This window comes from Streptomyces sp. NPDC088747 (assembly GCF_044751025.1).
Classification (GTDB): domain Bacteria; phylum Actinomycetota; class Actinomycetes; order Streptomycetales; family Streptomycetaceae; genus Streptomyces.
The window spans coordinates 317743-431517 of record NZ_JBIVKZ010000007.1 but is presented as its reverse complement, the minus strand read 5'-3'; the positions used below and the strand labels follow the sequence as shown (position 1 = coordinate 431517).

92 protein-coding genes and 2 pseudogenes (1 of these 94 only partly in view) are annotated in these 113775 nt (G+C 72.1%); 30 read left to right on the top strand and 64 right to left on the bottom strand.

Annotation, left to right across the window (positions count from 1 at the left end; genetic code table 11):
* A pseudogene (locus ACIP79_RS19895) lies at positions 1 to 422 on the bottom strand (hypothetical protein); the annotation flags it as partial.
* Positions 423 to 1360: 938 nt separating this feature from the next.
* Between ACIP79_RS19895 and ACIP79_RS19890 the strand changes: the two are divergent.
* Positions 1361 to 1657: a hypothetical protein gene (locus tag ACIP79_RS19890; protein ID WP_401224967.1), complete on the top strand. Its 297-nt coding sequence runs from the start codon at positions 1361 to 1363 to the stop codon at positions 1655 to 1657.
* 796 nt (positions 1658 to 2453) lie between these two features.
* Here the strand turns inward: ACIP79_RS19890 and ACIP79_RS19885 are convergent.
* Positions 2454 to 3059: a dihydrofolate reductase family protein gene (locus tag ACIP79_RS19885; protein WP_401224964.1), complete on the bottom strand. Its 606-nt coding sequence runs from the start codon at positions 3057 to 3059 to the stop codon at positions 2454 to 2456.
* 311 nt (positions 3060 to 3370) lie between these two features.
* On the opposite strand from ACIP79_RS19885, the gene ACIP79_RS19880 reads away from it, so the two are divergent.
* Complete coding sequence (locus tag ACIP79_RS19880; RefSeq protein ID WP_401224962.1) at positions 3371 to 3901, top strand: hypothetical protein; 531 nt, start codon at positions 3371 to 3373, stop codon at positions 3899 to 3901.
* A 1129-nt stretch (positions 3902 to 5030) separates the two neighbouring features.
* Positions 5031 to 5831, top strand: a complete 801-nt coding sequence (locus ACIP79_RS19875; RefSeq protein ID WP_401224960.1) for a hypothetical protein — start codon at positions 5031 to 5033, stop codon at positions 5829 to 5831.
* A gap of 22 nt (positions 5832 to 5853) precedes the next feature.
* Here the strand turns inward: ACIP79_RS19875 and ACIP79_RS19870 are convergent, their stop codons facing one another.
* The 6 genes from ACIP79_RS19870 to ACIP79_RS19845 form a co-directional block, all read right to left on the bottom strand.
* Positions 5854 to 6567, bottom strand: coding sequence for a S1 RNA-binding domain-containing protein (locus ACIP79_RS19870; protein WP_401225014.1), 714 nt, complete (start codon positions 6565 to 6567; stop codon positions 5854 to 5856).
* 1150 nt (positions 6568 to 7717) lie between these two features.
* The gene (locus ACIP79_RS19865) at positions 7718 to 8782 is read right to left on the bottom strand and encodes a class I SAM-dependent methyltransferase (protein ID WP_401224957.1); all 1065 of its coding nucleotides are present in this window, start codon (positions 8780 to 8782) and stop codon (positions 7718 to 7720) included.
* Positions 8783 to 9148: 366 nt separating this feature from the next.
* Positions 9149 to 9424 carry a hypothetical protein gene (locus tag ACIP79_RS19860; protein ID WP_401224954.1) on the bottom strand — a complete coding sequence of 92 codons (276 nt, stop codon included), beginning with the start codon at positions 9422 to 9424 and terminating at the stop codon, positions 9149 to 9151.
* 384 nt (positions 9425 to 9808) lie between these two features.
* Positions 9809 to 10342 (bottom strand): kinase, encoded by a 534-nt coding sequence (locus ACIP79_RS19855; protein WP_401225012.1) that lies wholly within the window; start codon positions 10340 to 10342, stop codon positions 9809 to 9811.
* A 237-nt stretch (positions 10343 to 10579) separates the two neighbouring features.
* Positions 10580 to 11281 carry a class I SAM-dependent methyltransferase gene (locus ACIP79_RS19850; protein WP_401224951.1) on the bottom strand — a complete coding sequence of 234 codons (702 nt, stop codon included), beginning with the start codon at positions 11279 to 11281 and terminating at the stop codon, positions 10580 to 10582.
* A gap of 118 nt (positions 11282 to 11399) precedes the next feature.
* The gene (locus tag ACIP79_RS19845; RefSeq protein WP_401224948.1) at positions 11400 to 11864 is read right to left on the bottom strand and encodes a hypothetical protein; all 465 of its coding nucleotides are present in this window, start codon (positions 11862 to 11864) and stop codon (positions 11400 to 11402) included.
* Positions 11865 to 12054: 190 nt separating this feature from the next.
* Here ACIP79_RS19845 and ACIP79_RS19840 point away from each other — a divergent pair, with 190 nt between their 5' ends.
* Complete coding sequence (locus ACIP79_RS19840) at positions 12055 to 13350, top strand: helix-turn-helix domain-containing protein (protein WP_401224945.1); 1296 nt, start codon at positions 12055 to 12057, stop codon at positions 13348 to 13350.
* A gap of 307 nt (positions 13351 to 13657) precedes the next feature.
* On the opposite strand, the gene ACIP79_RS19835 is transcribed toward ACIP79_RS19840, so the two are convergent.
* From ACIP79_RS19835 to ACIP79_RS19820, 4 genes are all read right to left on the bottom strand, one after another.
* A complete protein-coding gene (locus ACIP79_RS19835; RefSeq protein WP_401224944.1) occupies positions 13658 to 14275 on the bottom strand; it encodes a class F sortase in 618 nt (205 codons plus the stop codon).
* 103 nt (positions 14276 to 14378) lie between these two features.
* Positions 14379 to 15032: a hypothetical protein gene (locus tag ACIP79_RS19830; protein WP_401224941.1), complete on the bottom strand. Its 654-nt coding sequence runs from the start codon at positions 15030 to 15032 to the stop codon at positions 14379 to 14381.
* A gap of 835 nt (positions 15033 to 15867) precedes the next feature.
* Entirely contained in the window at positions 15868 to 17040 is a 1173-nt protein-coding gene (locus tag ACIP79_RS19825; RefSeq protein WP_401224938.1) for a hypothetical protein, read from the bottom strand.
* A gap of 1265 nt (positions 17041 to 18305) precedes the next feature.
* Positions 18306 to 18701, bottom strand: a complete 396-nt coding sequence (locus ACIP79_RS19820; RefSeq protein WP_401224936.1) for a hypothetical protein — start codon at positions 18699 to 18701, stop codon at positions 18306 to 18308.
* 323 nt (positions 18702 to 19024) lie between these two features.
* On the opposite strand from ACIP79_RS19820, the gene ACIP79_RS19815 reads away from it, so the two are divergent.
* From ACIP79_RS19815 to ACIP79_RS19800, 4 genes are all read left to right on the top strand, one after another.
* On the top strand, positions 19025 to 19630 hold the full coding sequence (locus tag ACIP79_RS19815) for a sugar O-acetyltransferase (RefSeq protein WP_401224933.1): 606 nt from the start codon (positions 19025 to 19027) through the stop codon (positions 19628 to 19630).
* A gap of 271 nt (positions 19631 to 19901) precedes the next feature.
* Positions 19902 to 20231: an ANTAR domain-containing protein gene (locus ACIP79_RS19810; protein WP_401224931.1), complete on the top strand. Its 330-nt coding sequence runs from the start codon at positions 19902 to 19904 to the stop codon at positions 20229 to 20231.
* Between the two features lie 274 nt (positions 20232 to 20505).
* Entirely contained in the window at positions 20506 to 21468 is a 963-nt protein-coding gene (locus ACIP79_RS19805) for a threonine/serine dehydratase (RefSeq protein ID WP_401224929.1), read from the top strand.
* A gap of 943 nt (positions 21469 to 22411) precedes the next feature.
* On the top strand, positions 22412 to 23305 hold the full coding sequence (locus tag ACIP79_RS19800; protein WP_401224926.1) for an NAD(P)-dependent oxidoreductase: 894 nt from the start codon (positions 22412 to 22414) through the stop codon (positions 23303 to 23305).
* A gap of 245 nt (positions 23306 to 23550) precedes the next feature.
* Here ACIP79_RS19800 and ACIP79_RS19795 read toward each other — a convergent pair whose 3' ends face one another.
* Both ACIP79_RS19795 and ACIP79_RS19790 read right to left on the bottom strand, forming a co-directional pair.
* Complete coding sequence (locus tag ACIP79_RS19795) at positions 23551 to 24129, bottom strand: GNAT family N-acetyltransferase (protein WP_401225010.1); 579 nt, start codon at positions 24127 to 24129, stop codon at positions 23551 to 23553.
* A 119-nt stretch (positions 24130 to 24248) separates the two neighbouring features.
* Positions 24249 to 24680, bottom strand: a complete 432-nt coding sequence (locus ACIP79_RS19790; protein WP_401224924.1) for a hypothetical protein — start codon at positions 24678 to 24680, stop codon at positions 24249 to 24251.
* Between the two features lie 361 nt (positions 24681 to 25041).
* On the opposite strand from ACIP79_RS19790, the gene ACIP79_RS19785 reads away from it, so the two are divergent.
* On the top strand, positions 25042 to 25311 hold the full coding sequence (locus ACIP79_RS19785) for a GlsB/YeaQ/YmgE family stress response membrane protein (protein ID WP_383683813.1): 270 nt from the start codon (positions 25042 to 25044) through the stop codon (positions 25309 to 25311).
* Positions 25312 to 25503: 192 nt separating this feature from the next.
* On the opposite strand, the gene ACIP79_RS19780 is transcribed toward ACIP79_RS19785, so the two are convergent.
* Positions 25504 to 27030, bottom strand: coding sequence for an alpha/beta fold hydrolase (locus tag ACIP79_RS19780; protein ID WP_401224921.1), 1527 nt, complete (start codon positions 27028 to 27030; stop codon positions 25504 to 25506).
* A 93-nt stretch (positions 27031 to 27123) separates the two neighbouring features.
* Here ACIP79_RS19780 and ACIP79_RS19775 point away from each other — a divergent pair, with 93 nt between their 5' ends.
* A complete protein-coding gene (locus tag ACIP79_RS19775) occupies positions 27124 to 28101 on the top strand; it encodes a MerR family transcriptional regulator (RefSeq protein WP_401224919.1) in 978 nt (325 codons plus the stop codon).
* A 274-nt stretch (positions 28102 to 28375) separates the two neighbouring features.
* Here the strand turns inward: ACIP79_RS19775 and ACIP79_RS19770 are convergent, their stop codons facing one another.
* Positions 28376 to 28729, bottom strand: coding sequence for a hypothetical protein (locus tag ACIP79_RS19770; protein WP_401224918.1), 354 nt, complete (start codon positions 28727 to 28729; stop codon positions 28376 to 28378).
* Positions 28730 to 28978: 249 nt separating this feature from the next.
* A complete protein-coding gene (locus ACIP79_RS19765) occupies positions 28979 to 29443 on the bottom strand; it encodes a hypothetical protein (RefSeq protein ID WP_401224915.1) in 465 nt (154 codons plus the stop codon).
* A gap of 453 nt (positions 29444 to 29896) precedes the next feature.
* Between ACIP79_RS19765 and ACIP79_RS19760 the strand changes: the two genes are divergently transcribed.
* From ACIP79_RS19760 to ACIP79_RS19745, 4 genes are all read left to right on the top strand, one after another.
* Positions 29897 to 30637 (top strand): VWA domain-containing protein, encoded by a 741-nt coding sequence (locus ACIP79_RS19760; RefSeq protein WP_401224913.1) that lies wholly within the window; start codon positions 29897 to 29899, stop codon positions 30635 to 30637.
* Positions 30638 to 30818: 181 nt separating this feature from the next.
* The gene (locus ACIP79_RS19755; protein ID WP_401224911.1) at positions 30819 to 31055 is read left to right on the top strand and encodes a hypothetical protein; all 237 of its coding nucleotides are present in this window, start codon (positions 30819 to 30821) and stop codon (positions 31053 to 31055) included.
* Positions 31056 to 31059: 4 nt separating this feature from the next.
* Positions 31060 to 31620, top strand: a complete 561-nt coding sequence (locus ACIP79_RS19750; protein WP_401224908.1) for an RNA polymerase sigma factor — start codon at positions 31060 to 31062, stop codon at positions 31618 to 31620.
* The gene (locus ACIP79_RS19745) at positions 31613 to 32233 is read left to right on the top strand and encodes a hypothetical protein (protein ID WP_401224907.1); all 621 of its coding nucleotides are present in this window, start codon (positions 31613 to 31615) and stop codon (positions 32231 to 32233) included. Before ACIP79_RS19750 ends, ACIP79_RS19745 begins: the two co-directional genes overlap by 8 nt.
* 143 nt (positions 32234 to 32376) lie before the next feature.
* Here ACIP79_RS19745 and ACIP79_RS19740 read toward each other — a convergent pair whose 3' ends face one another.
* Both ACIP79_RS19740 and ACIP79_RS19735 read right to left on the bottom strand, forming a co-directional pair.
* Complete coding sequence (locus ACIP79_RS19740) at positions 32377 to 32973, bottom strand: DUF4276 family protein (protein WP_401224905.1); 597 nt, start codon at positions 32971 to 32973, stop codon at positions 32377 to 32379.
* The gene (locus ACIP79_RS19735; RefSeq protein ID WP_401224902.1) at positions 32970 to 34169 is read right to left on the bottom strand and encodes an AAA family ATPase; all 1200 of its coding nucleotides are present in this window, start codon (positions 34167 to 34169) and stop codon (positions 32970 to 32972) included. Before ACIP79_RS19735 ends, ACIP79_RS19740 begins: the two co-directional genes overlap by 4 nt.
* A gap of 689 nt (positions 34170 to 34858) precedes the next feature.
* Between ACIP79_RS19735 and ACIP79_RS19730 the strand changes: the two genes are divergently transcribed.
* The 3 genes from ACIP79_RS19730 to ACIP79_RS19720 all read left to right on the top strand — a co-directional run bounded on the left by ACIP79_RS19730 (position 34859) and on the right by ACIP79_RS19720 (position 38824).
* The gene (locus ACIP79_RS19730) at positions 34859 to 35335 is read left to right on the top strand and encodes a hypothetical protein (RefSeq protein ID WP_401224899.1); all 477 of its coding nucleotides are present in this window, start codon (positions 34859 to 34861) and stop codon (positions 35333 to 35335) included.
* Between the two features lie 376 nt (positions 35336 to 35711).
* A complete protein-coding gene (locus tag ACIP79_RS19725; RefSeq protein WP_401224897.1) occupies positions 35712 to 38387 on the top strand; it encodes a LuxR C-terminal-related transcriptional regulator in 2676 nt (891 codons plus the stop codon).
* A 152-nt stretch (positions 38388 to 38539) separates the two neighbouring features.
* Positions 38540 to 38824, top strand: coding sequence for a hypothetical protein (locus ACIP79_RS19720; protein ID WP_401225008.1), 285 nt, complete (start codon positions 38540 to 38542; stop codon positions 38822 to 38824).
* 197 nt (positions 38825 to 39021) lie between these two features.
* Here ACIP79_RS19720 and ACIP79_RS19715 read toward each other — a convergent pair whose 3' ends face one another.
* Entirely contained in the window at positions 39022 to 40554 is a 1533-nt protein-coding gene (locus tag ACIP79_RS19715; RefSeq protein WP_401224895.1) for an MFS transporter, read from the bottom strand.
* Positions 40555 to 40677: 123 nt separating this feature from the next.
* Here ACIP79_RS19715 and ACIP79_RS19710 point away from each other — a divergent pair, with 123 nt between their 5' ends.
* The 3 genes from ACIP79_RS19710 (at position 40678) to ACIP79_RS19700 (ending at position 43386) form a co-directional block, all read left to right on the top strand.
* Entirely contained in the window at positions 40678 to 41322 is a 645-nt protein-coding gene (locus ACIP79_RS19710) for a TetR/AcrR family transcriptional regulator (RefSeq protein WP_401224893.1), read from the top strand.
* Positions 41323 to 41488: 166 nt separating this feature from the next.
* Entirely contained in the window at positions 41489 to 41695 is a 207-nt protein-coding gene (locus ACIP79_RS19705; protein ID WP_401224890.1) for a hypothetical protein, read from the top strand.
* A gap of 92 nt (positions 41696 to 41787) precedes the next feature.
* Positions 41788 to 43386, top strand: a complete 1599-nt coding sequence (locus ACIP79_RS19700; protein WP_401224888.1) for an alpha/beta hydrolase — start codon at positions 41788 to 41790, stop codon at positions 43384 to 43386.
* Between the two features lie 53 nt (positions 43387 to 43439).
* On the opposite strand, the gene ACIP79_RS19695 is transcribed toward ACIP79_RS19700, so the two are convergent.
* Positions 43440 to 44363 carry an RNA polymerase sigma-70 factor gene (locus ACIP79_RS19695; RefSeq protein WP_383683795.1) on the bottom strand — a complete coding sequence of 308 codons (924 nt, stop codon included), beginning with the start codon at positions 44361 to 44363 and terminating at the stop codon, positions 43440 to 43442.
* On the bottom strand, positions 44360 to 44731 hold the full coding sequence (locus ACIP79_RS19690) for a hypothetical protein (protein WP_401224885.1): 372 nt from the start codon (positions 44729 to 44731) through the stop codon (positions 44360 to 44362). The genes ACIP79_RS19695 and ACIP79_RS19690 overlap by 4 nt, the downstream gene beginning before the upstream one ends.
* Positions 44732 to 45158: 427 nt before the next feature.
* On the opposite strand from ACIP79_RS19690, the gene ACIP79_RS19685 reads away from it, so the two are divergent.
* Entirely contained in the window at positions 45159 to 45539 is a 381-nt protein-coding gene (locus ACIP79_RS19685; RefSeq protein ID WP_383683793.1) for a DoxX family protein, read from the top strand.
* A gap of 76 nt (positions 45540 to 45615) precedes the next feature.
* Here the strand turns inward: ACIP79_RS19685 and ACIP79_RS19680 are convergent, their stop codons facing one another.
* From ACIP79_RS19680 to ACIP79_RS19575, 22 genes are all read right to left on the bottom strand, one after another.
* A complete protein-coding gene (locus ACIP79_RS19680) occupies positions 45616 to 46392 on the bottom strand; it encodes a sigma factor-like helix-turn-helix DNA-binding protein (RefSeq protein ID WP_401224883.1) in 777 nt (258 codons plus the stop codon).
* 399 nt (positions 46393 to 46791) lie between these two features.
* Positions 46792 to 47106, bottom strand: a complete 315-nt coding sequence (locus ACIP79_RS19675) for a hypothetical protein (RefSeq protein ID WP_401224880.1) — start codon at positions 47104 to 47106, stop codon at positions 46792 to 46794.
* 127 nt (positions 47107 to 47233) lie between these two features.
* On the bottom strand, positions 47234 to 48304 hold the full coding sequence (locus ACIP79_RS19670; RefSeq protein ID WP_401224877.1) for a polyprenyl synthetase family protein: 1071 nt from the start codon (positions 48302 to 48304) through the stop codon (positions 47234 to 47236).
* A gap of 556 nt (positions 48305 to 48860) precedes the next feature.
* Positions 48861 to 50249 (bottom strand): MFS transporter, encoded by a 1389-nt coding sequence (locus ACIP79_RS19665; protein WP_401224875.1) that lies wholly within the window; start codon positions 50247 to 50249, stop codon positions 48861 to 48863.
* A gap of 53 nt (positions 50250 to 50302) precedes the next feature.
* A complete protein-coding gene (locus tag ACIP79_RS19660) occupies positions 50303 to 51577 on the bottom strand; it encodes a cation:proton antiporter (protein ID WP_401224872.1) in 1275 nt (424 codons plus the stop codon).
* Positions 51578 to 51836: 259 nt separating this feature from the next.
* The gene (locus tag ACIP79_RS19655; RefSeq protein WP_401224869.1) at positions 51837 to 52958 is read right to left on the bottom strand and encodes a 2-oxoacid:ferredoxin oxidoreductase subunit beta; all 1122 of its coding nucleotides are present in this window, start codon (positions 52956 to 52958) and stop codon (positions 51837 to 51839) included.
* Complete coding sequence (locus ACIP79_RS19650) at positions 52951 to 54873, bottom strand: 2-oxoacid:acceptor oxidoreductase subunit alpha (RefSeq protein ID WP_401224867.1); 1923 nt, start codon at positions 54871 to 54873, stop codon at positions 52951 to 52953. Before ACIP79_RS19650 ends, ACIP79_RS19655 begins: the two co-directional genes overlap by 8 nt.
* Before the next feature lie 165 nt (positions 54874 to 55038).
* A complete protein-coding gene (locus ACIP79_RS19645; RefSeq protein ID WP_401224865.1) occupies positions 55039 to 56550 on the bottom strand; it encodes an MFS transporter in 1512 nt (503 codons plus the stop codon).
* Between the two features lie 196 nt (positions 56551 to 56746).
* Positions 56747 to 58234 (bottom strand): vanadium-dependent haloperoxidase, encoded by a 1488-nt coding sequence (locus ACIP79_RS19640; protein WP_401224863.1) that lies wholly within the window; start codon positions 58232 to 58234, stop codon positions 56747 to 56749.
* Positions 58235 to 58425: 191 nt separating this feature from the next.
* Positions 58426 to 59328 carry an aromatic prenyltransferase gene (locus ACIP79_RS19635; protein WP_401224862.1) on the bottom strand — a complete coding sequence of 301 codons (903 nt, stop codon included), beginning with the start codon at positions 59326 to 59328 and terminating at the stop codon, positions 58426 to 58428.
* 311 nt (positions 59329 to 59639) lie between these two features.
* Positions 59640 to 60293: an undecaprenyl diphosphate synthase family protein gene (locus ACIP79_RS19630; protein WP_401224860.1), complete on the bottom strand. Its 654-nt coding sequence runs from the start codon at positions 60291 to 60293 to the stop codon at positions 59640 to 59642.
* Between the two features lie 186 nt (positions 60294 to 60479).
* Positions 60480 to 61490: a methyltransferase gene (locus tag ACIP79_RS19625; RefSeq protein ID WP_383685991.1), complete on the bottom strand. Its 1011-nt coding sequence runs from the start codon at positions 61488 to 61490 to the stop codon at positions 60480 to 60482.
* A 131-nt stretch (positions 61491 to 61621) separates the two neighbouring features.
* The gene (locus ACIP79_RS19620; RefSeq protein ID WP_401224857.1) at positions 61622 to 63208 is read right to left on the bottom strand and encodes a class I adenylate-forming enzyme family protein; all 1587 of its coding nucleotides are present in this window, start codon (positions 63206 to 63208) and stop codon (positions 61622 to 61624) included.
* A 274-nt stretch (positions 63209 to 63482) separates the two neighbouring features.
* Complete coding sequence (locus ACIP79_RS19615) at positions 63483 to 64631, bottom strand: DegT/DnrJ/EryC1/StrS family aminotransferase (protein WP_401224854.1); 1149 nt, start codon at positions 64629 to 64631, stop codon at positions 63483 to 63485.
* 13 nt (positions 64632 to 64644) lie between these two features.
* Entirely contained in the window at positions 64645 to 65202 is a 558-nt protein-coding gene (locus tag ACIP79_RS19610; RefSeq protein WP_383685984.1) for a cupin domain-containing protein, read from the bottom strand.
* Between the two features lie 65 nt (positions 65203 to 65267).
* Positions 65268 to 66335 (bottom strand): type III polyketide synthase, encoded by a 1068-nt coding sequence (locus ACIP79_RS19605; RefSeq protein ID WP_401224852.1) that lies wholly within the window; start codon positions 66333 to 66335, stop codon positions 65268 to 65270.
* A gap of 744 nt (positions 66336 to 67079) precedes the next feature.
* Entirely contained in the window at positions 67080 to 67862 is a 783-nt protein-coding gene (locus ACIP79_RS19600; protein WP_401224850.1) for a helix-turn-helix transcriptional regulator, read from the bottom strand.
* Between the two features lie 873 nt (positions 67863 to 68735).
* Complete coding sequence (locus ACIP79_RS19595) at positions 68736 to 69092, bottom strand: DUF3099 domain-containing protein (protein WP_401224847.1); 357 nt, start codon at positions 69090 to 69092, stop codon at positions 68736 to 68738.
* 260 nt (positions 69093 to 69352) lie between these two features.
* On the bottom strand, positions 69353 to 71107 hold the full coding sequence (locus tag ACIP79_RS19590) for a cytochrome bc complex cytochrome b subunit (protein WP_401224844.1): 1755 nt from the start codon (positions 71105 to 71107) through the stop codon (positions 69353 to 69355).
* A gap of 393 nt (positions 71108 to 71500) precedes the next feature.
* On the bottom strand, positions 71501 to 73063 hold the full coding sequence (locus tag ACIP79_RS19585) for an NAD(P)-binding protein (RefSeq protein ID WP_401224842.1): 1563 nt from the start codon (positions 73061 to 73063) through the stop codon (positions 71501 to 71503).
* Positions 73064 to 73968: 905 nt separating this feature from the next.
* Positions 73969 to 75393, bottom strand: coding sequence for a 3-carboxy-cis,cis-muconate cycloisomerase (gene pcaB, locus ACIP79_RS19580; protein WP_401224840.1), 1425 nt, complete (start codon positions 75391 to 75393; stop codon positions 73969 to 73971).
* Complete coding sequence (locus tag ACIP79_RS19575) at positions 75390 to 77474, bottom strand: FAD/NAD(P)-binding protein (RefSeq protein ID WP_401225006.1); 2085 nt, start codon at positions 77472 to 77474, stop codon at positions 75390 to 75392. Before ACIP79_RS19575 ends, pcaB begins: the two co-directional genes overlap by 4 nt.
* A gap of 993 nt (positions 77475 to 78467) precedes the next feature.
* Between ACIP79_RS19575 and ACIP79_RS19570 the strand changes: the two genes are divergently transcribed.
* The 9 genes from ACIP79_RS19570 to ACIP79_RS19530 all read left to right on the top strand — a co-directional run bounded on the left by ACIP79_RS19570 (position 78468) and on the right by ACIP79_RS19530 (position 88362).
* Complete coding sequence (locus ACIP79_RS19570; RefSeq protein ID WP_401224838.1) at positions 78468 to 79097, top strand: hypothetical protein; 630 nt, start codon at positions 78468 to 78470, stop codon at positions 79095 to 79097.
* The gene (locus ACIP79_RS19565) at positions 79094 to 79276 is read left to right on the top strand and encodes a hypothetical protein (protein ID WP_383687725.1); all 183 of its coding nucleotides are present in this window, start codon (positions 79094 to 79096) and stop codon (positions 79274 to 79276) included. The genes ACIP79_RS19570 and ACIP79_RS19565 overlap by 4 nt, the downstream gene beginning before the upstream one ends.
* A 1257-nt stretch (positions 79277 to 80533) precedes the next feature.
* On the top strand, positions 80534 to 81607 hold the full coding sequence (mvk, locus tag ACIP79_RS19560) for a mevalonate kinase (protein ID WP_401224835.1): 1074 nt from the start codon (positions 80534 to 80536) through the stop codon (positions 81605 to 81607).
* Positions 81600 to 82652: a diphosphomevalonate decarboxylase gene (mvaD, locus tag ACIP79_RS19555; RefSeq protein ID WP_401224833.1), complete on the top strand. Its 1053-nt coding sequence runs from the start codon at positions 81600 to 81602 to the stop codon at positions 82650 to 82652. The genes mvk and mvaD overlap by 8 nt, the downstream gene beginning before the upstream one ends.
* On the top strand, positions 82649 to 83821 hold the full coding sequence (locus ACIP79_RS19550; protein WP_401224830.1) for a phosphomevalonate kinase: 1173 nt from the start codon (positions 82649 to 82651) through the stop codon (positions 83819 to 83821). Before mvaD ends, ACIP79_RS19550 begins: the two co-directional genes overlap by 4 nt.
* Positions 83818 to 84909 (top strand): type 2 isopentenyl-diphosphate Delta-isomerase, encoded by a 1092-nt coding sequence (gene fni, locus ACIP79_RS19545; RefSeq protein WP_401224827.1) that lies wholly within the window; start codon positions 83818 to 83820, stop codon positions 84907 to 84909. Before ACIP79_RS19550 ends, fni begins: the two co-directional genes overlap by 4 nt.
* The gene (locus tag ACIP79_RS19540) at positions 84906 to 85967 is read left to right on the top strand and encodes a hydroxymethylglutaryl-CoA reductase (RefSeq protein ID WP_401224824.1); all 1062 of its coding nucleotides are present in this window, start codon (positions 84906 to 84908) and stop codon (positions 85965 to 85967) included. The genes fni and ACIP79_RS19540 overlap by 4 nt, the downstream gene beginning before the upstream one ends.
* A gap of 3 nt (positions 85968 to 85970) precedes the next feature.
* Positions 85971 to 87140 carry a hydroxymethylglutaryl-CoA synthase gene (locus ACIP79_RS19535; RefSeq protein WP_401224822.1) on the top strand — a complete coding sequence of 390 codons (1170 nt, stop codon included), beginning with the start codon at positions 85971 to 85973 and terminating at the stop codon, positions 87138 to 87140.
* A gap of 244 nt (positions 87141 to 87384) precedes the next feature.
* On the top strand, positions 87385 to 88362 hold the full coding sequence (locus ACIP79_RS19530) for a 3-oxoacyl-ACP synthase III family protein (RefSeq protein ID WP_401224821.1): 978 nt from the start codon (positions 87385 to 87387) through the stop codon (positions 88360 to 88362).
* Positions 88363 to 88488: 126 nt separating this feature from the next.
* Here the strand turns inward: ACIP79_RS19530 and ACIP79_RS19525 are convergent, their stop codons facing one another.
* From ACIP79_RS19525 to ACIP79_RS19430, 20 genes and pseudogenes are all read right to left on the bottom strand, one after another.
* Positions 88489 to 88821, bottom strand: coding sequence for a DUF6059 family protein (locus ACIP79_RS19525; RefSeq protein ID WP_401224819.1), 333 nt, complete (start codon positions 88819 to 88821; stop codon positions 88489 to 88491).
* A gap of 130 nt (positions 88822 to 88951) precedes the next feature.
* Positions 88952 to 89875, bottom strand: coding sequence for a methylenetetrahydrofolate reductase [NAD(P)H] (gene metF / locus ACIP79_RS19520; RefSeq protein ID WP_401224817.1), 924 nt, complete (start codon positions 89873 to 89875; stop codon positions 88952 to 88954).
* Positions 89876 to 90089: 214 nt separating this feature from the next.
* Positions 90090 to 91070: a carbohydrate kinase family protein gene (locus ACIP79_RS19515; RefSeq protein ID WP_401224816.1), complete on the bottom strand. Its 981-nt coding sequence runs from the start codon at positions 91068 to 91070 to the stop codon at positions 90090 to 90092.
* A 789-nt stretch (positions 91071 to 91859) separates the two neighbouring features.
* Entirely contained in the window at positions 91860 to 92273 is a 414-nt protein-coding gene (locus tag ACIP79_RS19510; protein WP_401224814.1) for a type II toxin-antitoxin system VapC family toxin, read from the bottom strand.
* Positions 92270 to 92533 carry a CopG family transcriptional regulator gene (locus ACIP79_RS19505; RefSeq protein ID WP_401224811.1) on the bottom strand — a complete coding sequence of 88 codons (264 nt, stop codon included), beginning with the start codon at positions 92531 to 92533 and terminating at the stop codon, positions 92270 to 92272. The genes ACIP79_RS19510 and ACIP79_RS19505 overlap by 4 nt, the downstream gene beginning before the upstream one ends.
* A gap of 1056 nt (positions 92534 to 93589) precedes the next feature.
* Positions 93590 to 93904, bottom strand: a pseudogene (locus tag ACIP79_RS19500) (helix-turn-helix domain-containing protein); the annotation flags it as partial.
* Positions 93901 to 94290 carry a type II toxin-antitoxin system RelE/ParE family toxin gene (locus tag ACIP79_RS19495; protein WP_401224809.1) on the bottom strand — a complete coding sequence of 130 codons (390 nt, stop codon included), beginning with the start codon at positions 94288 to 94290 and terminating at the stop codon, positions 93901 to 93903. The pseudogene ACIP79_RS19500 and the gene ACIP79_RS19495, both read right to left, overlap by 4 nt.
* A 246-nt stretch (positions 94291 to 94536) precedes the next feature.
* Positions 94537 to 98145, bottom strand: coding sequence for a condensation domain-containing protein (locus tag ACIP79_RS19490; protein WP_401224807.1), 3609 nt, complete (start codon positions 98143 to 98145; stop codon positions 94537 to 94539).
* Positions 98146 to 98898: 753 nt separating this feature from the next.
* The gene (locus tag ACIP79_RS19485; RefSeq protein ID WP_401224805.1) at positions 98899 to 99372 is read right to left on the bottom strand and encodes a carboxymuconolactone decarboxylase family protein; all 474 of its coding nucleotides are present in this window, start codon (positions 99370 to 99372) and stop codon (positions 98899 to 98901) included.
* 202 nt (positions 99373 to 99574) lie between these two features.
* Positions 99575 to 100849, bottom strand: a complete 1275-nt coding sequence (locus ACIP79_RS19480; RefSeq protein WP_401224803.1) for an NAD(P)/FAD-dependent oxidoreductase — start codon at positions 100847 to 100849, stop codon at positions 99575 to 99577.
* A 266-nt stretch (positions 100850 to 101115) separates the two neighbouring features.
* Entirely contained in the window at positions 101116 to 101475 is a 360-nt protein-coding gene (locus tag ACIP79_RS19475) for a DUF6059 family protein (RefSeq protein WP_401224801.1), read from the bottom strand.
* Positions 101476 to 101591: 116 nt separating this feature from the next.
* Positions 101592 to 101732: a hypothetical protein gene (locus ACIP79_RS19470; RefSeq protein ID WP_383687264.1), complete on the bottom strand. Its 141-nt coding sequence runs from the start codon at positions 101730 to 101732 to the stop codon at positions 101592 to 101594.
* Positions 101733 to 102381: 649 nt separating this feature from the next.
* Positions 102382 to 103320, bottom strand: a complete 939-nt coding sequence (locus ACIP79_RS19465) for an aromatase/cyclase (protein ID WP_401224798.1) — start codon at positions 103318 to 103320, stop codon at positions 102382 to 102384.
* Positions 103321 to 103420: 100 nt separating this feature from the next.
* Positions 103421 to 104173 carry a thioesterase II family protein gene (locus tag ACIP79_RS19460; RefSeq protein WP_401224795.1) on the bottom strand — a complete coding sequence of 251 codons (753 nt, stop codon included), beginning with the start codon at positions 104171 to 104173 and terminating at the stop codon, positions 103421 to 103423.
* A 533-nt stretch (positions 104174 to 104706) separates the two neighbouring features.
* Positions 104707 to 105552, bottom strand: a complete 846-nt coding sequence (locus ACIP79_RS19455) for a BTAD domain-containing putative transcriptional regulator (RefSeq protein ID WP_383687259.1) — start codon at positions 105550 to 105552, stop codon at positions 104707 to 104709.
* Positions 105553 to 105972: 420 nt separating this feature from the next.
* On the bottom strand, positions 105973 to 107661 hold the full coding sequence (locus tag ACIP79_RS19450) for a methyltransferase (RefSeq protein ID WP_401224793.1): 1689 nt from the start codon (positions 107659 to 107661) through the stop codon (positions 105973 to 105975).
* A 183-nt stretch (positions 107662 to 107844) separates the two neighbouring features.
* Positions 107845 to 109008, bottom strand: coding sequence for a 4-hydroxybenzoate 3-monooxygenase (locus ACIP79_RS19445; protein ID WP_401225003.1), 1164 nt, complete (start codon positions 109006 to 109008; stop codon positions 107845 to 107847).
* Between the two features lie 710 nt (positions 109009 to 109718).
* Positions 109719 to 110387, bottom strand: a complete 669-nt coding sequence (locus ACIP79_RS19440; RefSeq protein ID WP_401224791.1) for a ScbR family autoregulator-binding transcription factor — start codon at positions 110385 to 110387, stop codon at positions 109719 to 109721.
* A gap of 384 nt (positions 110388 to 110771) precedes the next feature.
* The gene (locus tag ACIP79_RS19435) at positions 110772 to 113072 is read right to left on the bottom strand and encodes a (Fe-S)-binding protein (RefSeq protein ID WP_401224789.1); all 2301 of its coding nucleotides are present in this window, start codon (positions 113070 to 113072) and stop codon (positions 110772 to 110774) included.
* A gap of 557 nt (positions 113073 to 113629) precedes the next feature.
* Positions 113630 to 113775, bottom strand: the 3' portion of a protein-coding gene (locus ACIP79_RS19430; protein ID WP_401224787.1) for a BTAD domain-containing putative transcriptional regulator. Its footprint extends 751 nt past the window's final position; the window shows 146 of its 897 coding nt (coding positions 752-897); its start codon lies off the right edge, out of view — the gene reads right to left on this strand; its stop codon occupies positions 113630 to 113632.

Genomic DNA, 113775 nt, shown 5'->3' with positions numbered 1-113775 from the left:
ACGCGGTAGGTCTTTCCGTCCCGGGTGATGCTCGCCAGCGCGTCCTGGGAACCGCCCCCGGAGAAAGTGACGTCAGCCGCGGAGGCTTTCGGTACAACCGCACCGGACGACGTGGTCTCCAACGTGGTGTCGATCGGGATCCACCCGGACGCCTTCTTCACACGCACCGGCACCGGATCAAACCCGACGGTAAACGTGCCGTCCGGCTGAGCAGTGACGAGTTGAGTCGGAGTCGTCTCCGCACTTACCTCAACAGGCGAACCGGATTCTGCGGCCTTTTGCGACGCGGCGGCCTCGGGCGACAGATCAGCCGTATCGAGTGTCGCCGTCTGGGATCCCGAGGCTGTCGCGGAGGCCGCCTGCGCATTCGCCGCTCCTATCAAAGGCACGAGAAGTGCCGACACGACGAGCCAGGTTCCCACCGGCACTCGTCTGCCGTTTGCCCGTACGCCGACAGCGCGACGCTCCCCACCCCACCGCATAGCCCCCACCTTGCTTTTACAGGTCGTTCACAGCCGAGTGATCAAAGCCCGACGGGGCGCCACGCGTCAATCACATCTCGCTGGCGCCAATTCCAGCAAATCCATCTAAACGCCACGCCAGACAGGTAAAAGAAGGGACTGCGATGATCGATGTAGGGGACATGAAAGTTCAAAGAAGTCTCAAAGAAATCACTTGCAAACCCTCGTAAACCAAAAAGATCGACAAGGCAAAGCAAACTAATGTCCGCTTCCCGATCGCACGGATAGGCCAGGGGAATTTTTCTTCTCCAAGGTCATGAACAAGGCACTCCACTCCCTCGGACCCACTTCGCCGCCGCCACCAGCGCCCCGCGGGAGGACATCGTCGCCAGGTCCCCCACGCCCTGTCCGCCCAGGGGGAACACCACCGAGATCTACTCGCCACGGCACTCACTGATCCGGTCCCCGGCATCCGCTCCCTCGCGGCCATCCTGATGACGACGCGCCCTCCGCAAGGACGGCAGCTACCCGCCCAGCGACGAGAGGCCCTCAGTCAGCACCTGGCGCGCGAGACGGACGACTCGGTACGTGACCCCATTGAGAGAGCGCTCAACCTGCGCATGACGAGGGCGAGGTGAACGTGCCCGGCGTCACCGTCCTCAGTGTCGACATGCTCGCCTCTCGGACTGGGCTGAGGGCGTGACGTGGGCGTGATCGCTTCCTGCTGACGTCGTTGACGAAAGGGCCCGGAAGAGCATGACCGGGACGAGGGGCGCCTCGACCGCGGCAGGCTGAGGGAGACTAGGCCCTGATATCGGACCGGATGCGGGCAGTGAGGACTGAGGCCCATGGGTGAAGGGGCATCGGGCGCTGTGGCGTCTTCGCGCTGGGCTCCGGCTGTGGAGCAGCTGCCGGGTGGGCTTGCGGAGCTTGTCGGTCCTGTGAAGGGTACGGTCACGCTTCCGTTGCATCTGGCGTGGTCGGGGCTGCGTACATTCGATCTGGGTGATGAGAAGCTGCTGCTGGGGATGTACCGGATCGTTCTGCTCAACGGCCGGTACGAGGACTTCACCAGTTATCTCGACGGTGGGCTGCTGGTGAGCCACTGGCCTGTCCTGCGCAAAATGCTGGGCCGCGGGGTGCGTGCCGCGTGGGAGGACCGTTTCGCCGTGTTGCGGCAGGCGTCCGCCGCGTGACCTTGCACGGCCTGCCCGACCACCATCGCCGGCTGCTTTCCGACACTCTCGCCGCCGCCCCGGCCACGGAAGCCACCTGCGAGGTGGACCTCCTCAAGGAAGTCCTGTGGCGCCCTCCCATCATGCTGGATGTCGGGCCGGTCCTTGACCTCGACGACCTCATCAGCACAAAGGTGCGCGCGCTCGGCGACCGCGGCCTCGCCCGCGACGCCATCGACGTCCACGCCGCCCGCCACCTCTACACCATCCCCAAGCTGGAGAACCTCGCTGCCCGACGCCCGGAGGAGTTCGACCTCCGTGAACTCCACAACCGGCTGGAGAGCCTGGAGTGGGTCAGCGACGCCGAATTCGAGGCATACGGCATGGACGCCCTCCGCATCGCAGAACTGCGCCACTGGGCCCAGCAGTGGCTGGACGACCTCGCCCAACGGCTCGCAGAACCCTTCATCGAACCCCCGACCCCTAGCCCCTCGCCGCAGGCAGGACGCACCTCAGACCGGAAGACAAGGTGTTGCAGTCACCACTCAGCGCTCACGGCCAAAAGCACTGGTCGCTGTGATGAGCGCTTCAGTTGGCCCCATCGGCCATTCAGAGCGCTCAGCTCGCGAGGCTCTGCCCAGGGGAGCGTCCAGCGGCGCGTCTGTATCCGGACGGTGGATCTTTGCGGAGAGCGCGGTCTGGGAGGGCGTACATGGGCTGGCCTGCAACGGCTCGGGGCCAGGTGGGCCGGGCGCCCTGACGTTGGCCGCCCGCTGGCGTGGGCCTGGCGGCCGTCCAGAGCGGCGGACGGGCGTCGTCACGCAGGGACGCCGAGCGGCGGGTGCTCAAGCACACGGGGCTTGTACTCGACCAGCTGGATACGGCCGTCGAAGGTGTGGTGCTCGATCATGTCGAGGGCAACGTCCGGATAGCCGTCGTAGATGCGTTCCTCGCCCGTGGCCCCGGTGATCACCGGGAACATCACGACCCGGAACCGGTCGACGAGTCCGGCTCGCAGCAGGGACCGGCACAGGCTGAGGCTGCCGATCGTGCTGAGGAGCCCCGATCCACTCGACTTCATGGCGCGGACCGTCTCGATGGCGTCGTCGCCAACAAGCGTGGAGTTGGCCCACGTCAGTGGCTCCTTGAGAGAGGAGGAGAACACCACCTTGGAAGCTTGCGTGAGCTCGTCGACGGACGCCTCCTCTTCGGGCCTGAACTCGTCTTGGCCACTGGGGGCCTCGCCCGCGGCGAAGCCCGACATCAGGCGGTAGGTGTTCGCTCCCATCAGGTAGGTGGCCTCGGGCTGCTCGCCGAGCCATGAGAGGTACTCCGGGCCCTCAAGGCCCCAGAACCCGGGCCACCCCTCTCCCGATGCGTAGCCGTCGAGGGAGGTGATGAAGTCGACGAGAAGCTCCGACATGGCGGGGTCCCTTTCCTGAGGTGTCACGAGCTTGGACCGGCCGGGAGCCACAAACTCATCGGCCGCGCAGTGGAGCAACGAGAAAACGGCCCGGCCAACCATCACGCTCAGCCGGGCCAGGTACGACGCTCAGGGGCCAGCTGAGACGCTCAGTCACAGTCGCTGTGACTGAGCGTCTCAGCTGGCCCCTGAGTGCTTCAGAGGGTCACCGTGACGCACAGTCCGTGCGTCGGCGCCTTAGAGATCAAACTCCGTGCCAGCCCTGATCGCCCTGTAGACACTTCGTCCTCGGGGCCGGGATGCTAGACAGCATGGTCAACGTGCTGCTGCCCCTGGTCACGCTTGTCCTTGGCTTCATCGCAAGCTTCTTGCTTGAGCTAGCGCGTAATCGCTGGACGGCGAAGAACGTGCAGGACGTTCGTAGAGCAGACCGTCAGCAAGTCGCACACGAGGAACGAGTGGCCTATGAGCGTGATGGGCTTCGCGCCGTGCACACTGCCATTCACGACCTTCTGAGCAAGGTGAACGCGATCGCCATCCCACTGAAGAAGGCCGAAGCCGCGGGCCTGGACTGGAGTGAGAGTGATCACGGGCAGGAGCTCCGGGCAGCGGCCATGCACGCGAACGCGAGGTGCAGTCATGAGTCCGCTCTGCTGCTGCATCCCCCGGCGATCGAGGCGGTTGAACGTCTGACAGCTGCCGCATTCCCGATGTACTGGACTCGCGCGTCTGGAAGCGATGACGATCAACGCAACGAGTTCTTTGAGGCCAACGAGGCCGCTACAAGGGCCATCGCTGCACGTCTTCGCGAGCTCTATAACCTCATACCGAGCGGCGATTGACGTAGCGGCTCTTGAAACTATCCTGCGGCCAACAGTGACGCTCAAGATGGCCAATTGAGGCGCTCAGTCACAGCCGGGTGTGACTGAGCATTTTAGTTGGCCAGTTGAGCGTCGGCGGGGCAGGGTGCCGGCCGTGCACGGTTGTTGATGTGGGTTCCGTGTTTCCTCGGTGTACGGCTCGCGCAGTGTGCTGTCGTCATGGGTGACGTACAGAGCGTCGACGTATTGGAAGCTCCGGTGTGGTCGCATTCCTGCCTGCTGGAGGAACTCGTGCTGTCGTACGCGCTGCCCGGTCGTGCCACTGAGTGTCTGGACCTGGGACCGGGATGGCCACGTACATGGACGGTGACGTGGAAAGCTGGTACGTCCGAGGTCGTCGTCCCGGTGAAGGATCTGTCGGCCGGGCCAGGCGACGGCACCACGCCGCAGACGGACTACGGCGGCCCCTGGAAGATCGAGTGGCGGCTACCCGTCGTCTTCGCCTGCCCGCACCACCAACGTTTCCTCGAACACCTCTGCCCGGCCTGCCGGCGATGCATCGCCGACCACGGAGTCGGACAACTCATTCCCCGCCCGACCATCGCCGGACTGCACCCGACCCAATGCCGAGCACCCCTCGACCACGGCGCCCGCCGCACACAACGAGCCGCACAACTCTGCGGCGGCCGCCTGGACCACCCGCAGCTCACACTGGGCGGGCCCTTGCCCAAGCAACTCGCCGACCTACAGGCGAAGATCGTGAGCATGCTCAGCCCGGCCACCCCGGCGGCGACCGCCGGGCAGTACTTCACCGACCTCCAGATGACCAGCGGCCTCGTCATGATCACCTGGCCGAAGGCCCGCCCCACCGCCTCTGGCGTCGACACGCACCGCGCCGACCAAGTGCTGGCCGAACGCCAGGACCCCTCACTCTCGATGCACGTCAGCACACCGTCCCAGGACGCCCGTGCATGCGCCAGCATCCTCCTGGCCGCCGACACCATCCTGCCAGCCGACGACCTGCGAGCCGCGCTGGCTCCGCTCGCACCGGTCGAAAACCGCACCCGCAGCGGCATCGACCCCAAGCGTCACCGCAGTTGGGACGCGGCCTTCCAGCGAAACCAATACGACTGCTCCGAACGATTCCAGAATGCTGCCGAGTATCTGGTCTCCACCCACCGAAAGCGTCGCGGCACCCGGAGCACCGGCGGAGGCCGCCTTTCCCCAGCGCGGCCTCGACTACGGCCCCCAGCACGTTCCGGCGTTCCTCCCGCTGAAGTGGGCCGAGCGTCACCTCGGCGCGTTCACCGCCGGAATCAGCATGCCGGTCCTGCGGCGCACATCCGCCGTCTTCCTCGTCCGCCGAGCCCTCGTGGGAGCGTCGTCGACGCTGCCGAGTTCCTCGGACTCCGCATCGCCGGACAGGGCCTGGGGACCCCCATCACACGGTGGGCCCGCAGCCAACGAACCCCCCGATGCCTACGACCGCGCCCTCGACGCGATCACCGAAGACCTCACCTCTGCGCCGATGATCGACTACCGGCACCGCCGCGAACGCCTCGCCGACTGGGCGATGCCGCCAGACGCATGGCGCAAGATCACCGACCGGATCGAGCGACAACCCAGCCCCCGCTACATCTCCGAGAACCGCGCGCGCCTCGCCGTCACGGCCTACATCTGGACCCAAGTCACCAACGTCGAGATCCAATTCGCCCCACAACCGTCTGAATCACGCAGCAACCCCGAACTCAACATGGCATGGAATCAGGACCGGTTCAGCATCGGGCAGTGGCTCCGGCAGAACGAAGTGCCTCTCTACCAGCAGATGAGGCCGCTGAGCCTGGACACGTTAGTTGGAACCAGCGAGGCTCGGCGAGCTGGTCGTTCAGGACGGTGGGACACGCTTGTTGGCACCAAGTGGTCATCCTTCTTGCAACCAACCGCGAGTTGACAGTCTTCTTGGAACCAGTTCGCTAGGTTCTGCTCGCTCCACCGGCGGCGCTCAGCCGCACCCGGTGACGCTGGAGGTCGACCTCGGTGACCTCCACCGTGATCAGCTCGCCCTCGTCGACGAGGTTGGCAGGGGTCTCGACCGGCTCGTCGGCCAGCTCTGAGAGGTGAAGGAACCCCACAACGTCGGGAGCAAGCTGCACGAATACACCAAAAGGAACGATCTTGGTGATCGTCCCGGTGAGGATCCGGCCGACCTGATCCGCAAACCGAATGAGTGGATCATCCTGCAGAGCCTTCAGCGAGAGGGTGACTTGTCCGGTTCGAGTCTCGGCAATGATCACCTCAGCGGTGATCCGCTGGCCTATTTCGACTGCCTCGGAAGGGTGGCTGATCCAGCCCCATGTCAGGTCCGGCACCCGGATGAAGCCGGTGCAGAGGCCGTCCGGTTCGCCATCGACGTGAACGAAGACCCCGAAGTTGTGAACCTCGGAGACCGTCCCGGCGACGACCTGCCCTCGTTCAAACGCGAGGAGGAAGGACCGCAAGGCCGGGATCTCGCATGCCCTGGCGGAGAGGTGAAGCTGACCTTCGCGCCAACGCCCGATCTCTTCGGCGTTGATCTCCTGGCCAATCTCAAACAGCTCGGATGGATGGTCCATCCGACGCATCGACGCCTCCTGCCGAGGAATCCGAGCGATCTCGGCTTTCTCACCTTCGGCATCTACAAGCTGCACCAAGACGTCCGCTCCGTCGAACCCGGTGACCCTCACGGTTCTCACGGCCCCCGGACGGGGCTGGTCGATCAAGGACTGCACGCGAGGGTCAGGGGCTGGATCGGACACGGGGGTGAGCCTAGTCGGCGCCGGCCGCACTGGTTCCAACTCTCGTGACAAGATTCCAACTAACGTGTCACGGCTCAGCCGCGGCATCGACACGGAGAGCTCAAACGGCCAACTCACACGCTCACTGGCCACCTGAAGCGCTCAGTGACAGTCGTACTGGTACCGCTTGCGTGAGGCTTCCGCTCAGAAGTCCAGGTCCAGGTAGTCGGTGTCGTTGATTTCCAGATCGGAGAGCCCTCGGGCCCGGGCCCGCTGTCCTGGACAAGAGCGCCTGCACGAACTCGTCCGGCTCGGTCTCCGGCACTGCGGGCGGCGCGGGAGCTGGAGACGCCCCCGTCTCCGGCCTGGCGGTAGCGGTTGTCCGAGTTGCCCGGGCTCCACCGGACTCCTGTACCGGTCGGCTCTACGTTCCGGCGCAGGAGCCGCTTCGCGCGGGTGGGAGAAGCGGCTGGCTACAGCTGCCGGTCGTGTTGTCGCCGCTTCGCCCTATGCGCTCGATTGGAGATCAGCAGGCCCCCGAAGACGACGGCCATGACGGCCGGGTAGACGGCGTGGCCCACGGAGCCTCCGGTGACATGCCATATGGTCAGGCCGACGCACAGGCACAGCATCGGCCAGCACAGCCAAGGGACCCAGCGGGCTCCCGGCTTGGTCCAGGCCGGCGGCTCATGCGTTCGTGATGATCGGGTCACGGGTACACCTCCCAGCCGTACCGTTGCCCGCATTCACCTTGGCCAAGCCGGGAGTTGGGGGCGAACCGCTGTTGGAGAGGGGCCGGAAGGTGCGGGGTGCCGACGGCTCGGGCACGGCAGCGGGAAAGGCAGCCTCCGGCATTCTGCGCGAGGGCCTCTTCCTTCGTCCGCAGATGCAGCCGCTCCTGCTCCTGGCGTTGGCCTTGCACGCCGTCCGAACCGGCTTGCCCGGCTGACCCAGCACTCCCCCGCCCCAACCCCCCTTGTCGGGCAGGGAAGGGCGCCTTACCCGCACTGAACGCGGGTGGGGCGTCCTTCCCCGCACCACAACAGTGGCCGGATTCCGGGGGCTAGTTGCGGGTCAGGAGTACGCGGTAGGCGTTGGAGTAGCCGTGCTTTCGGCCGTACGGGGCGAAGAGCTTGTCGCCGAGGAACGCGAGGACCATCAGGGGTACCGAGATGAGCATGCTGGCCTTGCGCGCGATTTTGCGCAGCGGACTGGGCGGTTTGGGGTGCCAGGGCACGTCGTTGCCGCCGACGGTCCAGTTGGCCCACAGCGCGAGGGCGGCGACCGTGTCCATGCCGCCGTGGGGCTCGGACCGCTGCTCGTCCACGACGGTGAAGCCGACGTCCTCGGCTGCTTTCTTGAGGTTGGCGATGGGCATCAGGTTCAGGTGCTGGGGCTGGAGCCAGGGCATCCAGTAGCGGCCGAGGATGCGGCCCCATTTGCACTCGGGGTCGGGCAGTTCGATGACGAGGTGTCCGCCGGGTGGCAGTACGGCGGCTGCGGCGGCCAGTTCAGCTTTCGGGTCGAGGGTGTGTTCCAGGTAGTGGAACATGCTGAGGACGTCGTAGTTCCCGGTCAGTTGTGCGGTCATTTCCGGGAAGTTTCCCCGGAATCCGCGTGTGATCCAGCCGTGTTTCTGGGCCAGTTCGACGCCGGCGCTCATGTCGAGGCCGTGGAACTCGGTGTCGGGCAGGATCTCGGCGGCTGCCTTGCAGAAGTGGCCGTGCCCGGTGCCGACGTCCAGCCAGCGCTTGGGCTGGTGATGGCGGGTGAGCAGCGAGGCCCGGTCCTTGAGTCCGGAGGTGTTGCCCTCGAACATGGCGGCCATCTGCTGCTCGCCGAGGCCGTCGTAGCAGTCGCGGTAGTAGAACTCCAGTCCGGCCAGGCTCAGTCGAGGGTTCTGGAAGATGTGCCGGCAGTCGAGACATTGGGCCAGTTCGAACTGGCCCGGCTTGTGCTGCAGCAGGTCCACGGTGCGTAGCCGGGTCGACAGGCGGGCGCTGCCGCACCAGGGGCAGTCGGGGCGAGGGGGTTCGTAGAAGCGGTCCAGTCCGGCGGCGATGTCGGCGAGGTACTGGGGGCGCCTCGCGGCGACAGGGTCCGTCTTCGGCAGGGGGGAGGCCGTCATGCGCGGCAGCGTAGCGGCGGTCAACGTTCGCTGTCTGCGCGCTGGTGTTAGTAAGTGGGGGCGGTCCGGGCCTGGTTGTGGTTGTTCTCGCGGTGGTCGCTGCGTTCCAGGTGGGCTCGGTCCGTTGCGCTTCGCGGTCCTGAGGCCGCTTGACGGGTGGCTGGCTATGGAGCGGGGCGGGGGTGGTCCGAGAAGGAGAGGCCGGCTCCTCCCGCCGGTGTGATGCGGCAGGCGATTTTGGTAACGTCCGCCGGCTCAGGTCCCTCAGGTGAACGCTGTTTCTTCGACGGCCCCGTAAGAGCTCTCCTTGGTGCCGTGCAGGCGCTGATGCTGTGGCATGTCACGGCGACCATAGGTTTTTGGGGGTCACGCTTCTTGCGGGTGGCCGCCGTCTCCTTCGACCACCAGGCGGTCGGCTCCGGGCTCTTCATCCTGTTCGGCGATGGTGACGTCGATCCGGCCGTCACCGGTGGTGTCGAACTGGTAGAGATCGGCCTTCCCGTCACCGGTGGTGTCGATCATCCACACGTCGGGCTTGCCGTCGCCATTGGCGTCCGCACTGAGGACGACGTGATGCTCATCGCCCTGAGTGTCGATCACTTCTTCACCGGCGTCCGCTGCGGTGTCCGCTGTGGTGTCCATGACGGCCGGATGCCCCCGGATGAGGGGGCGAAACGAGCACGGTCGCGGGATGGGTGAGGGGTTCCGTGCTTCGGGGCCGGCCGCCTCTTGGCCCCCGCAGGGCGGCAGGGGCACCGGAAGGGTGCGGCGCCCCGAGCGCAGCCCGGGATCCGGGAGGGCGAGGTCGGCGGTCGTCACCGTCGTGTTCTCGGCGGGGCCGGTGTGCTGTGCCAGGCTGGTGGTGCCCGGCGGTACCCGTCATCTCGGAGCCGTGCCAGCGCCGGGTACCTGTCGTCTGCGGTGCGTCGCAGCCGGACGGTGGTGCCGGTTGCCGGTTGCCGGTTGCCGGTTGCCGGTCAACAGTCAGCGGTCAGCGGTCAGCGGTCAGCGGTCAGCGGTCAGCGGTCAGCGGTCCAGTGCGGGCAGACGGGCCAGGCCTGTGTCGAGGAGGATGTGCTCGATGGTTTCGGTCAGGGCGCTGGCGGCGCCGATGACCTTTTCACCGCCGCCGGGCAGCAGGTCGAAGGGCCGGTACCACTCACGCAGTTGTGTCTCGGTGACGTCGTCGGCGATCGGCTTGGTGGTGTGCCGGGCGAGAGTCTCGGCGAACGGCACGTCCAGGTAGTAGCCGTGGCTCGGGCCGCGGTGGTCGGCGCGGAGCTGGGCGAGCATGTCGCCGTAGTGGTCGGCGTAGAGGATGCCTTCGATCACGACGTGGAACCCGGCGTCCAGGGCGTAGCGGGCTGTCAGGTCGATCAGGCCGATGTTCGCTGCGTTCGGCCGGTCGCGCTCGCGCAGCACGATCCGGCGGAGATTGTCCTGACCCACCAGCGCCAGACCACGCCCGAACCGTTCTCGCACGCCGGCCGCGACCGACGACTTGCCCGACGCGCTGTTGCCGCGCAGCACCACCAGCCGGGTCTCCTCCGTGCCCACCATCACGGTCGTCACGTTACCGACAGTCGGGCACTGCTCGGGCGTATCCCTTGCCGGTGGGGAACGGTCTGCGGCGCCAGGTCCTCGTCGGGCGGGCGCTGGTGGGGCCGGGAGCCACAGCGCGGATCTCGTTCCCGCCGGGTGGGCCCGGCGGGCGGCCGCGGTTCATCCTGGACCTGCGCGCCCCCGGTCTCCGGCCGGTCCGGCCGGGGTGGGAAGCCGAGCCGGTCGGCAGTTGCGTCAGAGGGTCCGTTGGTCCCCCGTGCGGAACGCTGTCATCAGGAGCGTGTCGGCAGCGCGCGGCCCCGGCCGGCCGGGCAGCACCTCGGTACTGATCCGGGTGAACCCGGCCTCGTCGAGGAGTTTGGTCCACACGTGTTCCTGGAGTACCCAGCGGTGCAGGAGGGCTGCCCCGCCGTCCGGCGTCTTCGCACCGATCTCGGTGTGCTGGGCGTCGGAGTGCGCGGGCGCGCCGCCGAGGTGATGGGCGAGGGTGGCGAACACCAGCCGCCCACCAGGGCGCAGCGCGCTCGCCGCCGCCGGGAGCAGTTCGCGCGGCTCGGTGAAATCGACGGCGCCGAAGACGCTGTAGAGCACGTCGTAGGTGCCGGCGCTGGTCCGCAGGTGGGCCGGTACGTCGCGATGAAGCAGGCGCAGCCGCGGGGCGAGGTGGCCGTACAGGTCGCCGGCCATGGCGTGCTGGGCGGGCGAGGCGTCCATGGCGGTGATGCGGGCGGGCTGGTGGTGGACGGCCAGGTGGGCTGCGTGCCGGGCCGCCCCGGCGCCGAGATCTCCTACGCGGCGGCCGGTGAGGTCGCCGAGGAGTTCCGCTCCGGGACCGCTGTTCTGGCCCCAGTTCCAGTGGAAGGCGCCGGGCACGGTGCGGTCGGTGGCGTGCCGGGTGCGGCCGTGGTGATGCCAGAGGTCTGCGGTGCGGGTCACCCGGCTCATCCTGGCGGCGGCTATCGGCCGGCGGGCAGGTTCGGCCGGATCTCACCCGAGGGTGTGGCACGGGCCCCGGCCTGTGGCCGGGGCCCGTGATCACTGTGTGTCGGGCTGGTCAGTGGGAGTCGCTGCCGGGGTGGCAGGGGCCGCACTTGGCGGCGTCCGCCCACAGCGGGAGGTCGACGTCCCAGCCGTCGGCGGCGATCACGTCCGCCGTGCGCAGCACCGAGCCGTCGTCCTTGACGTCGACTTCAGGCAGGTGGTGGAGGAAGTGGCCGCCGTTGAAGCGGTTGCACAGCTCGAAGTAGGTGAGGGTGTCGAGGATGACGGTGTGGACGCCGATGTCGACGAGTGTGCTCGGGGCGAGTCCGAGGCTTTCGCCCCGGTGCCGCATGGCGGTCAGCAGGTAGGCGTAGCCCTGGCCAAGGACACGGGCTGCCATGACCGAGTCGTAGGGGTGGTCCCGCATGAGGAGCCGGACCTGCTTGTCCCACAGGGCTGCCGGCACGGCGTTCCGGGCTGAGCGGACGGTGCCGGCTGTCGGGTCGAGGGCCGGGGGGAATGCGGCTGCGGTTGCCATAGGTGCCTCCAGTGGGCGGTGCCCCGCGGCTCGGGGCGATGCGTCCAGCACACCGTGCCGGCCGGCCGCAGCGTGGTCATCTGCCGTACGGCGCAACGGCTTTGCGCATCCTGCAAGCGGCCTCGACGACGCCTGCGACCCCCTCTACCGTGGGACGCCCCCGGCAGTGCGTGCGGTGTGGGAGGGTTCCGTGCCCGTAGACCCGCTCTGGAACAGCATGACGGCCAGTCAGATGGCCTCGCAGCGCCGTCCCGGCGCCCTGATCCGGCTCGGACGCGAACACCATGCGTGGACGCTGGCCGCGTTCGGGGAGCGGATCGGCTGTTCGGCAGCCACCGTCTCTCGTCTCGAACGCCGCTCGCGGGTGGTCGACTTGGCGCTCGTGCACCGGGCGGCGGCCGAGGTGGGCATGCCCCGACACGTCCTGATGACTTCTCTGGCGCCACCTCTCGTTGCGGTACCGGCCGGTACTAGAGTGACGGCCTGTTCGCGTGACGCCGAGGAGGACCCCATGCGCCGCCGTACGCTGCTCACCGCCACGGCGGCCACCGGACCGGCTGCCCTGCTCATGGGGCTGGACGAGGCCCTCGCCGCCACCCCGGCGCCAACGAGTGGCCTGGGGCCGCTGGACCGCCGCCTGGCCACCGCCCGCCAGTTCTACGACAAGGGCGTGCACGGCCGGCTCCTGGCCGTGCTGCCCGGCCTCATCGCGGACGGACACCGTGGCGCCGTCTCCCGCCGGGGCCTCGACCAGGCCCGGCTCTCCGCCGTCTACACCCTGGCCTCCTCCGTCCTCAGCAAGGTCGGCTCCCACGAGCGGGCCCGGCTCACCGCGGACCGGGCCCGCACCTGGGCCGAGGTGTCCGGCTCACCGCTCGCGGCGGCCGCTGCCGCCCGGGAACTGGCGATCGTGTGGCGCCACCAGGACCACCACGGCGAGGCCCAGCGCCTCATGACGTCAGCGGCCGCCGATGTGGAAGCGACCGGCCTGCGCACAGATGCTTCAGCGGCCGCGTACGCGCAGATGCTGTGCACGCTCGCCTACACAGCCGCCCGGGGAGGGCAGCGGGCCCAGGCGCTGGCGATGGTCGAGGAAGCTCGCCGCTCCGCCCGCCACCTGTCCCAGGCGCCGCCGCCTGGCCGCCTGTTTCCCATCAGCTCGGCCGCCGTCGACCTGTACGCGGTCGGCGTGCACTGGGCACTCGGCGACGCCGGCGCCGCGCTGGAAGCCGGGAAGAATCTGCGGCCCGGTCAGTTCCCGACCGCCGAACGCAAAGCGAGGCTGGGCACGGACATGGCGCGGGCCTGGTGGGCGTGGAACCGGCCCGAGCAGACCGCCCGCGCGCTGCTGGACGCACACCGGGCCAGCCCCGGCGAGGTCCAGGACCGGCCCGCGATCCGCGGCATCATCAACGAACTTGCCGAGCGGCACCCGCACACCACGGGCGTCCGCGAGCTCCACTCCGCCGTGGCGATCGCCGGCTGACCGCCACGACCGCGACAATCCCACGGCCCCACCCACGTTTCCGCGCGGGGTGCTGCCGCCCCGCAGGCGTGGTGGCGGACAGCTCGTCCAGGGCCGGTGGTGACGTCGGCGAACGGGAGCGGGCCGTCGGCCGGTGTGGGTAGGCCGGGGGCGTCTGGGGTTCGGGCCAGGCGAGCGGACAACCGGCGGCGCGTGGTGGAGGCGCGTGTCCCGGCCGGGGGGTGGATCGTGTCTGTTGCCGCGGCGCGGGCGGGCGGGCCGGTCACCTCGTTTTGAGGTGCCGGCCGTTTCCGCGTCGCTCGTGTGCTCAGGCTGCCTGCTTCTTGAGCGAGGCCAGGTGGGCGAAGACGACGACGTTGGCCGAGTAGCCGTGCTTCTTGTCGAAGCTTCCGCCGCATGTCATGAGTCGGAGTTCGGGACGGTTGGTGGTTCCGTACACCTTGTTGTCGGGGAACTTGTCTTTCGCGTACTTCTTGACCTCGTCGACGGTGAAGACGGCGGTCACCCGGTCGGCCCGGGTGACCTTCACCGTGTCGCCCCGGTGCAGGGTGTTGAGGTTGAGGAAGATCGCCGGTCCGGTGTCGGTGTCGCGGTGACCGACGATCAGGGAGGTTCCCGCTTCGCCGGGTGAGGGGCCGTTGCGGAACCAGCCCACCACTTTCGGCCTGCTCAGCGGTGGGGCGCCGAGCCGGCCCTTGCTGTCGAGGTCGAGGCCGGTGACCGGGGCCTCGATGAAGATGGCGGGGATGGTGATCTTCACCGGCCGGGAGCGTGACAGGGGTGCGTGCTGGGCCTGTTGGGGGCCCCGGTCGCCGCCGCCCTCGGCGTCACCAGCGCGGGCGGCGGCGGGCGCGGACCCGTCCGGGGAGTCCGAAGTCGCCCAGACGATGCCGGTCACCAGTGCGAAGGTCGCGCACAGCGTCATCGACAGACGGCACGCACGACTGGGGCCCCGTCGTCGCCGTGGCCGTGGCCGTGGCTGTTGCCGTGGTTGTGGCTGTTGCCGTGGCTGTGGCCGTCGGCTCTGGCTATGCCTCGTTGCGGGCACGGCGGCGCGCGCCTCGGCGGATCATGATCAGCGTGGCGAGACCGATCCCGCCTGCGGTCAGGGCGGCGGCGGTCCCGGCGTTGGAGTCGCTGGAGTCGCTCTGGGAGCTGACGTTCTCCAGGTCCGGGACGCCTCCGCCGCCTGCCGGCACCGCGCCGATGGGCTTGCGGTAGTCCTTGTCCGGGCCGATCTTGTCCGCGGGGCTGCGGTCGTGGTTCTGGTGCCGGCGGCAGTCGACCGCGAACCTCTTCTGCTTGGGGCCCGCCGGGGTGGTCCACACCAGCTGGTACGTGCCCTGCGGGAGCCGGTACTTGGCGCTCTGCGCCGAGCCGTTGATCAGCGGCAGCGTGCTCTGCAGCGTGTCGCCCGGCGGAACGGTCGGAGGCTGCGCGGTGATCGTCCAGGCGACCGCCGGCAGCGACTCGAAGTTGCTGGCGGAGAGGACGAACTCGCACACCTCGACTCCGTCGCCGCCGCGCGAGTGCCAGTCGAACGAGCGGACGTCGATGGCGCCGCTGTCACCGGGAGCGGCATAGGCAGCTCCCCCTCCGGCGAGGGTGGCACCAGCGACGACGGCGGCCACTGCGGCACTCCCCTGGACGCTACGGGAGCGGAGGAAAGAGGACATGACCATGCTGAACTCCTTCAAGCCCGGAATGATTGTAGTACTTATTGACCAAGCCCCTAAGGAATGCCATAAAACGGGAAAAGAAGCGTTGAGACACCGCAAAAGTCTTCAGATACAACCCGAATAGACCAAGTCGCCCCCACGGCTGCGTCCGTCACACCTGGTCAGAAGCCTTTCCACGCGCGCGTGGTGAGGCGTGTGCGATGTGGACGTGGATGCGGATGCGGATGTGCCGCGCCGTGCCGGGCGTGGAGAGGGCCGGGCGAGACTGGAGTGGCCGCTGCCGCCGGAGTAGGTGGCGGCAGCGGCCAGCGCCTGCCGGGGGCGTTGTGCCTGCGCCGCCGTGGACGGCGCCCCGGCCGGTGCCGGGGGCGTGTGTGCCGTGAACGTCTGCGCCCCGGAACGGTGTTGCTGAACACGCCGTGGCGCGGTCACGTGGGCGCCTCGGTGACAGCCCTTGGCCGACCGGGGGGCGGGGCCATGAGGGGGTGCTTCGAGCGCCGACGCCCCGGCCGCGCCGCGCCCGGCCTCCGCATCCCGCCCCGTCTCGACTTCCTTGTCGCGTAGGGAGGCTGACGCCCGTTCACCGGTGAGGAGGGACCATGATGCCGAGGACGGGCTGGTCCTGGAAGGGGCGAAGGGGCGGGTGATGGGGCTGCTTGATCAGATTCGGGCCTGGCGTGTGCATGGCCCAGCGGTCAGCAGGACGTGGGGAGCGCGGCCGTACGGGGCACGACCGGCAACGTCCAGGACATCATCGGGGGCATCTGGTGCCGCGTGGGGAACCGTCAAGCGGGCTTGTTGGCTGTTGGCTGTTGGCTGTTGGCTGTTGGCGGGGGCGTTACCTGCCGAGGAGGCCGGAGACGGCGTCCACCAGGCCGTCGAGCAGGCCGGCTGCGGGTGTCTCGGTCGGCGAGGGTTCGGCCGGGGTGCTCGGCGGCGAAGGAGTGGCCGAGCCCGGCGGCGTCGTCGCTTCCCCGTCGGTGGCGGGGGGCGTCGTCTGGTTCGGCTGGGCGGCGCTTGTTTCCGTGCTGCCGGTGGGCGGTGTCCCGGTGCCGTTCGCCTTGGAGGGCGGGGTGGCGGCCGGGTTGCCGGGTGCGGTGCGCGTGCCGTTTCCGTTCGGCAGTGGGCCAGTCGTCGCGTCCGCGGCCGTGGTAGTCCCGGTGCGCCGGCCCTGCGGTGCTTCCGGGGCGGTGGACGCAGGGCTGTCGGCTGCCGGGGTGGCGGGGGCCTGCCGTCCGGGGCGCGGTGCTTCGTCCGCACCCCGGTCCTGGCTGCCGACGCTACCGGGCATGCCGGGTATGCGGAGCCAGGGCGCGGTGGAGTTGCTGTCGGTGACGGCGACGCCGAGAGTGGCCACGGAGCACACGCAGCCGGCCGCTACGAGCCAGCCCATCCGGCGCATGCGGCTGGCCCGCCGGCCGCTGGGGTCGACGAATATCGGTGCGCCGCCCGGCGATCCGGACCGGCTTTCCGGGTCGTGGCCGTCCGCGGGGTGTTGTGTCGTTGAGTCCTCGCGGTGCGAGGCGCTGTCGTCCGTCTGAGCCTTGGCGGCGGTCTGCACGACGTGTGCGCGGGGGGTGCTTGCGGGTGCCGGGGCTGCGGTGGCGGGCGGAGAGAGGGGCTCCTCGGTCAGGTCCGTCAGGTTCCACTCGGTGGCGGGTATCCGTGCCGCGTCCTGTGGCGAGGGCTGCCACTGCCACATGCCCTTCCGCTGAGCCTGCGGGCTCGGGCGGGGGCGGGGTGCGGCCTCGGCGTCCGGGCTGTCCGCGGCGCCGGGCACGGCGGGCGCCATCGCCGTCGCGCGGTTTTCCGTTCCGGGTGCCGGCGCGTGCGAGTCGTCTGCTGGATCGGCCGTCTCTCGTCGCGGTTGCCGGGGGGCCGGCTCGTGGAGGTCGCGCTCGGTACGGACCATGACGTCCGTGCGGCGTTCCATGACGTCCTTGCCGTGCTGCTTGACGTCCCTGCCGTGGTCCGGGCGTATATGCCTCTTCTCGCCCGCCTTGCCTGTCATGCGACTGCCTCTCACTGGGGTGGTGTTGACCCGACAGCACAACCGGCAGTCGGTGCGGCAGCCGGCGGCGACTCCCTACGATGACAGGGGGTGCCGTCCGCTTGCCGCCGCCGGCCTGCGTGCGTAATCCGTTGCCGTCGTGGCGCCCGGATTGGTCCGAAGTGGAAAAGTTCGGACCAAGCCTGGTGTCCGTATTGGCAGTTACGGTCACCGGGTTCGCCGGGACATCGGTCACGGGGGCGGGAACGGGGCCGGGGACGTGAGCGGCTGCGGTGGAGGCGGAGGGCCGGCGCCCGGCCGGTGGGCCCGTCCTGTCACAAAGGCGCTCGCCCGGCGACGTGATGTGGGGCCGGTGACTGGTGAGGGGGCCCGCGCTGTCGCCGTTCATACGGTCGCGGGGCCGACGGGGAACAAACAGAACTGGTTGACCGTTCATCCGTATGTGGCTGCGGAGGGGACAGTGTCCCCGGGCCTCACCTCCAGCCCATGGGGACGATCGTCCGGCTGAAGCCCCATGGAGCCTTCCGCCGCGAGGCGACCGCCCTCCGCACGCCACCACCTACCGCCCCGGCTGGTCTCCCCCGTCCAGCCGGGGCTCTGACGTTCGCGGCGGCCGGGACGTGGGGCCGGAAGGCGGCCGACAGGCAGGCACCGGCGCCTCGGCAGCGGGCGCCGGCCGGGCCCAGCCGGTGGCCGGTACCGGTCAACGGGGGGAAATTGAGGCGGGGGCCGTCGTGGTGCGTGCGGCGGTGGCCTTCGGCGCCGGACCGTGTCGACGGGCCGTGTACCGGCGGGCCCGTGTCCGGCGGGCGTGCGGCGTTTCGCCGTGCTGCACGGCGCCAGGGCCCGCTTCGCGCTGCTGAAGAGCGCGCGTTGTCCGCACGGGTGCTCCGCCACAGGGCCGGGGTCAGCCGCGGCGGAGCACCATGACGACGGCGATGACGATGATGATGAGGACGACGGTTCCCAGGCCTATGTACATGGGGTTTCGCTTTCTCTCGGTGAACGGCACCTCTGTGCCGCGGAAGTCCGAGTGCCCTCATCTCTGGGATACAGCCGGGCCGTTCGGTTCCTTTGCCCGATTAATACCACCCCACGGATCCGGCTGGGGCGGGCCCGGGCCTTGCGCTCCGGGGCAACCGCCCTGGCGGGGAACGCTGTTCGGGGCGACATCGCCCGCGACGCAGCCGGACCGGGGCGCCGTATCCCCCGGCCTCTCCCCCGCCGGGGTTCGGCTGCGCCTCCCCAAGAGGCGGCCCTGCGCGCTATTTCAGCGCGTGCGCCGCGGCCTGGGCAAGAGTGCTCGCCGCGTCCGAGCGCGCCGCCTTGGTCGACTTCTTGTCGGCCAGCACCTTGGCGGCGGCGGTGAGAACCTTCTTGCCGGGCCTGCGCGACGACTTGGCCGGGGTCTGGGCCAGGGCGCTGCCCGCGGCCCTCTTCTCGGACTTCGACCGGTTCTTGGCCTGCACGGTCTTGCCCGCGGCGGAGGCCGACCCGGACTTGGTCGTCTTCGCGTCGGCCGCGCCCGCCTTGCCGGAGGTCTGCGACAGTGCGCTCGCAGCGGCCGTCCTGCTGCTCTTCGACTTGCCACCCTTGGCGGCCCGGCCTGCCGCTGAGGCGGCCTTCGGGTGCGTGGTGCCGGATGCCTTCGTCTTCGCCATGTCGCTCTCCCTGTGTTCGTCCGTCGGTTCTGTCGTCCCCCTCGGGTACCCGAACTTCCCTGCATGCAACGGCTGAAGGCCCGGCACCCCGGAAGGTGATCGAGCCGGGCACTGCGCGAGCACCCTCGCCCCCTGCGATATCCGGGCCGGCCCGCCCTGCACATGCGTCAACGGCGGCAGGTGCGACGGTGCCGGCGGTGTCCAGGGCGCGCCCGGTGCCGTACAGGTCGCCTCCTCGCGCCGCCCGTAGGCTCTCGCTGCGCAGTTGACGCGGAGCGCGGCACGCCTGTGCTCCAGGGGTTCGATGAACGGAGTGTTCTGTCGTGTCGCACGCTTATGAGGAGGACGTCCTCGCCCGGATCGGCAAGGGCCTCCTCTACTCCGAGTCGGAAGCAGCCTTCCAGGCCCCTCGGCGCCGCACCGAGCAGATCTTCGAGTACAACCACACGCCGCCGGGCGAGACGGAAAGACGCCGGTCGCTGCTCGTCGCGATCTTCGGGTCGGTCGGCCAACGCACGGTGCTGCTGCCGCCGTTCCACGCCGGGTTCGGAAGCAACGTCCACATCGGTGACGACTTCTTCGGCAACGTGAACCTCACGTTCGTCGACGACGTCGACATCCGCATAGGCGACGGCGTCATGATCGCCCCCAGCGTGACGCTGACCACGACGGGACACCCGGTGCATCCCTCACGGCGCGTGGACTTCGCGCGGTTCTCGGAACCGATCGTCATCGAGGACAAGGTGTGGATCGGCAGCAACGTGGTCGTCCTTCCCGGCGTCCGTATCGGATACGGATCGGTCATCGGCGCCGGCAGCGTCGTCAGCCGCAGCATTCCCCCCATGACCGTCGCCGTCGGAACCCCCTGCCGGGTGGTCCGCCCCATCACGGACGACGACCTCACCACCCGTACGGCGGGGGGCAGTTAGTCCCGCGCTTCCGCGAGATGCCCCGTCCTCCGACGGGCCGAGGCCGGGTGTCCGCCCCCAGGCCCAGGCCTGCGCCCTGGCCCTGCTGTCGGCCATCGCCGGGTGATCTTCGTCTCGGGTCGGGCCGGGTGGGGCTCGCCTGGGCGATTTCGGGGCAGACGGTGAAGCAAGGGCAGGTCAGAGACCGGGGGTCTTCGCTGCGAAGGCGAAGGTGATGGCGCTGTTCCTGCCGAGGCCTGGGCCAGCGTGTGAGGAGTCGTTGGAGGAGCGCATGGAGGAACGTGTCGACCACCGCGCGGTGGGACAGCCGCAGGAACAGGTGGGTGAACTGCGGGAGGAAAACGCCCAGTTGCACGAAGCTTTGCGCTCGCACGCGGTGGTGGACCAGGCGATCGGAGTGGTCCTGGCCCTTGGGCGGCTGACCCCGGAGCAGGGATGGGATGTCCTCAAAGAGGTGTCGCAGCGGACCAACGTCAAGCTCCGTCACGTCGCGGAACTGCTCGTCGACTGGGCTCGTACGGGAGACCTGAACTCCGATGTCCGCACGGAGCTGGACCGGCAGCTCGCGCAGTACAAGCGGCGTCGGCAGGCCGAGGAGTGAGCGGTCCTCGCCGGCGGCAACCGCACGCCCGCCGACCGCCCGGTGCAGGGTGCCCGCCCAGAGCAGGACGACGTGCGTGTCGTACGGCTGCGGGGGCGTCGTTGCCCGGTCATCGCGCGCGGGTTCCGCCGGGCGGCCGCGGCGGTGGGCACGAGGTGCGCCCGGTTCCGGGGAACTGCCGTAGCCGTACGAGCCTGGAGGGGGCGTACGTGTGCGGATGCTGCCGCGGGTGCGGGACAGGACGTCGGCGCCGCACCGCGGTACGTTGCCGCTCATGCCCGCGACGCGCCTTGACCTTGCCCGGATCCGGGCGGCCCGCCGTGACATCGACCCGGTCTTCCTGAACACGCCGCTGTACCGGTGCGACGCGTTGGGGCGCGAGCTCGGCTGCGCGGTGAGCATCAAGCTGGAGACGGCGAACCCGGTGCGCAGCTTCAAGGGCCGCGGCACCGAACTGGTCGCCGGCCTGCTGGCCGGGCAGGGCCGCACCGCCGCGGTGTGCGCGAGCGCCGGCAACCTCGGCCAGGCCCTGGGCTGGTCCGGCCGGCGCCGTGGTCTGGACGTGACGGTCGTGGCATCACGCAGGGCGCCCGTCGCCAAGCTCGACCGAATCCGTGCGCTGGGCGCGGAGTTGGAGCTGGTCGACGGCGATTTCGAGATGGCCCGCGAACGGGCCGCGCAGATCGCGCGGCGGCGCGGCATCCGGCTGGTCGAGGACAGTCTCGACATCGAGACCTGCGAGGGCGCGGCGACCATCGGCCTGGAACTGGCGGACGGGGCGCCCTCCTTCGACGCGGTCCTGATCGCCCTGGGCGGCGGCGCGATGGCCACCGGCGTGGGCTACGTCCTGAAGAGCCTCGCGCCGGATGTCGAGGTGATCTGCGTGCAGCCCCTCGGCGCGCCCGCGATGACCCGTTCCTGGCATCAGCGCCGGGTCGTCACCACCGACTCGGCCGACACCATCGCCGACGGCGTCGCCGGCCGGTACCCCATCCCCGCGGTCCTGGAGGACCTCCTCACGGTGGCCGACGACGCCGTCCTGGTCCGCGAGGCGTCCATCGTCACGGCCATGCGGATGCTGCTGGAGCGCGCGGGCCTGATCGTCGAACCCTCGGCGGCCCTCGGCGTCGCGGCCGTCCTGGAGGACCGCGACCGCTTCGCCGGCCGCCATGTGGCCACCGTCATCTGTGGCAGCAACGTCGACCTGGACGCCTACCATCGGTGGGTCCGCACGTGACTGCGGGACGGCACGGGCAGGCAGTGGGAGTAGCGTGCGTATCCCCGGCTGTCCGGTCGCTGGTCGTCCACCGTCTGCCTGGCGCCGCCGGGTTCGCGTGAAGGAGGACAGCCCGTTCCCCGATCGCATCTGCGACCGGGGAATGTGAGCACGCGCCTGCCGGCCCATGTGCCGCCGGGCCGTCAGCGGCCGAGGTCGACGGCTGAGTGACGGCGGGCTGCCGGTGCGGCAATCAGGCGCAACCTGTCGGCGACACCTGGCGTGCGCGGTCACGGCGTTTTCCCGGAAAGAGCAGGGAAATGGGAGCCGAGCTGTGTTCAGGTCGACGGCTTCCCTTCCCTGCTGCTCGTGACGTCGGTCTCCAGGCAGTCAAATGGTGTTCATCCAGTGCCCCATCATGCGTGCTGGAAGATCGAGCTCTGAGATCAATGCCACCAGGCATGGCACCCCGGTTTTCCCCGTCAGCTGTCGTCGTCTTCAGCACGCAAAGCCAAGGGAACGCCGGACAAAATGGTCTCAGGAGAATTCCAAGTGCGGATCGTGGGCGGCGCGGACCAGCGGTGGAGGGCGGCGGGTCGAGTGCTTCGGCTTCTCACCGCACGGGGCGGCCGGGGCCGAGCAGGCCGTGCCGGGCGAACCCTCGGCGGGGGTTGCCCGCCTTCCCCGTGGTCACAGGGAAGGCCGTGCTCGCAGACCTGGTCATGTGAGCGGTACACGGTCCGCCGATGCCCAGCACTGCCCAGCACGCGGTCCGCGCTGCCCGGTTGCGCTCTGTGCCCACGCCTCATGCGGCAAGGTCCCCTGCCGGGAGCAGCACGCGGGGAGCGGGGTGTGGGCAGTGCGCTCGCGGTCGGCTTGCGGGTAGCTGTGGCTGCCGGATCCCCGTACCCGGGTGAGGGCGCACAATCTCTTCAGCGGAGTTCATGCGGGGCCGGAGGGGTGGATGATCTGTCTGATCGGGGTGGGACGTATGGGAGGGCACATCTGCTCGAACCTCGTCCGCGCCGGATACCAGGTTCGGGCCTACGACGTGGATCCCGGGCGCAGAGTCACGGCCTGGGCCGGCGGGGCCCGGTTCGCGGATTCGGCCGAGTCCGCGGCAGCGGGCGCGGACGTCCTGATCACTGTGCTTCCCGGGCCTGAAGAAGTATCAGACGTGGTCGGCGACGCCGTTCTGCAGGCGCTCGCCTCGAACGCGACCTGGATCGACATGAGCAGCAACACGCCTACAGATGCCGAGCCGCTCCGACGACGCGCGACGACACACGGCGTGAGCGTGCTTGACGCGCCGATGGGCGGCTCGCCCACCGACGCCGCCGCTGGGCGGTTGCGGCTCTTCGTGGGGGGAGAGGGCGACGTTCTGGCACGCCATCAGCCGCTGCTGTCCGCCGTGGCCACCCGCGTCACGCACGTCGGCGGCCACGGCGCCGGCTACACGGCCAAGCTGCTGGTCAACCTTCTGTGGTTCGGCCAGGCCGTCGCCACCGCGGAAGCCCTCCTCCTGGCCCAGCGGGCCGGTATCGATGTCGGCGTACTGGCCGAAACCCTGGCCTCCAGTCCCGCGTCCTCCGCCTTCATCCGCAACGACCTTCCCTCGCTGCTGGCCGGCGACTACCTCGCCAGTTTCGGCCTCGACCACATCCTCGACCAGCTGGCAGCGGTCACCGCTCTCGCCGAGCGGCTCGGAACCCCTCACTCCCTCGCAGACGCCGTCCGCCGGGTCCATGAGGACGCGCTCGAGCAGTACGGGCCCGTGGACGGCGAACTGCTCGGGGTGGCCCTGCTGGAAGAGCGGGCCGGGACACTGCTGCGCTCCGCGCCGCAGCCTGGGGAGTGATGAACTGTCCTGCGGCACACGCTCCTTCAGGCCCCTGCGGCTGATGGCACCACGGGGATCGCGGCGCCGACCCGCCCGCACCGTCGGGCGAAGCGTCATGAGAGTTCGCGGCGCAGCGGGACAGAGCCCCTCTCTCCTAGAGGGAGATATGTGAGCGTTTACCCGGTTCGTCGTGTTGAGTGTGGGTGAGGCGCAGTGATCAGTGGTTCGGGGCGTGGTCGATACCGGGTGCCGGGCGGTGGGACTCAGCGGGCGGGAGCCGGCTCGGACGACGGCCGCCATTCCCGCCTGAGCAGCCCGTAGACCCATGAGTCAGAGACCTCGCCGTTGACGACGCAGTCTTCTCGCAATGTCCCTTCACGCAGGAAGCCGAGCTTCTCCAGCACGCGGGCAGATGCCACGTTGCGCGTATCGGCCTCAGCCTGGACGCGATTCAGGTCCAGCGTGTCGAATGCCCACCGCAGCAAGGCACGCGCGGCCTCGGTCGCATAACCGTGGCCCCACGCTGCATCGTCGAAGCAGTAGCCCAGCGACGCGCTGCGGAAGTCCGGATTCCACCTGTTCAGGGTGCACCAGCCGATGAACGCCCCATCGGAGACACGATCGACGGCCAGCCGCGTCCCGGTGCCTTCCATTTCCATCTCTCGGCAACGGGTGATGAACTTCTCGGCGCGCGCGCGTTCGGTCCACGGTGGATCGTCCCAGTAGCGCAGCACGTAGGCGTTGCTCTGCAGCGCGAAGAGGTCGTTCGCGTCAGCGTCTTCGAAGGCACGCAGTCGAAGGCGAGAGGTCTGCAACGAGGGGGTGGGCAGCGGCGTCCTCATGTTCCGTCCCGTGATCGGCGGCCGGTCAATCAGACATCCGATGCGGCTCACTCGCAACGGGTTTCCTCGGCGGGCCGGCAGAACGACGCGAGGGGGCCGGTGGGAGGTTCGCCAGGCGGTTACGGTCGCGGCCTGCTGAACAGTCCCGGCTCGGTCTCATCGAGGATTCCGCGCCCGGCCAGGCGCTTCAGTCTGATGCGGACGTTGTCGATGTCGTTCGGGACGAGGTCCAGGTCCATCGCCTCGCACACGTTCCTCGCCCGTAGCGGAGCGTCGGTTTCGGCGGACACGGCCATGATCTGCTGGCAGGCGGGGCCGCCCGGCAGGGCTGGAGTCGGTGTGGCCGGTGCCGAGGGCGTTTCGTCGGGCAGTTCCAGGAGCGTTTTGCGGGTGATCGTGATGTGCTCGGCGCCCTGGGCGAGTCCGTCCAGCAGCACGGTCAGCTGCGCGATCTGCTCGTGAGCGGCCTCCGCTTCCACAGCGATCTGCCGCTCGCGGACCTCCAGACGTGCCGGCAGGACACCGAGGGTCTGCTGTGGGCCGCCGCTCATGCGCTGCGCCAGGACGGGGTGGAGGGGAGGTGCCGGTCGGTCGACGGGTCTTCGCACAGGCGAAACCGAACCAGGCATCAGGTCACGTACCGCCCTCTCACGACGGTGCACCGCTGGAGGAGTGCCGGGCCGCCTTCCGCGGGTGACCGCGAAGGCCCTTCGGCGCAGGCGGCGCTGTGGCTGTTACGGACGGGCTGCCGTGCGCCCGGAGTGCCGGCTCCTGGCGTGCGCAGGGGGCCTGCGAATGCGGCGAGTCTCCTCTCCGGACTTCCGCGAACCTGCCCGCGAGGTTTGAAATCGCCGACACGGAACACACGGTGTCTCTGACACAGCCTTTATCTGACCAGGTAGGAGACACATCATGGGCATCATCGCCTGGATACTCATCGGTCTGCTCGCGGGCATCATCGCCAAGGTGCTCATGCCTGGCAAGGACCCGGGCGGCATCATCATCACGATGCTCATCGGAGTCGCGGGAGGCCTCCTCGGTGGCTGGCTCGGCAAGGTCATCTTCGGCGTCGACTCCATCGACGGCTTCTTCGACATCTCCACCTGGATCGCCGCCATCGTCGGCTCGCTGATCCTCCTCGCCCTGTACCGGGTCGTCACGGGAAACCGCCGCCACGCCTGACCCCACCCGCGCGCCCGGCGAACGGCTCCGTCCTCCCCCGAGGACGGAGCCGCCCCCTTTTCATCGGGCCGCGTCCCGATGGCAGAGATCGTCCGTTACGAAGCCCCCCTTCGGCTGAGCTTCCCGAAGACGTTTCCTGGGCGGCTGCTTCAGCCGACGCAGACGAGGGCCACCGGGCTCCGGCCGGCCGGCTCAGGCCGTCAGGTGTGCCCGTACCGAGCGCATCGCGTGGTGCACGGCCTGGCGTGACTCCTCGGTCGGGTCGAGGCTCTCGAACCCGTGGCGGCCGTGCGGCACGTCGACCACCTCGACGTGTGCCCCGCTGTCCTTGGCCGCGGCCAGGAACTCCTCGACCGTGGCGGCGATCTCGGGGAGTTCGCGGCCGATGCGGGTGAGCACGATGGGCAGGGTGCCCGCGCGGGCCACCGCGGCGGCCGGGTGGAAGCGGCTGCCGGCCATTCCCCAGTTCGGCAGGGGCGCCAGGATCGGGTAGGTGGCCACCAGGCAGCGCAGCCACGAGGGGGGCGCCCCCAGCCAGTGGGCCGTGAGCGGGCCGCCGCCGGAGAAGAACCACAGCGCGATCCGGTCCGCGTCCACGCGCGGATCGGCCCGGACGCGCTCCACCGCGGCGGCCACGTCCGCGGCGGCGCGCGGGTAGTCGGCGACGTCGTGCAGGCGGTGGTCGAGGGTCGCGCCGGCCATCCCCTGCCCGGCCGCGTACCGGGCGTAGCCCGTCAGGGTCGGCCAGTCCCGTGGGGTCGGCCGGGCGTCGGCGGGCAGGGGGCCGCCGTGCACGAACACCACGGCGGGTGCCGGTTCCCGGGCGTCGGGGAGGTACAGGTCGACGTTCTCTGTGCGCTCACGCGGGAGTTCGGGCACGTCCAGCAGGAAGGGCCGTAGATGCGGGGGGAGTTGTCCGTCGCGGGCCGGCGTGAGCCGGTGTCCCTCGCCTGCCGCGGCCCGCAGCAGGACCTCCGCCAGTTCGGCGGGGCAGGACAGCATCGGCCAGTGCCCGGTGGGGAGTTCGAAGAGGGTCACCCGGGCGTCGGCCAGGGCCTGCAGGGCACGGTCGCCGAAGTCCAGCCGCATCTGGAGCATGTCGAGGCTCGCGCCGTTGCCGGTGCACAGCACCCCGGTGGCGGGGAGGGCGGCGGCCGCGCCGGTGAGCCGCAGCGGCTGGAGCAGGGTGGCCAGCGGCTGGGGCGCGGCGAGGGCGGTGAGCCGGTGCAGCGCCGCGTCGGGGACGCCGGCCGTGCTGCCCCAGCGCTGCCACTCCCCCGGCGCCGGGGGCGGCAGTTCCCCGGCTCCTTGCGCTCCGCCCGTCGCGGCGAGTTCGGCCACCAGGGCGCGCAGGGACGGGTCGGGCACCGCGGCCAGGGCGGGCAGGCCGTCCTGCGGCATTCCCGCGTCCAGGTGGACGATGCGGGCGATGTGCTCCGCGCGGCGGTCGGCGGCGCCCAGCAGCGGGTGGATGCCGTAGTCGTGGCCGACCAGCACGATGTCCCCGCCGGACGCCGCGCGGACCGCGTCGATCACCGTGAGGACGTCCGCGATGTGTGTCTCCAGGTCGATGCCGGGCGACACCGTGCCGCAGGGTGCGTCGAGTCCGGTGAGGGTCACCGGGTGGGCGCCGGCGCCCTTCGCGGTCAGCCGCCCGGCGGTGTCCTGCCACACGTGGGCGCCGGTGAACATGCCCGGCACCAGGATGAATTCGGTCATGGCCCTCTCCTCGTACGCCGTCGTCCGCGGGCCGGTCCGGCCGGCTGTCCGCGTCTGGCCGTACGGTAGGAACTCCCCCTGAGGGAGGTTCAAGTGGCCACGTCGCACGACGGTCTGCGCAGCATCGGCGAGCTCGCCGAACAGGCGGGTGTCACCGTCAAGACCGTCCGTTTCTACTCCGACGGCGGCTTGTTGCCGCAGGCGTCCCGCAGCGCCGGCGGGCACCGCCGGTACGGCCCCGACGCGCTCGGCCGGCTGCGCCTGATCCGCTCCCTGCGCGCCCTGGGCCTGCCGCTGCCCGAGGTGCGGCGCGTCCTCGACGAGGAGGACGCGGAGGACGCCGGGACCGGGGCGGGGGCGGGGGCGGGCAGCGCGCTGGAGGACGCCGTCGCCGGACAGCTCCGCGGGCTCGGCTCCCAGCTGAGGGCTCTGCGGTGGCGGGAGGCGGCGCTGCGGCTGGTGCAGGAGTGCCCGCCCGGGGAGCGGGCGGACCGGCTGCGTCTGCTCGGCGCGGTGCCGGGCCCGCCGAGTACGGCGCCGCTGGCCCGGTTCTGGCGCGGCTGGCTGCCGCCGCGGATGCCGGCCCGGCCGGCCGCCGCGTTCCTGGAGGCGGCGGTGCCGCAGCCGCCCGAGGACCCGGCCCCGGCCCAGGTCCTGGCCTTCGCCCGGCTGAACGCCCTCGTCCGCCGGCCGTGCACCGGCGGCGAACGGCCCCAGCCCGTGGCGCACGCGATCGCGGGGGCCGGCGGGTCGGCCGTGCTGTACGCGGGTCTGGCCGAGGCGTACGAGCTGGCGGGTGTGCAGCTGCGCGCGGAGCGGGAACCGGGCCCGGGAGAGGCGCTGGACGGTTTCGTGGCCGCGTACGTGAGCGCGTACGGCGCCCGGGACACCCCGGACTTCCGCCGTGTGCTGGCCGGGCAGCTCGCTGCCGACCCGCGGATCGACCGGTACTGGGAGCTGGTGGCCGAGGTGATCACCCCGCGGGGCGGCCCGGCGGAGCCGACCCCCGGTTCCGCACACGACTGGCTGTGCGCGGCACTGGACGGGCAGACGGCCGCCGCGACTGCCTGACCCGCGAGACCGCGAGCCGTGCCGCCTGCGAGACCGTGCGCCCGTGCGCCCGTGAACTGTGCGGCCTGCGAGCTGTGCGCGCTGCCGTGCTGCCGTGCTGTCGGCGGCTTCGACGAGGGGCAAGGCCGCCTCGTCGCGCGTGGTACGGGCCGCTCAGCAGACGGAGGGGCCAGGCAGGCGGGGGCTCCCAGACGCCGGGAACCCGCCGGGATTCGCCGGGAAGTCGCCGGGTCTCGGCGGGCCTGACTGGCCCTCACGGGGGCTCTTTTTCGGGTCAGCGGGCCTGGAACACGACCGAGCGGAGCTTGAGGCGGTCGGTGGCGGGGCGGCCGTGGGGGCGCAGGGTCCAGGAGTCGCCCGTGCAGTCGGGCCCGGTGAAGACGATCGCGAACTCGTCCGTGTCGTTGTGCGGTGCGAAGGCGGGCCCGGAGGCGTCCGGGTCGGCGGCTTCCTGGAGGGTGACGCACTCACTGCTCGCCGGGTCGTGCAGCGTGACGTCCTGCGGCTGCCCGTTCATGCCGGTGAACCGGTAGCCGAAGTCGCCGGTGGCGGCGTGGGCGGGGGCGGCCAGGGCCGCGGTGAGGGCGAGGGCGCCGCAGGCGGCGGCGAGGGAGTGGCGCAGACGCACGAGGATCTCGTTCCGTGAGAGGGAGGGGGTCGACGGCACCCTTTGCCGCGCCGCGCAGGGCATATGCGGCACGCTGGGGACGTAAGGTTTCTCCCTCACCCGTCCGGCCGCGGCCGTACTGCGCGGGGCGCTGCCCCCCGGCGGATCCCGGGGTCCTCGGCGGATCTCGGGGGCCCGCTGTCCCGGGAGGCGGCCCTCCCGGGACAGCAGGGGTGTCGGGGCGGCGCGGGGCCGGCGTCCGCGTCCGCGTCAGCCGAAGTGGTAGACGGTGACGGTCACCGATCCGCCTTCGCCGCTGACGGTGTACTGGCCGGGGCCGGTGTAGGACACACAGCCGTCGGCGAGGACGTCGTCGTCGTTGATGCCGGTGTCGTCCTCCCCGACATAGGCGCACAGTTCGGTGACGGGGTGGGGGACGAACCGGTGGTCGGCGCCGCCGAACAGCGGGTAGCGGGGCAGGGTGGGGGTGTTGATGTCACGGTCGGGGTGTTCCCACAGTGCGGTCTGCTGGCCCCACGGGGCCCTCACCACGACCTCTCCGTAGGGTTCGGGCAGGTTGTTGTCGTCGCTCTCCCGGGGGTTGGAGAACTCGATCGAGTACGTCATGGGCCCGCCGGGCACGTCGGCCTGCGCCGTGCCGACGCTCACCCCTGCGACCAGCATCAGGGCTGTCGAGGCAAGGACCGCCAGCCGGCCCATCGAGTTGGGACGCATCCCACTCCCCTTTCCACTCAAAGTAGTCGGGCGACTACGTTGAGTAGGCTAGGTGGGGTGTGAAACGAATCCGCCCGCCCCGGTGGCAAACCCCCCGGAGGAAGGGAGCCGAAGCCCGGCACGGTGCCTCTGCGCGGGCGCACACGCGAGGGCAAGTGCCTGCGCGGCCGGTCACGTTGCGGCTCACGGCTCACGGCTCACGGAGGGGGTTCCGGGCGCGGCCGGGGGGTGTTCATCGCGCCGGCACCCGAGGAGGCTCTCACGCCGCGCTCCGGACTCGGACCGGAGGATCCGCGGCGTCTCGATCGTCGGGATACGTGGGGCGCTCGTGGCGGTGGGCGTGTTCAGCGGTCACGTCACCACGTACGCGTGAAGAAATCCTCTTCCGGCCTCGGGGCACTGCCCGGGCACGCACAATGGCCAGCGCCCGCTACAGAGACGGCGACCACGACCATGAGCAACGTGCGCGACGCAGCCCCGGCGATCAGCCTGTCCACGATGCAGGCCAGGGCCCCGGGCCTCGTCAGTCTGTACAAGAGGGCGGGCTCCAGCCTGCGGGCGCACGCCCTCGAGGGAGTGCGCGCGGCGGTGTATCTGGTCCTGGACCGGTCCGGCTCGATGCGGCGCTACTACAAGGACGGCACCATGCAGCACTTGGGCGAGCAGGTTCTCTCCCTGTCCGCCCATCTCGATGACGACGGCACCGTGCCCGTCGTGTTCTTCTCCACCGACGTCGACGGATCCACCGACCTGCGTCTGGGCGACTACCCGAGCCGCATCGACAAACTGCACGAGAACCTCGGCCACATGGGACGTACGAACTACCACTGGGCCATGGACGAGGTCATCGACCACTACCTCGGGTCCGGCAGCACCGATCCCGCTCTGGTGATCTTCCAGACGGATGGCGGACCCACCAGCAGGCCCGCCGCCGAGCGCTATCTGTGTAAAGCCGCCCGCTTGCCGCTGTTTTGGCAGTTCATCGGCTTCGGTGACCCCGACGACAACGAGTTCGCCTTCCTGCACCGCCTCGACACCCTGGCCGTACCCGCCTGCCGGATCGTCGACAACGCGGGCTTCTTCCACGCCGGCCGCGATCCCCGCGCGACCGATGACGGGTTGCTGTACGACCAGCTTCTGCAGGAGTTCCCCCACTGGCTGTCCGCGGCGCGTACCGCGCGGGTCATCACGTGAGCGCGGAACCGTCCGCACGCTGGGCTCCAGTCGATCCTGGTGACAGGGCGAGGGTGGTGGCGTCCGCCGGCGTTCCCTGGTCCTGGGGCTGTTGCCCTTCATGGCTGTCACACCCGGGCGCCTTTCGTGCTTTGGGGAGTGGACGCGGCGCGTGGGGTGCCGTCGGCACTATGGAGCAGGGATGGATCCAGCGACGATCGCGGTCGTGGGGGCGGCAGTGGGCGGCTTTCTGCTGCGGGTGTGCTGCCCGTGGTTTACGGCCCGCGCAGTGGTCCGCCGGGTGGAAGCGGAGCAGCGGGGTCTCCTGGAGCGGATCCGGTCGCTGCCTCCGGGCAGCCGGCTGACGGAGAGGTCCGCGGGCCGGGAGGTCGATGTCGTCGTCGGTGCTCCGGCGGCCGGCGGGGTTCAGGGGAGGTGAGCCGGTGAACGAACCTCCGGCCCGGGCCGGGGCCGAGGTCCAGGGCCCTGCGCGGGTGCTGGACCTGACGGCTTTCCGCCGTGATGACTTCGACGGGTTCTACCGGCGCGAGGTGCGCGCCGTGTCGGTGTTCCTGATGCACCAGGGGGCCTCCCCCTACGAAGCCGCCGATGCCGCCCATGAGGCCATCGCGAGGCTGCTGCCCGACCGGTGGCGCACCGTGGAGCATCCGCGGGCGTGGCTGCGGGTGACGGCGCAGCGCTGTTACTGGCGGCAGAGCAACACGCGCACGTCTGCGATGGATCCGGTGCCCGACCGTCCCGGTGGGACGTGTCCGGTGGCGGAGGTGGTTCTGACTGACACGCAGCAGCGGGTCCTGGACGCGCTGGGCCGGCTGACGCCTGCCCGGCGTACGGCCATGGCCTGGTATCTCGACGGGTTCGACACCGCGGAGATCGCCTGGATGCTCGGCCTGACGCCGGAAGCCGTCCGGCAGAACATCTGCCGGGCCCGCAGAGATCTCGTCATCATCCTCGGCCTCGACAAGGGGGACGCATATGAGTGACCGCACGCCCCGCAAGGGGGAACACCGCGGTGCGCAAGACCGGCTCGACGACCTCCTCGCCTCTCATCACAGCGAACTCTCCGCCACGATGACCCGGGCCCTGGACACACAGAGCGGTATCGAGACTCTGGCTCCGCTGCGCGAGCGTGGTCCGCTGGAGCGGATGAGGACACCGTCGGGGTTCGTGTTCATGTCGGACTGGGTGAGGCCGAGCCCTCCCGGGCTGGAACTGGTCGCGCCGCCCGACGCAGAGGGGCCGCCCGATCTGATCAGCCTCATTCACCGCTACCGCGAAGCCCTGCTGAACGCCCGGACGGTCGTACCGGAACTCCTCCTGATGGAGGCGGGACTGCTGAATCTGGCGCTCGGCCTGCAGACCCAGGTGCACACCCTGGCCGTGGCGCTCGAACTCATCAAGGATGTCGACCGTCAGGCCAGGATCGTCGAGCCCGCCCTGGCGAGCAGGCTCGAGAGCAGTCATGCCCTTCAGCAGCAGAAGACTCTCGCGGTGTTGGAGATCGTCCGTCAGCTCAGGAAGGACGTTCCCCGGCTCAGGGCACTCGTGATCCGCCTGTTCGACGCGGCCGACGACACGGTTGCCGCGGAGAGCTGACCTGCCCGCCCGGCACACATACCGGCGGCGGCCGGCCGTGCTCAGGCTGGTGATGGGCCGACGGCCGGTCTGTGGTGGAGCCCATCGGCGGCAGGGCGCGCCGCTGTACCACCGTGGACCGGCTCGGCGGTCCGAGGCACGCCTCAGCCGAGGAAGCGCAGCACGTCGCGGCAGAGCTTGTCGAACGAAGGTGCTGCGCTGCGGGCTGCGTCCAGGTCGAAGTGCTGGGCGAAGGACGGTTGGTGGGCCGGGGGCCGGTAGGTGATGCCTGACGGCATGCGTTGCGACAACCATTCCTTCGCACCGCGGATGGATTCCGGGTGGGGCGGAGGGGTGAGGTCGTGGGGCAGTCCCATGTGTCCGGCCAGTCCGGCGGCTCCGGCCAGGAACCAGGCTTCGAACTCTCTGACCGCCACGACAGCGGTCAGGGGGACGTGCGCGTGGGTGTTCTGTGCAAGGCGGCGTATCTGGGTCGCCAGCTCAACAGCACAGTCGTCGTCCGCGTCCAGCAGGAGGAGGACTCCGGTGGGCCGGGGCTGGCGTGCGGCAACAATGCTGAGTGCCTGGGCGAGCGGGTCGGGCTTGAGCATCCGGTCCCGTGGGAGACGGTAGGGCGGCGGAATGTGAGCGTAGGCGCCTTCCCTCAGATACGGGATGAGCCGCTGGAGCAGGCCCAGGAGGGCCCTTTCTTCTCCGTGGCCTTCCACGACTGACGCGATCACCGGGTAAGGGCTGTTCACCGCGGATCGCCTTCCTGTACGCCGTGGAGCGGGATTCCCGGCCGCATTTCTCCGCTGCGCAGAAGTTCGGGCAAGCTCAGCACGCCGTCGGCCAGCAGACGGCGGCCGCTCTGGTCGATCGGTCCGATGATGCTGCCGTGGCCGTTGTCGCGCACAACCAGCAGGTGTGAGGGGTCAGCTGCGGAGTTGTCCAGCAGGTCTGCGCTCTGGGTGGTCACCATGACCTGCGTGTTGTGTGAGGCGCCGACAAGAGCGTCGTAGAGGGCGCCCAGCATCGGGGGGTGCAGGGAGACTTCGGGTTCCTCGATCCCGATGAAGGGGATCGACCCGTTCAGCGCACGGGGCTGAAAGAGCGCGGCGAGGACACCAACCAGCCGCAAGGTGCCCTCGGACAGGGACCGGCGGTCAACCTCTTTCTGCCTGCCGTCCTCGAGGAACCGGCCGACGAGGTAGGCAAGGTCTGCCTCGTCGAACTCCTTGCCATCCAGTCCTGCAGCGTTCTCGATCATGGTGGAGACGTAGCCGTCGACGGTTTCCTTGGCCCAGGGCGTGTGGCGGGCCAGGAGGCTGAGGACTCGCGCAAGGTGCTCCCCCCGCTCGCCGAGCACGACATCGCCTCGTCGGCGCGGTGTCTGGTCAATGTCCCGCAGCACCGGGGTGTGCAGTTCGTAAAAGCGCATGGCGTGGAGGCTGCGGGCCACGGCGTAAGCCTCGCGGTGCCTGCGGGAGACCTTGGACAGAATCAGGTCGTCTCGCCAGTCCCCGGACCGGAATTGCCCCTGGAGGGCCGGGAGAGAGGAACCCCGATCAGGCATTCCGCTGAAGGACAGCTCTTCCCGCCGGATGGAGGGGCTACCGTCCTCGGGGTCTGCAGCCACTTCCAGTAGATAGGACGCGTCGAACGGAGAGTGCTCGGCATCCGGCTCGGATGCGGGGGCACTCAATTCCAGGCGGATACGGAAGGATTCGGCCTGGCCGCCAGCAGGAGACTGGTGGAGAACTTCTTTCAGGCCCCCTCGTGGCTCCAGGGCCTGGCTGGGCGACAAGCGCAGGACATCTCGGATGAATCGCAGCGCGTCCAGGAAGTTCGATTTGCCGGCCGCGTTCGGTCCGGCAAGGACTGTCAGCGGGCCAGGTCTGACGTCGCAAGCAGCGATCGACCGGAAGTTCTCGATCTGAACACGCGTCAGGAGCATGACCGCACACTGCATCCACAGAGGACGTCACGTGCGGTACGGCAGCCCGGTGCACTGCCGGAACCCAGTCCGTCCGACACCGCGGTGGGTGCGCTGCTGTTCACGTTCTGCCCACTTCCTCGTCCGTCATTGGCTGCCTTCCCACCGTCCCTCACCGGCACAGCACCGTATGACGGTGTATCGGGGTCGCACCTTCATGATCCGATTGGTCTGCACCCGACACATTACCGAGGTCCTTGGCGCACGTTGGGCTGCCACTCCCCCGGCCTCGGGAGGCAGACCCCCTGAGGAAGGGGACCGAGGCCCGGGGCACGGCCGCTGCGCGGCCGCACCCGTGAGAGCACAGGCCACGGCCGGTCCGGGAGGAGGCTCCTCGGCTTGTCATCCAGTCCAACGTGGTCTCGTACCCGCCTGGTGGTGACCAGGTCGGGTGAACGCCGCCCCGAAGCGCAGGACAGCCCCCGAGCCGCCGTCCTGACCCGCACTCATTGCGGTGGGCCCGGCCCACTCTTCCCGGACCTGCCGTTCACGTTGCGGCGCGCAGCGCTCCCGGCCGGCCCGGCGATGCGGGCGGATCGACCGGTTTCGCTCTTCATGGCCGTCTTCTGCCGTCGGGACGATGGGATGCGCTCAGGCATGCCATCCCCGACGGGTGGCATCCGAAGCCTCGGACACAAGGGGGAAGCGGTATGAGTACGGGATTGAGCAGAGCTCTGGCGATGGCAGCCGCCGCGGTGGTGATGGCCGCAAGCCAGTTGCTGGCCGGCAGCGCCTCGGCGGCACCCGCCGTCCAGAGCAGCAGCACCCAGGTTCAGGTCGACGACTACCTGGCCAGTCACCCCGGCGAGAAGCAGATCGCCCCGGACAAGGCGACCATGCCCGGCGGAGTCGTCACGTTCTCCGCGAGCGGCGCCGCCGGTGCCGACGCCATCGCCTGCTCTTTCGGATACCTGTGCGTCCAGGACGGCAACGGCACCCGCTGGAACTACTACTACTGCGGGTACTACGAGTTCTACGGCACAGGCAACGGCTACTTCAACAACAACCAGACCCTGTTCACCACCGCGTTCTTCTACAACTCCGACGGCAGCTACCGGTGGCACAGCACCGCACCGCAGAGCGGCACCGCATCGTGGACACCGGTGTATTACATCCAGCCCTGCTGACCGGCAGGAACCTCAGCAGACGGCGCTTCGCCCCCGCTTCTGGAAGCGGGGGCGAAGCGCCGTCCGGTGCCGGCCGCCGGTCTTCCGGGCCCGGCCGCAGGGCGTTCATCACGCCGGTGCGGGTGTCCGGGCCACAGGGGTGAACTTGCCCTTTCCCGGGGGTGTTGTCGGGCCGGGAAGCGGGCGGCTATCGAATATTTATCTCCTTCTGTGACGCTACTGGCGCGTCGCCGGCCGGTTCGGGGGAACCGGCGGTGGCCACCGCTCCCGTACCCCTGGTGGGGGCTGTTCCGGTCGGGAGCCGGAGCAGGGCCGGGGGTGCGGGAGCCCTCCGGAGCCGTGCGGGGAGCAGTGGGGGGCCTGGGTGGAGGGTCGGGTGGGGCGTTGGCCGTTGGTGGGGCGCGGGCCGGAACTGGCGGCCTTCGCCGCGGCGTTGGCCGACCGGGACTGCCGGGGGTTCGTGGTGGGCGGGCCGGCCGGGGTGGGCAAGTCCCGCCTGGCCGAGGAGTGTCTGGAACGGGCCGCGGCGACGGGACTGCGGGTGGGGCGGGCGACCGCGAGCGCCGCGGCGGGCGCGGTGCCGCTCGGGGTGATCGCGCATCTGCTGCCCACGGGAGTGGACCTGTCGGATCCGGTGGCCGGGTTCGCGGCGGTGGCCCGCGCGCCGGCGACCGGGCCCGGTCCGCGGCGGTGGGTCCTGCTCGTCGACGACATGCACCTGCTGGATGCGGCGTCGGCGGTGCTGCTGCGGCAGTTGATGGACACCGGGGTCCTCGTGCTCGTCGGCACGGTCCGCAGCGGTGAGCCGTACGGGAAGGCCGTCGCGGCGCTGTGGGGCGGGGACGCGGTACGGCGGGTCGATCTGGACGTGCTGAGCCCCGGGCAGGTCGAGGAGCTGCTGCAGGCGGTGCTCGGGGGGCCGCTCGCCCGGCGCGGCCTGCACGAGCTGTCGGCCGCCGCCGGCGGCAACGTGCTGTATCTGCGGGAACTGGTCCTGGGCGCGCTGAACCGCGGGGACCTGGCCGAGGACGGGGAGATGTGGCATCTGCGCGAGGGCCGGCTGCCGGGCACCGCGCGGCTGGCGGAGGTGATCGGCGGCCGGCTGGCCGCCGCCGATGCGGCCGGGCGCCCGGTGCTGGAACTGCTCGCTCTGTGCGAGCCGTTGGCCCTGGCCGACGCCGAGGCCCTCGCGCCGCCCGGCGTGCTGGCGGCCCTGGAACGGGCCGGGCTGATCCGGGCGGTCCAGGACCGGCGGCGTACGTCGGTGTCGCTGGCCCATCCGCTCTACGGCGAGGTGCTGCGGGCCGCGCTGCCGGTGCTGCGCCGGCGTGTCCTGCTGGTGGAGCAGGCCGCGCGGGTGGAGGCCCGCGGCGCGCGGCGGCGCGGTGACCTGCTGCGGATCGCCGGCTGGCGGCTGACCGCCACCGGCACCGCCGACCCCGCCCTCCTCGTCCAGGCCGCCGCCCTGGCCCGGCACGTGCACGACTACCCGCGGATCGTCGCGTTCCTGGAGGCGCTGCCCGAGGCGCACCGCACCACCGCCACCGCGCTGATGCTGGGCAACGCCTTCTTCGAGATGGGCCGCTGGAAGCAGGCCGAGGAGGTGCTCGCCCGCGCCCAGGCGGATGCCGTCGGCGAGGAGGAGCGGATCGCGGTCGTACTGGTGCGCACGGCGGCCCTGCTGTGGAGCAACGCCCCCGCCTCGGTGGCGCTCGCGGTCAGCGGGGCGGCCCTGGAGGAGACCCACGGGCCGGCCGGGCGCCGCAAGCTGCGCATCAACGAGGGGTTCATGCGGGTGGTGGCCGGGCTGCCCGCCCAGGGGCTGGCCCTGCTGGAGGACCTGGAGGCCGACGTCGGCGACGCGCCGGACGTCAACGTCTGGATACGCGGGGCGTGGATGAAGCCCTTCGCGCTGGCGCTGGTGGGGCGCACCGGTGCGGCCACGGTGTGGGCGCACCGTTCCGACGCCGGCCACCGCAGGGTCGACGAGCACGCCCTGGTCTCCCACCCGGCCGTCCAGCGCATCCCGCTCGTGCTCACCCTCAGCGAGAGCGGACGGCCCGCGCAGGCGCTGGCCGAGGGGGAACGCGGCTACGCCGAACTCGTCGCCGCCGACTCCGTGGTGCGGGTGTGGATGGCGGTCTTCCTGGGCCGCGCGCAGTGGCTGGCCGGCCATCCCGTCACCGCGAGGCGCTGGTGGGCCAAGGCGGCGGCGCTGGCCCGGACCATCGACCACGCCATGGCGCTGCGCCCGGCGCTCGGAGGGCTGGCGGCGTGCGCGGCCGTGCTGGGAGACCTGGAGGCGGCCGAGGCGACGCTGGCCGAGCACCGGGCGCTGGCGTGGACGCCGCCGGGGCTGCTGTCGGCCGGGGAGGAACTCCTGGGCGAGGCGTGGCTGCTGGCCGCCCGCGGCCGGCTGGCGCGGGCGCGGGCGGTGCTCGCCGCCGGTGCCGGTGCCGCGCGTGCGACCGGTCATCTCACCGGTGAGATGCTGCTGCTGACCGATGTCGCGCGCCTCGGCGGGGCCAGGGAGGCCGCGGGCCGGCTGGCCGGGCTTGCGGACCGCTGTGAGGGGGAACTGGCGCCCGCCCGGGCACAGTTGAGCGCCGCGCTGGGGGCGCAGGACCCGGGCAGGCTGCTGCGGGCCGCCGACGCCTGCCAGGCGGCCGGTGCGGACCTGCTGGCCGCGGAGGCCGCGAGTGCCGCGGCGGCCGCCTGGCGCCGCGCGCACCATTCCCGCCGTGCCTCGGCGGCCGCCCACCGGGCCGCGGTCGCGCTGGCCCGCTGCGAGGGGGCGCGCACCCCGCTGCTGGCCACCGCGCCGGCCACGGCCGCGCTGACGGCCCGCGAGCGGGAGATCACGCTGCTCGCCGCGGCCGGCAACGCCAGCAAGGACATCGCCCAGGCCCTGGCCCTGTCGGTGCGCACCGTCGACAACCACCTCCACCACGCCTACACCAAGCTGGGCGTCACCACCCGGCGCGAGCTGGCCCGGACCCTGGCGGCGGGCACGCCCGGTGCGGGTCCGGAGCGGGCGCGCCGTCCCTCGTAGGACCGGCTGCGTGCTCCTGCCCCGACCCCGGCCCCGGATCGGCGCCCGGAGACGCCACCGCCAGCGGGTCGGCGGCACCAGGCAGTTCGGCGGCGGCGCGTGAGTGGCGACATCATCGGCGCCCGTCCCGGCGCGGGCGCCGTCCGTCATCTATTCGGGGGGACCGACAGCCTCCTCCCGAAAGCGTCGACGACACGCTCGGCGGCGGCGCCGGCGTCGACACTCTCACCGCCGGGCGGTGGCGACTGCCTCGACGGGGCTCCGAGGCCGACGCCCCTACCGCGGGGCCGGGCCACGACACCCTCGCCGGGGACGACAGTCCCGACACCGCCGTCGGCGGTGACGGTGACGACGTCGTCGACGGCACCCCGGGCGTGGGCAGCGACGACTGCACCGACGGCCCCAGGGACAGGGACAGGGTCGGCAACTGTCCCTGAACCAGGCGGCGTCGCTCCCAGGAGCCGGGCCGGGGGTGAGGCAAGGGCACGGTGGCGCCCCCGGCCCGGCTTCCGGGACGAGGCCGGCGGCAGGGTGAACAGGCGGTTCCGCCCCCCGTGGCCAGGGGGGCGGAACCGCCTGCCGCCTGCTGACCTGCTCCCCGCCCTGCGCGCCGTGAAGGCGCGGCCGGGGCGGGTCAGCCGTGGCGGGGCTCGCCCGTGCGGTCGTGGCGGGGGCGCGGGAGGTGGAGTGCGGCGGGCTCGGGGGGCAGGTCCTGGACGCCGGCCGCGACGGCCTGCTGGTGGCGGCGGCGCGCCGGGGGCAGGATGAGCGCGGCTCCGACGGCGAGGAGGACGACGCCCGCGCAGACCCAGAACCCGATGGTGAACGCGTCGTCGGACGGGAGGCCCTGCGGGGTGCTGTGGGAGGAGATGATCGCGGCGATGACCGCGGTGCCGATACTGCTGCCGATGGTCCGGGCGATGGTGTTGACGCCGCTGGCCTCACCGGTCTGCGCGGCCGGGACGCTCTCGATGATGGCGTTCGACATCGCCGCGAACGCGAAGCCGATACCGGCGCCGGTGAGGATCCCGGAGAGCAGCACCTGCCAGACCGCGCCGTGGCCGAGGGCGGGCAGCACGAACGCGCAGACGACCAGGACGGTGCCCAGGAACATCGGCACCTTGGGGCCGAAACGGCGGTCCAGCATCCCGGCCAGCGGGCCGAACACCACCATCATCACGACCGTGGGCAGCAGGAACAGCCCGGCCTGCGACACCGACTTGCCGAAGCCGTAGCCGGTGGCCGCGGGCAGCTGCAGCAGGGTGGGGACCAGGACGAAGGTGCCGAACATGGCGAAGCCGAGCGCGAGGGCGACCACGTCCGTGGCCCACACGCCGCGGACCTTCATCAGCCGCATGTCGATCAGGGGCTCCTTGACCCGCAGTTCCACCAGGACGAACACCACCAGCGCGATCACCCCGAGCGCGAGCAGTCCCGCCGTCCTGGTGTCGCCCCAGCCCCAGGCCTGGCCCTTGCTGATGGCCAGCAGCATCGCGACGAGCCCCACCGACAGGATCGACGCGCCGAGCACGTCCAGACGTCCCGGCGTGCGTACCGGGGACTCCTTCATCCCGAAGACCGCCCCGAGCAGGGCGATGACGACCAGGACCAGCGGGAGCCAGAACAGCCAGTGCCAGGACAGGTGTTCCACGATCGGGCCGGCGGCCACGATGCCGATCCCCGCGCCCACACCGAAGATCGCCGAGAGGAGGCCGACGACGACCCCGACCTTCTCCCTGGGCAGCGCGTCGCGTACGGCGCCGATCGACAGCGGCAGGATCGCGCCCGCCGCGCCCTGCAGGGCGCGGGCGACGATCAGCACGGTCAGGTTCGGCGCCAGCGCGGCCAGCAGCGTGCCCGCGGCCAGCGCGGCGAGCACGCCGATGAGGACCCGGCGCTTGCCGACCATGTCACCGAGACGGCCCAGGATCGGGGTGAGCACCGAGGCCGACAGCAGATACGCCGTGATGATCCAGCTGCTGCTGGACGTCGAGGCGTTCAGGTCCCGCCCGATGGTCGCCAGCGCCGGGGCGACCAGGGACTGCAGCACCGCGTACGCCAGGCCGCCCAGCGACAGGTAGACCACCAGCAGCGTGTTGCCGCCGCCGGTGCCGGTTTCGTCGCGCGGGGAGGAGGCGCTGCCGGGCTCCTCGAGGGTGTGGGTCATGGGATTCCCGGTGAGATGTAAACGGTTGTTGACGCGCAAAGTACCGACTGGCCGGCACGCAAGTCAACAAGTGTTTACGCTCGGGCGGCATCCCCTAACCTGGTACCGGAGCGAAGGGAAGCCATGACGACACAGACTCCGGAGCCGACGGCGCCCCGGCCGCCCGGATCCGGCGGCGGAGCGGGCGACGCACGGCGCCGGGACGCGGCCGGCACCCGGCGGCTGCTGCTCGACGCCGCCCGGCACCGCTTCGCCCGCGACGGCTACTCCGGCACCACCGTCCGCGACATCGCCGACGACGCCGGCGTCAACGTCGCGCTCATCAACCGCTACTTCACCTCCAAGGAAGGGCTGTTCGCGGCCTGCCTGACCGGGTCCGTCAACGATCTCGAACGCGCGGTCGCCGCCGACCTGCCCCTGGACCAGGTGCCGCTGTCCATCGCCGGCCAGCTCACCAGCCCGGACGCGGGCGAGTTCCCCCACCGGCTCCTGCTGCTCCTGCGGTCCTCCGGTGACGAACGCGCCGACGAGATCCGGCTGCAGACCCTGCGGTCCTTCAGCGAACGCCTCGCCGCGACCGCCGGCCGGCAGCCCGGGGACACCGACGGCGACCGGCACCTGCTGCACGCCCAGATCGTGCTCGCCGCCAGCTTCGGCATCGTCATGCTCCGCGCCTCCACCGCCCTGGAGCCGCTGGCCTCCGCCGGCGAGCAGGACCTCCTCCCCCCGCTGCGGGACCTCATCTCCGCCCTGCTGCCGCCGAAGTAGACCGCCGCCGCGGGCACGGCGCCCGCGGTCCGGCGCCGCGACTCTCGCGCGGGGCATGACCGGCGGGCGCGGCCGCCCCCGCCGCGCGGGCTCCACCTTCCGGTAGAGGCACGGTTCCTGCCGGCGGCCGACGATTGCTCACCTGTCCGCCGGAATGCTGATGGTCATGGACTCCCCCGCGCCGGCCGGCGCCGCGCCCACCGCCGTCACCACCGTCTACTCCGCGTTCTCCGTGTTCTCCGTCCGCGACGGCATCCCGCGGCGGGCGGCGGCTCCCGGCGCGCGTCCGGCCGCCGGTCCGCTCGGCACCGCGCCGCCGGCCCTTGCCGCCGTCAGAGGCGGACGGGCCGGCAGGGGCCGCGCCGCCGGCTGAGCCCGCGCGGCACGCCGCGACCCCGCCCCAGCACGCCACCGGTCCCAGCCACCGGTCCCAGCCATGCCCAGCCATACGGGGAGTTGACCCTCATGCGTCTCCAGACCGCCAGTGCCCTGTCCCTCACCGCCCTGCTGCTCGCCGGCACCACCACCGCCTGCCGCACCGACCCGGCCGACGCGGGCGGCGCGCCGGCCGTCCTGCCCGCCTCGCTCACCGGCCAGAAGCTGAGCTGGAAGGCGTGCCCGGCGCCGTCCGTCATGCAGGGAACCGACGAGAAGCCGCAGCCGTTCGAGGACGGCACCGCCTGGCAGTGCGCCACCATGCGGGCACCGCTCGACTACGCCGACCCCGGAGGCGAGAAGATCTCCCTCGCCCTCATCCGCGCGCGGGCCGAACCCGCCGCCACGAAGAAGGGCGCACCTCCCCGGCGCCTCGGCTCCCTCGTCTTCAACTTCGGCGGCCCGGGCGGCTCGGGAGTGGCCACCCTCCCCCAGTACGCCCAGGACTATCCCCACCTGCACGAGCGCTACGACCTGGTCAGTTTCGACCCGCGCGGCGTCGGCGACAGCGAAGGCGTGCGGTGCCTGGACGACAAGGCCCTCCAGAGCTGGTTCGCGACCGACTCCAGCCCCGACGACGCCGCCGAGGCACGCCGGTACCGGCAGGGGTGGCGAGACTTCGCGCGGGCCTGCGCGAAGAACTCCGCCACCGTGCTGCCCCACGTCGACACCGTCAGCGCCGCCCGTGACATGGACCTGATGCGCCAGGTGCTCGGCGACCGCAGGCTCAACTACCTGGGCATCTCCTACGGCAGCGAGCTGGGCGCCGTCTACGCCCACCTGTTCCCCCGCCGGGTCGGCCGCACCGTCCTGGACGCCGTCGTCGACCCCACCCAGGACGACGGGGCCGGCGCCCTGGGACAGGCCCAGGGCTTCCAGCTCGCCCTGGAGAACTTCATGAAGGAGTGCGCCGAGGCGCGCGACTGCCCCACCGGCTCCGGCGCCGAGGCCCGCAAGGACCCGGCGGAGGGCACCCGGAAGATCACCGCCCTGCTCCGGCGGATCGACCGCAAGCCGCTGAAGACCGACGACGGCAGCACCCTCACCCAGGCCGAGGCCACCACCGGCATCATGGCCGCGCTGTACTCCAAGGAGACCTGGGGCTTCCTGAAGGTCGGCCTGGCGGACGCCATGACCAAGGGCGACGGCGAGTGGCTCCAGCTGATGTCCGACGGCTACTACAGCCGCGACGACAACGGCCGCTACAGCAACCTCCACGCCGCCAACACGGCCGTCCTGTGCGCCGACTCCAGCGACCGCTACAGCGAGCGGGACATACGCGCCCGGCTCCCCCGGTTCCGCGAGGCCTCCCCCGTCTTCGGCGAGTCGATGGCCTGGGCCCTGCTCAACTGCGCCGACTGGAAGGTCCGCCCCGGCTCGTCCCCGACCGTCGAGGCCGGCGCGAAGGGCGCCGCGCCCATCGTCGTGATCGGCACCACCGGCGACCCGGCCACCCCCTACGAGGGCGCCCGGCGCATGGCCGAACAGCTCGGCGAAGGCGTCGGCATCAACGTCACCTACCGGGGGGACGGCCACGGCGCCTACCCGGGCAGCGCCTGCGTCACCGCCGCGGTGAACGGCTACCTCCTCAACGGGAAGGTGCCCGCCGACGGCACCGTCTGCTCCTAGGCCGCCCCCGCCGCCCCTCCCCCGCCGGATCGGGGCCGGGGCGGCGGTGGTGGTCAGTCCGTGGTGCGGCGGCCGCGGGTGGCCTCGCGGTTGACCGCCCAGGCGTCGGCGACCGGGCCCAGGTGGCCGAGCTTGTCGGGGTTGCTCACCGAGCGGATCGTCTGGATCTGGCCGTCGAGGACGTCCAGGGTCCAGGTGTTGATCACCTTGCCGTCCCGGTCGCGGAAGACCGCGCCGGGCTGGCCGTTGACCTCGTGCGGCTCCATCGCCGCCTCCACCCGCGCGACCATGGGGAAGAACGAGACGAGGAGGCGGGCCACCTTGTCGGCGCCGACGACGGTCCTGGCCAGCTGCGGGGCCTTCCCGCCGCCGTCACCCAGGAGCTGCGCGTCGGCGGCGAGCAGCTCCCGCAGGCAGTCGACGTCGCCCTGGCGCAGGGCGTCGAAGAACCGCTCGGCGAGCTTCTCGCGCTCCTGGCGGTCGGCCTCGAAACGGGGACGGCCCGCGTCCATGTGACGGCGGGCGCGCACCGCGAGCTGGCGGCAGGCCGCCTCCGAACGTCCCAGCGTCGTGGCGATCTCCGGGAAGCCGAAGGTGAACACCTCCCGCAGCACGAACACCGCCCGCTCCAGCGGGGACAGCCGCTCCAGCAGCAGCAGCGCCGCCATCGACAGCGAGTCGGCCAGCTCCGCGGAACGGGCCGGGTCCTCGTAGGGGTCGGTGAGCAGCGGCTCGGGCAGCCACTGCCCGACATACACCTCGCGCCGTACCCGGGCCGAGCGCAGTACGTCGATCGAGATCCGGGTCACCGTGGCCGAGAGGAAGGCCTTGGTCGACGTGGGCTGTGTCGCGGAGGCGTCGAAGCGCAGCCAGGTCTCCTGGACCGCGTCCTCGGCCTCGCTCACACTGCCCAGGATCCGGTAGGCGATCGAGAACAGCAGGGGCCGCAACTCCTCGAACTCCTCGGTCCGCCTCACGCGAGCTTCTCCTTGAATCCCTGGCGCCACGAAGGGTGGCGCAGCTCCCGGCCCGGTTCCCGCCCGGCCTTGGCGCGGGAGAAGCCGCGGCCCCGGGTCATCGGGGTCACGGCCGCCTGTCCGGCCGCCCCCGCGGACAGGCGCGGCGGGCGGCCGGCCCCCGCGCAGGCCGCCGGGTGGGGCGGCCGCTCGCCGGCCGCCACCGGGTCCAGGCCGTCCGTCACGGCCCCGTCCGCGCCCGGCCGCTCCGGCAGGCGCGGCCCGTCCGTGCGGGTCGCCGTCGCCGTCACCCGGTGGCCGCGGGCCGGCGGGCGCGGCACCAGCCGTCGCCCCACGACCCCCGTACCGCCTGCCACGAACACGCGCATGACCACCGCTTCCCGATGCCGGAACCTGTCTTCGCCACTGGGACGAGACAGCGGCGCTTTCTGTGACATGGGCGGGGAAAAGCCGGGGAGACGAACGCCGCGTCCGCCGTGCGGGGGCCCTGGGGCGGCCCGGGGAGGCCACGGCGTGCGCCCGCGCACCGGTGGGCGCGTCCGGGTGCGGCGTGCTGGTGGATCCGGGGAGCGGACACCCGTGTCGAAGTCCGCCGTCGTCCGTTGTCGCTTGAGGACGAACTGACAGATAACCGGCTCTTCACCCTCAACCCACCCGACGGGCACCTCTCCTGAGCGCACTGACCGGCGACCGCGTCCGCCCCCCCCGGGGGCCGCCGGCCGAGGAGAAGCCGCCGGGCCCGTTCGAGGCTCCGCCGAAACCGGAGCCGGCTGCACCCTTTCAAGGAGAAACCGAATGAACCTCGCCCTGTGGATCGTTGCCGGGCTGCTGGCTGTGGTCTTCCTGGTCTCCAGCTGCTCCAAGCTGTTCATGACCAAGGAGAAGCTGGCCGCCCAACCCGGCGCGGGGTGGACGCAGTTCTACAGCGCCGGCGCCATCAAGGCCCTGGGCGTCATCGAGGTGCTGGCCGCCGCGGGCCTGATCCTGCCCGCCGCGCTCGACATCGCCCCCGTGCTGGTGCCGGTGGCCGCCGTCGGCGTCGCGCTGCTGATGACCGGCGCGGCCCTCACCCGTTACCGCCTGCGCGACAAGCTGATCGTGGTCGATCTCCTCTACCTGGCCCTGGCCGTCTTCGTGGCGTGGGGCCGCTTCGGGCCGGAGTCCTTCACCGGCTGACCGGCGCGGAAGGCCCGGGACACGGCCCGGGGCGCCGGTGAGGTGCCGGGGGGCCGGTCAGGTGCCAGGTGGCCGGTCAGGTGGCCGCGGGGGCGTCCGCCCCCGGGCCGCCGCCCAGGCCGTGGGGGCCGGTCAGCCAGCGGATCGTCTGGATCCGCCCGTCGAGGATGTCCAGTGCCAGGGCGCTCAGGACGGTGCCGTCGCGGTCGCGGAAGACGGCTCCCGGGTGGGAGCCGACCTGCTGCGGCTCCATGGTGACGCCGATACGGACCAGGGCCGGGACGATCGCGGCGAGCATCCGGGCCACCCGTTCCGCCCCCACGATGCGCCGGGGCCAGGGCAGCGCCCTGCCGCCGCCGTCGCTCGCCATCGACACCGCGGCGGCGAGCCGGCGGCAGGCCGCCTCCGAGCAGCCCACGATCGCCGCGATCTGGGCGAGGCCGCACCCGAAGACCTCCCGCAGCACGAACACCGCGCGCTCCAGCGGGGACAGCCGCTCCAGCAGCAGCAGCGCCGCCGTCGACAGCGACTCGGCCAGCTCCGCCGGCCGTTCCATGTCCAGGTCATGGTCCAGGTCCAGGTCCTGGTAGGGGTCGCGTGCCGGCGGCCCGGGAGCCCACGGCCCGGCGTACTTCCGTCGCCGCACGCCCGCCGAGCGCAGCACGCCTGCCGAGATCCGGGTGACCTCCGCCGACAGGAACACCCGGCCCGGGGCGGGCACCGCGGGGGCGGCCTCGTAGCGCAGCCAGGTCTCGCGCACCGCGTCCTCGGCCTCGCCCGCGCTGCCCAGGATCCGGTAGGCGATCGAGAACAGCAGGGGCCGCGACTCCTCGAACTCCTCGATCCGGCTCACGCAAGCTCCTCCTGTCCCCGCTCGGATCAGACCGCCACGGCCCCCGGCTCCGGGCTCGCCGCACGCCGGGAAAGAACCGCCACCGCCTGACGCACGGTCACCTCCGGCCGTGCCGCCGTCACTTCACCGGACGCAGCACATCGGCGCCCGCCTCCCTGCCTCGCCACCGGCCGTCAGTAACGAGACGAGACAGGCCGGGCATCAGTGACACGACGAGCGAAGACATTCGCGACGAGAACGCCGCAGGGCCTGTCGTCGCGCCCGCCCGCCCCGGGGGGAGGGAGACGGGCGGGCGTGACGGCCCGCGGCCCCGCCCCGGACAGGGATGGGACCGCAAGTCCCTTACGTACTGCAGCAGTTGAAGGCGCCGCTCGGCACGGACGCGGTGCGGAGGCGGGTTCAGACAGCGCCGGCGCTCTGCAGGCTGTACGTGTCCTGCCGCTCGTGGCGGGCGGCGTACACCGCGAGGAAGGCGGCGAGCGCGCGCACCCCGCCGCCGTCCGGGCCCAGCCCGGTGAACGCGATGTGCTGCCCGAAGCCCGCCGAGAGCACACTGTGCGCCCGCAGCGCGGCGGCGGCCAGTTCACCGCACGGCCGGCGGTCATGGGCGTGGACGGGGTCGGCGCAGGTCATGGAGAGAGCCTCCGCCCAGGCCCGGGGCACGATCCCGCCATCGTGCACGGACGGCTTCGCGGCCGGTACGGCAGCGCTCATCGGCTTCTCCTTCTGTACGGGATCTCCGGCGGGTCTCCAGAGGGCTCCGGGGGTCTCCTTGCTCGGGGGCCGCCGCCCGCCCCGGCCGCCGAGGGCCCCATGCCCAGGCCGCCTGTGCGGCGGGGGTTCAGCGGCTGCGGTAGGCGACCTGGGTGGCGAGGCGGGAGAACTCGTGGCGCCAGGCCTCGTCCAGGCCCGAAGTGGCCAGCGAGGCGCAGGCCTTGTCGACCAGGCCCGCGATGGTGCGCTCGACGGTGGCCCGTACGCCGGTCTCCTCCAGGATCTTGCGCAGCAGTTCGACGTCCCACGGCTTGCCGTCCCTGCGGTCCACCAGGTCCCGCACCCGCGGGTCACGCTCCGCGGCCAGCGCCAGCAGCAGCGTCATCTTGTGCTCGGCGAAGTCCAGCCCGGTCGGCTTGCCCGCGTCCTCGGTGGAGCCGAAGGCGTCGATCAGGTCGTCGCGGAGCTGGAACGCCTCCCCCAGCGCCAGTCCGTAGCCCTCGAAGGCGGCGGCCATGTCGGGGCGGCCGGCGAGGGTGGCGCCCAGCACCAGCGGGCGGTGGATCGTGTAGCGGCCGGACTTCTGTACGGCGATCCAGCGCGAGAGCACGGGGTCGCCGACCCCCTCCGCCGCGACCACCATGTCCAGGTGCTGGCCGATGACCAGTTCGGCCCGCAGTTCGTTCCACACCCCCCGGGACAGGGCGGGGAGCTGGGCGGCCAGCTGGTCGGCGTACACGAAGGCCAGATCGCCCGCGAGGACGGCGACGCCCTCGCCGTAACGGCGGGACTCCCCCTGCCAGCCGCGCGCCCGGTGCTCGGCGGCGAACACCTCGTGGACGGTGGGTTCGCCGCGGCGCAGCGAGGAGTTGTCGGCGATGTCGTCGTGGATGAGGATGAAGGTCTGCAGCAGTTCCAGGGCGGCCGCGGCGTCGACGGCGCCCGAGGAGGCGGGGCTGCCGCCCGCGGCGAGGAATCCGCTGAGGCAGAACTTCGGGCGCAGCCGCTTGCCTCCGCTCGCGATGAACGCGGCGATGGCGTCGGCTCCTTGGGCGGCCCGGGGGTTGATGTCGAACCAGCGGGACTGTTCCTGCGCGATGAAGCTCCGCAGCCGCTCTTCGACACGGTCGAGGAGTGCGGCGCGGGTCTCCTCGATCGAGGAGAGGTCAGCGTCGTGGGGCGGGGACGTGGTCGTCATGGCAGGCCTTCTTCGCTGGATGGACGCGTCGGATCGGTGATCGGGTTCATGGGGTGCATCGGGTGCACGGGGTGCGGGCAGCCGGGCCCCGGGACGGGATGTCGCGGAACGGGGCAACGGCGGTGCGGCGCCGGTCCGTTGCCCGGTTCCGGTGCGCCGCCACGGCGCCCTACCCCGTCGTATCCGTCCTCGCCTTCCGAGCCTTCCGAGCCTTCTGAGCCTTCTGACGGCCGTGACCGCAGGGGGCAGCGCAGGCGGAGGGGACGGGGAGGAAGGAGGGGGCGGGGTGCCGCACTGTGGTGGCGCATGCCGTGGCGGGGGTCCGCGGTCCGGCGGGAGGGTTTCGGTTACGGCGTCACGGGCCGGGCACCGGCTCGGTCTCGGTTCGCGCCGACTGAGGGGCGCATACCTCGATCCGCCGTCGTACGGCGGCGGTTGAGGGCAGGAAGGACGTGCCGAGATAGTGACATGGCCGGCGTCCCCGCGCCAAGAGCACCTCTCCCCGGCCGCCCGCGGCCCGCGCCCTCTTCCGCGGACGGATGAGGGCCGCGGGCGGTCACACCTGTTCGGAGGCGGGGGCCGGAAGTGGACGGGGGGCGGGCTGCGGCACCGGCGGGGGGCCGGAGCGGCGGGCGTTCAGCGTGAGGGTGGCCACGATGCCGAGGCCGACCGGCACGGTGAGGGTGAGCAGGACCGTGGACAGCGACCAGCCCGCGTTCGCCATCAGGCCGCCGAGCAGGCCGCCGGCCACCGGGCCGAGCTTTCCCGCGCTGTTGGCCCAGCTCATGCCCGTGGCGCGGGCGGACGGCGGGTAGGCGACCGCGGCGGTCGCCTGCAGCGCGGCGTTGGCCGCCGGGAGGCACAGGCCCAGGACGAACGCCCCGGCCAGCAGCGTGGGGAACCGCTCCGCCCACAGGCCTGCCGCGGCGAAGGAGACCAGGGCCAGCCCCCACAGGCCGAGCAGCGCCCTGAGCCGGTCCAGCCGCTTGAGGGCGAAGGACACCGCGAGCTGTCCCATCAGGCCGCCCCACCCGAACACCGCGATGGCCACCGCGGCCTGTGAACCCGTCAGGCCGGTGTCGGTGCGCTCCGCCAGCAGCGGCAGATAGCTGAGGATCACGAAGACGACGCCCTGGCCCACGAAGAAGCACAGCCACAGCAGCAGGGTGGTGGGGGCGAAGTCCCGGGACAGGATGACCCGGGCCGGCGGCCGCGGCTGCCTGCGCAGCACGGTCTGCTCCAGGGCCACGCCGGACAGGTCCCGGCCCGGAGCGACCTCGGTGAGAGCCTCGCGCAGCTGCGCTGTCCGCCCGCGGGCGGCGAGCACGCTGACGGACTCCGGGACGAACCGCAGCACCGCGGGGATCAGCAGGAGCGGCGCGATCCCGCACACCGCCAGCAGCGTGGGCCAGCCGAAGGCGGGGATGAGGACGGAGGCGAGCAGCCCGCCCACCGCGGTGCCGGCCGTCACCCCGGTGAAGGCCAGCGCGACCATCTGGACCCTGCGCCCGACCGGGGTCCAGTCGGCGACCAGCGCCATCACCGTCGGCAGGACCGCGCCCAGCCCCAGACAGGCGACGATCCGCAGGCCGGTGAAGGCGACGATCTCCTGAGAGAGCGCCATAGCGGCCGTGCCCAGGCCGAAGACGGTGATGCCGGTGACGGTGACGACCTTGCGCCCGTGCCGGTCGGCGAGCGGACCGGCCACGACACCGCCGACGATCATCGCCAGGACACTCATCGTCACGGTGATGGTCACCGTGGAGGTGTCGGTCCCCCAGTCGTCCTCGATCCGGGGATAGACGAAGGCGGCGACGGCGGCGTCGAGCCCTTCGGCGATCATCATGAGCAGACCCAGCACCACGATGAGCCGCTGCCGACGGCTCATCGGACTCTGGTCGATGAACTCTTGCGGACTCAGCTTCGCTGAAGCGTCCGTGGTCATGGGCGAACCCCTTTCGTTTCGAAGGTGCGGGGAGAGCGCGGGGCGGGAGAGGTCTAGCCGGTGGTGCCCGCCGTGCCCGCCACCTGCTGGGGGGCCTCGCGGGTCCGGGGGCGGTCCTCGTCGTCCCCTGGCCGGCCGATGAGCCAGGTCAGCAGGGGGCCAGCCATCGCGGTCGTGACGACGGCCATCACCACCATGAGGGAGTAGAGGTCCTGCCCGATGAAGCCCAGTTGCAGGCCCACGTTCAGGACGATGAGCTCGGTCAGGCCGCGGGTGTTCATCAGGGTGGCGAGCGCGGCGGACTGCCTGACCGGCATCCGGTTGAGGCGGGCGGCGGCGAACGCTCCGGTGAACTTGCCGCCGACGGCCACCAGCAGGATCAGCGCCAGCGCCCCCAGCCCGCCCAGGTCCAGCCCCGAGAGATCGACCTTGAGACCGGCGACCAGGAAGAACACCGGCAGCAGCAGCGCGCCGTTCATCTGCCCGAGGCGGTCGTGCACCTCACTGCGCAGCTGCTCGCTGCCGGTGCGCGGCAGGATCATGCCGAAGAGGAAGGCGCCGAAGATGTAGTGCAGGCCCACCCACTCGGTGGCGGCGGCCGACAGCAGCAGCCCCGCCAGGACGCACGCGAACACCGTCGGGGTGAGGCGCAGTCCGGGCCTGCGGGCCGCGTAGCGGTGCAGCAGCGGGCGCACCACGAAGAGCATGCCGGCCAGGTAGGGGACGGCGAGCAGGATGTGCCACTGGTCGGCGCCGGCCGAGCCGGTGAGGGCGACCACGGCGGCCAGCACGGACCAGGCGAGGACGTCGTCGATGGAGGCGCAGGCCAGGGCGATCACACCCAGCGGAGTACGGGTCATGCGGCGGTCGGTGAGGATGCGGGCCAGCACCGGGAAGGCGGTGATCGACATGGCGATGCCCATGAAGAGCATGAACGCCGTCCGGTCACCGGTGCCGTAGTCGTCCATCAGGTAGAGCGCCAGGAGGGTGCCGAGGCCGAACGGCAGCACGATGGAGCTGAACGAGACGGTGGCCGCGAGACTTCCGCTGCCCCGGATCATCGCGGCGTCCCACTCCAGGCCGACGATGAACATGAAGACCGCGACACCGACCGCGGCCAGGGCACTGAGCAGGGGCCGGACGGTGTCCGGGAAGAGGAAGTCGGTGACCGCCCCGTGGAAGAGGGTCGGTCCCAGCGCGATGCCGGCGAGAACCTCACCGATCACCGCCGGCTGGCCCAGCCGGCGGGCCAGCGCGCCGAGCAGGCGGGCCAGGAGCACCATGACGGCGAGGCCGACGAGAAGTGACGTGGTCTGATGCGTATCCATGACATCCGTCTCCGTAGATCGCGGTCCGTCCTGTGCCCCGGTGCGGTGCGCGCGGCGCGGGCGGGCAGGGGCAGGCGGCATGAGAGGGGAAACCGGGGCAGCGCGGTAGCGCCGGGTCAGGTCCCGGCCCGCCGCCGGGCACCGGCCGCACCCCGCACCGTCGCGGGTCCGCGGCCGCGTCGCGGCGGGCCTCAACCGCGCGGCCCGACAGCACTGTCGCGCCGCGCGGTTGAGGCCCGCCAGCGTCTCCTTCGAGCCGTCAACCGATGACGGTCCAGGTGTCCTTGCCGGCGAGGAGTGCGGCGAGGTCGCCCTTGCCGTTCTGTTCGATGGCGGTGTCGAGCTGGTCGGACATCTGGGTGTCGTAGACGGGGCGTTGCACGGAGCGCAGGACGCCGATGGGGGTGTGGTGGAGGGTGTCGGGGTCGGCGAGGCGTGACAGGGCGAACGCGGTGGTGGGGGAGGCGGCGTGGGCGTCGTGGACGAGGATCTGTGACCGGTTGTCGTCCGTGACGGCCACCACCTTCAGGTCGCCGCTCGCCGGATCGCGTACGACGCCCTGGGAGTTGTCGGTGCCGAAGGTGATGGGGTGGCCGTGTTCGAGGCGGATGACGGCTTCCTGGGCCTGTTGTTTGTCCTTGAGGGCTTCGAAGGCGCCGTCGTTGAAGATGTTGCAGTTCTGGTAGATCTCCACCAGGGCGGTGCCGGGGTGGGCGGCGGCCTGGCGCAGGACGTCGGTGAGGTGTCGGCGGTCGGAGTCGACGGTGCGGGCCACGAACGAGGCTTCCGCGCCGATCGCCAGGGAGACGGGGTTGAACGGGGCGTCGAGGGAGCCCATCGGCGTCGACTTGGTGATCTTGCCGACCTCGCTGGTGGGCGAGTACTGGCCTTTGGTGAGGCCGTAGATCCGGTTGTTGAACAGGAGGATCTTCAGGTTCACGTTGCGGCGCAGGGCGTGGATGAGGTGGTTGCCGCCGATGGACAGGGCGTCCCCGTCGCCGGTGACGACCCACACGCTCAGGTCGCGTCTGCTGGAGGCCAGGCCGGTGGCGATCGCGGGGGCACGGCCGTGGATGGAGTGCATGCCGTAGGTGCTGAGGTAGTACGGGAAACGCGAGGAGCAGCCGATGCCGGAGACGAAGACGATGTTCTCCTTCGCCAGACCCAGTTCGGGCATGAAGCCCTGCACGGCGGCGAGGATGGCGTAGTCACCGCAGCCGGGGCACCAGCGCACTTCCTGGTCGGACTTGAAGTCCTTCATCGACTGCACGGCCTCGGCCTTGGGAACCAGGGACAGCGCCTCAACCGCCCCCGCCCCTGTGGCCGTCCCCGCGCCCGTGGCTGTGGCGGTGTCTTGTGAGGTGGTCGTCGTCTCAGCCATCGATGGCCTCCTTCAACGCCGTCGCGAGCTGCTCCGCCTTGAACGGCATACCGTTGACCTGGGTGAAAGGCCGGGCGTCGACCAGATAGCGGGCGCGCAGCAGTGTGGAGAGCTGGCCGAGGTTCATCTCCGGGACGACGAGGCGCTCGTAGCGCTCCAGGATCGTGCCCAGGTTGCGGGGGAAGGGGTTGAGGTGGCGCAGGTGGACCTGCGCGATCGGCTCCCCGGCCGCGCGCAGCCGCCGGACCGCCGCCGTGATCGGGCCGTAGGTCGAACCCCAGCCCAGGACCAGCGTGCCGGCCGCCCCGGAGGGGTCGTCCACGTCCAGGTCGGGGACCTCGATGCCGTCGATCTTCGCCTGGCGGGTGCGGACCATGAAATCGTGGTTGGCCGGGTCGTAGGAGATGTTGCCCGTGCCGTCCTGCTTCTCGATCCCCCCGATCCGGTGCTCAAGACCCGGCGTGCCCGGGACCGCCCACGGCCGCGCGAGGGTGAGCGGATCCCGCTTGTAGGGCCAGAACACCTCCGTCCCGTCCTCCAGAGTGTGATTGGGCCCCTGCGCGAACCGCACGGTCAGATCGGGCAGTTCCTCGATGTCCGGCACCCGCCACGGCTCACTGCCATTGGCCAGATATCCATCACTCAAAAGGAACACCGGCGTCCGGTAGGTGACGGCGATACGCGCGGCCTCGATGGCCGCCTCGAAACAGTCCGCCGGAGTCCGCGGCGCCACGATCGGCACCGGCGCCTCCCCGTTGCGGCCGAACATCGCCTGCAGCAGATCCGCCTGCTCCGTCTTGGTCGGCAGCCCCGTCGAGGGCCCGCCCCGCTGAATGTCGATCACCAGCAACGGCAGCTCCAGCGACACCGCCAGCCCGATCGTCTCCGACTTCAGCGCCACCCCCGGACCCGACGTCGTCGTCACCGCGAGGGAACCGCCGAACGCCGCACCCAGCGCCGCACCGATCCCCGCGATCTCATCCTCCGCCTGGAACGTGCGCACCCCGAAATTCTTGTGCCGCGACAACTCGTGCAGGATGTCCGACGCCGGAGTGATCGGATACGAACCCAGATACAACGGCAGATCCGCCTGCCGCGAAGCCGCGATCAGCCCGTACGACAGGGCCAGGTTCCCCGAGATGTTGCGGTAGGTGCCCGGCGGGAACGTCTGAGCGGCCGGGGCGACCTCGTAGGAGACCGCGAAATCCTCCGTCGTCTCACCGAAGTTCCAGCCCGCCCGGAACGCCGCCAGGTTCGCCGCCGCGATCTCCGGCTTCTTCGCGAACTTCGCCGCCAGGAACCGCTCCGTCCCCTCCGTCGGCCGGTGATACATCCACGACAACAACCCCAGCGCGAACATGTTCTTGCTCCGCTCCGCCTCCTTACGCGACAGATCGAAACCCTTCAACGCCTCCACCGTCATCGTCGTCAACGGCACCGGATGGACGCTGAACGCGTCCAGCGAGCCGTCCTCCAGCGGATTCGCCGCGTAGTCGACCTTCGCCATCGCCCGCCTGGTGAACTCGTCCGTATTGACGATGATCTCCGCACCACGCGGCACATCCGCGATGTTCGCCTTCAACGCCGCCGGGTTCATCGCCACCAGCACATCCGGCGCGTCGCCGGGGGTGAGGATGTCGTGGTCGGCGAAATGCAACTGAAAAGACGAAACGCCCGGCAGGGTTCCTGCGGGCGCCCGGATCTCGGCGGGAAAGTTCGGAAGAGTCGAGAGGTCGTTGCCGAACGACGCCGTCTCGGAGGTGAACCGGTCCCCCGTGAGCTGCATCCCGTCACCCGAGTCACCCGCGAACCGGATGATCACCCGGTCCAGCCGGCGGACGTCCTTGGGCGGGTGCGGCCCGGCTGCGGTGGTGGTGTCGGTGTGCTCGGCTGGACTGCTGACCTGGCTGGTCACTGAACTGGACCTCCATCGAGGCGGCGGGGCGGGGCTGTTGGGCCCTGCCCTCCCTTGTTCGTGGGCGCGTGTGCGGCAGGGGGCGGGCAGCGAAACGGCCGGCGGCGCCCGGGACTTGCCCGGGTGCCGCCGGCCGTGGGTCCGGCAGGCCTGGTTCGGTGCCTGTCAGGCGGTTTCGGTCTGTACGGCCGGGGCCTGCGCGGGGGCCTCGGGTACGGGCAGGGGGCCGCGGCGCAGCAGCAGGCCGGCGATGACGGCGCCGCCGGCGAAGATGGCGGCGCACCACCAGAACACGGTGGTGTAGCCGTCGATCGAGGCGAGCTGGAGCTGCTCGGGTGTGGGCCGGCCCTTGGTGTTGTCCGTCAGCCAGTTGGTGACGGCGGTGGCGGCGATGGTGTTGAGCAGGGCGGTGCCCAGGGCGCCGCCGAGCTGCTGGCCGGCGCTGATGCAGGCCGAGGCGATGCCCGAGTCGCGGGTCTCCACGCCGGAGGTGCCGGTGGTGAGGGCGGCGGCGTAGATGAGGCCCATGCCGAGGCCGACGACCACGAGGGGGCCCAGGAGGTCGGAGGCGTAGCCGGAGTCGACGCTGATGCCGGTGAGCCAGGCCATGCCGGCGGCGCTGACCAGGAGGCCGCCGGAGATCAGGGGCTTGGGGCCGTACTTGGGCATCAGCTTGGTGGCGCCGAGGCCGGCTCCCAGGGTGGTGGCGACGATCATCGGGAGCAGGGCGACGCCGGAGGTGATCGCCGAGTAGTCCAGGGTGAGCTGCATGTAGTAGATGAGGAAGAGCAGGATGCCGAACATGCCGGTGCCGACGAGCAGCACGGTGAGGTAGGCGCCGCCGCGGTTGCGGTCCAGGACGATGCGGGGCGGCAGCAGCGGGGAGGCGGTGCGGGTCTGCCAGAGGGCGAACAGGACCAGCAGGACGCCGCCGGCCACGAGGTAGCCCCAGGTGGAGGGGGTGCTCCAGCTCTCCTCGGCGGCGTTGGAGAGGCCGTAGACGAGGCAGAACATGCCGCCGGAGGCCAGCAGGACGCCGGGGATGTCCATGCGTCCGCCGGTCTTGGGCTCCCGCTTGAGCAGGAGGGTGCCTCCGACGAGGGAGACGGCGGCGAAGATCAGGTTGACGTACAGGCACCAGCGCCAGTCGAAGGCGGAGGTGAGGGCGCCGCCGATGATCAGTCCGAGGCCGGCGCCGCTGGCGACGACTCCGCTGAAGATGCCGAAGGCTTTGCCCTTCTCCTTCGGGTCGGTGAAGGTGGTGGCGAGCAGGGCCAGGCAGGCGGGGGCGAGCATGGCGGCGAAGACGCCCTGGCTGGCGCGGGCGGTGACCAGCATGCCGAAGCTGTTGGAGGCGCCGCCGACGGCGGAGGCGATCGCGAAGCCGGTGAGCCCGATGAGGAAGCTCTCCTTGCGGCCGATCAGGTCGGACAGGCGTCCGAAGAACAGCAGCAGGCCGCCGAAGGACAGGGCGTAGGCGGTGACGATCCACTGTCTGTCGGCGTTGCTGAAGTCCAGGGTTTCCTGCGCCGTGGGGAGGGCGAGGTTCATGACGGTCAGGTCGAGGCCGACCATGAGGTACGCGGAGCAGATGACGGCGAGGATCAGCCACCGCTTCGGGTCGCCGGCCGCCCCTGAACTCGGCCCTGCCGCGGGGGCTGCGTTTTGTGTTGCCATGAACAATTCTCCTTGTTCCATCGAACGGGGTGAGGCGTCATCCCTTATGACGAGACACGGGCGCTGACTTGTGACATCGCGTCCTGCGGTGCGGCAAGTCGCTGTCCGTGCCGGGCCGTTGATGGTGCCGGTCGCGTGTCGGCGTACGAGGGGGGGCGGCGGCGGGCCGGGTGCGGGGCCCGCCGCCGGCGGGGGGTCAGTCCTGGACGTCGCCGTTGATGTGGCGCTGGAGGAAGTCGTGGGCCAGGTCGCCGAACTGGGCGCCGAACTCGATGGAGGTGTCCACGGTCGCGGTGAAGTGGACGCCGCCCCACACGCGGCTGCGGGCGCAGTCCTGCTCGAAGTCGGTCCAGGTGTCCCAGCGCAGTTCGGTGTCGGCGGCGGGGGTGAGGCCGGGCTCGGTGCGGGTGGAGCCGGCCGGCAGGGTGGACTTCCAGTTCAGGACGTCGTCGCCGAGGAAGCGGCGGGAGGCCTGGGCCTGGGAGGAGATGAGGATGGTGGAGCCGGAGGGGTAGTCGGGGTGGTCCCCGGCCGGCAGGTAGCTGGCCCACTCGTTGGCGGGCAGGTCGCTGACGGTGCCCTTGCCGGGGCCGCCCCAGGCGGTCACCGGGCTGTTGCCGTAGACGTGGCGGACGGCGCTGACGGGCCTCGGGGCCTCGTGCTTGCGCTTGTGGTGCCAGGCGGCGATCAACGCGTCGAAGCGGGCCACGGAGGTCACCGTGAACAGGTGGCACCAGCCGTCCAGGTCCAGGTCGTGGGCCTCGGCGGCGGCGCGCGGCGAGAGGGTGTGGCCCATCAGCTTGTTGTCGAAGAACTCCGCCTTGACCTTCTGCTCGTCGGTCAGGGCGGCGGACGCGGCGAGGACCTCGTCGACGGCGCTCTTGTAGGCGGCGGCGTCGGTGTGGTCGGTGTGGCCGGGGGTGTCGAGCTTGAACTGGGCCGGGTCCTGGAAGGTGTGGGCGGTGACCCGCTCGAGCTGGGGGGTGACGAAGTTCTGGACGACGAAGACGCCCATGTCGCCGGGGCCGCCGCCGACGCGGCGGCGGTGGGGGCCGACGGCCGGCTGCCAGCGTGAGGGGTCGGCGAGTTCGTAGGCGCTGTTCACGGGCTGGTAGCCGGTGTAGTCCTCGAAGGGGCGGCCGTTGTAGGTGCGGCCCTCGTCGCCCAGGAAGTTGAGGCCGTCGCGCAGGCGGGCCTCGACGATCGCCTTGCCGGCGATGTTGCCGATGCCGATGGGGGTGGTGGGGTCCTGGGAGTCGTCGTCGGGGTCGAGGCCGACGGCGAGCATTCCCTGGCGCATGACCAGCGCCCGCTCCTCGAACACGGCCCTGACGACCTGGTAGGAGGCGTAGAGGCCGGCGATGTTCTTGTTCCTGTTGGTGGCGGCCTCGCTCGCGGGGCGGCGGGCTATGCGGGAGTACAGGCCGACGGCGGTGGGGTGGTAGGGCGCCATCGCGTCGAACCAGGAGATCTGGAACAGGTGGGTGATCCAGATGTAGATGGTCGCGTCGTTGGGGCCGATGCCGCTCTCCGGGGGAAAGGCCCCGCCGGCGTTGGTGGTGACCAGGTCGCGGATGAAGTTGCCGTTGTCGAAGTCGAAGCCGATGCCGGCGGGGGGCTTCGCGGCCGGGCCGCCCGCCTTGGCGGCGGCGGGTGTTGCGGGGTGGCCCACGGACGTCGTCATGGGTGTGTCCTTTCTTCAGGAAGAGGGTTCAGCGGTCCAGGGCGGGGCGCGGTGGGCCGACCATGGCCTGGAGGAGCAGGGTGGAACAGGGTGGAGCGGGGTGGAGCGGGCGGGCGCCGGGATGCCTGCCGTGGAGCCGGGGCGTCCGCAACAGAGCCGGGGGCGCCGCAGCGCCGGGGGCTGCCGGGGGGTCAGTCGCGGGCGGCCGTCAGGGTCTTCAGCTGCTTGGGCGAGATCTGGTAGTACGAGCCGAGGTCGAGGCGTTCTTCCTCGTGCGACCACTTGACGACCGACGCGCGGACGCGCTCGCCGGCGTACCGGTGCGGGGCGTTGTGCATGAACTGCTCGATTCCCGGTTCCAGCTTGGCGGGCAGCGCCGACAGGTCCAGTCCGGGGCGCGGCTGGGGGGCGAAGGAGATCCGCTGGATCTTCGGGGATTCCCAGCTGAGCGTGGTGTAGATGCGGTACGAGGTGCAGGCGTATTCGAGTATCTGCTCGTCGGGTTCCGGCAGTCCGATTTCGCGGAGGATGGACCGGACGGATTCCGGGTCCAGGTTTCCGGCGGAGGGGAGCTGGAAATACACGTTCATGGTGCGGTGCTGGTAGTCGATCCCGATCACCGCGGTGCCGTCCAGGCCGTGGCGGGCGAAGAAGTCCGCGTTCTGGGCCAGGGCGGGCGGCACGGACGGAATGGCCGCGAGCTGCGCCACCGTCTGGAGTTCGGGGAAGAGCGCGTAGATCTTCTTGAAGCCGCCGGCGACGCCGCAGTCGATGGCGTACAGGCCGATGGAGACGCGCTCCTGGATGTCGGAGAGCAGCGTGGAGACGGGGTGGTCCGTCGGTGCCACGAAGCCGTTCGCGACGGCGCGGGCGTAGGGGTCGCCGATTCCCGACACCTGGACGGTGTATTCGAGTTCGCCGGCCTGGCTCTCGCCGGTCTGGGCGCTGAAGACGATTCCGCTGTCCGCCGTTATCGCGTCCTCGTAGGCGGCGAGAATCGGCCAGACCTCGTCGCGCGGGCAGGCCGCGCCCACCAATCGGGCCGATTCCTCAATGGCCGAGTACAGTTCCTCTGCCTCAGTGCCACCGGACATCCGTCCTCCAAAGCAGTCAGCGTGGGCAAGTGTTCTGGCGGGGAATTCCGAAACTCTGTATGGGAACTCTGTATGGGGTGTTCCGTTTTCCCGGGACCTGAATAAAACCGCTTGGACCGTATTGTTTGCGGGCTCGGGGCGGGGACGCAAGGCCGGTCGGCTGTGTCGAGCCTTGTCCTCCAGCGGAGTTCAAGGGGCCGGGAGATCGTCCTGGACGGCTTCGCGAGCCGCGGGGCGCCGACCACGGCGGAGCCCCCGGGGCCGTCAGGGGCCGGGGCTCCGCCGCACCGTGCCGGGGGACGGCCGGTGGCTCAGGTGGGGTAGATGCCGTAGCGCCGGTCCCGGCCGCGGAGGTCGCGCAGGGCGGCGTCGAAGTCGTCGCGGGTCATGTCGGGCAGCAGCTGGTTGGAGAAGAACATCTCGGCGAAGGGCGACATCAGCGGGAAGAAGGACGACATGCGGTAGGAGTCGCCCATCCGGATGAGGTAGTCGACCGGCTCCGGCACGTAGGCGTTCTCGGTCAGGATCTCCTCGGTCAGCTCCGGGATCTTCCCGTTGAACTTGTTGAAGATGCCGATCACTTCGTGGGAGAGGGACATGCCCAGGATGTAGTGGAGGGTGAACCCCGAGCCCTTGTCCGACTTGTCGCGCAGGACCTCCAGCTCCGTGAGCCAGCTCTCGGGCACCACCTCGAGCGTCCCGGAGAAGTCGAAGTTGAGGCTGTCGTGGGTGCGGCGCACCACCTCGGTGAACGCGTTCATGGCGGTTTCCACCGCGGCGGCGGAGCGGCTGTAGTTCGCGACGGAGGAGACCGTGATGTAGAGCGTGGTGAAGCCCTCCTCCCGGGACCACTCCACGAACTCGCCGATCTTGTCCGTCATGGCCGCGTAGCTGTCGTCGAGAGAGACGCCGTGCTCCTTGGACCAGCGGCGCATTCCGTCCGGCAGCAGCATCAGGTTGCTCACCGTGATCTCCTTCGGTTACGTGATCTGTCGTTTCGGCAGGGGCCGGCGCGGACGCCGGCGCGGCGGGAGGGCCGGGGGCCGCCGCCGGGACGGCCGGGGGCTGCCCGGGGCGGCGGCGCAGGCCCACGGGTGACGGCGCCGGTGGGGGCGCCGTCAGGTCCGGGCCGGTGAGGGGGGCGTGGCCGTTCAGGCGACCTTCGTCGCGGACAGGATGGCCTGGACGGGGATGACGTCCGGCGGGATCTCGGAGGAGTCCTTGGTGACGGCCTTGGTGAGCTTGAAGCCGCACTCCTCCAGCCAGCGCTCGTAGGTCGACAGCTTCTGCGGTCCGCCCTGGCCCATGGTGCAGCCGATGAAGAAGGCCGGGAAGAAGTCGACGTTGTAGTTGTCGGTGTCCTTGATGTTCTCCGGGTAGACCGGCACCAGGATGTTGACCTGGCCGCCGACCTCGAGGGACTTGTTGACGCCCTGGAGGATCCGGAACACGTCGTCCTTGTCGAACATGTCGAGGAAGTGCTTGATCAGGACGATGTCGAAGCCCTGGGGGATCTCGTCGAAGACGTTGCCGCCGATGAAGGAGAGGTGCTCCTCAAGGCCCGCGGCGCGGAAGTTCTCCAGCGCCTTGGTCTCCTTGTCCGGCAGGTCGAAGGTGGTCACCTTCAGGCCGGGCGAGGGCTTGTGGCGGTAGGTGTGGATCGCCCCTAGGCCGGTGTTGCCCGCGACGTCCAGGACCCGGGCGCCGGAGGGGATGTCGACGTTGGCGAAGAACCAGGGGTCGATGTTGGCGGTGACGTTGTTCATCAGGGTGAGCCAGGAGTCGTTGAGGTCCTGGTGGTCGGCGACGGCGTCGTAGAGGGTGCCCTCGGCTCCGTAGAGCTCCTTGAGGCCCACGACGGTGCCGGTGCGCGCGCTCTCGGTGAGGTAGAACAGCTGCCGCAGCGCGGTGACCTTGATGAGGTTCATGTAGGCGAGCGCCCGCTTGATGTCGCGCTCGGCGACCTCGCCGAGGGCGTCCAGGGAGTAGGCGGCGGTGTCCTCGTCGTAGGCGACGAAGCCCTCCTTGACGAGGAGGAAGAGGAGCTGCTCCACGGCGTCCGGCTTGGCGCCGACGGCGGCGCCGAGCTCGGCGGCGGTCAGGTCCGGGGTGTCCCGGAGCTGGTCGATGAGGCCGAGTTCGAAGCAGGACAGCAGGCTCATGAACCGCGAGGGTCCCACCATGTATTCGCGAAAACGGGCGAGCGTGGCTTCCGATGACAAGGCGTTAGCCCCTTTCAGGTTCAGACCGGTCGGGTTGGGTCCCACCGCCGTGGCGGTGGGCTGGTCACGGGTCACGCACGCTCTCCGGGCCGCTGGGCGAAGCGGGCGGCCAGCGCCAGGCGCTGGACCTTCAGCGTGGCGGTGCGGGGCAGTTCGGCCTGCGGGATCTGGACCGGGTCGGCGAGCTGGGGGAAGGCGGCGACCGCGGCGCGCCAGCGGCCGGCGTCCAGCGGCTTGTCGTCGACGGTGCAGATGACCGGGACGGGCTCGGAGTTGGGGCCCTGCACGACGACGAGTTCGCTCAGTTCGCTCAGCTTGCTCAGGACGACGTCCTCGACCTCCAGGGAGCTGCGCACCCCGGGGATCATGTCGACCTCGCGGTCGAGCATGTGCAGGCAGCCCAGGCGGGTGCGGTAGCCGACGTCGCCGGTGCGCCACCAGTGGCCGTTGCGGTTGGTGTCGTAGCGGTCCTGCTCGGCGAAGTAGGTCTTGGCCAGGCCGTCCCAGGCGACCTCGATGAAGCCGGGGTTCTTCTCGGACGGCGTCTTGCCGTTGCGGCCGACCACGCGGATCTTCGCGGCGCCCCTGGGCATGGCCCAGCCCACGCAGCGGCCGTTGGCCTTGTGGGCGGAGTTGCGGAAGTAGGCGCGGCCCACGGCCGGGCCCACCTCGCTCTGCCCGTAGATCTGGAAGAAGAGGGCGCCGCGCCGGTCGGAGGCCTTCAGCAGCCGGCTCATGGTGCGGGGGTGGATGGCGTCGAAGGTGCTGCTGAAGACCTTGACCGAGGCGAAGGGGCGGCGGGGGTCCTCGGCGAGTTCCTCCCACTCCATCAGGGAGTTGGGCAGGGCCTCCACGAACGCCGGGCGGTGGCGGGCGAACTGCTCGGCGACGTCGGCGGGGTCGGACTCCCGCAGGAGCAGCACCGGCCACTCCTTGAGGAGGGCCAGGGTCATCGCCGCGACCATCCGCGAGTGCACGAAGGGGATGTGGATCGCGGCGGTCTCGCGCTTGCGGATCAGGGACAGCAGCCGCCGCTGCGGGATGAGCCGGCGGCCCTGGGTGCGGGGGGTGTGCACCACGAGTTTGGGGATGCCGGTGGTGCCGGAGGTGTGGGTGATCACGGCGGCCTCGTCGATCGGCCGGACCACCGGCGCGACGCGCGGGGAGCCGGCGAGCGCGGCGAGGGACTGGGTGCCGGGCCATTCGCCGGACGCGGTGATCACCCGGGCGGTGAGGTCCGCCAGCGGGACCTCCTTCAGGAGGCCGAGCTTGGGCTCGTCGGTGACCAGGGTGGGGTGGTCGACCCGCTTGAGCAGGGCGGCCACGGTCGCGGCGTCCAGGGCGGGCGAGAGGTTCACCGGGACCGCGCCGATGCGGGAGGCCGCGGCGGCGAGCATCCACAGGTCGGCGTTGGCCCTCTTGTAGAGCACGACGCGCTCGTCGGGCCGGACCCCGGCCGCCCACAGGCGGCCCGCCAGGTCGTCGACGTGCTCGGCGTACTCCGCCACCGTCAGGTGGCGCCCCGCGCCGGGGAAGATGTCCAGGTCGTGGTCGAGGGTGATCGGCGTCGACCCGTTCACGGCCGCGGCCATCTCCGGCAGCAGGCCGATGTGAAGACCGCGCTTCTGTATCGATTTATAGGCTGTTGAGCCCTTCATGGGGACTGTCTCCTTTGGGGCACGCGGCGAGGTCGACGACGCGTCGGGCGGCGTCCGGGAGGGAGCCGGCCGGCGTCAGGGCGGCGCGCGGGCGCTGAGGGGCGCCGGCGCCGTGGGGGTGGCTGTCGGGCACGACCCCGCCCCGGGCCGGTGGCGGGGGGCGGGGCGTGCCCGCGGGGCCGTGGCGCCGGGCCGGGCCGGCGGGGGCCCGTCCCGGCCCGGCGTCACGGAGCTCGGGGCGGTGGTGCGCGCCGGCGGGCCGGCGGCGGGTGGGTCAGGCGGCGCGCCGGGCGGAGGTGGCGTGGGTGCGCAGCGCGCGCCGGACGACGTCGGCGACCCGTTCGGTCTGGGCCTCGGTCAGTTCGGCGTGCATGGGGATGGCGAGGTTGCGGGCGAAGAGGTCCGCGGAGACCGGGCAGGTCTGCTGGGTGCGGAAGACGGGCTGCACGTGGGTGGCCCAGGTGCCGTGGCCGCAGCCGATGCCCTGGGCGCGCAGCTCGGTGGCCAGGCCCGCGCGGTCCACGCTCTCGTGCAGTGTCACGACGTAGGACTGCCAGGCGTGGGTGCGGTCCTCGGGGACGTGCGGGAGGGTCAGGAGGTCCTCGCCGGCGAAGAGTTCGGCGTAGCGGGCGGCGACGGCGCTGCGGCGCCGCAGGAGTTCGCCGATGCGGCCGATCTGGACCTGGAGGATCGCCGCGGCGATGTCGGACAGCTTGAAGTTGTAGCCGATCTCGGTGAATTCGGGGATCGGCAGGCCGATGATCTGGGCCTGGTCGAAGATGCTGCCGATGCCGAAGGAGGACCGCAGCCGGGCGTCGGCCGCGACGGCCGGGTCGGTGGCGATCAGTGCGCCGCCCTCGCCGCTGGTGGCTCCCTTGCGTCCGTGGAAGGACAGGCAGGCCACCTCGGCCAGTGCTCCCGCCTCGCGTCCCTGGTAGGTGGCGCCCACCGCGCAGGCGGCGTCCTCGACGAGGAACAGGCCGTGGCGGTCGGCGATCTCCTGCAGCGGTGCGTAGTCGGCGGGCAGGCCGACGGTGTCGACCGCGATCACGCCCACGGTCTTGTCGGTGACGAGGTCGGCCACCGCCTGCGGGTCGATGGTGCCGGTGTCGGGCCGCACGTCGGCGAAGACCGGGACGGCGCCGACGTAGCGCACCGCGTGGGCGGGCGCGGGGAAGGTGTAGTCGGCGACGATGACCTCGTCGCCGGGCTTGACGCCCAGGGCCAGCATGGCCAGGTGCAGCGCGGCGCCGCAGTTGCTGACCGCGACCGCTCCCCCGGCTCCGTAGCGCTGTGCCAGCTGGGCCTCCAGGGCTTTGCCCCGGGGTCCCTGGCCGGCCGGCCAGCCCGAGGCGAACACCTCGGCGACCGCTGCCAGTTCCTGCTCGCCCAGGCTCGCGTGCACCAGGGGAATCGTGTCCACCGTCGTCATCTCCCTATGCCTCACGCTCGGTTGCCGGGGTGGCGTCCACCAGGACGGGCGGGTCGAAGCGCATCGGGGTGATCTGGCTGACGTCGTAGCGCTTGCGCATCTCCTCCACCGCCGCGGGGTCCACCGTCCGGCCGGTCGACCAGATCTGGGTGATCTCCTCGAAGTAGTGCTCGTGGTCGGGCGAGGGGTAGCTCTGGAACAGCATGCGGGTGGGCTCATCGGTGGGGTTGCGGAAGGCGTGCGGGGTGCCCGGGGGCACGAACATGCAGCTGCCCGCGCCCGCCCGCACCACGCGGTCCCCGCCGGCGGACTCCCAGTGGTGCCAGGTGTCCCCGGTGCGCTCGGCCGGCTCGAACGCCAGGAGTTCCAGCTCGCCTTCGAGGATGTAGAAGAACTCCTGCGACTCGTTGTGCACGTGCGCCCCGACGTCGAACCCGGGCGGCACCACCACCTCGAAGATGGATATGGAGGAGCCCTGCGCGGCGGTGGCCTTGAAGGTCACCTCCTGCGCCTTGGTGGTCAGCTTCCGCCCCTCACCGGCAGGCGTGATCAGGGTAGTCATACGATTCGCATCCTTTTGTCCGTACGAAACTGGGGCTGGTGGCGGATTCGGGGCGCCCGGCGGGCTCAGTCCAGGGGCAGCGAGGTGTCCACGGACCAGCGGCCCAGTGCCATCTCGGCGGTGATGCCGGGACCGAAGCCCGCGATCAGGCCGGTGGCGTCCGCGGCCGGCGCGTCCTGTTCGAAGAGGCGGCGGGCGGCGTCGAAGACCACGGCGCTGGCGATGTTGCCGTACTCGGTCAGCGTGGCCCAGCTGTGCCGGAACACCTGGCGGTCGACGTCGAGGAACTTGGCGAGGTCGTCCAGGATGCGCGGGCCGCCGGCGTGCACGATGTAGAAGTCGAGCTTGCCGATGTCCCAGCTGTGGTCCTTGGCGAACTCCCGCAGCACCGGCGCGAGCGGCTCCATCGTGCCGGGCACGCGGCGGTCCAGCTGGAAGTGGAAGCCGGTGTCGCGCACCGAGTAGGAGATCCAGTCCTCGGTGTTGGGGATGAGGTAGGAGGCGTTGCGCTCCAGCTCGATGCCGACGCCTCCGTTGCCGCGCACCACGGCGGCGGCGACCGCGTCGCCGAACAGGCCGTCGGACAGCAGCGAGCCGATGTCGTCCATGTCGGGCTGGTAGCACAGCGAGCACAGTTCGCACGAGACGATCAGGACGTTGCTGCCCGGGTGCGCGAGGCAGAAGTCGTGGGCGCGGTTGACCGCGGCGCCGCCCGCCGCGCAGCCCAGCTGGGCGATGGGGATCTGCACGGTGTCGGCCTTGAAGCCGAGCTTGTTGATCAGCCAGGCCGTCAGGGAGGGCATCAGGAACCCGGTGCACGACACGTAGATGATCGCGTCGATGTCGCGGGCGGCCACGTCGGCGTTCACCAGGGCCTCTTCGATGACCTGGGGGGTCCGCTTCTTCGACTCGGCCTCGTAGATGCGGTTGCGTTCGGTCAGGCCGGGGTGGCTGAGGGTCTTCTCGATGGGCTGGACGAGATGCCGCTTCTGCACCCCCGTGTTCTGGATCAGCCGGAGCGCCAGCGGAAGCTGCGGCTTTCCGCCGTGGGCCTGGCGGGCGAATTCCAGCGTCTCTTCCATGGTGATGACGTGTTCCGGCGCATTCACCGCGGGCTTGCATAGCCTTGGCATAGGTGGGCTCTGCTTTCTCTCGAGTCTGCCTTCTTTGCGTGAAGAGTCCTTCGCGCACTCCCGGTGCTGCCCGGTCGGGCGGCCGTGAGGCCGGCTGCGCACTGTGACCACGGCACGTCGCGCGCAGCGTCCGGAGCGTCTTCAACCGCCTGCGGCCGGCACGGGGCGGTGCCGGCCGCGGGCGGAGGTCTGTGGGGGCACCCGCCGGCACGCGGCAGGGCGGGGCGGTACGGGCGGGTGCTCGCGCGGAGGCGCGGGGCCGCCGGACCGGGCGGGCCCGGGTGCTCGCGGGTGCGCCGGGCCGCTGTCACGTGGGCGGCGGACGGGGCGGGTGCTCGCGTAGAGGCGCGGGCTGGCCGGAGGCCGGCCGGGCCCCGGTTCTCGCGGGCCGCTGTCACGTGGGCGGCGGACGGGGCGGGCGGTCTGGCCGGAGGCGCGCGGGGTTTCCCGGACTAGGCGGGTCCCGGTTCCCGTCGGCGTGCCGGGCCGCTGTCACGGCTCCGGCCGGTCCGCGCCCGGCGGGTGAGGAGCCGGGGGCCTTGGCGCCGGCCGTCCGCCCGGGGGTGCTGTTGCGGCGTGTGCCGCGGGGCCGTGCCCGGACGCGGACGCGGGGTCGGGCGGCGGGTGTTCGTGTCCCGCACCGGGCCGCCGCGGGACACGAAAGGGTCCGCGGCGCGGGCGGTACGGGGCGGGTCCGGTGCACGGCGCGGGGGTGGTGCGCGGCGGGGGTGGTGCGGGGCGGGGTCAGGCCGCGACCGGCTGGGGGCCGATGCCTGTCAGGGCGGAGAGGATCGGGGGCCGGCTCCAGTCCGGCGGGGACAGCGTGATGTCCAGGAGGTGCGCGGCGCCGCTCTCCACCCGCACCGGGCCCGCGGTGGCCATCAGCGAGGTGAACTCCGCACCGGCGCCACCAGCCGTACCGGCCGTCTCGGCCGCGCCGGCCGGGTGCCGGCCCCGGGCCACCGCGTGGATGTACCAGGTGCCGGCCGGGACGCGGGCCAGCGTGAAGGACCCCGGCGCGGACGCGTTGTTCCAGGAGGCGGGGGTTCCCTGGAGGATCGGGCCCTCGAAGGCGCCGACGTAGACGGGCGAGAGCGCGGTCCCGGCGGTGCGCAGGGCCCCCGTCACCGAGCCGGCGCCCGGGGCGGCCGGCACCGTGGACGGTGCCGCTTCGGGCAGCGCGGGCTCCCGTGTCCCGCCGGGGACCTGGAGCGCCAGCTTGCGGTACTGCGTGGGAGAGAACCCGACCGACTCGGTGAAGCGGCGGGTGAAACTGCCCGTGCTGCTGTAGCCGACCCGCGCCGAGACGTCGGCGACGTTGAGCGAGGTGCTCAGGAGCAGCCGCTTGGCCTCCTGGAGCCGCACGGCGCTCAGGAACCGTCCCGGGGTGACGCCGGTGACCCGGCTGAACACCCGCAGGAAGTGGTACTTGCTGACCATCGCGCTCTGCGCGAGGTCGTCCAGGCTCAGCGGCTCCCAGAAGCGTTCGCGGATGGTGGTGACGGCCTGCTGCACGAGGTGCTCCATGAAGGGCTCCCGATGACGACCGTCCGGCGCTACCGCGGCCGGAGGTCTTGGTTCGCTGGTGCGGGGGCTTCGCTCCGGGGCGGCCTCTGGGCCGGCCCCTCGCGGGGCCTTGCCTGGAGGGGCCGGGGTCCCGGAGCCGGGACAGGCGCGCCGGGCCCTCGGCGGGGGCGGGTGCCGGTGGGGTCCCGCGGGTGTTTCCGCCGGCCGGCAGGGCCGGCGGAAACACCCGGTGCGCAGGACCGGTCGGGGATACGGCGGCCCCCGCCCCCGGGGGCGAGCGCGGCGGTGGGAGCGGTGTCCGGCCCTGGGCGGGGACGTCTGCGGGGTCAACCCGCGGTGGCGGCAGGCCACTTCGGCGTCTCGGAGGGCGAGGGGGCGCGGGGTTCACGGAGCGCGGCGCGGCGGCCGGGGGTGTCCTCCCGCTTCGCCGGGCGCGGTCGTACGGGCCACGCGCGGGCTCCGGCCGGGCGGCAGGGGTACGTCAACGGGCCGCTGGGCGCGGGGAGTTCGGTACCGGGGGCGCCGGGGGTCGGTGCGGGTGCCGGGGATGGTGCTCGGCTGTCGGCTCAGCCGTCACACCCGGCGGCGGTGCGGGCCCGTGCACCAGGGCGGACTCGGTCTCGCCGGTGCGGGGGTGGCGGTACGGCGCTCAACCCCCCGCCGTGGAACGGGTTTTGGGCAGGGGAGGCGTGCTGAAATAGTGACACGGTTGGCATCTCCGCGCCAAGAGCGCCTGAAAGTGACCTGAATCACGTCATCGGTGATCGTGATGCGGAAGTCCCGTACGGGGCGGCCCAATTCACCGGATTCACCGGGGGCAAAAAGATTCCCCGCCGGGCGCGGTGGCCACGGCGGGGAGGGTGAAGGCCCGGTTCAGGCGGCCGTGTTGTGTTCCGGCGGCAGGATCAGGGTGGGCTCCAGGGGTACGCGGACGGCGGGCTCCTCCTGGACCTTCGCCAGGGCGTGCCGCGGGCCCCGCTGCTGGCGCCATCCGGCCTGGGCGGCGACCACCGCGACGTAGGGGATGGCGACTCCGCCGACGAGGGCGCAGACCGCCAGGACCGGCCAGCGGTTCCAGGTGAGGGCCATCAGGACCACGCAGGCGCTGCGCACCAGCATGGCCACGACGTAGCGGCGCTGGCGGCCGCGCACGTCCTGGCTGAGGCCGGTGCGCGCCTGGGTGATGGGCGCGGCCGGGGAGCCGTCCCGGCGCCAGGGGGTGGTGTTCATCGGGCCTCCGTGGATGCGCCGGCGCGGGCGCCGGAAAGCCGGACAGGGGCGGGCTGGTGCCGGGCCGGGCCCGGTTCCGGTGCGGTGCGGGGTCCCTCCCGTGCCGGTTGCCGGCCGGGTGTGGGGCGGCGTACGGCCGTGAAGGGGTGGGACGACGGCGGCGGCGCGGGTGACCGTTCCCCGGTCACCCGCGCCGCCGTGGTCCGGCCCGGTGACTGCGCTGCGCTGTGCTGTGCCGCCGTTCGTGCGGGGCCGGCGGGTCAGTGCTGTTCCTGGTCCGTCTCCCGGCCCTGGACGGCGGCCTGCGGGACGGACTCCCGGTGGCCGTTCTCCCGGTGGCCGTTGGAGGAGGCGTCGCCGTTGGAGGCGGCGTGCCCGTTGGAGGAGTGGCCGGCGTGTTCCAGGGCCTGGCGCATCTCCTGGGGTGTGGGTGTGGCGATCTGGCCGCCGTAGAGCCAGTGGCTGAGGCGGTGGCGCACCTTCTCCGTGCGGCCCTGCGGGTTGGGGACGCCGTCGTGTTCGGGTTCGGCCGCGGGCAGCGGCTGCGGCATGTCCTTGGACAGCAGGGTGTATTCCGCTCCGCGTTCCAGGCGTTCGTGGACCTCGACGAACTCGCCGTGCGGCAGCCGCACGATCCTTCCGCTCTCGCGGCCGTGCAGGAGTTTGTCGCGGTCGCGGCGCTGGAGTCCCAGGCAGATCCGTTTGGTGATGACGTAGGTCAGCGCGGGGACGAGGAACACCCCGATGCGGACCGCCCAGGTGATCGAGTTCAGCGACAGGTGGAAGCGTTCGGCCAGGACGTCGTTGGCGCCGCCGAAGAACAGCACCAGGTACAGGGCGACCATGGACAGCACGAACGAGGTGCGGGTGGGGTGGTCGCGCGGGCGGTCCAGGAGATGGTGCTCGCGTTTGTCACCGGTCACCCAGGCCTCCAGGAACGGCCACAGGCCGATCACCGCCATCATCACGGTGGGCAGGACGACGCCGGGGATCACGATGCCCAGGTTGACGGTGTAGCCGCCGGGGATGACGAACTCCCAGGCGGGCATGGCGCGCAGGGCGCCTTCCAGGAAGCCCATGTACCAGTCGGGCTGGGAGCCCTGGGAGATGAGGTCGGTGCGGTAGGGGCCGAACGCCCACACGGGGTTGATCTGGGCGATGCCCGCGAGCAGCGCGAGGATGCCGGTGACCAGGAAGAAGAAGCCGCCGGCCTTGGCCGTGTAGTGCGGCATCAGGGGCTGGCCGATGACGTTCTTCTCGGTGCGGGCGGGTCCCCGGAACTGGGTGTGCTTGTGGTAGAAGACCAGGATCAGGTGGACGGTCAGCAGTGCCACGATGAGCCCGGGCAGCAGCAGGATGTGGAAGCTGTAGAGCCGGGGGATGGCGTCCTGGCCCGGGAACTCGCCGCCGAACAGGAACATCTGGAGGTAGGTGCCGACCAGCGGGATGGCCAGGGTGATGCCCTCGGCGATGCGCAGGCCGGTGCCCGAGAGCAGGTCGTCGGGGAGTGAGTACCCGAAGAAGCCTTCCAGGGTGACCAGGATCAACAGGGTGAAGCCGAACAGCCAGTTGGCCTCGCGCGGCTTGCGGAACGAGCCGGTGAGCAGGTGCCTGAGCATGTGCAGGCAGAGCGCGCCGATCATGATCAGGGCGGACCAGTGGTGCAGCTGGCGCACCAGGAGGCCGCCGCGCACCTCGAAGCTGATCTCGATCGTGGAGGCGTAGGCCTGGGACATCCGCACGCCCTCCAGCGGGGCGTAGGGGCCGTCGTAGACCGTCTCGGCCATGCTGGGGTCGAAGAAGAAGGTGAGCCAGACTCCGGTCAGGAGCAGCATGACGAAGCTGTAGAGCGCGATCTCGCCGAACATGAACGACCAGTGGTCGGGAAAGACCTTGCGGATCAGGAACCGGAAGTTGTAGATCCCCAGCCGGCCGTCGGTCCAGTCGGCGATGCGTTCGCCCCGCGGCGGCGCTGTGGTGCGCGTGCTCCGCGGCGTCGTGTCGGTCCCGCTCATACCCGCGCGCCCTCCCCTCGCCGCTCTGCTGTGACGGGCATACCCGCACCGGCCGGAAAGCAGTCGGTGGAGTGGGCGGCCTGCCGCGGCGGACGCAGGTGCGTGCCCTGGAGCGGATGTGACGCTAGCGGCCTGCGACGTGGTCGGACAACCGAACTCGAGCCAAACACATGGTCCAACTCGAGTGATTCTTGAGCGAGTTGCGAGTCACCCGGGTATTCATCGGCCTCCCTCGTACACAACAGGCGTCTTTTTTCAGCCCCGTTGCTGGTGCACACCGACTCCCGGCCGTGTAAGTCGGCCTCGGTGGTGGTTAATTGCTCGATTCTCGTCATGTGCCAAGCCTAGGACCGGGTGTGATCCGGGGCACGGCCGGGGCCGGGCCCCCAGGGCTCAGGGGTGTCTGCGGTCGCAGGCGGGGGCCGGGGCCGGCCACTGGGCCGAGGAGCCGGTGGGGCGCGGGTGCGGGGAGCCTGCGGAGACGCCGATGGCGGGGGCGTCCGGGGCGCCGGGGCGGCGGCGGGCGGCGGGGCCGTGGGTGGTGCTGGGAGGCGCGGAGGGGACGGTGGAGGCCGGGGCGGCGGGGCTGCGCAGGGCGGTCCCCCAGGTGCGGGGGCTGCGCAGGGCGGCGGGCGGCGGGGCCGCGCCCTGGAGCTGCTTGAGGAGCAGGGCGGCGGCGTGGGGGCTGGTGGTCGCGGCGGCGGCGATGCGGTGGGTGTAGCGCCTGCCCAGCCGGGCGCGCCATGAGCCCGCCCGGCCTTCGGCGGCGGGGGGCAGGGTGCGGGTGCCGGCCTGCCAGGCGGTGGCGACCTGGTGGGCGAGTGTGTGGCGCAGCCGGTAGCTGAGGCCGACCGGGGTGCCGTGGCTGGCCAGCAGGTGGTCCAGGACCAGGGCGCACTGCACGGCCAGGGTCATGCCGTGGCCGTGGGGCGGGCCGAAGGAGGCGAGCGCGTCGCCGACGACGAGGAACTGGTCGGGCCAGCGGCGCAGTTTCTCGTAGCGGCGCCAGCGGTTCTCGGTGCCGGCGCTGCCGTAGACCGGGCCCAGCGGGGTGGCGCCCTCGATGACGTCGCGCAGCAGCGGGTGGTTGAGGGTGCCGGCGGCCTGCAGGAGTTGGTGGTGGTCGGCGGGCGGGGGTGTGCCGTCGCCGGTGCTGAGCGACACCGACCAGCGGCCGCCCTCGACGGGGTTGAGGATGCCCTGGCGCCAGTTGGCGGGCGAGGCCATGAGGAACAGGCTCTTCCAGTCGGCGACATGGCCCACCGGCGGGGCGAACACGGCGGTGGCGTGGGCGGTGCGGGTGGCGGTGACGGTTTCCAGGGGTGGCTGGTAGCCGAGTTCGGCCAGCCACTGGGGGGCGCGGGAGGCGCGTCCGGAGGCGTCCACCACGAAGTCGGCGGATAACAGGCGTTTGGGGGCCCAGCCGTCGGGGGCCTTGCGGTCGCGGCGGCGTACCCATACGCCGGTGACGGTGTCGTGGCGGCCGCCCTGCAGGGCGACGGCCTCGTGGTGGGGGGCGAAGGCGACCCTGGGGTCGGCGTGCAGCCGGTCGCGCAGGACCGCGTCGATCAGGTCGCGGCCCGCGCTGAGCATCACGGCGTCGGTGCCGGCGCCGGCGCCGGTGCGGGGCAGCCAGCCGGCCGGGCCGAGCAGCAGCATGTCCTGAGGGATGGCGACGCGGACCGCTCCGGCGCCGGCCAGGTCCCGGCCGACGCCGGGAAAGAGCTGTTCAAGTCCCTGGTGGGCGGCGGGCATGAGGCTGTGCGTGTGGCGTGCCTGGGGCACGCCCCGGCGGCGGCCCGCTCCGCGGGGCACCCAGTCGCGCTCGATGACGGTGACCCGGTCCATGAAGTTGGCCAGGGCCCGCGCCGCGGTGAGCCCGGCGAGGCTCGAGCCGATCACCACGGCGTGGCCGTGGCCGCCGCCCTGGCCGGCGACAGTTGCGTCCAGACTCAACTCGGCTGCCCCCCTTGTTGGTTGTGCTTGCATCATGCGGTGCCCGGCCGCCGGTGCGACGGGGTTCGGCCGGTCAAAAGACGCTGCCTCCAGCGGGCTTCGAGGCGTCCTTGAGGGGGCGGGCGCGCGGGGCGGCGCCGCCGGGTACCGGGAGCCGCGGGTGCGGGGGCGCCCACCGGGGCCGGTGCCGGGCCCTCGTCCGGGGCCCCGGGGGCGGTGGGCGATACGGGGGCGCTGCGCGGGCGGGCGGCGTACGGGGGCGGGCGTTACGGGGGGCGCCGGGGGCGCGGAGATGGCCGTATCCCGTTGTTCCGGGCCGGTTTTCGGGGTGCCGGGCCGGATTCCGGAGGGCCGACCGGGGTCCAGGAGGGCAACTGCCGCAAAGCGGTGGGGGCTTCGGGCGCCGAGGGGGCCGGCGCGGTGCCGTGCAAGACGCTTGGGGGGCGGGACCTGGGGTGGAGCGGGGGCGCCGACTGCGACGGGTGGCGCGGGATTTTCGGGGCCGGGGCGCAGCCAGGGCGCCAACTTCTCTGTACGGCCGCGGACTTCGGGTTCTGGGTGGGGCCGGCGCGCCGACTGCGGCGGGTGGCGCGGAATTTCAGGGCGGCCGGGGCGTGGCCAGGTCGCCGCCTTCCGTGGGCGGCAGGGGACTTCAGGGCCGGGATGGGGCCGGTGCGGCTACTGATCTGCACGGTACGGCGCGGCACTTCGGGCCCGGGAATGGAGCAGTAGCGGCAACTGCCTGAGAGGGCGCGGGACTTCGGGTCCGGCGCGTTCCGGGGGTGGTGGGGCTCAGGGGTGGGGGGCGGTGCTGTGCCGTGGGCGGGCCGCTGGGTGTCGGGCTCGTGGGTGGGGTGTGGCGGCCGGGGGTCCGCGGGGGTCCCCGGGGCCGGCCGCCACGGGGGTTACGGGGTGGGGCGGGGGGCGAGGGCGCGGTCCACCAGGGGGCCGGCGGCGCCGGTGTAGGTGGACGGGTCGAGGAGGGTGGCGGCCTCCTGGGGGCTGAGCAGGCCGGCCAGTTGGGGCAGGGCGGCCAGGACGTCGGCCAGCGGGCGGCCGGTGTCGGTGGCGAGCTGGGAGGCCTGGGTGAGCAGGTCCTTGGCGGCCGCCTTGCCCAGGTGCGGTGCCAGGACGGCCGAGATCCGCTCGGAGACGAGCTGCCCGCCGGTCGCCTCCAGGTTGGCGCGCATCCGCCGGGGGTGGACGGTGAGCCCGCGGGCCAGTTCGCGGGCGGTGTAGGCGGCGCCGCCGGTCAGGCGCAGGCATTCGCGCAGCGGCTGCCACTCGGCGTGCCACACCCCCGCCGAGCGCTCGTCCTCGGCGGGCAGGCACTGGATCAGTACGGTGGCCAGGGCGGGCACCTGGAGTGCGGCGGAGCGGATCAGGGTGGCCAGGACGGGGTTGCGTTTGTGCGGCATCGCCGAGGAGGCGCCCCGGCCTGCGGCGGTGGGTTCGCTCACCTCGCCGATCTCGGTGCGGGTCAGGACCAGGACGTCCGCGGCGATCTTGCCCAGGGCGCCGGCGGTGTGGGCGAGGGCGGCGGCCAGGTCGGCTACGGGGGTGCGCAGCGCGTGCCAGGGCAGGACCGGGGCGGCCAGGCCCGTCTCATCGGCGAACGCGGCGCCCAGGCGGTCCACCACGTCGGCGGGGTCGGCGTCCTGTCCGGCGTACTGGAGGTATCCGGCGAGGGTTCCCGCCGCGCCGCCGAGCGCCACCGGAAGGCCGCCGTGGGCGACCTTCTCCAGGCGTTCGGCGGCATCCAGGACCAGGTGGCGCCAGCCGGCCGCCTTGAGTCCGAAGGTGGTGGGGACGGCGTGCAGGGCCAGGGTGCGGCCCGCCATGACGGTGTCGCGGTGGGCGGCCGCGAGGGCGGCCAGGTCGGCGGCCACCGCCCGCAGATCCGCGACGATCAGGCCGAGCGCGCGCTGGGAGACCAGCATCGCGCCGGTGTCGAAGACGTCCTGGCTGGTGGAGCCGCGGTGGACGTACTCGGCGGCCTGCGGGGAGCGTTCGGCGACCTGCGCGGTCAGTGCCTTGACCAGGGCGACCACCGGGTTGGCGGTCTCCCGTGCGGCCAGCGCCAGTTCGCGGACGTCCAGCAGGTCGGCGCGGGCGGTGTCGGTGATGGCCTGGGCGGCGTGGGCGGGCACCGTGCCGCAGCGGGCCTGGGCGCGGGCCAGGGCCGCTTCCGCGTCGAGCATGGCCTGCAGCCAGGCGCGGTCGCCGACGGCGGCCTCGACGGGGGTGCCCGCCCGGACCGGTGAGAGCAGCCCGGCGTCCAGGTGGGCGGAGAGGGTTCCCGTCTGCGGCGGTTCGTGCAGGGAGGTCATGCGCCTGCCTTCGCGTTCGGGGTCATGCGCGGAGCCGACGTCGGGGTCGGCGGCGGGGGCGGTGGTGTGTCGGGGGCCGCCCGTGGGAGGTCCGGCGCCGGGCGGGGTACCGCGAGGACGGCCGCCGCGATGGCGTCGGAGTCCTCCAGGGTGACCGAGCCGACGCCGGGTCTGATGCCCGCGGCGGTCACCCAGTGCACGGACTCGGTGGGCACCCCGTAGGCGAAGCGCCGCGGATGGGGGATGCCCCGGGCGTCGATGAGGCGGTAGGGCCGCTCCGACACGTCCAGGCCGCCGGTCTCGTAGTCCGCGCCGCCCGTGCCGGCCGCGGGGATGCGGTAGGGGCGGCACTGCCCGGTGCGCAGCAGTTCCCTCATCAGCGGGTCCGCGGTGCGCCGCAGGTCGATGTCGGGCAGCCGGGCCTCGATGAGGACGGTGGCCCGTACCCGCACGTCGGGTATCTCGCTGGAGGTGGCGGTGAAGCAGGGGCCGTGTTCGTCGTGCGCGTCGGCGGTGACGTGCAGGCCGGGGCCGGTCACGTCGAGGATGCCGGCGTCCATGAGTGCGGCCATCTCCTCGATGCGGGAGGCCGGGGGGCCGATGGACAGATAGGCGTTGAGCGGGGTGTACCAGCGGTCCAGGGCGTCGCGGTGGGAGGCGGCGGACAGGCCGGCGTGGTCGACGGCGAGCCGCAGTTCGTTGCGCAGGTCCCGCAGGACGTCCAGGGCGGCCTTGACGGGTCCGCTGATGTTGCCCTGGCGGGCCAGGCGGACGTCGTGGTCGAGGCGGGTGCGCAGCCAGCCGCGGAAGGCGGCCAGGTCGCGGCATTCGCCGGGGCCGTAGGGGCGGGCGACCTGCTGCCAGTCCCAGCGGTCGGCCGCGTCGATGCCCGCTTCCTCCAGGAGCCTGTCCTCGGCGGCTCCCGGTTCGGCGTGCAGGTAGCGGTCGGTGAACCGGGAGCGGGCGGAGGGGAGTTCACCGCGCTGGGCGAGCAGCGCCGCGTAGTAGACGGCGCACACCTCCTTGGAGATCAGCGGCCACAGGTCGGCGGTGAAGTCGATGGCGGTGTAGGGGGCGTCGCGGGCGCGGAGCGCCGCGATGTGCTCGGTGGTCAGCAGGCGCGGGAAGTAGCGGCCGTGGGCGCCCTTCTCGTTCTCGCCGCGTGCCTGGTAGGGCATGCCGCGCCGGGATCCGGCGTGCAGGCGCGGTTCGCGGCCCGAGGGCCGGTAGAGGAGCTTGCCCGCGACGCGGGTGAAGACGCCGCCGCGGCCCTGGGTGAACAGGGCCAGGTAGTCGAAGAAGTTGAGCCCCAGGCCGCGCAGCAGGACGTGCCGTCCCGCTTCGATGCCCGACAGGTCCACGTCGGCGGGGTTGGCGGGCGGCAGGTAGGCCAGCTGGTGGCGGGCGGCGAAGTCGGCCAGTTCCCGTTCGGTGTCGGTGAGCTGGGCCGGTACGTGGCCCTGGGCCAGGACGACCGCGGACAGTCCGGACAGCCGGGTGCCGTCCTCCAGGACCACCGTCTGCGCTCCCGCCGCTGTTGCCGGGCCGGCGCCGTCGGGACCGCCGTCGGCGTGGGGGGTGCCGTCCTCGATGCTGTCTGCGTCCGCGTCCTGAAGGGCGACGGCCCGCAGGGCGTGCGTGCGGACGCTCACGTGGGCCGCGCAGTCAGCGACGACCTGGTGGAACACCCAGGTCAGGTAGGAGCCGTAGAGGGCGCGGGTGGGATAGGTGTCCGGGCCCAGGCGGCGTACCTCGGCGAGGATCTCCTCGCCGTAGGGCACCTCGGGCTCGCTCTCCAGGGCGCTGGACTCCAGGGCCTTGGCCCATTCGTAGAGGCTGGGCCCCTCGTCCAGCGGGCCGTCGATGCGGACGCTGGCGTCGGTGTAGACCGTCACCTGGGAGGCGACGGTGTTCATCAGCAGGTGGCGGGACTGCGTGGGGCGCCACACCCGTCCCGAACCCGGCGGGTCGGGGTCGACGACGTGCACGGTGACGGTGTCCCAGCGGGGCGACTTCCGCTCCTGTGCGCAGAGCCGTTCCAGTACGGACAGCCCGCGGGGTCCGGCACCGACGAGACACACCTCCAGATGTGCCCCCGTTCCGCCCCCGGCCTCGGGGGTGGCCTCCCGGGTCGCCGCCCGGTCCGAGGGGACCGGGTCCGCGGGTACCGGATCCGAGAGAACCGGGTCCGAGGGGACCGGGTCCAACGGGGAAAACTGAACGGCCGCCTTCACATGCGGCCCTGCGGTGAGTCCGGCGCGTACTGCGCGTTGGCCTCCGTGCGTACCGTCGTCCACAGCGCCTCCTTCCTCGGCAACCGTCGGGGCAGACGCTCAACCAGGGCTCGGATCCCGGTGGAAGCGTGCTTGAGGAGCAGGAGCCCCACCGCTCGCGGGGGCGCCGCGGCCCTCGGGCGGCGGCGCGGACCGGGGCGCCGCGGTCCCCGGCGTCCCCGGCGCCGCTCGCGCCCCCCGCGTCCCTGCGCCGCCGGCTCCCGGGAGGGGGCCGTCTGCCGGTACAGCCGCACGCGTCCGGGGCTGTACCGAGGCTCGAGATCCCGTCGTTACCTTCGGCGCAGGCGTATCCCCGGGAATTGGACTTTCGGCAGCCCGGGATACGGCGCCCGCATCCGGCAGGGATGCGGGAAGGGAACCCGGAGTTCTCCCGGACAGGGCCGGACGCGAAATGGGGAATTGTTCCTGCTCGCGCCGTGCCGCCGTCTCGCCCGCAAGGGCGGGCGGCGGCGGCCCGGCCCGTTCGCGGAACTCTCCGGGCGCCTGGGAAAACTTCTGGGAATCGCCGGGGGAATGGAAAGCACATGACAGCTGAGTCCATCGAGAGAATCAGGGCCGACGCTTTCGGCGGTCGGCCGGAAACGGTTGCCGTGGATTCCTGAAGAGGGATCACCGCACCGGAATCGATACGTCTTTCACTGGCCTGGGCAGGGGATCCGGTCGCACCGGCCGCCTTCTCCCCCAGGACCACCGGTCATGAAATGAACTGCCGCGGCCCGGACGGTCATCCATGTGTTCCGTGCCGGCCGCGGGGGCGAGTCACCTCATGCAGGAGATTCAATGAAGGTCCACCCGTGCCCCAGAAACCACGTCCAGGAGATCCCCGCCGCGGCCGGCTCCGCGCTGTGCGTCCGCTGTATCGGGCAGGCGGAGCACAACCTGCGCATCCTTCCCGTTCTCCATCAGGAGAGCCTGCACCATCTGTCACCGACACCCAGGCGGACGAACCCGACGAAGGTCTCGGGGAGCCGTAAACGGGACCACCTGGATATTTCCGTGCTCGATGCCCGGCACAACATTCTCGCGATCCTCGAGTCCTGGTCGGGGATCGTCGTGGAGAAACTCGGCCGCGTCTCGCCGGACCGGTCCGTCCCCCAGCTGGCGCGGTTCCTGACGGTGAACCTGGAATGGATCACCGCTCAGCCTCCGGCCGCCGACTTCGCGGACGAGATCGAAAGCATCGCCGCCGAGTTGCGCCGCACCATCGACCCCGATCCCAGCGAACTGTCCACGCTCACCAGGAAGTGCGTCGTGAACGACTGCGCCGGGACGATCACCGCCGAACCGCAGCGGGGCGGCGGCAAAGCCAGGAGCAGTATCACCTGCTCGTCAGGACACTCATGGGAGATGCGGGAATGGCTCGCTCTGCGACAGCTCATCGAGCGGCAACGGAAGAGCGTCAGCGCATGACCAGGCCGCCGCGTCACCGGCTCGTCCCCACGAATGTGGCCGCCCTCGCGGTGGGCGTCACCGAGGCGACCATCCGGAAATGGGTGAGCCGGGGGAAGATAACCCGCTACGGCGCGCCGGGCCGCTCGGAATTCGACATCGAGGAACTCACGGAGATCGCCCTGCACCGCCACGCCTGACGTCCCGGCACCGCCCGGACACCCTCCCGGCGGTGCCTCAGCGCCGCCCGCCGCGCCGTCCACCGTGCCGCCCGCGGTGCCCTCGCCCGCGGCGCGGTTTCCGTGGCCGTGCGGGACCGTTCCCCACGGGGGGCGGGCCGGGCGGGTGCTTCGGCGCCCGCGGCGAGGCGCCCGCACCGCCGGGACGGGAGCGGCGAGGCGTTCGGCGGGGCGGGAACTGCGGGGCGCTCCGCGTGATGCCGCCGGCCCGGGTCCGCCTGGGCCGGGGGCGCGCGGGCCGGGGGCGCCCGGGTTTCGGCCGTGCCCTTCCCGTCCCGGGACCGGCACGGCGTATCCGCGGGACCCGCGGCCCCTTCCAACCCCACGGCACCACCACCGCGTCACCGCGTCACGAAGTCACCGCCTCACCGCACCGCGGAGTCACCGTGGCACCGGCATGATGGACGGGCCGGGCGTGGTGAACGCCCCTTTCGCGGGCCCGAGTTGCTGCGCGGCGACAGCCACGTTCCGGCATCGGCGGCCCACGGCGCGAGCGACCCCGGCCCACTGCGACGTGAGCAGCCCGGGCCCGGTTTACCGTGACGCGAGCGGCCCGCACCCGGCGCCACCCCGGCCCCGACGGGGAAGCCCGCGCGAGGCAGGCCTCGCGCGCCCCCGCCTCTCCCCCGGGCCTGGCACCCGGCGCCCGTCGGCGTCGGGCCATGACCGCGCACCTCGCGCCACTCCGCCGCCCGTGCCGGGCCAACCACCCCCGCCGCGCCGCGCGTTGGCGTCACCATCCCGCTCCCCGCGCCCCGGACCGCCCCGGCCGCACCCATCTCCCGCCCCGGGCAGGCTCCCTGACGCCCCGTCACCCCCGCCCGAGTGACCTACGTCACTCGACGGCCTCTGGCGTGGGGATCCGCCCCGTGTCACTATTTGCGTACGTCTTCCCTGCCCAAAAATTGTTGGGGGCACGGGAGTTCGGCTCCGCGTCCACCGTCTGCACCGCGTCCGTACCGGACGCCGGTCCGCGGGGACGGGACGCGGTCCCTGCCCGATGCGGCATCCGCTGTCCTGCGCCTTCCCGGTGTCCATGCCCGGGGCCGGCACGGACGGCCTTCCCCTGTGGCCCGGTGAACCCCTGTGCCCCGTACGGCTGTTGCCGTCGCGTGCGCCGGGGCCGGGGTCCGTGGCGTACGCGGCCGGTGCGGCCCCTCGGGGCACTTTCCCCGGCCGCCGGATCCCGCGGGTGACCACGCTCCCGGGGATTTCTGAATGGTTCGTTCCTTCCTAGGAATCTGGATGACGATCTCGATGCCCATACGACAAGGGGAGCTGAGTGCGTTGGCTATACCGACCTCAGCGGCGGGAGTATCAGAAAGCCACTGGGTACGCTCAGTCGGCACCGGCCGCGCTCATGCCAAGTCCATTCTGCTGGGGGAGCACGCGGTCGTCTACGGAGCTCCGGCGCTCGCTCTTCCCATCCCGCAGCTGCCGGTCACCGCGAGCGCCGGGTGGTCCTCGGGTCCCGCGCGTGAACCGGGCGGTGTGTCCTTCACGATGACCGGCTCCGCCTGGCGGCGGGTGGGGACGCAGGGCTCGGAGGGACTGCGCCGGATGGTCGCGGAGTTCCTGGCCGCCCACGGCGGTGCGCAGGGCCCGCACCTCGACGTGATCATCGACGGTGCGGTGCCGCCCGGCAGAGGCCTGGGCTCCAGCGCGGCGTGCGCGCGGGCGGTCGTATGGGCGCTGGCCGATCTCTTCGGGCACGAGGTGAGCGAGCAGGGGGCGTTCGACCTGGTGCAGACGGCCGAGAACGTGGTGCACGGCAGGTCCAGCGGCGTCGACGCCATGGCGGTCGGGGCGCTGGCGCCGCTGCGGTTCCAGGCGGGCCGGGCCCGGGAGCTGAGTGTGGGCTGCGAGGGCCTGTTCATCATCGCGGACAGCGGGGTGGTGGGCAGCACCAAGGACGCGGTCGGCCTGCTGCGTGAGGGGTTCCAGCGGCACCGTGGGGCGCAGGAGAGCTTTGTGCGCCGGGCCGGTGAACTGACCGAGGAGGCCCGCCTGGCGCTGGCCGAGGGCAAGCCGGAGGAGCTCGGCTCACGGCTCACCGACTATCACGGCCTGCTGCGGGCGGCCGGTCTGAGCACCGAGGGCATCGAGGCGCTGGTGGATGCCGCGCTCGCGGCGGGCAGCCTCGGCGCCAAGATCACCGGAGGGGGTCTGGGCGGCTGCGTGATCGCGCTGACCCAGCCGGAGCGGGCCCGGGAGGTCACCCGGCAGCTGCACGACGCCGGCGCCGTGCAGAGCTGGGTCGTGCCGCTGAAGAGGACGGCACACCATGGCTGAGCGGCGTACGACGGTGATCGGGCCGCGGCGCCAGGACCGCAGCGCCGGGGCCACCGCGATCGCGCATCCGAACATCGCGCTGGTCAAGTACTGGGGCAAGCGGGACGAGCAGCTGATGCTGCCCCGCACCGACAGCCTGTCGATGACGCTGGACATCTTCCCCACCACCACCCGCGTCCGCCTGGACGCCGACGCGGGCAGTGACGCGGTGACGTTCAACGGCGAGGCGGCCACCGGCGAGGCGCAGCGGCGCATCGTCGCCTTCCTCGATCTGGTCAGGGAGCGGGCCGGGAGCAGCCGGCGGGCGGTGGTGGACACCGAGAACACGGTGCCCACCGGGGCGGGTCTGGCGTCCTCGGCCAGCGGGTTCGCCGCGCTGGCGGTGGCCGCGGCGGCGGCGTACGGGCTGGGCCTGGACGCCACCGCGCTGTCCAGGCTGGCGCGGCGCGGCTCGGGGTCGGCCTCGCGGTCGCTGTTCGGCGGGTTCGCCGTCTGGCATGCCGGGCCTGCGGCCACCAGCGGCGTAGAGGCGGACCTGAGTTCCTACGCCGAGCCGGTGGCGGCCGCGCGGCTGGATCCCGCGCTGGTGATCGCGGTGGTCAACGCGGGGCCCAAGGCGGTGTCCAGCCGCACCGCGATGCGCCGCACCGTGGACACCTCGCCGCTCTACGCGCCGTGGGCCGCCTCCAGCGGGGACGACCTGACCGCCATGCGGGCGGCGCTGGTGCGCGGTGACCTGGAGGCGGTGGGTGAGATCGCCGAGCGCAACGCGCTGGGGATGCACGCGACGATGCTGGCGGCGCGTCCCGCGGTGCGCTATCTGTCGCCGGCCACGCTCACCGTGCTGGACAGTGTGCTGGAGCTGCGGCGTGCGGGGATCGCGGCCTACGCGACCATGGACGCCGGGCCGAACGTGAAGGTGCTGTGCCGGCGCGGGGACGCGGAGCGGGTGGCCCACGCGGTGCGCGCGGCCGCCGCGGGCGGCGCGGTGCACATCGCCGGGCCGGGGCCCGGGGCGCGGCTGCTGCCCGGGCAGGCGCCGTGAGCGCCGGGGCGGCGGTGGTGCGCAGTGCGCCGGGCAAGCTGTTCGTCGCCGGTGAGTACGCGGTGGTGGAGAGCGGCACCCCGGCGATCCTGGTCGCGGTCGACCGGCGGATCACCGTCACCGTCTCCCCCGCCCAGAAGCCCGGCGTGCTGATCTCCTCCGACCTCACCACGCGGGCGGTGCGCTCGCGTTGGAGCCGGGGCCGCCTCGTGCCCGCCGACGGCCCGCCCGGCACGGCAACAGCAACAGCAACAGCGGAGGCAACGGCGGCCGGTGCGGCGGGGGGTGGGGAGCAGACGCGGCGGGCGCTGGCGCATGTGCTGGCGGCGGTGGAGAGCGTGGGCGGGCTGCTGGCCGAGCACGGCCGGCCGCTGCCCGACCTGAGTCTGTCGGTCAGCAGCACCCTGCACGAGGGCGGCCGGAAGCTGGGCCTGGGCTCCAGCGGGGCGGTGACCGCGGCGAGCGTGGCGGCCGTGGCGGCGTTCTGCGGGCTGGACCTCACCGCCGATGCCCGGTTCCGCCTGGCGCTGCTGGCCACCGCCCGCATCGACCCCAAGGGCTCCGGCGGTGATCTCGCCGCCAGTACCTGGGGCGGCTGGATCACCTACCGGGCGCCCGACCGGGAGCAGGTGCTGGAGATGGCCGCCCGCCTGGGTGTTGCGCAGGCCCTGCGCGAGGAGTGGCCCGGCTACGGGGTGCGGCGGCTGCCGCCGCCCGCGGGCCTGGAGCTGGAGGTGGGCTGGACCGGGAACCCGGCGTCCACCACGTCCCTGGTGGCCGACCTGCACCGGCGGACCTGGCGGGGCACCGCCTCGCACCACACGTTCGTGCGGACCACCACCGACGTGGTCGAGGGCGCCGTCGCGGCCCTTCAGGCCGGTGACGGCCCCGCTCTGCTGCACCAGATCCGGCGGGCCCGCCAGGAGCTGGCCCGTCTGGACGACGAGGTCGGCCTGGGCATCTTCACCCCCGAGCTGACGGCCCTGTGCGAGGCGGCCGAGTGCGTCGGCGGCGCGGCCAAGCCCTCGGGCGCCGGCGGCGGGGACTGCGGCATCGCCCTGCTGGACGCACACACGCCCAACGACATCTCCCACGTACGGCAACGGTGGGCCGCGGCCGGGGTCCTGCCCCTGCCGCTGCGTCCCGCCATGGAAGGGATCGAGGAATGAGCGCTCAGCGCAAGGACGACCACGTCCGGCTCGCCATCGAGCAGCAGCACACCCGCACCGCAGCCAACCAGTTCGACGAGGTGTCCTTCGTCCACCACGCGCTGGCCGGCATCGACCGGCCCCAGGTGTCCCTGGCCACGTCCTTCGCCGGGATCTCCTGGCCGGTGCCGCTCTACATCAACGCGATGACCGGGGGCAGCGCCAACACCGGTGCCATCAACCGGGATCTGGCGATCGCCGCCCGCGAGACCGGCGTGCCCATCGCGTCGGGATCGGTGAACGCCTACTTCAAGGACGCCTCGTGCGCGGACACCTTCCAGGTGCTGCGCCGGGAGAACCCGGACGGGTTCGTGATGGCCAACGTGAACGCGACGGCCTCCACCGACAACGCGCGCCGCGCCGTGGACCTGCTGGGCGCGAACGCCCTGCAGATCCACCTCAACACCGCGCAGGAGACGGCGATGCCCGAGGGCGACCGGTCCTTCTCCGCGTGGGTGGGGCAGATCGCGGAGATCTGCGCGGCCGTCGACGTCCCCGTGATCGTCAAGGAGGTCGGCAACGGGCTGAGCCGGGAGACCCTGGTGACGCTGGAGACGCTGGGGGTGCGGGTGGCGGACCTCAGCGGCCGCGGCGGCACCGACTTCGCCCGTATCGAGAACGGCCGCCGGGAGCTGGCGGACTACGCCTTCCTGCACGGCTGGGGCCAGTCGACGGCGGCCTGTCTGCTGGACGCGCAGGGCGCCGGCCTGCCGGTGCTGGCCTCGGGCGGGGTGCGTGACCCGCTGGACGTGGCCCGCGCGCTGGCGCTGGGCGCCCGCGGTGTGGGCGTGTCGGGGGGTTTCCTGCGGACCCTGCTGGACGGGGGTGTCAGCGCGCTGGTCGCGCAGATCTCCACCTGGCTGGACCAGCTGGCGGCCCTGCAGACCATGCTCGGCGCGCGCACCCCGCAGGACCTCACCCGCTGCGACCTGCTGATCCAGGGCAGCCTGCGTTCCTTCTGCGCCGACCGCGGCATCCAGACGCGGCAGCTGGCCCAGCGTTCCAGCTCCATCGACGCCCTCCGCGAGATGACGGGAAGCACACGATGACCGACGCACACGCGATAGCCGGGGTCCCGATGAAGTGGGTGGGGCCCCTTCGCATTTCCGGGAACGTCGCCACCACCGAGACCCATGTCCCGCTCGCCACCTACGAGTCGCCGCTGTGGCCCTCGGTGGGCCGCGGCGCGAAGGTGTCCATGCTGGCCCCCGACGGCATCGTCGCCACCCTGGTGGACGAGCGGATGACCCGCTCGGTGCTGGTGGAGGCCCGCGACGCGCAGACCGCGTACGCGGCCGCGCAGAACATCCACGCGCGGACGGAGGAGCTGCGCGAGGTGGTGCGCGGATGCAGCCGCTTCGCCGAACTCATCGGCATACGGCACGAGATCACCGCCAACCTGCTGTTCGTCCGCTTCGAGTTCTCCACCGGCGACGCCTCCGGGCACAACATGGCCACCCTCGCCTCCGACGCGCTCCTGGGTCACCTGCTGGAGACGGTCCCCGGCATCTCCTACGGGTCGATCTCGGGGAACTACTGCACGGACAAGAAGGCCACCGCCATCAACGGCATCCTGGGGCGCGGCAAGAACGTCGTCACCGAACTGCTGGTGCCGCGCGAGGTGGTCACCGATGTCCTGCACACCACGGCCGCCAAGGTCGCCGAGCTGAACATCCGCAAGAACCTCCTGGGCACCCTGCTGGCCGGCGGCATCCGCTCGGCCAACGCCCACTTCGCGAACATGCTCCTGGGCTTCTACCTGGCCACCGGCCAGGACGCGGCCAACATCGTCGAGGGCTCCCAGGGCATCACGATGGCCGAGGACCGCGACGGCGACCTCTACTTCTCCTGCACGCTGCCCAACCTGATCGTGGGCAGCGTGGGCAACGGCAAGGGGCTGGGCTTCGTGGAGACGAACCTGACCCGCCTGGGCTGCCGCGCCGAACGCGAGACGGGCGCCAACGCCCGCCGCCTCGCCGTCATCGCCGCCGCGACCGTGCTGTGCGGGGAGCTGTCCCTGCTCGCCGCGCAGACCAACCCGGGTGAACTCATGCAGGCACACGTCCGTCTCGAACGCGACCACAAGACCGCAAAGGTTGGTGCATAGGGCATGTCCATCTCCATCGGAATCCACGATCTGTCGTTCGCGACAGCCGAGTTCGTCCTGCCGCACACGGCGCTCGCCGCCCACAACGGCACCGACATCGGCAAATACCATGTCGGCATCGGCCAGGAGTCGATGAGCGTGCCCGCCGCCGACGAGGACATCGTGACCATGGCCGCCACGGCCGCGGCCCCGGTCATCGCCCGGCACGGCGCCGACCGCATCCGCACCGTCGTCTTCGCCACCGAGTCCTCCATCGACCAGGCCAAGTCCGCCGGCGTCTACGTCCACTCCCTGCTCGGACTGCCCTCCTCCACCCGCGTCGTGGAACTCAAGCAGGCCTGCTACGGGGCCACCGCCGCCCTCCAGTTCGCCATCGGCCTGGTCCACCGCGACCCCGCCCAGCAGGTCCTGGTGATCGCCAGCGACGTCTCCAAGTACGACCTGGACTCCCCCGGCGAGGCCACCCAGGGCGCCGCCGCGGTCGCCCTCCTCGTCTCCGCCGACCCCGCCCTGCTGCGCGTGGAGGACCCCTCCGGCCTGTTCACCGCCGACGTCATGGACTTCTGGCGGCCCAACTACCGCGACAGCGCGCTGGTCGACGGGCAGGAGTCCATCAACGCCTACCTGCAGGCCGTGGAGGGCACCTGGAAGGACTACACCGAGCAGGACGGCCGCACGCTCGGCGAGTTCGCCGCCATCTGCTACCACCAGCCGTTCACGAAGATGGCCTACAAGGCCCACCGCCACCTGCTGAACTACTGCGGCCACGACACCTCCAAGGAGACCGTCGCCGACGCGATCGCCCTGACCACCGCCTACAACACGGTGGTCGGCAACAGCTACACCGCCTCCGTCTACCTCGCCCTGGCCGCCCTCCTGGACCAGGCCGAGGACCTCACCGGCCAGTCGGTGGGCTTCCTCAGCTACGGCTCGGGCAGCGTCGCGGAGTTCTTCTCCGCCGGCGTCGTCGCCGGCTACCGCGAGCACCTGCGGACCAAGGAGAACCTCCAGGCCATCGACCGCCGCGAGGTCCTGGACTACGCCGGCTACCGCGCCCTGCACGAGCGGTCCTTCCCCGCCGACGGCGGCGAACACCCCACCCCCGCCCAGACCACCGGACCCTTCCGGCTGGCCGGCCTCAGCGGCCACAAGCGGATCTACGAAGCCCGCTGACACCCCGCCCAGCCGCTCCCTCTCTTTTCCCCCCGGCAGGCCCCGCCGCGCACCCGCCCCCCACTCGCACCCGCACCCGCACCCGCACCCGTTCCCGTCCGGGCCCCTGTCCGGGCGGGAACGGGTGCGGGCGGGTGCGGGTGCGGGCGGGGACGGACGCGCGGCGGGGAACCTGTCCGCCGCCGTCCCCGCGCCGGCCCCCACACCGCTCTGTTCACCGACCACTTGAAGGGAGGGCACACGCATGATGGACGTCAGCATCATCGGTACGGGTGCCTACGTGCCGGACCGGATCGTCTCCAACGCCGAGGTCGGCGCCCCCGCCGGGGTCGACGACGAATGGATCTGGCGCAAGACCGCGATCCGCGAACGCCGCTGGGCCGAACCCGGCCAGGCCACCTCCGACCTGGCCACCGCCGCCGCACGGGCCGCATTGAAATCGGCCGGCATCACCGCCGAGCAGCTGTCCGTGATCGCGGTCGCCACCTCCACCCCCGACCGGCCCCAGCCGCCCACCGCCGCCTACGTCCAGCGCAACCTCGGCGTGTCGGGCACCGCCGCCTTCGACGTCAACGCGGTCTGCTCGGGCACCGTGTTCGCGCTCTCCGCGGTCGGCAGCGTCATCCTGCGGCGCGGCGGCTACGCGCTGGTCGTCGGCGCGGACATCTACTCACGCATCCTGAACCCCGCCGACCGCAAGACGGTCATCCTCTTCGGGGACGGCGCCGGCGCGATGATCCTCGCCCCCACCACCCGGGGCCCCCTCATCCGCCACGTCGCCCTGCACACCTTCGGGGAACTCGCCGACCTCATCCAGGTCCCCGGCGGCGGCAGCCGCACCCCCCTGGACCGCAACGCCCTGGACGCCGGCGAGCAGTACTTCACGATGGACGGCCGCGAGGTGCGGCGCTTCGTCGTGGAACAGCTCCCCCAGCTCATCAAGGGATTCCTCCACGAGGCCGGCGTCGAGCCCGCCGACATCAGCCACTTCATCCCCCACCAGGCCAACGGCGTCATGCTCGACCAGGTCTTCCCCGAACTGGCCATGCCGCAGGCCACCATGCACCGCACCCTCACCCACTACGGCAACACCGGCGCCGCCTCCATCCCCATCACCCTGGACGCCGCCGCCCGCCGCGGCGCCTTCAGCCCCGGCGAACTGATCCTCCTCGCCGGCTTCGGCGGCGGCATGGCGGCGAACTTCGCCCTCGTCCAGTGGTGACACCACACCCACCACACCCACAGCAGTCACAGCGGTGCGCGGGGGCGCGGTCGGTGTGACCGCGCCCCCGCGCACCGGGCCGCCCACGACCTGCGGACCCCTCGGGTCCCGGGCGCGGGCGGGCCGTCAGCCGGCGCCGGGGGCGCGGTGTCCGCTGTCGTAGGCGGGCCACAGCTCGCGGGACAGCAGGAGCTCCGCCCCCGACAGCGGAAGGTCCGGGCGCAGCCGTTCCGGGTGGGCGGGCGGCGGTCCCGCGGGGCCGGGCGGGAGCAGGCGCAGTCCGCCCGGGGCGTAGCGGGCGAAGGGGCCCGCGGTGCGCGGGGCCGGTGTGCGGGCCTGCAGGGCGTTGAAGCAGGCCGGGTGCCCGGCGTAGGCGGCGCCGGCGGCCACCAGGGACCGCCACAGGTGCCCCGCGCAGTGGCCGGCCGCCCACAGGCCGGCCCGCAGCAGCCGTTTCATGTCCGCCCCCATCGTCGCGTGTCGCCTCACGGCTGTGGTGTCTTCGCGCGCAGTCGCCTCTTGAGGTTTCCAGGGCCGGCTCGCGGCCCGGTGGAGGAACGGCAGGACCCGGCGCCCTGCCGGCGCCCGGTCAGGGCTGGGGGGCCAGGGCGGGCGGGGTGGCGGGCGAGGGCAGGGAGGGCAGGGAGGCCAGGACGGCGCGGTGGATCTCCAGCGTCGCCGGGGAGCGGTTGAGGGTGATGTAGTGCAGGCCGGGGGCGCCCTCGGCCAGCAGGCGGTGGGCCATGGCGGTGGCGTGGGCGACACCGATGCGGTGGCCCTGGGCGGGGTCCTCGCGCGCGGCCTGCAGGCGGTGGGCCAGCTCCTCGGGGAAGGAGGCGCCGCTGAGTTCGGCGAAGCGGCTGATCTGGCGCACGTCGGTGGCCGGCATGATCTCGGGGATGATCGGGGTGTCGCAGCCCGCGGCCGCCGCCCGGTCGCGCAGCCGCAGATAATCCTCGACGTGGAAGAACATCTGGGTGAGGGCGTAGTCGGCGCCCGCGGCGCACTTGGCGGCGAAGTGCCGGATGTCGCTCTCCCAGTCCGGTGAGCGCGGATGGCGTTCGGGAAAGGCCGCCACCCCCACGCTGAACCGGCCCGACTCCTTGACCAGACGCACCAGTTCGTGGGCGTGGGTGAAACCGCCGGGGTGCGGGACCCAGGGCGCGTTGGGGTCGCCGGGCGGGTCACCGCGCAGCACCAGGATGTCGCGGACGCCGGCGTCGGCGTACTGGCCGATGATGCGGCGCAGTTCGGCCGTGGAGTGCCCCACCGCCGTCAGGTGGGCGACCGGGCGCAGGGTCGTCTCGGCCGCGATCCGTTTGGTCACCTCCACCGTGCGGTCCCGGGAGGAGCCGCCGGCGCCGTAGGTGACCGAGACGAAGGACGGTGCCAGCGGCTCGATCCGGCGGATCGAGCTCCACAGCGACCGCGCCCCGGCGTCCGTCCTGGGCGGGAAGAACTCGAAGGAGAACGACGGGCCGGGCCCGTCGAGGATGTCGCGCAGGGTGGTCACGGCCGGCCTCCGGCGGTGAGGGAGAGCGCCGCGGGGCGCAGCTCGGAACGGATGCCGGTGTCCGGCACAGGACGGCGGGCGCCGCGGTGCGGTGCGGGACGGCGGGCGCCGCGGTGCGGGGCGGGAGGGTGGGCGCGGGGCTGTGGCCGGCCGCCCGTCTCCCGCACGGGCGGCCGGCAGTGGCCCCGGGCGGGGCCGGCGGTGGGGCAGGGGGTCATGACGGGCCGCCCAGGACGGGGGCGAGCGGTGCGGCCGTACCGGGGCCGTACGTCTGCTCGACGAGGGCGGACAGCCGGCCCGGGTCGGCCCGGTGGGACTGCGGGCCCACCGCGCCCAGCGCCAGGGAGGCCAGCGCGCAGCCCAGGCGGGCGGCGGGCTCCGCCGGCACCCGGTGGCTGACGGCAGCCAGGAATCCGGCGCGGAAGGCGTCCCCCGCCCCGGTCGGGTCGGCGATCTCGGCGGGCACGGCCGGCACGGTGAGCGGGGGCCGTCCGGCCCGTTCGATACGGACACCGTCCCCGCCCAGCCTGGTGACCCAGGCGCCGACCGAGGCGAGGACCTCCTCGCGGGAGCGGCCGGTGCGCCCGGTGAGCAGCGCGGCCTCATAGGCGTTGGTGAACAGCCAGTGCGCGCCGTCCACCAGATCCTCCACCTGCCCGCGGTCCAGCAGGGCCAGTTGCTGGGAGGGGTCGGCGGCGAAGGGGATGTCCAGGGCGCGGCACTCGGCGGTGTGGCGCAGCATCGCCGAGGGGTCGTCCGGCGAGATAAGGACCAGGCCGAAACGCTCCCTGCCGGTGAGCAGGGCGCGCAGGCCGATGTCGCGGGCCTCGGTCATGGCTCCCGGGTAGAACGAGGCGATCTGGTTGGCGTCCTGGTCGGTGACGCACAGGAAGCGGGCCGTTGGGAGCCGCTCGGAGATCCGCACGCCCGCGGTGTCCACACCGTGGTCCTTGAGCCAGAGCGCGTACTCGGCGAAGTCGGTGCCGGCCGCCCCCACCAGCAGCGGCGACAGGCCCAGACCGCCGAGCCCGAAGGCGATGTTCGCCGCGACCCCGCCGCGGCGCACCTCGAGCCGGTCGACGAGGAAGGAGACCGAGAGGTGGTCGAGCCGGTCGGGCAGCAGCTGGTCGGCGAACCGGCCGGGAAAGACCATCAGATGGTCGGTGGCGATGGATCCTGTCACCGCGATACGCACGGGAACTCTCCTTGAGAGACCGGATGTCCCGATACCGGGAACCGGCGATCGGGTGCCGGGCGACGGCAGTTGCGGCCGGGCGCGGTACCGCCGGGCGCGCGCGGGGCGGGGTCAGATGCCCGCGGCGGCCCTGAGACGGGGATGTCCTTCGGTCACGGACTCGGAGGTGAACAGACGACGGGACATGTCTCTCCAGAGGGTTGCGGCCCACAGCCGGGGACGGCGCCGGCGGCGCGGGTGCCCTCACCCGCGCCCCAGCCACCCTGCCCCACGGCGCACGAGGCCCGCTGGAAGAGCGGCGGAGCGCGGTGGAGACACCCGCTCCCCCCGCACACGGCTCCGCAAGCCGTCGGCTTCCCAGACGTTTGACCAGCTCATCGACCTCAATGACGCCCTACCGGCCCGCCTATGCCCCGCAGAAATGAAATGGCCCACGCCCGCCTTGCCAGGTTCGCACCTAAGGCGACCGGTCCACGCACCGCGACGTAGATCACGATCTCCTCGGACAAGCGCAGGGCCCTACGGTGCGCCCCTCGATCGAACGGGGAGGCAGTCCGGAGCGCGCGGGCACGTCACGCGAGCCGGTTTCCGCGCGTTGCCGGGTGAGCAGTGGCCGGCGAACGTGTCCCGCCGCTTCCCGTCCGGATTGCTTTCCAGCGCACGGTCCACCGATTGCGGCCCTTCCCGTCGAATCCAGGCTCATCAGCGCCATGCAGATGCACTTCAGGGCGGCCCGGCTGCGTACATGCAGGTGTGGACCTGGTGATTGATCGGGCGGGTGGTGTGCCCTCAGATCTTGATGACGGTGACGCTTCCGCTGCAGAGCATGGCGAGGTCCTCGGGGTCGGAGGTGAGAACGGTGACGGGTCCGGGGGCGGCCAGTGCCGTGGCGCTGAGCATGGCGTCGATGGCGTACTTGTGGCCGTGCAGGCCGGCGTCGGCGAGGAGGGAGGCGGCGTGACGGGCGATGGGCTCGGTGACCGGTTCGATGACGAGGCGGGAGAGGGTCCATTCCAGGGCTGGGCGGTTGATCCGTGGGTGGATCACTTCCACGAGGGTGACTGCGGAGGTGATCACCCGCAGGTCGTCGGCGCGGGCCAGGGCGAGCCAGCCGCTGACCGTGCGGTCACGCAGGACAGCCTTGGCCAGCCCTTCACTGTCGAGGACCAGGGTGCCGCCGGGGGTGGCGGGAGAGAAGGTCATGCGACGTTCGCCCCGCCTTGGGCCTGCTGCTCTCGGGCTCGATGAAGCTGGTCACGCAGGGCCTGAACCTCTTCGTCGGTGATGGGGCCGTGTTCGGCTTCCGCGACCTTGACGAGTTCGTTGAGGTTGTCCCGCTCGATCTGGCGTGCGACGGCTGCGGCGACGTACGCGGACAGCCCCGAGGGGCCACTGCGGGCCTTGGCGGCATCGGCGACGTCACGGGGCATAGTGATCGAATACTTACCGGTAGGCTCGCTCATGCTACCAATCCTACCTTCCATCCCCCTCTCCTGTTGCGTCGTGACGGCGGAGATGGCCGCCGCAGCGCCAGCTCGACGAGAGGCCGAATCAAGGCGTGGGCGCACGCCTGACTGGGCGAGCCCGCCGGGCCGGGTGCGGCGCGGTGCCGGCCAGGGGGGCGGGGCGGCGGCGTCCTGGAGGGCGCGGGTTCGCGGGCACGTTCCTGGTCGTCGGCGGACGCGCCGGCCAGGACCGCGCGGGGCCCCCGCCGCGAGGCGCCGGGCGAGGTCGCAGGCGGCGACGCCGGCCCCCTGGGAACCCGCCGAGCAGCAGCGGTGCGCGGTCGATCCCGCCAGGCCGAGACCGGCGGTGACTGCCGCCAGGTGCCATCCGTTTTGCGGCCACAAAGACGACCGCCGCGAAGACCTCACAGTCACCGTGTCGCGGTCGGCCACCACCCGGCGGCCGTTGACCTGCGCTCCAGGGTGACGAGGCATGGCAGTTGTCGCCGAATCGGCGCGTTCCCCGTCACCGGCCACAGCTTCGGGCCAGGGGGCGGCGTTCTGGCTGAAGGGGCGGGGCGGTCGGATTCGAACCGACGTCCTCCGAGATGATGTCGCGGCGTACTACCTCTGCACTACGACCCCGCCTTGCCGGTGATCGTAGCCCTCACCCACAGCGAGGAACAGGCAATAACAGCTGCCGGGGCCACCACCAGCACCCGCCCCTCTCCCTCTCGAACCCGCTCAGGTCAGCGCCTAGCCGGCAGCTTCGAGTCGACGGACTTCGTCCTCTGCTTCATTCACGGCAGCATCGACAACGCTTCGGATCTGTTCCAGCGCCGCGATGGCGCCACCCTGCTGCTCCAAGGGCGCGCCCATTTGGCGATTGATGATGTCGATCGCCTTGAGCTGTACCAGCGCGCCGAGTGTTCCCACGTCCAGTCCTGTCGAGGTGCGGGAACGGAACAGGGCGAATTGCTCGCGCAGAGCGGGCTCTTCCAGACGGATGGTTCCAGCGCCATGAAGAGCAGACAGGACTCCGATGACCTGGGCCTGCAGCGCCGACTGAGCCCGCGTCGGGGTTGAAGGCTCTTCGGAAGGTGCGAATCCCACATGGAGTTCGACCTCCAGAGCCTTGGCCAGTCGCCGAAGGAGGGAAAGGGTCGGCACCGTTCCCCCGCCTTCCAGGCGGGAGATCTGAGGCTGCTTCATTCCAGCGCGCTCGGCAAGCTGCGCCTGGCTCAGCCCCAGTTCGACGCGCCGGTCGTAGACCTGTTGCGCAAGTTCATCTGCAAGGCGGGCATCTTCGTAAAGCTCGTCAGTCTCCTCGCCCTCCTCACCGACACTGCCGCGGGCGTGCCTGACTGTGTTCCATCGGATGTGGCTCATGACTGGCTGCCTCCCTTGATCGTGCGGCTGAATACATGATGATCGTCGGCGGGCGGGTGTCCTGCTGCGCATCGCTGTTGCGTGTCGCGGGCCCGGCTCACCTCGCCGGCTTCGTTCATTCGTGTTTTCCGGAAGACGGTGAGCAGCACGATCCGTTGATCTGAGGCGAACCAGTAGGAGATGCGCATCTCATTGTCACCGATCGCGAACCGTAGCTCGTACAGCCCGCCGCCCAGCGGCTTGCTACGCGGCATGGACATGCTCGGGCCTTCGTCGGCCAGGCGGCCGGCGTAGTAGTCGACACGCGCCAGGTCGGTCTCGGAGAGCCGATCAAGCCACTCCACCACTTCCGGCTCGAGCTCGATGGCCCAGAGATCACCTTCCATAACATGGATGGTATATAACGCTGACGTTATGGGCAATCCTGTCGGGTGGCCGAGGGCGAGATGCCGGAAAGTCCTGCCCGGGAAGGTCCGCAAGTGCGGCCACCGGGCCGGCCGCTTCCACCTGCACACGCCTACCCATACGCCAAGACCCCGTTCCGGCGTTTCCGCTGACGGAACTGCTCCCGCGCTGCCTGACCCCCGTGAGGAATGGGAGTGCGGGGGCGCGGGGCGGTCGCTGTGCGGCGGTCAGGAGACGGGCTCTGGTGGGGCGTCAGGGGGTGATGCGGTGGCGTCCTGGAGGGCGCGGGTGAGTTCGCGGGCGCGTTCCTGGTCGTCGGCGGAGGCGCCGGCCAGGACCGTGCGCGGGGGGCGGTGGCCCTCCCGTGCCAGGCGCCGGGCGAGGTCGCAGGCGAGGGCGCCGGCTCCGGAGAACCCGGCGAGCAGCAGCGGCCCGCCGTCGCTGTTGGCGCGGGCGGTGAGGGCGCGCAGGGCGCGGGCGCCCGTGGCGGTGAGGACCAGCAGTTCCTGGGGGCCCTGGTAGCCGCGGGCGAGCAGGTCGTAGCAGGCCGCGGGTGCGCCCGGCGGCGGCAGGAGGCAGATCGTGCCCGCCTGTTCCTGCCGTCCCGCGCGCAGGGTGAGCAGCGCGTCCCCGTCACCGGGCGCCGCCGCCCGCGCCGCCATGCGCGGTACGGGCCGTCCCTCCAGCAGGCGCAGGACCTGTCCGACGGTGGTGGACCGGCCGGCCCGCAGGGGCAGTTCGCGCAGCAGCAGGGCGCTCTGCACCAGCAGTTCGGCGGCCGCCTCCTCCCCGAGCAGGGCACGGTCGTGCACGGCGGTGAGGGTGAGGCCGCCCGCCGGGTCGTGGTGGGCGAGCAGCGCGATGGGCGGCACGGAACGGGCCGGCAGGGTGCCGGGGAACTCGGCCCCGATCCCGTGCGCGGCGAGTTCGCCCTCCAGCCCCTTCACCGGATGCGGTGCGTCCTCGAAGACGATGACGGTGTCGGCCCGCGGCAACACCTCGGGCACCGGCTGGAGCTGGGGCGAGGGGGGCGGGGGCGGTCCGTTCCCGCCCGCGGCCCGGGACGGAGCGAGGACAGGACCGCAAGCAGCGGCGGGCGCGGATGCGGGGGCGGCGGGGGCGGGGGGTGCGTCGTCGGGGAGCCATTCGTAGGCGGCCATGTCCAGGGCGCGGTCGCGCAGGTCCCGCAGCAGGTCCGGCACGCTCCCCCGCGGGTCGACCCCTACCGACATCGGCAGCGGGTTGCGCAGCGGTCCCGGCATCCGGGCCACCCCGTCCAGCGGGATCCCGCGGCCCGGGACGGTCACCGCGAAACGGACCGGGGCCGCCGCGTCGGCGCCGCAGGCACGGTAGATCAGCATCGCCCAGACGGCCTGGAGCACACTGCTCTCCGCGGTGCCCCAGATGCCCGCCCAGCGCGCGAGCCGAATGGTTTCTTCCGGTTCCAGGCGCAGCCGCGCCCGGCCCACCCCCCGCAGCCCGGCGCCCCCAGCTCCCCCCGCTCCCCCGGTGGCCGCGGGAGTCTCGGCGGGGCGGGCCGGGCTGGACGCCACGTCACCGGCGGGCGCGGCGCCGGTGACCAGCCCGCGGGCGGCCCGCGGGTCCTGGGCCGCGGCCCAGGCGGTGTAGTCACGCAGGTCGGGACGGCGCTCACCGCCGGGCAGGGTGCCGCCGGCGAGATAGGCGCGGTAGAACTCGCGCAGCAGGAGGTGGACGCTCCAGTTGTCGAGCAGGGCCCGGTGGTAGGTGAGGACGATCCGGGTCGGCGCGGCGGCGCCCGGCGGCCCCCGCCGCTCGCTCTCCAGCAGGGTCAGCCGCAGCGCCGCAGGGCAGCGCAGGTCGAAGCCGCGCAGCCGGTCACGTTCCAGGAAGGGCGAGAAGGTGGCGCCGTCGTGGAGGTGGCGGGTGATCTCCGGGGTGACACGGCTGTGCACCATGAGCTGCGGATCGGGGCCGCCGGTGAACGCGGTGCGCAGCACCGCCTCGCAGTCGAAGACCGACTGCCAGGCCGCGGTGAAGCGGCCGGCGTCCAGCGGTCCGTGCCACACCCACACGAGCTGCTCGACATGGTGCCCGGTGCCGGGCTGCGCACCGCCCGCCGTATACAGCGCCCTCTGCTGGGCGGTCGCCCGGAACAGCGCCGGGATCGGCGCGGCACACGCCCCGGCCAGCTCCGCCAGCACCTCGTGCAGCACCCCGCCCAGAGCGGCCACGGAGGCATCCGTGAGCACACCGGCACCAGCACCGGCACTGGCACTGGTACCGGCGTCGTCGGGGGCAGCTGTGGGGACAGCGGCGGGGGTGTGGTGAAGGCCGATGTGCAGGCGGCCGCCGGTGAGGTGGAGGCGGGCCTGCAGGGGGTGGGCGGGCCGGTCCGGTGCGCCGGCGGGCACCGGGCGGGCGGAGGCGGGCAGCGGGCCGCCGGAGCCGGGCAGGACCAGACAGGCCTGGGCGGGCGGCAGTTCACGCAGCGCGCCGCGCAGCAGCGGGTCGGGGCTCCATTCCCGGCAGGCCCCGAACCCCGCGCCGCCCGCCGCCCGGCCGGCTCCGGCGGCCAGCGGGCCCGCCACGGCGGCCAGTTGCCCCAGGGCGTCCAGGGCCGGGTCCAGGGTGAGCTGGACCGGGTGCAGGTCGGTGAGCCGGCCCACGTGACGGCGCAGCCCGGCATGGCCGTCCCGGGGATCGCTGCGCACGTCGAAACCGACCTCCGCGGTCCCCTGCCAGCGGGCCAGCGCCAGCGCGAACACCCCGGTCAGCACCTGAGCGCCCGTCAGCCCGAGCCGCCGGGCCAGATCCTGGGTCACCTGCTCGGTCATCCTCCCGTCCAGAACGAAGCCGGTGTGCCCCGCCGCGCCCAGCCCGGAAACAGGTACGACGGCCTGCCCGGGGGCACGTGCGGGGTCCTGCGGCTCCGCGCCGACGGTGTCAGCGGTGCCGGTGTCGCCTGTGGTGTTGGTGGTGCGGGACCTGTGGTCGGCGACGCGCATCCAGTGGCGGACCTCGGCCGGGTCACGGGCCAGCTCCCGCAGCGCGGTGACCCAGTCGGCCAGGCACTCCCCCTCCCCCGCCCGCCCCGCAGCCGCAGCCGGGGTCGTGGTCGCAGTCGGGGTCGTGGTGGTGGTGAGGGCGGCGGAGAGGTCTTCGAGCAGGATCCGCCAGGACGCGGCGTCGACGGCGAGTTCATGGACGACGACGGCGAGCCGGTCGGCCCGCGCCGTGGCCGGGCCGGGCCTGCGGTCCCGGGCCAGCAGCGCCCGCAACCGGAGACCGGGCCGCGCGCCGAGCGTGGCGCCCACCGCGGCGACGGCCGCGGTGAAATCGGCCTCACCGGTGAACTCCCCCTCCACCAGCAGCTCCCCCCGTCCCTCCCCCGTGGCGGCGGGGCGGGCGGACAGCTGCGGGTGGGCGGCCGTCACGGCGTGCAGCGCCCGGCGCACCGCGCTTGCCTCCGGTGCGGGGGACGGCTGCAGGAACATCGCCTCGTAGCGGTCGCCCCCGGCCCGCGCGAGGACCGCGCACTGGGCGGGGGCGAGCGGCCGGCCGGCGGGCCACTGGGTGAGCAGATCGGCGACGCGTCCCGCCGCATCCGCGGCACAGGCGCCCGGTGCCGCGGTGAAGCGGAGCGTGTGGTGACACGGCCCGTGCCGCACCAGCCGGTGGTGCCCCGGCACGTGGGGCCCCTGAAGGCCGCCGGAGGCCGGCTCGCCGAGGATGTGGTCCAGCGCGGCGGGATCGAGCGGCCCGCGCAGTACGAGCTCCCACGGGGCCTCGTGCGGGAAGGGCCCGGGGTCGATGACGACGGAGACCGCCGCGTGCCGGGAGCAGGGAACAGTCATGCGTGTCCGGGGACAGACGGCCCGCGGGGGCCGGCGCGGTCCCCTCTCCCCTCTTGTCGTAGGCGCTGGATGAACGGCGGTGCCGGCGCCCGCCGTTGTGCGTTGCGGACCCTGACCGGCCTGGAGCGGCGCCCAGGGCCCGTCCGGCACCTTCCGTCGCCGCCGGGAGGGCGGCCTCGCGGCGTCGGGTGCGTGCTCTTGGCGTTGCCGGACGTGGATCCTCGTACGGGAGCCGTGAACGTACGGGGGTCTGCGCCCCGTGTGCCGGGCCGGGAAGCCGTGCGGGTGCCGGGGTGTGCGGAGTGCCGGGGTGGCGCGGGGCGGGCGGGCCGGTCAGGCCCTAGCGGCGGCCGGCGGGGCCTGCCGCGGGTGCGCGGCCGGCGCCGAGGACTCCGCGGGTACGGGTGCGGTGGCGGCGCGGGTCTCGGGCCGGGGGCAGTGGCGGGGGCAGGGGGTCTGCCGGGGCGGTGCCGTACTGCCTCGCTTCCATGACGCCTCCTGGTCGCGGATATCCCTCACGGTCGGGCTTGCCACGCTAGGGGCATAACGCACCCGAAGTCCGTTTTCCCGAGCGGGTGTGCAGCGGTGCCCGAGCGGTGCCCGAGCCCCCACGGCCCGTCCCCCACCCGGGGGAACCCGGCGTACGCCTGCCCGCGCGGGCACGGGGGTGTTCCGTGCGGGCGCACGCGACGGCGCCCTGGTGTGCGGGGCCCCCACCGGCCGGAGGGGGCCCCGCACACCAGGGTCCCGGGGTCAGCCGAGCTGGCCGGGCCGGTAGTCGCCGGCGGGCTGCTGGACGATGACGTTGAGGCGGTTGAAGGCGTTGATGAGGGTGATGGCGCAGACCAGGGTGGCGAGCTGCTCCTCGTCGTAGTGCTTGGCGGCCCGGGCCCAGACCTCGTCGCCGACGCCGCCGGCGGCGTCGGCGATGCGGGTGCCCTGTTCGGCCAGTTCCAGCGCGGCGCGCTCGGCGTCGGTGAAGACCGTCGCCTCGCGCCAGGCCGCGACCAGGTGCAGGCGGACGGCGGACTCCCCGGCGTGCGCGGCGTCCTTGGTGTGCATGTCGGTGCAGAATCCGCAGCCGTTGATCTGGCTGACACGGAGTTTGACCAGTTCCTGGGTCGCGGCCGGCAGTGTCGAGTCGGCGAGCACCTTGCTCGCGGAGACGAGGTGCTTGGCGAACGCGGCCGAGACCGGGCCGGCGAAGAGATTCAAGCGAGCGTCCACGGGTGCACTCCCTGTGATGTTGCTGGGCGGGTACACCCCATGGACGGATCAGCGCCGCGAAGTGTGACACGCCGCCCGGGACCGGCCGCGGACGGCGGGGGCCCCGGATCATCCGGAACCCCCGCCGTATTCCTCTGTCTCCTGTTAGTTCCTTACTGCCTCTGCTGCTGGGCCTCTGTTGCTGCCGCTGTCGCGGGGCCGGTCAGTCCTCGGTGGTGGGGGTGTTGGTGACGAGGTCGCTGAGGTCGAGGTCGAAGAGCCCGCCGGCGCGTCCGCTGAGGCCGGAGATGAGCTTGACGAAGTCGACCTGGGCGTCGTTCTTCTTCTCCGGGTCGTTGATGTCCTGGGCGAGGTTGAAGTAGTAGCCCTTGGTCTTGGAGCGGTCGTAGAAGCCTTCGACGAAGGTGCGGATGTCGTGGAAGAAGTCCTGGTAGGCGGTGGAGTAGCGGTCCAGCGCCTTCTCCTCGATCTCCGGGTTCTTCAGGATCTGGTCGACGACCTTGGACAGGGTGCTTCCGGCGAGGGTGGCCAGCGCGACGCCGGTGGAGAAGAGCGGGTCGACGAAGGCGGCGGCGTCGCCGACCAGGACCCAGCCGTTGCCGTGGAAACGCTCGTTGGTGTAGGACCAGTCGCGGGCGGAGCGGTAACCGGCGGCCTGGGTGGCGTCCTTGAGGATGTCCTGGAGCTTGCCGGTGTGCGCGATCTCGGCCTCGAAGAGGTCCTCGAGGGACTTGTCGCTGCCGCTGGCGACGTCGGAACGGGTGACGTAGCCGACGCTGAAGACACCCTTGTCCAGGGGGATGGCCCAGAACCAGCCGTGCTGGGTGCCCTCGATGAGGATGTTGCTCCACTCGTCGCCGGGCAGGCGGTGGCAGTTGTCGTAGTAGGTCCACACCGCGACGTTGCGCAGCTGGTCGTTCCAGGTGACGTCGGTGAGCTTGCGGCCCAGCACGCGGGCCTGGCCGGAGGCGTCGATGACCAGGGAGGCGCGGGCCTCGCGGGTGCCGTTCAGGCCGCGCAGGGTGTAGCGGATGCCGGTGACGCGGCCGTCGTCGTCGGTGATGGGGTCCTTGACGGTGGCGTCCTCGATGACCAGGGCGCCCAGTTCACGGGCGCGGTCCAGGATGAGGGTGTCCAGGTCGGCGCGGCGGGTGTGGTAGGCGTAGGGGATTTTCCCGCCGGTGGTGAAGGAGAAGTTCCACGGGACCTCGTTGTTGCCCCACACCAGGGTGCCGCCGTATTTGCGCTCGAAGCCCTTGGCTTCCATGCGCTCGGTGAGACCGAGTTCTTCCATGGGGACCATGACGCCGGGGATGAGGGATTCCCCGATGTGGTAGCGGGGGAAGCGTTCGCGCTCCAGGACCAGGACGCGGTGTCCGTACTTGGCGAGGAGTCCCGCGGTGGTCGCGCCGGCGGGTCCGCCGCCGATCACGATGACGTCGAATTCGTCCGTAACCCCGAGCAGAGTGGGCGACATGCGAGACCCTTTCCCAAACAGAGTGAGTGTGGTGGAAGTAGCCGCTCGCTTTTCCGCGTGAAGGCATGGCCTTTTCCGCTTCTGCCATTTCCGCGTGCGCGGAGCGGGTTCACCCCTTCAGACTGCCGCCGGTGGTCAGGCACTGTCATCGCCGAGATTGCTCAATAACTCCCCCGCGGGAAAAGAGGAGACGATCCCGTGGCGGCGCACGGCGCGTGGACGGCTGTCTTCCGTTCCCGGGCCGACGGTGGCCGGATCGCGACGGGTCAGCCGCCTTCGGGGGCACGGTCTCCCCGGTCGTGGGCGGGCCACAGGTCGCGGGCCAGGCGGCGTTCGGCCGCCGACAGCGCAAGGTCCGGGCACAGCCGCTCGGGATGGCCCGGCGGCGGCCCCGCCCACGACAGCGACAGCGGCTGCGGCTGCGGCTGCGCGGGAAGCGGGGGGTGCGGCGGCGGGGGTGTGCGGCGGGTGAGGGGGCCGGTGACGGGCGAGGCCGGGGACACCGACAGCTCGCGGTAGACGGCGGGGCCGGTGTAGATGGACCCGAAGACCACCAGGATCTGCCACAGCGGGCGCAGGCACCACCTGGTCAGCGCCTGCCGGGCACCTCGCAGCAGTCGTCCCATGGCCGGGCCCCCTCGTGTGTCGCAGCGTCGCTCACGGTGTTCCGCCGAGGCTGTCAAGGTCCGCTCGCGGACCGGTCCAGGACACGGCGCGCCCTGGCCGTATGCCCTGCGGCGGGTCAGTCGATGCCGCGGACGACGTGGGGCTCCCAGGTGTCGTCCTCGTCGATCCCGGCGAGCCGGAGCGGGGGGACGAAACGCAGGGCACGGTCCGGTGTCTCCTCGGGCCTGCGGCTGTCGTCTTCTTCGCTGTCGTACATCTGGTCCTCCTGCTCGGTCGGCTCAGCACTGACGGGGGCCGGCCGGGGCGGGCGGAGGCGGGCGTCCGGCACGGTGCCCGGGTCAGCGGCCTCGGGGTGATCCGGGCCACAGTCACCATGCACAACCGCGGCCGAGGCACACTCGAGAAACGATGGGGACCGCGTGGAGACACCAGGAGGCGCCCCCTCCGCTCCCGGCCCCCGGCGTATGCGGCAGACCCCGCCGGACCCGGCGCAGGAGCGCCGGCCACACGACACGGCGCGGCGGCGCGGCGGCGCGGGGTGTGACGGCACGACAGGCACGCCGCGGTGCGGCGGGTGTGACGGCGCGGCAGGTACGGCGTCGCGGGGCTGACGCGTGTTCAGCGGGCAGGCGGCAGGCCGGGACGGGCACGGCCGGGGTGCGTGGCGGGGGTGTGGGGCGGGCGCCCGGTCCTCTGGCGGCGGTGCCGTCCCGTTCACCAGTACGGCAGGGGCGCGCGGCCGGGGCCGGGACGGGCTCTGCCGGCTCTTGTTCTGCCGGCTCGTCCGGCCCCCCGGTACACACGGCGGCGGTCGGTGCGGCGGTGTGGACGACGCCTCGCGCGGCCGTACGGATACGGGTGCGGGCCGGTGCTCGCCGGGGGGGCGGCGGCTGTACGGGGTGGGGTCACAGCATGCGGACGGCGCTTTCGGCGTGCTGTTTGGCGGGGGCGAGCAGGGCCAGGCAGGTGTGGCCCAGTGCTTCGCGGACCTGGCGGCGTACCTGGGCCAGGCCGATGCTGCCGCCCAGCAGGGCGGTGGTGTTCTCCTCGCGCAGCAGCACCGTCTGGCGGGAGGTGACGGTCACTCCGGTCTCGTCGGGGGTGACCGACCATTCGCCGGTGTGGGCGGCGAGCAGCGGGGAGACGGGGCTCTGTTTGTAGATGATGCGGCCCGCGTGCGGGAAGCAGATCCGTACCGATTCGGTGGTGTGCGCGCCGTACTCGGTCAGGGTCTGCATGGTCATGCGCTGGATGCCGGGCAGGTCCTCGGTGAGGTGGACGCCGGTGACGTGTGCCACCAGTTCGGGCCAGTCGCCGGCCCGGTAGAGGAAGTCGTAGACCAGTTCGGCGGGGCCGTTGACGCGGACGGAGTCCTCGAAGGAGAGGACCAGGTCGTCCAGGCGTGTCCAGCGCTCCGCGAAGGCCTTGAGGCCGGCGGCCCGCTGGGCCCAGGCCGTGTCCCCGTGCAGGGCGCCGGCCGTCCCGGCGCCGGTGCCGGGGCCGCAGCACAGTTCGACCTCGCTGCGGTGCGGGCCCCTGCTGTGGATGGTCAGCACGCCGCGCATCGACTCCGCGACGGCGGCGGGCACTTCCTGGCGGAACTCGATCCGGTGCTCCACCGGGTCCAGGTGGCGCCAGGAGGTCCAGGACAGCAGCTGTCCCTCCACCAGGGACCACATCCGCAGCCGTTCCCGTTCGCCGTCGAACTCCAGGCGCTCCACGTGGATGCTCGGGGTGAAGAAGAGCGGCCACTTCACCGCGTCGGCGAGTGCCGCGTAGACCACGCCGGCGGGCGCGGCCACCTGCACCGTCTGTGCCGCCCTGTCGGCACGCTCACCTGACATGTGAACACCTCCCTATGTACGCATTGCCGCGGACCCAGGTCGCGGACGGCGTGGGGCCGGTGCAATGACAGACCCCCGGTCCGCGGGCCCGCGGGCGGGCTCAGCCGACGGGCACGCTCTGGGGGACGAGACGGCCGGTGACGCGGCAGGCCCGGCCCAGGAGCCGGGGCAGTTCACGGCCGTCGCGGACGAAGAAGTGGCGGCCGGGGACGGTCCGCAGCCAGGACGGTCCGCTCGTCCACTGCCGCCAGCCCTCGGCGATCGCGGGCGGGGCCAGCGGGTTGTCCTGGGAGGCGACGACCAGGAGCGGGGTGGTGAGCGCACCGGCCGGTGAGGGGGTGCGGGCCGCTTCGTCCAGGGCCTGGGCGAGTTCGAGGTCGGCGCGGAGCACCGGCAGCATGGCCCGCAGCCAGATTCCCTCGTCGCTGGCGGGCGGCACGGCGGTGCCGGCGCCCAGGTGGTGCAGGAGTTCCTCGTCCGAGGCGCCGCGGACGTCGGGCAGCGGCGTGGGCGCCTGCGGCGGCGGGCAGGCGCCGACGGCCAGCAGGGCGGGGCCGGGCAGGCCCGCCTCGTGCAGGGCGCGGGTCACGGTGAACGCGATCATCGCGCCCAGGCCGTGCCCGTACAGGACGTAGGGGCCGGGCTGGGCGGCGGTGAACAGCGGCAGCAGGTCCGCCAGCAGCGCCCGGTGGGTGGTGGGGCGGGGGGCGGTGCGGCGGGCGGCGCAGCCCGGCAGGAGGACGGGGGCCACCTCCACGCCCTCTCCCGTGCTCGCCGCCCAGTGGTCGAAGACAAAGACGCCCTCACCGGAGTGTGCGAAACAGTGCAGTCGTACTGGCTGTCCGTCCGACATGGCATCCTCCTTGGCCTCCGCCCCTGGTCGCACGGGGCGGGGTTCGAGAATCGCCGGACGGCCTCAAGTACGGCTGGAGAGCGGGCGGAGGACCGGATTCAGGGAGCGGACAGGGAAGGGTTCAGGACGTTCACGACCCCGGTTCGGGCACGGTTCGGGCACGGCCGGGGGTAGTTCGGGCGCGGCCCCGAAGGGGGTGGCGGGGGCGGGAGTTGGGGGGTGCGGGCCCGGATGCGGGCTTGGGGGCGGGCCCGGGTCAGGGCTCGGGTGAGGGCCTGTGGGTGGGGGGCAAGCCTCTGGTGCGGGGTGCCGGGCCCGGAGGGGGTGGGAAGAGTCGGGGCGGGGGTGGAGGTGCGGGCCCGGGGGTGGAGTCGGGACGGGACGGAGGTGCGGGCCCGGTGGCGGTGTCGAGGGCCCGGCGGATGCCGGGCCGGGGTGGGGTCGGGGGCGGGGCGGAGGTGCAGGCCCGGGGGGGGTGAGGGCGGGGGCGGGGGGATGTCGGCCCTGGGGGTGGGGGTGGGGTCGGGGGCGGTTCAGGAGGCGAACCGTTGGGGCAGTAAGGCCGCGTAGCGGTCGAAGGTGGAGCCGCGGCGGGGGCCGGCCATCACGTCCAGGGCCGGGTCGACGGCGAGCATCGCCTGGTGCAGGCCCTGGAGCTGGGGTGAGGGTTCCACGCCCAGTTCCTCTATCAGCCGTCCGCGCAGTCTGCGGTAGACGTCCAGGGCGGAGGCCTGCCGGCCCGACCGGTACAGGGCCACCATCGCCTGCGCGTGCAGGCCCTCGTGCTGGGGGTGACGGGCGATCAGGTCGGTGAGCTCGGCGATGAGTTCGGCGTGCCGGCCCAGCCGCAGGTCCGCGTCGATACGGCGTTCCACGGTCACCACCCGCGACTCCTCCAGCCTCGTGACCTCTATCTCCAGGATCGGGCCGAGCCGTACGTCCACCAGTGCGGGTCCCTGCCACAGGGCCAGGGCCTGCCGCAGGCAGCGGGCGGCCCGTTCGTCCTCGCCCTGTTCGAAGGCCTCCTGGCCCTCGGTGACCAGGCGTTCGTAAGTGTGCACGTCCACCGACTCCGGCGGTATCTGCAGCAGGTAGCCGCCGTGCCGGGTGGCCAGGACGTTCTTCGCCGCGCCCGGGGCGTCGGGTCCCATCGCGGTGCCCAGGCAGCGGCGCAGCTGCATGATGTACGTCTGGAGCGTGGTCATGGCGCTCTGCGGGAGGTCGGTCCCCCAGATCTCCTCCATCAGGGTCGACACCGGCATGATGCGGCTGGGGTACAGCGCGAGCAGCGCGAGAACCTGTCGGGGCTTCCCGGCGGTCGGGACGATCGAGTCCCCGTTCACGGCGGCACACAGCGGACCCAAAACCTGAATCTCCATGGTTTCCTCCGTTTCGTCGTCGGGAACTCCCGATGGCGGAAAGTCGTCGGCGAACTTGCACGCTAGCCGTACCCGCACCGGAGGCATTGGTTCCTTCAGCGGCATTTGAGCAATCCTCAAAGAACGGGCGCACAGGACACGTAATTCGAGAAATGCGGAAGAAATCCCTGGTAACTGGCCGGAAAGACCGCGCGGGGGTGGCGCGGTAATTCTTTTGATCTTTTACGGCGGGCGCGGGACGCGGCGCGGCAGGGCGGGGCGGGGCGGTTCTTGCGCGGGGTGCCCCGGGTCCGGGTGAGGGCCCGGTTCCGGGTGGGGTCCGGTCCCGGGGCGGAGTGGGCGGCGGTGCTGGGGGGGTTGTGTCTGCCGGGGCGGGGGGGTTGTGTCTGCCGGGGCCGGGGCCGGGGCGGGGGCGGGGGGTCAGGTGCCGGTGGGGGCGGTTTTGCGGACGTGCAGGACGCTGCCGTCCAGGGGCAGGGGTGCCCGGTCGACCAGGGTCAGGCCGGCGTCGGCGAAGAGCCGGGCGTAGTGGTCGGCGCGCCGTTCGCGGCCGCCGACGTTGCACATCATGTGCAGGTCCCAGGCGGTGGCCAGGGAGGCGGATCCGTCGGCGGGCAGGACGCGTTCGACGACGAGGAGGTCGGCGGTGTCGGGCATCGCGCGGGCGCAGTGGCGCAGGATCTCGCGGCAGCGGTCGTCGTCCCAGTCGTGCAGGACGCGGGACAGGAGGTAGACGTCGGCGCCGGCGGGCAGGTCGGCGAAGTCGCCGGCCCGGAAGGTGCAGCGTCCGGTGTGGCCGGCGGCGTCCAGGAGGCGGCGGGCGGTCTCCACGGTGTGCGGGCGTTCCAGCAGGAGGCCGTGCAGGCGGGGGTGTGCGGAAAGGATTCGGCCCAGGAGTTCGCCGTTGCCCCCGGCGATGTCGACGACGGTGGCGCCGTCGGCGGCGGCGGTCAGGACGGGGTGGGCGGGCAGCGGGTCGAACATCCGGGCGCCGGCGGCCATCGACTGGTCGAAGAGCTCGGCGAGGCGGGGATCGCGGGCGAAGTGGTCGAAGTGGTTCTCGCCGAAGTGGTGGTCGAAGGCGGTCTGTCCGGTGCGCACGGTGTGCTCCAGGCCGGCGAAGGACTCGTAGAAGGGCCCCCCGTACATCAGCGCCAGCGCGCGCATCGAGCCGTCGGTGTCCGCGCGCAGCAGGCGGCCGGTGTCCGTGAGACGGAAGCCGTCGCGGTCCTCGTGGAGGATGCCGAGCATGGTGAGGTAGCGCAGCAGGGTGGCCAGGTGGGGGGCCGACACGCCGGTGCGGCGGGCCAGTTGCCCGGCGTCGGCGCCGCGCTCCGTGTCCATCGCGTCGGGCACCTCGAGGCGGGTGAACGCGGCCAGGGCCTGGGTGGTCCACGCGCCGGTCAGCAGGCGCAGCAGGCTCTCGGCGGGCCGGCGGCTGCGGTGTTCCTCCAGGTGGGCGGCGAGGACGTCGCGGTGGTCGCCGGGGACGTAGAGCTCCACGCGCCGGTAGCCGGCCTTGGCCTGGGCGGGTGCGGTGAAGTAGAACACCGTGCCGTTCTCGTGCGGGTTGTAGCCGCCGCCGCCCGGGGTGGCGCCGTACCGGGCGAAGGTGGCGCACAGGCCGCGCAGTACCAGCGGGTCCGGTGCGCGGACCTCGAAGGCGACGTGTGCCTCGTGCTGGTGCTCGCGTTCGTGCGCGGCGAGGGTCTCCAGGTCCGAGCCCGCGGGCGCGGTCAGCGCGAACACCTCGACCATGCGCCGGGTGCCGTCGTGGCAGTGGACGGCGGGGCGCACGATGGTGACGTCGAGCTGGGCGGCGGCGCGCCGGTGGCGTGCGGCCAGGCGTTCGCGGACCACCACGCTCGGCCGCGGCGGGGCGTGGGCGGTGAGGCCGCAGGCGGCCAGGGCGGCGTCCAGGGCGGCCGCGTCGGGCGGGAAGAGGAGCAGCGCGGCGTGGGAGAAGTCGCAGCGCTCGGCCAGGGTCCGCAGTTCCGGGCCGTCGAGGCCGGGCAGCAGGAGCGGGAGCAGGGTGGCGGTGTCCTGTTCCTTGACGAAGTCGACCGTCGCGCGCAGGCGGGACGTATCGCCCGACAATGCCGTGATCATTGCGGGGGATCCTCATTCCGGGGTTCGGCTGTGTGCCGGGGGATGACGTACGCGGGTGGGGGTGGGGGTGGGGCGTGTGGGGGTGCGGGGGTACGCGGCGCGGGGGTACGCGGGCGGGGAGTTCGGGGGCGCGGGGGCTGCGTGGGGGGGGGTGGCTGCGTGGGGCGGGGTGGGCTGTGGGGGTCAGATGCCGACGTAGTGCTCGGCGAACCAGTCCTGGTGGCTGCGGGAGGTGCGCAGTGAGGTGAGGCGGGAGCGGCGCAGGGAGTTGTTGAAGCGCGACTCGCCGTCCGTGCCCGCCGGGCCGTGCAGCAGGGCGGTCATCCAGTGGGAGAACTCCTGCGCGCGCCAGATGTGCGTGAGGCCGCGCGCGGAGTAGGCGTTCAGGCCGCCGGGGTCGCCGGCGGTGAGGTCGTCGATGAGGGCGCGGGCCAGGAGGTCCGCCTCCAGGACGGCGAGGTTGGCGCCCTTGGCGGCGGAGGGGCTGATGAGGCCGGCGGCATCGCCGGCCAGGAACAGCGTGCCGTGGCGCAGGGGTTCCAGGACGTCGGACTCCAGGGCGACGACGGTGCGCTGCACCAGGGGCCCGCGGTGCAGGGGGCCGTACTCGCGTGCCCGCATCCGCAGGTCCAGTTCGTCCCAGATCCGCTCCGGGGACCAGGCGTGGGCGGGCATGCCGCGTTCGCACTGGAGGTAGTAGCGGGTGATGTCGCTGGTGCGGGCCATGTGCCCGGCGAACCCGTGTGCGTGGACCGCGTATCCGACGGCGTCCAGGCTGGGCGGCGCCTGGGCGAGCAGGCCCAGCCAGGTCACGCCGTGGTCGCGGTGGTGGCGGACCGTGCCGGGGGGCAGGGAACGCCGGGCGGCGCCGTGCCGGCCGTCGCAGCCGGCCACGTACCGCGCCCGCCACAGGCCACACCGCCCGTCGGCCTCGCGCACCTCCACCTCGGGCCGTGGGGTGTCGGCGTGGCGCACGGCCACCGCCTCGGTGGCGAAACGGATCTGCCCGCCGCGTTCCTCGAACCGCGCCAGCAGGTCGGCCACCAGATCCTGCTGGGGATAGACGGTGTGCCGCTCCCCGAGGCCCAGGCCGCTGTAGTCGAGCCGGAAACGGCCCTCCTCGCTGCGGAACTCGCACGTGCTGTGGGGCCGGCCGTGCCGGTCCAGCCCCTCGGCGAGACCGTGCCGTCGCAGGACGCGCACGGTGTGCGCGTTCAGGAACCCGGCCCGGGCCCGCGCCCGCACGTCCCCGCGCCCGGCCCGCTCCAGGACGACACAGTCGATGCCCCCGTCGAGCAGGATGTTGGCGAGCACGAGCCCGGCCGGCCCGGCCCCCAGGACGACCACACCGCTCACCTGGCCGGCCGACGGCCGCAGGCTCTTCCCGTCTGTCACGGGACCAGATACTAAAGAGCCCTAAATCAGCGCTCGCACCTAAATCACCTGAATGCGCGGGGCGGACGGGAGTTCGACGGCACGGCACGGCAGGGCCCGGCATGGCACGGCACGGCAGGGCCCGACAGGGCAGCGCACGGCAGGGCGCACCTGACCGGGCCTTCCCGTTCCGTGCGTCAGCGCCCGGCGCCGCCCTCGCCCCCTCGGCGGCCGTCGCCGCGCGTCACCGACGGCCGCCGGCCGAGGGCCACCCTCCGGTCGTCGTCCGCTGCCGTCGCAGGTCGGAGGTCGGAGGCCGGCCGTCCGCAGCGGCGGTGAGCAGCGGGCGGGCGGCCGGCTGGAGGGTGGCGGGCTGGAGGGTGGTGTCGCGGTGTCAGGTGCGCGGGGGCGTACGAGGTGGAGGGCGCGCGGGTCTCGTACGGGATGCGCCCGGGGCCCGTACGAGGTTCCGCGCCCGTGGGTCTCCTGCGGCACGCGCCACGGTCTGCGGCCGGTGCGCGCGGGGCCCCTCCCTCTCCCCCGCTCTCGATGCAGCGGGGGAGGACGGGCAGCGGGTGCGGGAGCAGGCGTCTCTAGTGTGCGCGGGTGCCCTTCCCCCTCCCCCGCTCTCGATGCAGCGGGGGCGGCGGGCAGCGGCGGAACGGGTGCTGGAGCAGGTGTCTCTAGTGTGCGGGGGGTGTGCGGGGGGAGCGGGCAGGGGCGGGGACGGCGGCGGGCGGGCGGGAGCCGGCGGACACCAGGGTGCCCGTGTCGCGGCGGCCGGTCAGGCGGGGCAGCAGCAGTTCCCAGAAGCGGGTGACGTTCTGCCGCGAGAGCCAGGTGGCGTCCTTGACGCCGAGCACCGCCAGGCCCACGGTCGCCGCGACGATGACGCGGGCGGCGTCCGCCCAGGGCACCTGGTCGGCGAGTTCACCGCTGTGCCCGGCCCGGCGCAGGCTGTCCTCGATCCAGCGCTGCCACTCCTTGCGCAGCGGCGACTTCGTGCGGCGGGCGATGTCGCCGGCGAGTTCGAACCCGCCGCGCACCACGATGTCCTTGGCCAGGGTGCCCATCAGGTCGTGCGTGGCGTCCACCACCGCCTGCAGGGAATCACCGTGCCGGGCCCGCGCCGCCTCGGTGAGCCGGCGCACCGTCTCGGCGGCCTCCGTCTCGATCGCCTCGGCGAGCATGGCCTTGCTGGCGAAGTGGAAATGCAGCGCCCCGTTGCTGACACCGGCCCTCTTGCTGATCGCGCCCAGCGACGCGGGGACGAAACCCACCTCGGCGAACACCTCGGCCGCGGCCTGGATCAGCGCACGCCGCGTGCGGGCGGCTCGCTCCTGTTTGACCATGTGCTGCCTCCTGGACAACGGGACGCCGAACACCGGCGGGACACCGGCATCTCCTGGCTCCTGCAACGCACCCCCGGCGTCGGGGGATGCGGTGCCCCGCCGAACCGCAGGCCGGCGCGGCACGCCCGGACAGGAGCAACCCACAGAATAACAAACCGCGTTCGCGGTTTTATATATGGGGGGACGAGGACGGCTGGTCATCGACTGAAGGGGCCGCCGACGGCGGCCCCTTCAGCCCTGCTCAGTCCTGCTGCAGCCATTGCTGCGGCAACTGCCCGGCCACCGGCCGCTGCTGCGGCCGCCGTCGTCCCGGCTCCGGCCCTGCCGCCGTCACCGGCAGGGCAGTTGACAGCGGCGGTATTGCCGGCAGCGGGGGCGGCGGTGTTACTGCGCGGGCTCCGGCTCGGGAGCGTTGCGCGGATCGGCCGGGCCCTGGGGGCCGGGCGGGGTGTGCGGTCCGGCGGGGGTTTTGACGGAGTCCAGGAGGAGTTGGGCGACGTCGAGGACCTGGACGGTTTCCTTGGCCTGGCCGTCGTTCTTCTTGCCGTTGACGGAGTCGGTGAGCATGACGAGGCAGAAGGGGCAGGCGGTGGAGACGATGTCGGGGTTGAGGGAGAGGGCTTCCTCGACGCGTTCGTTGTTGATGCGTTTGCCGATCCGCTCCTCCATCCACATGCGGGCGCCGCCGGCGCCGCAGCAGAAGCCGCGTTCCTTGTGGCGGTGCATCTCCTGCTGGCGCAGGCCCGGAACGGCGGACATGATCTCGCGGGGCGGGGTGTAGATCTTGTTGTGGCGGCCCAGGTAGCAGGGGTCGTGGTAGGTGATCAGGCCCTCGACCGGGGTGACGGGGACCAGCTTGCCCTCGTCGATGAGGTGCTGGAGCAGCTGGGTGTGGTGGATGACCTCGTAGTCGCCGCCGAGCTGGGGGTACTCGTTGCCCAGGGTGTTGAGGCAGTGCGGGCAGGTCGCGACGATCTTCTTCGCGGACTTCGGCTTCCTCGACTCCGCGGTGACCTTGCCGTCGTCGTCCGTCTCCTCGCCGAAGGCGGCGTTGAGGGACATGACGTTCTCCATGCCCAGTTCCTGGAAGAGGGGCTCGTTGCCCAGGCGGCGGGCGGAGTCGCCGGTGCACTTCTCGTCGCCGCCCATGATGGCGAAGGTGACGCCCGCCATGTGGAGGAGTTCGGCGAAGGCCTTGGTGGTCTTCTTCGCCCGGTCCTCCAGGGCGCCCGCGCAGCCCACCCAGTACAGGTACTCGACCTCGGAGAGGTCCTCCAGATCCCGTCCGACGACGGGGATCTCGAAGTCGACCTCCCGGGTCCACTCCAGGCGCTGCTTCTTGGCGAGCCCCCAGGGATTGCCCTTCTTCTCCAGGTTCTTGAGCATCGTCCCGGCCTCGGAGGGGAACGCGCTCTCGATCATCACCTGGTAGCGGCGCATGTCGACGATGTGGTCGATGTGCTCGATGTCGACCGGGCACTGCTCCACGCAGGCCCCGCAGGTGGTGCACGACCACAGGACGTCGGGGTCGATGACCCCGTTCTCCTCCAGCGTCCCGATCAGGGGACGTTCGGCCTCCGCCAGGGCCGCTGCCGGCACGTCGGCGAGCTGTTCGGGGGTGGCTTTCTCCTCGCCCTCGGCGTTCTTGCCGCCGCCGGCCAGGAGGTAGGGGGCCTTGGCGTGGGCGTGGTCGCGCAGCGACATGATCAGCAGCTTGGGGGAGAGCGGCTTGCCGGTGTTCCACGCCGGGCACTGCGACTGGCAGCGCCCGCACTCGGTGCAGGTGGAGAAGTCCAGCAGGCCCTTCCAGGAGAACTGCTCGACCTGGGAGACACCGAACACGTCGTCCTCACCGGGGTCGGTGAAGTCGATCGGCCTGCCGGCGGAGGTCATCGGGAGCAGTGCGCCCAGCGCGACCGTGCCGCGGGCGTTGCGCTTGAACCAGATGTTGGGGAAGGCCAGGAAACGGTGCCAGGCCACCCCCATGTCCGTCTTCAGCGACACCACGATCATCCAGACGAATGACGTCGTGATCTTCAGGCCGGCGACGCAGTAGACGAGGGTGTGCAGGGTGGAGGTGTCCAGCTGCGCGAACCACCTGACCAGCGGATAGGAGAGGAAGTAGGAGGCCTGGTAGGAGTCGACGTGATGCAGGGCGCCCTCCAGGGCGTGCAGCACCCCGATACACAGGCCCACCACGAGGATGACGCACTCCACGAAGTACGCCTGGCCCGTCCGGGAACCGGTGAAGCGCGACTTGCGGCCCGGCCGGTGAGGCGTGGAGAACTGGCGGACGGCGATCAGCACCAGGATGCTCACCGTGGTCATCGCGGCGAGGAACTCCACCAGGACGTTGTAGGGGGTGAAGTGGCCCAGGAACGGCAGCACCCAGTCGGGCACGAACAGCTGGCCGGTGGCGTTGACCAGCGTCAGGAGCAGCGCGTAGAAACTCACCGCCACGAACCAGTGCGCCACCCCGATGACGCCCCAGCGGTTCATCCGGGTGTGGACCACGAACTCCCTCGCCAGCGTCACACTGCGCCGGTAGGGCTCCCCCGTCCGCAGACGCGGGACAACGGGCTGGCCGAGCCGCAGGAAATGGAAGATCCCCGAAATGGCCCGGCCGAACAGCGCGAAGCCGGCCACGATCAGGGACAGCGACACGATGATCGCGACGAGTTGCATGAGTGGACTCCTCGAACCGCCGAGAGTCGGCTACTAAGCGGTAACTTAACCGTGCGGTCCGAGGCTACCCACTCCGCCCGCCACACCGCAGCCACAGTCCAAGTCACAGCCCAAGTCACAGTCCCGCGAACGCCGTTGCCCTCACGGCCGGCGGACTCACCTCGCAGCCGCTGCCGCCGTTGACGCCGCCTCAGCTGTCATGGCGGCGGTCGCGGATACGGCCGTGGTCGCGGCTCGCGGGTCGTGCTCGCAAGTCGCGGGTCGTGCTCGCGAGTCGTGGGTCGCGGTCGTGGATACGGCTGCTGCCCGCGGTTGCCGTGGCTGTTGCTCCGGTGGCGGTTGCCGCACCGGCGGCGGCTGGTGCGCCGGCGCGCCGGCGGTGACTTCCGCCCGGGGGGGCGATCGCCGTCGTGGGGGCGGTGGTTGCCGGTGCGGGGCTGCGGGGGCGGCGGTTGCTGCCGTCGTGACGATGGCGGTGGCCGGTGCGGGGGCCGTGCGGGGGCCGTCGCACAGGTGGTGCGTGGGGGTGGCCGGTTGCCGGCGGGCCGGACGGTGTGTCAGCCGGCGGTGGTGGCGCGGGCGGCGGAGAGCGCGGCCGCGGCGGGGGGCTGTTCCGTCAGGGGGGTCTCCGGTGCGGCGGTCAGGATCGACTGCTGGAGGCGGCGCAGCCGGGCCGAGGGCTCCAGGCCCAGGTCCCGTACCA

Excerpts from the sequence above, each read along its gene's own strand:
- ACIP79_RS19885 (WP_401224964.1), bottom strand. The coding sequence starts at position 3,059 with ATGTCGGAGCTTCTCGTCGACTTCATCACCTCCCTCGACGGCTACGCA.
- ACIP79_RS19880 (WP_401224962.1), top strand. The coding sequence starts at position 3,371 with ATGGTCAACGTGCTGCTGCCCCTGGTCACGCTTGTCCTTGGCTTCATC.
- ACIP79_RS19875 (WP_401224960.1), top strand. The coding sequence starts at position 5,031 with ATGCTGCCGAGTATCTGGTCTCCACCCACCGAAAGCGTCGCGGCACCC.
- ACIP79_RS19865 (WP_401224957.1), bottom strand. The coding sequence starts at position 8,782 with ATGACGGCCTCCCCCCTGCCGAAGACGGACCCTGTCGCCGCGAGGCGC.
- ACIP79_RS19860 (WP_401224954.1), bottom strand. The coding sequence starts at position 9,424 with ATGGACACCACAGCGGACACCGCAGCGGACGCCGGTGAAGAAGTGATC.
- ACIP79_RS19855 (WP_401225012.1), bottom strand. The coding sequence starts at position 10,342 with ATGGTGGGCACGGAGGAGACCCGGCTGGTGGTGCTGCGCGGCAACAGC.
- ACIP79_RS19845 (WP_401224948.1), bottom strand. The coding sequence starts at position 11,864 with ATGGCAACCGCAGCCGCATTCCCCCCGGCCCTCGACCCGACAGCCGGC.
- ACIP79_RS19835 (WP_401224944.1), bottom strand. The coding sequence starts at position 14,275 with ATGACGCTGTGCGCGACCTTCGCACTGGTGACCGGCATCGTCTGGGCG.
- ACIP79_RS19830 (WP_401224941.1), bottom strand. The coding sequence starts at position 15,032 with ATGGTCATGTCCTCTTTCCTCCGCTCCCGTAGCGTCCAGGGGAGTGCC.
- ACIP79_RS19825 (WP_401224938.1), bottom strand. The coding sequence starts at position 17,040 with ATGACAGGCAAGGCGGGCGAGAAGAGGCATATACGCCCGGACCACGGC.
- ACIP79_RS19820 (WP_401224936.1), bottom strand. The coding sequence starts at position 18,701 with ATGGCGAAGACGAAGGCATCCGGCACCACGCACCCGAAGGCCGCCTCA.
- ACIP79_RS19810 (WP_401224931.1), top strand. The coding sequence starts at position 19,902 with ATGGAGGAACGTGTCGACCACCGCGCGGTGGGACAGCCGCAGGAACAG.
- ACIP79_RS19805 (WP_401224929.1), top strand. The coding sequence starts at position 20,506 with ATGCCCGCGACGCGCCTTGACCTTGCCCGGATCCGGGCGGCCCGCCGT.
- ACIP79_RS19800 (WP_401224926.1), top strand. The coding sequence starts at position 22,412 with ATGATCTGTCTGATCGGGGTGGGACGTATGGGAGGGCACATCTGCTCG.
- ACIP79_RS19795 (WP_401225010.1), bottom strand. The coding sequence starts at position 24,129 with ATGAGGACGCCGCTGCCCACCCCCTCGTTGCAGACCTCTCGCCTTCGA.
- ACIP79_RS19790 (WP_401224924.1), bottom strand. The coding sequence starts at position 24,680 with ATGAGCGGCGGCCCACAGCAGACCCTCGGTGTCCTGCCGGCACGTCTG.
- ACIP79_RS19785 (WP_383683813.1), top strand. The coding sequence starts at position 25,042 with ATGGGCATCATCGCCTGGATACTCATCGGTCTGCTCGCGGGCATCATC.
- ACIP79_RS19780 (WP_401224921.1), bottom strand. The coding sequence starts at position 27,030 with ATGACCGAATTCATCCTGGTGCCGGGCATGTTCACCGGCGCCCACGTG.
- ACIP79_RS19765 (WP_401224915.1), bottom strand. The coding sequence starts at position 29,443 with ATGCGTCCCAACTCGATGGGCCGGCTGGCGGTCCTTGCCTCGACAGCC.
- ACIP79_RS19760 (WP_401224913.1), top strand. The coding sequence starts at position 29,897 with ATGAGCAACGTGCGCGACGCAGCCCCGGCGATCAGCCTGTCCACGATG.
- ACIP79_RS19755 (WP_401224911.1), top strand. The coding sequence starts at position 30,819 with ATGGATCCAGCGACGATCGCGGTCGTGGGGGCGGCAGTGGGCGGCTTT.
- ACIP79_RS19745 (WP_401224907.1), top strand. The coding sequence starts at position 31,613 with ATGAGTGACCGCACGCCCCGCAAGGGGGAACACCGCGGTGCGCAAGAC.
- ACIP79_RS19735 (WP_401224902.1), bottom strand. The coding sequence starts at position 34,169 with ATGCTCCTGACGCGTGTTCAGATCGAGAACTTCCGGTCGATCGCTGCT.
- ACIP79_RS19730 (WP_401224899.1), top strand. The coding sequence starts at position 34,859 with ATGAGTACGGGATTGAGCAGAGCTCTGGCGATGGCAGCCGCCGCGGTG.
- ACIP79_RS19715 (WP_401224895.1), bottom strand. The coding sequence starts at position 40,554 with ATGACCCACACCCTCGAGGAGCCCGGCAGCGCCTCCTCCCCGCGCGAC.
- ACIP79_RS19710 (WP_401224893.1), top strand. The coding sequence starts at position 40,678 with ATGACGACACAGACTCCGGAGCCGACGGCGCCCCGGCCGCCCGGATCC.
- ACIP79_RS19705 (WP_401224890.1), top strand. The coding sequence starts at position 41,489 with ATGGACTCCCCCGCGCCGGCCGGCGCCGCGCCCACCGCCGTCACCACC.
- ACIP79_RS19700 (WP_401224888.1), top strand. The coding sequence starts at position 41,788 with ATGCGTCTCCAGACCGCCAGTGCCCTGTCCCTCACCGCCCTGCTGCTC.
- ACIP79_RS19690 (WP_401224885.1), bottom strand. The coding sequence starts at position 44,731 with ATGCGCGTGTTCGTGGCAGGCGGTACGGGGGTCGTGGGGCGACGGCTG.
- ACIP79_RS19685 (WP_383683793.1), top strand. The coding sequence starts at position 45,159 with ATGAACCTCGCCCTGTGGATCGTTGCCGGGCTGCTGGCTGTGGTCTTC.
- ACIP79_RS19675 (WP_401224880.1), bottom strand. The coding sequence starts at position 47,106 with ATGAGCGCTGCCGTACCGGCCGCGAAGCCGTCCGTGCACGATGGCGGG.
- ACIP79_RS19670 (WP_401224877.1), bottom strand. The coding sequence starts at position 48,304 with ATGACGACCACGTCCCCGCCCCACGACGCTGACCTCTCCTCGATCGAG.
- ACIP79_RS19665 (WP_401224875.1), bottom strand. The coding sequence starts at position 50,249 with ATGACCACGGACGCTTCAGCGAAGCTGAGTCCGCAAGAGTTCATCGAC.
- ACIP79_RS19660 (WP_401224872.1), bottom strand. The coding sequence starts at position 51,577 with ATGGATACGCATCAGACCACGTCACTTCTCGTCGGCCTCGCCGTCATG.
- ACIP79_RS19655 (WP_401224869.1), bottom strand. The coding sequence starts at position 52,958 with ATGGCTGAGACGACGACCACCTCACAAGACACCGCCACAGCCACGGGC.
- ACIP79_RS19645 (WP_401224865.1), bottom strand. The coding sequence starts at position 56,550 with ATGGCAACACAAAACGCAGCCCCCGCGGCAGGGCCGAGTTCAGGGGCG.
- ACIP79_RS19640 (WP_401224863.1), bottom strand. The coding sequence starts at position 58,234 with ATGACGACGTCCGTGGGCCACCCCGCAACACCCGCCGCCGCCAAGGCG.
- ACIP79_RS19635 (WP_401224862.1), bottom strand. The coding sequence starts at position 59,328 with ATGTCCGGTGGCACTGAGGCAGAGGAACTGTACTCGGCCATTGAGGAA.
- ACIP79_RS19625 (WP_383685991.1), bottom strand. The coding sequence starts at position 61,490 with ATGAGCCTGCTGTCCTGCTTCGAACTCGGCCTCATCGACCAGCTCCGG.
- ACIP79_RS19620 (WP_401224857.1), bottom strand. The coding sequence starts at position 63,208 with ATGAAGGGCTCAACAGCCTATAAATCGATACAGAAGCGCGGTCTTCAC.
- ACIP79_RS19610 (WP_383685984.1), bottom strand. The coding sequence starts at position 65,202 with ATGACTACCCTGATCACGCCTGCCGGTGAGGGGCGGAAGCTGACCACC.
- ACIP79_RS19605 (WP_401224852.1), bottom strand. The coding sequence starts at position 66,335 with ATGCCAAGGCTATGCAAGCCCGCGGTGAATGCGCCGGAACACGTCATC.
- ACIP79_RS19600 (WP_401224850.1), bottom strand. The coding sequence starts at position 67,862 with ATGGAGCACCTCGTGCAGCAGGCCGTCACCACCATCCGCGAACGCTTC.
- ACIP79_RS19595 (WP_401224847.1), bottom strand. The coding sequence starts at position 69,092 with ATGAACACCACCCCCTGGCGCCGGGACGGCTCCCCGGCCGCGCCCATC.
- ACIP79_RS19590 (WP_401224844.1), bottom strand. The coding sequence starts at position 71,107 with ATGAGCGGGACCGACACGACGCCGCGGAGCACGCGCACCACAGCGCCG.
- pcaB (WP_401224840.1), bottom strand. The coding sequence starts at position 75,393 with ATGACCTCCCTGCACGAACCGCCGCAGACGGGAACCCTCTCCGCCCAC.
- ACIP79_RS19570 (WP_401224838.1), top strand. The coding sequence starts at position 78,468 with ATGAAGGTCCACCCGTGCCCCAGAAACCACGTCCAGGAGATCCCCGCC.
- ACIP79_RS19565 (WP_383687725.1), top strand. The coding sequence starts at position 79,094 with ATGACCAGGCCGCCGCGTCACCGGCTCGTCCCCACGAATGTGGCCGCC.
- mvk (WP_401224835.1), top strand. The coding sequence starts at position 80,534 with ATGGTTCGTTCCTTCCTAGGAATCTGGATGACGATCTCGATGCCCATA.
- mvaD (WP_401224833.1), top strand. The coding sequence starts at position 81,600 with ATGGCTGAGCGGCGTACGACGGTGATCGGGCCGCGGCGCCAGGACCGC.
- fni (WP_401224827.1), top strand. The coding sequence starts at position 83,818 with ATGAGCGCTCAGCGCAAGGACGACCACGTCCGGCTCGCCATCGAGCAG.
- ACIP79_RS19540 (WP_401224824.1), top strand. The coding sequence starts at position 84,906 with ATGACCGACGCACACGCGATAGCCGGGGTCCCGATGAAGTGGGTGGGG.
- ACIP79_RS19535 (WP_401224822.1), top strand. The coding sequence starts at position 85,971 with ATGTCCATCTCCATCGGAATCCACGATCTGTCGTTCGCGACAGCCGAG.
- ACIP79_RS19530 (WP_401224821.1), top strand. The coding sequence starts at position 87,385 with ATGATGGACGTCAGCATCATCGGTACGGGTGCCTACGTGCCGGACCGG.
- ACIP79_RS19525 (WP_401224819.1), bottom strand. The coding sequence starts at position 88,821 with ATGAAACGGCTGCTGCGGGCCGGCCTGTGGGCGGCCGGCCACTGCGCG.
- ACIP79_RS19510 (WP_401224814.1), bottom strand. The coding sequence starts at position 92,273 with ATGACCTTCTCTCCCGCCACCCCCGGCGGCACCCTGGTCCTCGACAGT.
- ACIP79_RS19505 (WP_401224811.1), bottom strand. The coding sequence starts at position 92,533 with ATGAGCGAGCCTACCGGTAAGTATTCGATCACTATGCCCCGTGACGTC.
- ACIP79_RS19495 (WP_401224809.1), bottom strand. The coding sequence starts at position 94,290 with ATGGAAGGTGATCTCTGGGCCATCGAGCTCGAGCCGGAAGTGGTGGAG.
- ACIP79_RS19490 (WP_401224807.1), bottom strand. The coding sequence starts at position 98,145 with ATGACTGTTCCCTGCTCCCGGCACGCGGCGGTCTCCGTCGTCATCGAC.
- ACIP79_RS19480 (WP_401224803.1), bottom strand. The coding sequence starts at position 100,849 with ATGTCGCCCACTCTGCTCGGGGTTACGGACGAATTCGACGTCATCGTG.
- ACIP79_RS19475 (WP_401224801.1), bottom strand. The coding sequence starts at position 101,475 with ATGGGACGACTGCTGCGAGGTGCCCGGCAGGCGCTGACCAGGTGGTGC.
- ACIP79_RS19470 (WP_383687264.1), bottom strand. The coding sequence starts at position 101,732 with ATGTACGACAGCGAAGAAGACGACAGCCGCAGGCCCGAGGAGACACCG.
- ACIP79_RS19465 (WP_401224798.1), bottom strand. The coding sequence starts at position 103,320 with ATGTCAGGTGAGCGTGCCGACAGGGCGGCACAGACGGTGCAGGTGGCC.
- ACIP79_RS19460 (WP_401224795.1), bottom strand. The coding sequence starts at position 104,173 with ATGTCGGACGGACAGCCAGTACGACTGCACTGTTTCGCACACTCCGGT.
- ACIP79_RS19455 (WP_383687259.1), bottom strand. The coding sequence starts at position 105,552 with ATGGAGATTCAGGTTTTGGGTCCGCTGTGTGCCGCCGTGAACGGGGAC.
- ACIP79_RS19450 (WP_401224793.1), bottom strand. The coding sequence starts at position 107,661 with ATGATCACGGCATTGTCGGGCGATACGTCCCGCCTGCGCGCGACGGTC.
- ACIP79_RS19440 (WP_401224791.1), bottom strand. The coding sequence starts at position 110,387 with ATGGTCAAACAGGAGCGAGCCGCCCGCACGCGGCGTGCGCTGATCCAG.
- ACIP79_RS19435 (WP_401224789.1), bottom strand. The coding sequence starts at position 113,072 with ATGCAACTCGTCGCGATCATCGTGTCGCTGTCCCTGATCGTGGCCGGC.